This is a genomic window from Metabacillus kandeliae (assembly GCF_021166585.1).
GTDB classification, from domain to species: Bacteria; Bacillota; Bacilli; order Bacillales; family Bacillaceae; genus Metabacillus_B; species Metabacillus_B kandeliae.
Genome location: NZ_JAJOZE010000002.1, coordinates 341,763 through 444,982 on the forward strand (window position 1 = coordinate 341,763; position 103,220 = coordinate 444,982).

Genomic DNA, 103,220 nt, shown 5'->3' on the forward strand with positions numbered 1-103,220 from the left:
ACTCGTCTACCTCTTCATACCAAATGAATTTACAATAGCCTTTTGAGAACTTGATCGACTTGATCTTTTTCGGGTTGTCAGCTCCACGAAAGATGATCTTCTGTCCTGTTGGAATGTACGTTAAGCCCAGAGGGCTGATGCTCTTATGCCAATACTGTTCAGCACCAAGTACGTCAATTGCCCAGGATAATTGCTCATAAGTGGATTCCCGCAGCGTGTCCTTTACTTTCCGCAAAGAAACTGCATTGGCGTCAGGATCGCTCATAATCCCTAATATGATTTCAATAGCAACGAATGAGGACTTTGTACTTCCCCGACCGCCGCCAAACCAGTAATGAGTATGACCGTCTGCTTTAATGTCCTGATGGATCTTCTTAAATGATGGAGCAATCACATTCGATAGCTTAATCTTCATCGGCTATGTCATCCAATATCGTGACACCAAGGTTACCTTCCAGCTTCTTGGCATCTGTCCATAGAGTGTAACGCTTGCCGAGGAGCTCAGCTGCTTTGATTCTGTCCTTTGCGCTGACTTCCATATCCTCTTGCTCCTGATACCCTTTGCCTGCGCCTACAAGCACCTTTTCGGTCGTTTCACCGCGCATGACTTTCGTGAGATACTGGAGAACCTCATCCTGCCCAGCAATGACCTCTTTGTCCTTCTTAGCAACTCGTTCAGCAATGTATTCTTTGATCCTAGCATTTCCTAGTAACTTTGTTCCGTTAGCATCAGCAGTCATTCTCTGACACTTGTAAACACGCTGATAAGCTTCTGTTGCATTCCCTAACTCAATGTACAGGTCTGCAAACTGTTTGTGCTTGTCTCTCATTACATCATCACCGCCTCCAACTATACATAATGAATGCTTTTTAATCTGTCCTCTGTATATTCAAACAGCATAAAGCGCTTGTGCGCCCCTACAAATCCATTATCCTTATGCCATTTATCTGTTTTATTCCTGGTCGCTAAGGTTCTCACCATCATGCCGAAATGATCTTTCCCATCCTCAACATGAAGATGCCCCATGTGTACTTCTCTTGTAGCAGCCTGCGCCCATTGTGTTGGGAACTCTACTGGAAAGAGGTTGTGCAGGTTCTTTCTTGCCTTGTCTCCATGCGTCAAACCAATGAACACTTTGCCGAAGGTATGAATCTTTCTCTCTTCAAAGCTGTCATCAAATATGACCTGCGGGTATCTCTCTTTCAGCATTTGGACAAAATACCATGCTGCTGACTCATCGTGATTCCCTTTTGAGTAGACGATCTTCACCCTGTTGGCATGCTGCAGCGCTTCTTCGATCATCGGGTAGTAAAACCGTTTGCTGTCTCTCCAGGCATTAGGAACGTTTACTGATTCAATCAGCGTGCCGTTTGCTGTCTGTCCTCTGAAATTATCTGTATGCAACATGTCTTGGCCTATCGTAAACATTATCTCTTCCCAGTGACGGCTTGTAATAAGATCAATCGTGTCGTCTTGTGTTTCTCTATAATATTCAAAGTCGGATATGCCGAAATGAGAATCGAAGAAGGGAACCTCCAGCAGTTGCTTTCTCTGTAATTCCATCCTTGCTCTCTTTACCTTGTAGACTGGCACACTCTTAATCTCTTCCAGCAGCTGCTTGAATGATGTCCCCGTTTGTTTAGGCTTCACTGTAATCTTGCTGCTGTATAGTGTCTGAACCTTATCTTCTTTGCTGTAGACATTCCAGATGTTATTGCGAGCTGATACCAACTCCCAAGCGTCTGTATCAAAGCCATGAGCTTGAAGCAGATAGTCAGGGTCTTTTAGCTGTTCTGTTGTCATTCTTAGTAGCTTGTCGCTCTTATGCGATCCATCAGGCCCTATCTCATGTGTTTCGTTATATTGTGGTTGGTGAGCTTGTTTCTTCAAGCGTGGAATCTTCTTCTGGATCGCCCAGTAAGTGAACTCCCTGCCATACAGTTTCTTTAATTCAGCAGCTATCTCATTTGTGGATAGCCCTTGTTCCCTTAGATCACTTAAACTTGATTCTTCTTCCGCACTCCAAGACACATTCTCACCTGCTTCTCCATACACCGTTTCGCTTGGTTAGCGTTGGCTTATTCGTTCCCATTAACTCCAGCAGCTCCCTTTTACTGAGCTTTTCAGGCTTCTTTACTGGTTTCGGTTTCTTCTTCATCTGTATCACTCCATAAAAAATGCCCGCCGGTTTTCCGAGCCGGCAGGCTAACTGAGCAGCGTTGATATGAGGCCCGAGAAGTCTCAGTCCCCATATCTCTCATAATACTATAATACCTTGATTTATCAGGCTAAAAGTGCAATGATAGTGCACTGTTTCCTCAGAAAGGTCATTGCTTATTTTTCCGCTTAAACAAAATATAAGAAAAGTTTCCAACCATAATCAACAACCATAACCACCAGTAATTTATGAACTTTTCCCCTTCAGTCATGTGAATCATATCGTGAAAAAATTGTTTCAATCCATAACCTCCTATCGAACTATATAAGAGCTTCTAATTCTTGCTCGTCAAAATAAACAAAAGTATTGGCTTCGGGTAAGAAATCTATATCGACCTTTACTGTCTTTTCGTCCTCGTCATAATAAAGGGCGAACAGTCCGCCCTTTAAAAACAAATAATATACATTTTCCTTTAGATTTAAGTCTTTACCGTGTTTTTCCTGTAATAATCTAACTAATTTATCTGTCATTTTATTCTCACCTCATTAAGTATTTGGAGAAATATTATTATCTCCATCCCAGCACCTCAGCCAGCAAATTGATAATTTCATCCCGCCAGTTAAACGCCTGACGCCTGCTCACATGCAGCTCACTCGCTATCCCGTCCCACGTTTTCAGCTGCGGCTTTGTCCAATACTTCAGCTGGATCAGCTGCCGGTGCGTCTCCGGTAAGCCGGTGTACACCTTCTCAATCGCATGAGCAATCTCTTCCAGCTGTGTGAGCCTTTTATGAGTGGTCAGCCTGGTTGCAATTGTCTCAGTGGGAGAAGAAATGAAGCTGCTTCTTCCCCCGCCAATATTCTCGTCATCGTTTTCCTTGCAGAACATGATGTTTTGTCTCAGGAATTCGATTTCTTTAATGGTGTCTTTATAATCAAACAGCTCGGATTCGATGTGTTTGAATGTTGCTTTCCTGACCTTCTGTGGAGCAGCCGTCACCCGATCACCTTCTTAACTTTATGTTTTAGTGTGACTAGATAAACGATCTCGTCTGTCTTTTCCTGCAGCACATGGTCGATCCATTCTGTGAGCGTGTAGTCATCTATATGAACAGTGCGGGGATATTTAGCCAGCCCCTTTGCTGTTTGGGTAATGAGGAGATCTTGTACCTCTTGGAGGATTTCATTCTTGTTGATTTCTTCTTGGACCCGATCTGTTGGACTTTTAGTGTGTTCTTCAATCCACTTTCCCCAACGTTGTCTGCCGGTCATATCTTTATCTTTTTCGTCCATCATGATCCCCCTTCGGCACTAATGCCCTTGATCATATCTTTTATGGCGTTTCTGGCTCCTTCATAAGAAGCCGCCCACCCCTTCCAAGCAATATATTCCCCGTCATAATCTGAAGCTTTTGTAAGCATGTTCCCCTTCGCTACCCTCGCTTCATATTGAGCATCCTGAGCGCTTTTACCGTCTTGTCTAAGGCTTTTATATGCCGACCCCTGCGCGACCTCTGCCATGCCCTCATAATACTTTGCTTGGTTGCGGAAATAACCGGCAATGGTCCATGCATGACGCTCCACTTTTGTGTATAGGTATTCGAGCTTCGCCAGTTCAAAGGGAGCCAAGCTGTTAAGCCTGTCATCCAGTCCTTTGATCTCTGCTATGCTTTTGTCGTGTGATCTCTTTGTGTCCTTATATGTCTTTTCGTTCACCCTGCATCAGCTCCAGAAACTTATCTAATGTCATGCAGACTAACCACGGTTTCCTGTCTGCTTTTAAAGCAAGGGCATCCGGTCGTTCCCTTTCATCCAGCACCCAATCATATATCGTTTTAAAACCGTCTTTGCGGCTCTTTACTTCCCAATCCATGCCTAACCCTTCAACGTCATTAGGAAAGCCTTCTACAGCACCGGAGAGAGGCTTACGCCTGCCCCCAATTAGTGCTGCAAATTCCCTTTCTCTGCGGTTGCCCTTATCCCTTTGCGATTTACCCATGCATGCGCTCCTCATACACTTAGGCTCCCACCTTTTCCTTTGTTCTTGTCATCAGACCGCTATCCTTCAGGTTAATCTTTTCTCTGCCTGGATTGATCTTATTGAAAGCCCGGTGCAGCTGCCGGTGAAGAGAAACAGTAGTTTTCAGGTTGTAGAACTTCGCCATTTCGGAAAGTGTGTATCCTTCTGCAAAATACTGAAGCACTTCCTTTTCCCTTTGTCCCAGCTTTTCAAATTGTTCATCCCAAAACACACTGGAGAGCGCCTGCTTCTCTACATTGGCGTATATATCAATCAAGGAATCTTTGAATGTTTCATCGTTGTCATCGTGCCGCTGCACATCTATGGAGCAGATATTTTCATAGACTTTGCGCTTTTCTGATCGCTCTTTATCTAAAAGGTGAGTAAATTCTGACTTGATGTTCATATATGCAAAGGTCTTGAATGAACCCTTGCCCGGCTGATAGTTCTTAATGGCATGGAATACTCCGATCACTCCCAGCTGGATAAGATCCTGAAAGTGGAATTGCCTTTGCTCGCTCCAGCGGTCAAACATTTTATTGATCAAGTGCTTAATCAGATTGTCGAAGAGGTTCCGCGCGAACCCCTCCTCAACCACTTTTTCAAGCAATTCCTTAGGACAGTCCCTATCATCCTGAATGATAGTCCATAGCTGCTCGTCTGTTGCCAGCTCCCACCGCATCAGAACGGAAGGTCATCATCACTAATATTGACCGACTGGCCGTCATTAGCAAATGGATCATCAGACTTTGCATTATTGCTGCTATTTTGTGAAGTATGATTAGCATTTTGTCCTGATTGCTCTTTCGGTGTTAGAAACTCCACAACGTTTGCAATTATTTTCGTTTTGTATTTCTTTTGGCCATCCTTTTCCCATGTATCAACTTCCAAATGACCGACAATGCCTATCTTTGAACCTTTCTTGCAATAATTGCTCGTATTTTCAGCGACTTTACCCCACACCTCAATCGGGAGGAAACTTGTCTTTTCCCGGTTAAACGGATTTGTTACCGCTAAGTTAAAACCGACCACGCATTTTCCATTTGGTGTGTAACGTGTTTCTAAATCTGTGCTTATATTTCCGATCAGCTGCACTGAATTCACTTTAGTTCCCCTTTTCGTTCGTATTGGTATTTTGCTAACATGATATATTGGAATAGTCTTGCTCATTCGTCTTTCCAGCCGTAAGCGTAGCCCCTGCGGATCAACACATCGTGACGTTTGCTGCATGCACTCTCTTCCTTGGCCTCTTTCTTCCCGGCCCCTTCTTCAAATATCGTGATGATCATGAGCTTTTCATTGTCGAATGTCCGGCCTGAGTGCTCAGTGACTCTTCTTCCCATGCTCTTCACGCTCCATGAACTTTTCAAAGGCTTGCTGAGTAGTGTTAGGGATTAGCCCCTCTTTGAAGAGATCGAACCTGTCTGCCCAGAAAAATTTTCCGTATATACTTTCACGTTCTGCCCTCAGACTGTCTGCGTATCTCCGGCTTTTATGAGCTTTCATGTGATGGGTTTTGCAGAGAGGAAGCAGGTTTCTGAATCCTCCCTTTCCACCTTGGGACCTGAATTTCAAATGATGCATTTCGATAGCCGGATTCTGGCATTCCGCACATGCTGCCCCGAACGCTTCAATTGCCCGATTGTATTCCTTCTTGGTGATCTTGCTCCGCTCTTTCGCCTTTGGAACAGCTCGTCCTTTCATCATCAGAGGCTTTTTGCTCTTTTTCGGCTTCTTGACAATGAGCTTAGGCGTCTCTGGCTCTTTCCTTGGATGCTTCCCGATCTGTACGTCTTTTGGATAGGGATGAAATCCGAACATCAAAGGGCTGCCTTTAATGCTGCTTTAAAGATGCTCAGTGCCGCTGCGTCATAATCTCGGCTTGCCCTTTCTTCTTTACACCTACGCTCCCATGCTTCTGCGTGAGCTTCTGAGTCTCTTAGTTTGCGAGCCGAATCAGATAAATTCTTTTGGAGAGATTCAATTACACCATCGTAATCCTGGGAGATCCTCGGTTTAGTCAATTCGGTTATCTTGGCTTCCAGCCTTCCGACAAGTTCATCCCGTTCCATCAGCTGCATTTTCAAATTATTCATTAGGTTTGTATACTCAGCAATGCGATCGTTTTTCTCACCGATCTTCTGTCTAAGCAAATTGACTTCTTCATTCACAACCGGTTCTACTTTAGTCACCGGCGCTTCCTCAACAGGCTTCGGCTCGTCAGTTTTCGCCGCCTGCTGTTTCCAGGCTTTCGCTTTGTTGTAGAGAGTTGCTACACTACAACCAGCTTTGTCAGCGATTGCCTTCATCGTCATACCCTTTTCCTGCATAGATTGGAATTCTTCATACGTCATATACTTGGTTCCCCCTCGTTCTCCGTTTCGATATGCTGCAAGCTCTTCTTGTGAGAGCTGATAGGTCTTTACTGAGTTATCCCAATGATCTCTATGTCCCCTTCTCCCGAACTTCGGTGCGCCCGTCCGGGAGTTAGAGACCTTTGTAAATCGACTCACTTACAAGCCTCCAGTAATGCTTCCAAATCATCCTCATATAGCCTGATGGCGATAGATGCGATGGCAGCTCCTGTATTGTTTCCTTGCTCCAAAAGGTTGTGCCTTCTCACATACAGCTTTGCAATCCGGTTGGTTAAAGCTGTGATTTTCATATCGTTAACCGACATTACGGACACCTCTTTCGTATTCGGATAGGTATTCGTTCATTTTGTTTTTGAATTTGTCTTGGAGGTAGTGGGAGAGCTTTTCTTCGCTATCCTCCATCTTCAGGACCTTTCTTTCAAAAACAAGGTATTCGATCACAAGCCGTAAGCTATGATGTTCAGCTGATTCCTTGTAGTAATCTCCTACAGTCATTTGTCGTGGTAGTGGTACAGGTTTTCGATTTTATTGATTTCCTTTTTGTACATGAGCTTTATATCTCCGACTTCTCCATCGCGGTTCTTCGCAATATCCACTTCAAGGCGGTCCCGGTTTTCATCTGTCGTTTCGTTGTAGTATTCATCCCGGTACAGCAGCATGATAATATCCGCATCCTGCTCAATGCTTCCGGATTCCCTCAGGTCGCTCATTAGTGGGCGTTTATCCTGCCTTGCCTCTACACCCCTTGATAACTGTGCAAGACAGATGACGGGGCATTTGAAGTCCTTAGCCATAGCTTTCAAATCTGCACTGATTTCTGTTACCTGTGCATGAGTGTTTCCTTTGTGATCTTGCGCCGGCCGGATCAGTGTTAGATAATCGATCATCACAATGATTTTCCTGCCTGGATTGTCGTGTTGGATCTTCCTGAGGTTTGCCCGCATTTCTGAAACCTTCTGCTTTGAATTGTCGAAGATTTTTAAATCGATTTTTTCGAGTTTCCCCAAAGCCTCGATCCATCTATCTTTTTCTTCTTGATCCGTGTATTGATAAAGGTTTTTCAGCTTCATTCCGTTCACTTCGCTAAGTCGTGACAGCATTCTCTTAATCAAGCTGCTTGCGCTCATTTCCAGAGAAAAGATTACTGGTATAGCTCCGGTGCTCCCCGCATTAAGAGCCATATTTAAAGCGAAAGCTGTTTTCCCCATTGAAGGCCTTGCTCCGACTATCACCAAATCATTTTCTTGGAATCCGTCTGTCTTATTGTCCAGGGCAACGAAACCACTTGGTATTCCGCTTCTGCCGGGCGGCGTTTCCACAGTTGCAAGGTCATACATTTGCGAAAGATGCTCGCTGAGGTTGAATTGTTCCTGAACGCCTTCCTGTTCAATCTTGGAAAGGTTCTTGATCAGCTCCTGCACTTTATCCAGCGAGAGGTTGTCCAGTGTTGCCGTGATGCTCTCTTTCGACTTTTCCAGCTTCCATTGATTGAGGACCATCTTTTCATAAGATTTGAAGCCGTGGACAGAAGGGACGGTATTCTTTAATTCTTGAAGTCTCGTATTTCCTCCGACGAATAAGAATGCTCCATCGCCCATGTCGTCTTTAAGGGAAGCCCCGTCAATGGGATAGCCCTTTTTCTTAACGTTCTGCATAGCCTGAAAGATTTTTTGATTCGTCAGATCTTCAAAGTGTTCCGGTGTCAGCGATATTTCACCCAGGATCGAATTGTCTTTAAGGATCGACCCGAGAAGCATGTATTCTGCTTGTTCGTTCAATGAGCATTCCCCCAAAACTGTTCAAGTACACCGCCGCCACTTTCGCTTCTTCTCGGCTGCTTTTTAGGTTCTTCATCTGCTTTCAAAGCCTTCTGGAGACGTTCATCAAACTTGTTGTTAAAAAGAGTTGAGGGCTGCAGGTAGTCATCACCTTTGTTTCCGTTATTAAAGGTTTTTCCTTTCCAGTGTTCACAGCAGTAATCAATGACAAGAAGAAGATCTTCTTTCGAGAAGTTTTCGTTTAACCTTGCATTGATGAACTCCCTCGTTTTCTTGGTTGTGCTTTTGAAGTTCGTACCGGCTTTTTCATTCAGGTGATTAATCACGACGGCATATATATTTTCATTCTTATCATTCTTTACATTCTTGTTTGTGTGTTTTTGTGTCGCTTCCGTGTCGTTATCGTGATGTTTCTCCGTCGTTTTTTCTTCATCACCACACTGATAAAAGTCATATTTATCAACGGTTATGACCGTCTTTTTCGTGTCGCTTTTTACAGTTATCATTCCATCGTTTTCCAGCAATCCTAAAAACTGTTTAACTTTCGTGTTGCTCCATCCCCATCGATCACACAGCTGACGAATTGAGGTGATGGTCGAGCCTCTTTTTACTTCCAGAAGTTCACTGCCGAGCAGCACTTTATTGTCTTTGTGATTTACTTCGAGCAGGAGATCCACCCAAGCTTCAAACTTGGAGAAGGTTCTCTTCTCCTGATAAAGCCAGTTGGATCTCACTTCCCGATGTAACTTTATCCACCCCTGCAATTGATCACCTACTTTTTTCGAAAAAGGATGAATATTTTTCTGTAAAATGTGGTATACTGATTACAACTTAATTTAAACGAGCGAATTTCTTGGCCTGACGTCTGCAAACGTTAGGCCTTTTTCTTTGCAGATGACACTTTGTACCACCTCCTTAAAGCCATCAAAGCTACACATCAAGCGCCTTTGACTGTCTTATGTAAGATCATGGTGATATAAGCGCTTTTAGAGATTCCTAGCTTTGTGGCCTCCGCAGTGATCTTGTCATGAAGCTCACAGCTCATACGAAGTGAATAACTTATTTTTTTGTCATCTTTAGTCATCAATGTGACGTCACCCCCATATACTCATTATAGTCTATATCATCCGTGACGTCAAATGTCTTTACAAGTCATTATTAATGTTTTATAATGGTGCCAAATGACACCACAAAGGAGCGATTAATAATGAGCGATCAAAAACGATTTACTCTTAGAATGGATCCAGAACTATTTGAAACCATCAAGAAACGTGCGGAAGAAAACAAACGATCAGTAGCAAAAGAAATAGAACATTTACTCGAAAATCATCTTAAAGAAGAGAGCCAAGATAAGTAATGCTTTGTTGATGTGTTACACAAACCTATAAAAAAGGAGTGAATACAAATGGCACATGTAAGGCCAAACTGCAAAAACCCTTCTACATCTATTTCTTGGGATGAAAACATTCTGTCTATGGTTGATGACTTCCGTTTTGAGAACCGGATCGACAACCGTAGTGCTGCTGTTCAAAAGCTTGTCCGTATGGGACTGAAATACCAGGCATTGTTAGAAAAGAAGCGTGAAAGAGAACTGGCCCGAGGGTGATCGTATAAGATCATCCTTATTTTTTTACATTGTCTTTGCGTCAGCTAATGCCATGTTCCAAGATGTGCCGCAACCACATTTAAACTGCACTCTTACTCCCCTGATCTTCTGAGTGTAAGTAGTGTATTTGCAGTTCGGGCAAAATGCTGTGTACACTCTCCCAGCGATCATGCCATCACCTCCTTTTTCTTCAGTTCCTGTAGCCGCCGCCTGACTGATTGCGGTGTTCTGGCTAACAGAGAATCAGATATTTCTTGATAGCTGTAACCCTGCTTTCTACCGACAATGACTATTTCATCCTCTTCTGGAGTCCAAGGCCGCTTGTAATTAAACGGCCTCTCCATCCAGACATCTTTTACCTTTTCCACGTAGAAATGCTCTCCGCACAAAGGGCAATAGATCCTCTTCCGTTCCGTTGAGACAGCGAAATCTTGATCGCAGTCCCGGCACCAGAAGAACGTGTATGGCTTTTTCTTTGGCATTACTGCTTTCTCCTCATTTTCACCATGTATTTTTCGGAATACTGGATGCCTTGAAAATCCTCTACGCTGCGGCCCCTGCGCTTCCCTGATGATTTCCATTCCTTATGGGAGCAGCGGATTGTGGCATAAGGGGCTACGCATTCGTAGCCCTGTTTTTCTTTCTCCAGAATCACTTGGAACAGTTCCTTTTTATGCAGGCGCTGCAGGATGATGGTTTCAAACATGGACTGGGTCAAGTAGTTCTGGATTTTCGTAAATGTTGCCGACCACTTCCGCTTCCATTGTTTGCAATGATGAGGGTTTGATCATCATCGTTTTACCTTTTATATCACGGATCCTGTAGCCAATATTGCTAGAGCTTTTCCAGTGCTCCACAACAGATAATTTATTTTTATAAATTGTGTCAGGCCCATTCATATAATCAGTTTTGGAATAGTCAACAATTTTCAGTTTCAAAATATCTCCAGTGAAAATCATCTTGGCATTAACATCTTCGAGACCAACAAATTGCATCATTGGAGAACATTTCGGTGTAGTTTCCCATTTGTGCCAAATTAAATCGGTTCTCATATTTTCCTCTTGGTAAATCATACTTTCCGTTATTTCGTGGTCATAGAAACGAAATCGTAGTAACAATTGAATCCCCCCTTAATTCAACCCGAGCACAGCCGGTAACACGATCACCACAGCTGCTAATGAGACGCCCACAAAGCCCATAAACCAGTTAAACTTGCTTTCCTTGACATTTCCATCGGCATCCACTGAAAAGCTCTCTCCTGAGGCATTCAGGCGGTTTATCACGCTTTCTATGTAAGTAGGGTCTAAGTTGTAGCGTGAAGCGATTTCTTGGAGTGAAGTGGTACGCTTGGCTTTGATATATTTTGAGATTGATAGCTGCAGCTGTGTCATGGTGTGCCGCCCTCCCTTGCACCAATAAACAGAGCCAGTGTCATTGCTCCCAGTGGCCCTCCGATCAGTAAGCCAGCAGTAAATATCAGCATGATCTTCCTCCTTTACAGAGAGCCCTTAGGCTCCCCGTTAAGCATTTTCAATTCACCGGTAGATCCTTTTCCGTTCCTAAAGCCAATGACTTCAATACAATTTTTCTGCACATTTAATATTCCATCGGTCGGGGATTAAATGAGGACATTCCCTTTCATGTTGATATATCGAAGCAATTCACATGTTTCGTCGTTATGTTTGACATAGATTTTCACGTCAGGCTCCCCGTTTCACTTCTTTTTTTAGTTGCTGCAGCCATTCGATACCGCGGTCGAGCTTTTCTAAGATCTGATCAACTTGCTCTTTGGTGTATGGTTTCATGCTGATTTTTCCTCCTTGGCCTTGGTGATCCAGGACTCGAGCTTTCCGATCGCATCCTCAGCTGATTGAGCCGTAAGTTTTGTAACATCATTGACTTTGAGAGCAGCGTAAACGTCCTTATCTGCTTTGCCCCTTAGTTTTGCAAACTCCAAAACTTTAGTTTTCAAGGTGCCGATCTGCTCGGTAGATATGGTGTCAGGTTTGCGGTAGGACTCCGCTTTCTCCTGGAATGCATCCGGATCATCTTTGTCAGTAGCGATATTGAATGTTTTGAGCATGTAATACTTCTCAGCGTACGTTAGAGCCTTTCCAACGCCCTTTTCGGCATTATCTACACCTTGGCCGTACCATGTGCTTACAAACGTTTCTGAGGGATTATCCGCATTAATCCAAGTGAACTCAATTTCAAGCTCCGTCATGTATTCCTTTTTGCCTTTATCCGTCTTTCCTTCGATCAAATTGTGAGCGATTACTTTGGGAAGAAGCATCACGCCAAGTTCATCCATTTTTGCACGAACAGAAGCTAATACCTGAGAACTTCCTGTGTATTGGTACTGATGGCCCTGTGACTCCTTCTTCAAATAAGGAACTGACTTGCGAACCTCAACAAGCTTCTGGAACAAATTCAGCTTTGCTTCAGACATACGACTCAACCTCCCTGATTTCTACCTGTGAACCAGTGCTGCGCCATTCATTCACAATGGCGAATGGAATTTCTCGCACACCCTGACCGACAGCGATGAAGAACCGGTTATCGGCTTGGTAGACAATGATGCTATTCATTGCATACAACCTCCTCATTTTGTGGTACACTATCGGTAGGATTTTTATGGAGGAGCTCTTCTGAGTGGGCAATGATGGCGTCATATTCACTCACAAGCTGCTCCTTTTTGATTATGTTTTCTTCAATGGTGCGGATCCGAGCCTGATAGTCCTTAATTTTTCCGTAAGCTTCATCAACTTCACGTTGTTCATGGTTACGCTGCTTAACGATGTGTTCCAGTGCTTTCACTCACATCGCCTCCTCAGTCTCAGCGATGCCACGATCAAACAGCATATCTGCAAAGTGTTCCGCATTCCCTTTAATCATGTTGATCAGGTCCTTCTTAGAACAGTAGTAAAAGCCGTTCTCCACAATCATGATTTCTCCAACTTCAATTTCCCGATGATGACATGCACACTTTTTATCCAACTTGATCACCCTTCCTCTGCCTTCTCCGTCATAGTCCACTCTGATGCGTTTGATGTTATGGGCCGCAATAAAATCATGTATAGTGTTGTGAGCATCGTCCATTTCGTCTGCAGTAAGATCATGCTGCAAGGCTTCTGTGACTTCTTCTGTGTCCGGGATATAGCCGTGGTTATCAAAGGCCTTGTTGCAGTAATCCCATACACGCTCGATCATGCCGTTTCTTCCTTGCTGTAGAATGCTGCTACGCCAAACGTTCCATATTGGTCAATTTCTGCTTTGTACCAGTGCTTACTTCCATCCTGGCTAACGTGGTGATTAACTTCACAATCCATAGGGACAATGCTCATTAACTCGGCAGCTTCCTTGCTGTTTTTCAGACAATGGAAATGCACATCAATGCTTGCGCCTTTCTCGATGGCCTGCTTTAGCAGCTCCAGCTTTTGTTCGATGTTCAATTAGATCGCCTCCTTATTGGAATGACTTTCAAGCCAATTGAAGAATGCTTCCCGATTAACTTTCTTGTGACGGCCGATGCGGATAAGAGGAAACCCTTTCTCCTCCATGATCTCGTAAGCCTTTTTAGGGCCAATCCCCAAGATTTCAGCAACATGTTTCGCTGTCATGGTGAACGGAAAATTTTCTTTGTACTCCATACTCCCTTTACCTCCTTTTTGTTTACCTTATGGTCAACTAGTTAAGAAAAAATATATCCTCTATTTTACATTCGAGGATAGCAGCTATTCTGAGAGCCATTCTAAGACTCGGCTCCGATTTGCTTGTTTCCAGTTTATGAACCCACGATCTGGAAACACTCAGCTCCCTTGCAAGATCCGCTTGGCTTAACCCTCTTTTTTCCCTGAGGGTCTTTAAATTGTTTCCCAACGATTCACCTCCTTTAGTTTCCCTTTCGGTCAACCTAATTCTTATTATACTCAGGTTTACCGAAAGGTCAACACTTTTCCTTTAAATTATTTCTTGGTAATTTTTTTGTTGTTGGAAAGCCCATATTTACAAAGTATAATTAGCATTGAGCCGTTTTAGATGAAGGGAGTGTAAGTTGACCAATTGGAGAGCATAGGTAGTAATTTTAAGAAACAGAGACAGAAAAATAAGTTGACCCAAGAAATAACAGCAGAGAAATTGAATGTTACAAAGTCTTATATATCTAAAGTAGAAAATAATAATAAGAAACCTAATATGGAATTTTTAGTAAGAGCAGCAGAACTATTTAATTGTGATGTAGCAGATTTTTATAATGAAGATGTAAAAGTTGAATTAGATGAAGAAGGATTTAGATGGGCTATATTTGGACAGAAGATGAAACAAAGAGGAATTGACATGGATCAATTAGATGATTTAGTAAAAATAATTCAAACACTCGAAAAAGAAAAAAATAATAGGGATAAATAACTATTCTTTAGAAAATTAATTTGTCGAAATTGTCATACAGTTTGTCGAAAGAAAAATAAAACCACTAGAAGGAAAAAGAGTTATAATGAAAAAAGAACAACAAATAAGAACAAGTGTTCTTAGTCATTATTAACTACTCTTCTAGGAGGCTTTTACAATTTTACAGATTATTTACACAGAACTTTTACCTGAAGATGTAATGATTGAAACTGACCACTCCCTTTATATTGGAACGGGACCCATTCCAGAAGGAGACGATTCCAATTGAAAGGTTACTTTCGTAAAAGAGGGGATAAGTGGAGTTTCACCGTAGACATTGGGCATGATCCGGTTACCGGAAAACGCAGGCAGAAATCAAGATCAGGGTTTAAGACGAAGAAAGAAGCGCAGGCCGCATGTGCTGAACTTATCAGCAGCTTTAATAAAGGGCATATGTTTGAAGCGGATAAGAGCCTGTTTGAAGATTATTTAATGGTTTGGCTTGACCACATTAAACACAAAGTCAAATCTGGCACATTAACAAATTATCAGCGAGCCATCAATAAGTGGATTGTTCCGAGTTTTGGAAAGCTGCCTTTATCAGATATTAAAACGTTCCATGGACAAGACTTGGTAAATCACATGATTGCTGAAGGCCTGAGCCCTCGATACATTGAGTATGTCATGACGGTTGCAAAAACAGCTTTAGAATACGCTGTTAAAACGGAGCTGATCGTTAAGAATCCATTAAAATATGTATCTATTCCTCGGCCACGCAGGCGCCAGTATATCACCTGGTCATTTGAAGAAGTTGATCGCTTCCTCACTTTCGCAAAGCAGGATAACCCGGTCTATTACATTTGTTATCTCATTGCCCTAAGCACTGGTGTTAGGCGCGGCGAGCTGCTTGGTTTGAAGTGGGCTGATATTAATTTGACGGAAAAGACCATACGGATTTCCAGAACGATGAACTACGAAAAAGGCGGCTTTACCTTCGGAGAGCCAAAAACACAAAACTCCGTTCGGACCATTGCTATTGATGATGAACTGGTATTTGAACTGAAGAGGCACAAAAAAGCCCAATCAGCTTTCAAATTAGCGATTGGGCAGGATTATAATGATTTGGATTTGGTCTGCTGCCGGGAAGAAGGCTCCCCGATCTATCCGAGAACACTGGCGATTCATTTTGACAGGATGATTAAAAATGCAGGTGTTCCCAAGATACGGATTCATGACATGCGGCATACTCACCTTACTCTTTTGCTGGAGATCGGTGAGCATCCGAAAGTGGTCAGTGAGCGAGCCGGACATTCCAACATCCAAATTACGCTTGATACCTATTCTCATGTTACACCAAACATGCAGCAAGAGACAGCACGAAAATTCAGTGAAGCACGAAAAAATAAGAAAATGGGCTGAATGTGGGCAAAATGTGGTCGCCCACATCCTCAACCCTCCCAAAACCCTGTTATATCAACGTTAGAAGCGCTACATTCTCAATATGCATAGTATGCGGAAACATATCCACAGGCTGCACCTCAACCGTCTGATAACCACCTTGCTCCAAAACCTGCAAATCCCTCGCAAGTGTCCCAGGATTACAACTCACATAAACTACCCGCTTCGGCTTCATCTCCAAAATCGTCCTCAGCAGTCCTTCATCACAGCCTTTACGCGGCGGGTCAACAACCAGTGTATCTGCCTTAATCCCCTGCTTATACCAGTTCGGAATCACTTCCTCCGCAGGCCCTACTTCAAACTCCGCATTATCCAATCCATTCAGCGCAGCATTCCGCTTCGCATCTTCAATCGCTTCCGGAACAATCTCCACTCCGTATACCTTCTTCGCTTTTTGAGCAAGGAACAGTGAAATCGTGCCGATGCCGCAGTAGGCATCAATCACAGTTTCTTCCCCAGTGAGCTGGGCATATTCCAACGCCTTATCATACAGCACCTTCGTTTGCTCAGGATTCACCTGATAAAATGACCTCGCTGAGATGGCGAATTGGATGTCGCCGATGCTGTCGTAGATGTATTCTTCGCCCCAGAGGACTTTGGTTTCGTCCCCGAAGATGACGTTGGTCCGTTTGGTGTTGATGTTTTGGACGATGGATTTGACGGATGGGAATTGGGTTGTGATTTCGCTAATAATCGCTTCTTTGTTGGCGAAGTCCGGTGTTCTTGTGACAAAGACGACCATCATTTCGCCGGATACAACGCCGTAGCGGACCATGATGTGGCGGAGCCAGCCTTTGTGGGTTTCTTCGCTGTAGGCTCTGATGCCGTGGCGGCTGCAGATGTCTTTGATCGCCTGGACGATGGCGTCGTTTTCGGCTTGCTGGATGAGGCAGCGTTCCATGTTGATGATTTCGTGGGTGCGCTGCTGGTAGAAGCCTGCGATGAGGCCGCCTTCACGTTCGCCGACAGGGACCTGGGATTTGTTGCGGTAGTTCCATGGGTTGTCCATGCCGAGTGTTGGATGAACGGTGACGTCATCCATGTTCAGCTTGCCGATCCGGGCGAGAACGTTTTCGACCTGCTTGCGCTTGAAGTCAAGCTGACCTTTGTAGCTTAGGTGCTGCAGCTGGCAGCCGCCGCATTCTTTGTATATGGGACAAGGAGCCGCTGTTCGTTCAGGGCTCTTTAGGTATAGGTCTTCTATTTTTCCGAAGGCAAAGCCTTTTTTTACTTTTACGACTTTGACTTTCGCTTTTTCATCAGGCAGGGCGTTCGGGACAAAGATCGGAAATCCCTCTACCTTTGCGACGCCTGAGCCTTCATGGGTCAGGTCTTCAAAGGTCACGTCGTAGATGTCATTTTTTTGCACGGGTGCTTGACGATTCGTCATTGCTTCGCTTCCTTTACATAATTTGCTTCACCCATTTTACCACAATCAGTCGGGTTTTATTAAATAGAAGAAACCTGTTTTGTGCATGAGCTGGATCTTCTTGCTGCCTTTACTATATTCACTCATCAAACCCAGTTGGTCTGTCTTTTTCCAGCCGTTTGCTTCGATTTGCTTCTGAAATTCTCTCGAAATTCCATCTTCTTCAACTAGCCCCGGAAGGCTGTACTGAATGAGGTTCTTTTTCACCTTAATAGCTTTGGCATTTGGCGGGATAGGGAAATCCGGCACCAGCTTCGAATACACATAGGCATTATGCTGAACAGCATTGCCGCCATTGCTTTGGATATTTAAGTTTCCATGCAAAAATAAGAAAAGGAGGCAGGCGCAAACTAACACTCCAGCCGCTTCGAGGATTCTGTTACTAGGAAATTTCTTTCGGGGCCGCAGGACTGATTGGATGCTTTTGTTCCGGTCAAAAGAGACCTTCTGAAAAACGGTGTCATCCATGTTTCTCTTTAAATTTTTCAACTCATCCATCACTCCGGACTCCTTTCCATCATGCTTTTCAGCAGCATTTTCCCTCTGCGCAGCCTTGTTTTTACTGTGCTTATGTTCATTCCAAGGAGCAGCTTGATTTCTTCCATTTTCAGCTCTTCATAATAATGAAGCATAATCACTTCCCGGTATTTCAGCGGCAGGCGCAATACCAGTTCCGACAAGTCCTTCTTCCGCTGCCGATCCAAAAAGGACTGTTCAGCAGATGCCGTCCTTTTCCCTGCCTTCTCTTTAATCTGATGAAAGGTGAACCACCTGCTTTTCAGCTCATCCTTGCATCGGTTGATGGCGATTTTGTAGAGCCATGTTTTATAGCCAGCCTCTCCCCGGTATTGGTCCAGATTCCTGTAGCACCTGATGAAAACCTCCTGTGTCACATCCTCTGCCAGCCCCCAGTCCTTTACGTATGTAAAAGCAAGCTTCTTCACTGAAACCCAATATTGGTCAATAAGCCCGGTGATCAAATCCTCGTTCGACTGATGTACTTGTTGAATCTCCACCTTTTCACCGCCTGAATATTTCTTACCGTATAGACTGCCAATCAGGAGATAAGGTTTCATTTTTTTCCAAATAAAAAGATGAAAAAGTTGCAAACGGAAGAATTTTAGTTTGCATTTTATTAGATTAAATAGGGTAAAAAAATTGAATTTTAAACTCCCCTACGAAATAAAAAGCATTTGGACAATTCGATTAGAAAAAAACTCCAACCAAAATAGGCTAGAGTTTTGTTTGCTTGATAAGTTAAGGAGCACTTGCTGTATGCTCCCTTTGTTTTTTACATATTTCTTAAAACCAAAGTACCTCATCCTAAACTGTCATTAAAAAGGTAAGTCATCCATGGCTTCCTGAAAGGCTATTTGTTTTAATGTATTCTCTATTTCCTTAATATACTCTAACAAAATTAATCCTTTATCAGCATTGTTTTTAGGAATGGAGTCCAATTGAGATAAGTAAGATTGTACTTTTTCATTATCTTTTATAGCCAATTCCCTTAATAAATTTCTTAATCTATTTTCTAGCTGATTAATAGATACTTTAACAGCCCAATCTATTGCATGATTATATTTAGTATTAGCTAAGCCAGGATGAGTGTCTATTGAAAAAGCAATATCTAACCTTTTTCTAAAAGTTTCTTTTTCCTCCTCAGACATAAATTCCATAAGCTTACCTATATCAAGTTTCTTTAGTTTTACTTTATCTATATCTCTATGAATCGCCTCGGCATATTCTTTTTCTAAATCAGAGCTTTCTTTTTCCTCTGACCTCCTGATATGTTCCACATCTTTAGTTACATTTTCAACTTGCTCATCTGTAATAAAATCAGCTTCTAGATAATCTTTAGCATATCTTACAAAGTTCTCAGTTCTATACATATAGAATTTCTGACTTGTCTTATTAATAAATTCTTGAATTAACTGTGGATGTGGTCTTTTAACTTTACTACCATCTTTCTCCCACCAATCCTCCTTCTTTTCTTCTGTGATAAAGATAATTGGTGTAAGTTTGTCCTCAAGTTTAGCTTTATCTAACATTTGGTGCCAAACAATTAAATCTCCATATAATTGCTGATATCTAAAGTCACCATATGTCCTGAAACTTTCTTTTTTCTTATCTACTATGTCCTTAAATCCTGGGGGTACACTAAGCTTATATCTGTTTTTACCATCTTTCTCAATTACATCAATTCTCTCCTGAGAATATGGCTCACCTACTACTCCATTCAACAGGATCAATAGCTCATCTTGAATACTATTAGAGTCAGATAGTTCAGCTAATTCTTTATCTAACTTTTCTTGAAGCTGAGCATTTGATTGTTCCATATTTTCAATAAAAAACTGAAACTTATCAGTTACTATGTATGGATGCTCACTCTGTACAGACCTCAAAGTTTTTTCTGCACTATCTTTTAACTTTTTTAATTCTGAGCCCAATAAGTTGTATCCCTCATGCTGTTTAAACATATTAGTTTCATAATTAAAGAAATATTCCAAAGCAACCTGATGAGGTATCCAAAGTCTCCCTGCATTTTTTAAAAATTTCAAAATATCCATTAAACTCTTTGTTGACTCTTTTGAAGTGTATTTATAAAAATTTAACAATACATTTGTATCCACAACAAATAAAGCACTTGCCCATAATTCTTTATATTCTTCCTTAGAATAGCCTATAAATCCTTTAAATTGGTGTAACAAGTATAACCCCTCCTATCTAAAAAAAAGAGGCAATATCAGCCTCTCTTGCACTACCATTAATTATAACCAGGTTTCATTTTTTTCCAAATAAAAAGATGAAAAAGCTGGCACAACAGATTTTTTATCTTCATTTGATTGGATTAAACCCAGAGCTTGGACGTTTCAAAATCATTGGAGCAACAAAATTCGTATCCAAATTGAAAGTAATCATACCTCAATCTTCGTCACTCTCATCCATTTCGAATTCCCAATCCTCAGAATACTCCGGCCCTAAATGCTTTCTAAGCTTTTCGTTAAATTCATCTGAAGCACCCTTTTTGTTTTTCATAAATTCAAAGGCTTTTCTTGGAATCAGGTATTTCCCATTCTTCCCGCTCGCCTGAAAACCAGGAAAGGTGTTTTTCCGTATCCAGTCCCTGACTGTTTCTTGTGTAACCCCATAAAAATCTGCAACTGTTTTGGTACTCACATATTCGGATTCATTTTCTTCACTAGCTGCTGTTTCGCTAATCACATAACGATTGCTTTTCGCCTCTTTAATGAAAGATGAAGTCTCTTTTCCAATCAGTGCTATAGCTGCTTGGAGTGCTTCTTTATCCGACTGCTCTTTTGTAGCTTCTTCTAATTTTTCTAATCGGGCTAACACTTTCCGTACAGAGATTTCTTGCATGGGTACCACCCTTCATTTGCTTTTACCTATAAAATAAACCAGATATGCAAGATATGCAAGAAAAACAAACCTTAATTAATATTCTAAGCTCAAATTCCATTACCTTTCTCTCCAGCTCAAGCCACCTGTTACGGAACAGCTATGGCAGAGAGACATATGTACTGACAGAATTAAAACACTCTGTGCAGATGACATATTTTAGAGATTCCCTTTATGAATCCTATAATGAAAGTGTAATTGGTCCTCAATCACAACCTCCCCGCTAAAACGAAAGCCGCATTTCACCAGTACTTTGTTTGACGCAGCATTGCGCGGAAGAACCACAGCATTCAATTGTTCAACATCAGTGTTTTCAAAAAGGTATTTCACCAATCCATTGACTGCTTGAGTTGTGTATCCTTTGTTTCTATATTGAGTTGAAATAGCATAAGCTACTTCCCTATTCGGGCCGATTAGTTCCTCTTTAATCCCTGTATTGCAAAAACCAATAAATTCGTCGGTTTCTTTTAAAAATACCCCTAGCTTTAGCCATCCTTGGTCTATATTTGGTACGGCAGCTAAAAAGGATTGATTATCAGGTATCTCATAATTTGTTACCCAATCTAACCTTTGTTCTTTGGTCGAACGCCAATCTGGCAAAAATTCGTATACTTCAGGTTCTGAAGTTAGGTTATAGATTGCATCAACATCTTCTATTGTGAACTCTCTTAAAAGTATCTCACCGCAGTCTATTATAAAGAGATTGCTCATTTTTCTTCCCCCTCTTTGCTTCAATTATTCTTTCGTTCCCATTCACTCAAATACATACGCTCTGTCCAGTTTTTCGGATTATTCATTTTACAAATAAGTTCTAAACTGTTGCCGTCAGGATCATTAAAATGGATTTTCGCATGAGCATAATCCTGATGCGGCATGACGAATGGTTCCGTTCCTTTGAAGCCAAAAGCTTCTCTTGGTTCGCAGCCTCTTTGCTTCAGCCATTCCACAGAGTTTTTCAGCCCTTCCAGCGAAACATGAAAAGCAATATGCCGAAGAGACGGGTGATATTCTTCATTTACTCTCTCAGTCTCCCATAGTCCAAGCCAGCTTTTGTCCTTCTCAATCCATAAGAAAGCGATACGTTCGTCTACCTTATGATCCAATTGCAAGCCAAGTCCCTCGTAAAATTCAATGGAACGATTTAAATTCCTAACTGGCAGATGTGCTTCATACAGACCTAAAATCATAGATACTCCCCCTTACTATATCTCCGCCCAAACAACCCCGGATACTCCACCACAAACCCATCCCCATCAACCAAAACCTCCGCGTCAAAACTTCCAGACTGATACTGAAACACCCGTCTCCCGTCCTTCTCCCCAAGATACGTATACCTCTGCTCAGCTTTCCTAACCTGAAGCGACGGCACCTCCACATACACCATCTGAAACTCCTTCTCCTCCCCGATCTCCCAGCTGTTCCGGTTAATCGGCAGGGTATTCGTAAAAGGGGTTGCCTGGATGTCAGGATCAATAGCGCCATTAAGTTCAGCTAGTTCCTCTCCCTCTTTAAACCAACGGCCTCTTCCATCAGACTCTAGCTCAAGCGAAGCGCCCCCATCTACTCTCACAGTCAATCTTTTTGTCACCCAGTCTTCCAATTCTATCGAATAGTTCACAAGATAAGATTCCCCATCCTGATAGATCACCGTCCCGCTCGCCACCCCATCAGCCAGCTTAAAATATTCACACCCAAACGCCGCTTTTTTCTCCCAAACAATTTTCATTGTTATCATCTCCCTCTCCCAATCATAAAAAACCGCCCAGCAAAATGCCAGACGGTCCTAAACTTTTTTCCACAATAAGTAAAGAAAATAAGGCGCCCCAATCAGCGCAACAATAATCCCCGCAGGAATTCCCTCCGCTGTGCCGGCATTCCTTCCAATCGTATCAGCAACCAAAAGCAGCAATCCGCCCATCAAAATAGACACCGGAATATTCAGCACATGCCGCGGTCCAGTCAGCGCTTTTGCAATATGCGGAGCCACAAGTCCTATAAAGGCAATGCCTCCTGTCACCGAGACAGCTGATGCGGCCAGGGCAACAGCAGCTGTCATCAAGAGCAGCCTTTCCCTTTCAAGCGCAACACCTAGACCGATTGCTGTTTGTTCGCTCAATCCAAGCAAATCGAGCCTGTTCGCTTTGTAGATCGTGAATGGAATGAGCACGACGAGCCATGGCAGGATCGCCCAAACAAACGGCCAGTCGGTGCCCCATATGTTGCCGGCGAGCCATTTGGCGATAAAGTCGACTTTTTCTCTTTCGGCTGATGAGATCAGAACGACCATGAGCCCTGAGAAGGCCATGGAAAAACCGACGCCACCGAGTACGAGGCGCGTTGGCTGCAGTCCCTGCTTTCGGCTGTAGGAGAAAGCATAGATCAGGGCTGCTGTGATGAGTGCGCCGATAAAGGCGGCAAACGGCAGCATGTAGACAAAGCTTCCGACATCGAGCGGAACGAACAGGAAGAAGATCGCAACCGCTGCTCCTGCACCGGAATTGATGCCGATAATGCCAGGTTCAGCGAGATCATTTTTCGTAATCCCCTGCAGGATCGCTCCTGATAGAGCGAGCGCCATTCCTGCAAGCAGGGTAACAAATATCCTTGGCATGCGGATGGAATAGAGAATGAACTCTTCCTTGAACGTGCCCTGTCCAAACAGAATCGGCAGGATTCTGTCATAAAAGACAGACGAAGAACCGAGTCCGAGGCTGATGACAATGACCGCAGCAATCAGGAGGACTAGAGACAGGACAACGATTCTTTGTTTTTTCAATAGTGATGGATGGATCATGTGAATGCCCTCCCTCCTTTGTGCACGACAAAGAGAAAGAACGGCAGGCCGACGATGGCCATGATGGCGACGACTGGTGTTTCATATGGTGCGTTAATGAGCCGTGCCGCTGTGTCGGCGAAAAGCATGAACGCTCCCCCTGAAACAGCGGACATTGGCAGGATAAACCGGTAGTCGCTTCCTGTAATGCCTCTGACGATATGCGGGACAAGCAGGCCGACAAAGGCGAGGTTTCCGGCCAGTGCGACGGAAGCTCCTGTGAGCAAAACAATCACGACGAACAGTATCGCTTTAACTGCAAAGGTTTTCTGCCCGAGCCCGACCGCTACATCTTCGCTGATGCTTAGGACAGTGAGCTGCTTGGACAGAAGAAGAGCGATGAGAAGGCCGGCTGCGATAAACGGCACAATAACGGCAAGCTGCTTCCAGGTAGTGCCGACAAGACCGCCTGCTGTCCACAAGGAAACATTCTGCGATATTTTAAAAATCAGTCCGACGCCTTGGGCCACGGCGAACAAGAGAGCGGTGACGGCTGCTCCGGCAAGCACAATCCGAAAAGGCGAAAAGCCGCCTTTCTTTGATGCACCGATGCCAAACACAAGCAGAGCGCCAAATCCTGCTCCGATAAAGCAGGCCAGCATCAGCCCGTAATAATTAACGGTCGGCAGAATCGCCACATTGATGGCAAGGGCAGCATTCGCCCCTGCTGACAGCCCAAGAATTCCGGGATCGGCTAAAGGGTTTCGCGTCATCCCCTGCATGATCGCACCGGCCGCGGCAAGCGCCGAGCCTGTCACAAGAGCGCCGAGCTCCCTCGGCAGCCGGAGTTCTCGGATAATATCGAGCTGCTGTCCGGAATCATTCGTAAAGATTGCGCGCCAAACATCCTGTACCGTCGTTTCCTTTGCGCCAAGCACAATCGCAAGCATGAGAGCGCCGGCAAGGATAATGAAGCTTGCGCCGAGTTTCCAGGCAAATGAAGCTTTACGGTGTTCCTTTGTCATACTCACTCATCTTTTCTGTACAGGTTTAGTTGCCAAGCAAGCCTTTTTTCAGCGTTTCCAGCTGGTAATCAAGTGTAATCGGGTCGTTAAAGTAAAATTCCTTAGAATTTACTTCAATCACATGCTTGTTTTTCACAGCAGGGATGTTTTTATACGTATTGGTTTCTTCAAAAGACGTGTCGCTGTCCGCATTTTTGCTGAGGACGAGGTAATCGCCGGCATAATCAGGGAGCACTTCAGGCGAAATCGTGTAGTACCCTGGCTTCAGCGCTTTTTCTTCTACGTTTTTCGGCATCGGCAGCTTCATGGCCTGGTAAAGGACTTCTGTTCCTCTTCCCCAGTTGTTGCCGAACACGTAGAGCTGCTTATCAAAGCTTTCTACTACAGAAATTGTTGCGTTGTCGCCGATTTTCGCTTGGATTTCTTTTCCGTCTGCTTCAGCGCGCTTTTTAAAATCGTTCACCCAGTCTGCTGCTTCTTTTTCTTTGTTCAAAAGCTTCCCGATTTCAATATGCTGTGTGAGGTAATCTGCTTTTCCGTATGTATAGGTAACGGTTGGGGCAATTTTTTTCAGTTTATCGATGTTTTTGGTGTTGGAGAGGCCGATGATCAGGTCAGGGTTCAGGTCAATGATTTTCTCCAAGTCTTCATCTGTCACAACTTTTGCGTCCTTCAATTTATCCTGGAATTTAGGATTGTCCTTAGACCAGGCATCAATGCCAACGATCGGCACATTTAGCGCCATTACATTTCCGGCAAGGGATGCCAGCACAACAACACGTTTTGGATTGGCAGGCACTTTTACAGGCCCGTTTTCAGATTGGTAAGTAATCGTTTTGTCACTGGATTCCTTTTTCTCTGAGGATTGGCTGCTGCAGCCGCTGATTAGTAAGAGTATCCCGATGAGGACTGGCAGAAATAACTTTTTCATATTCTTCTTCTCCTTGGATGAGGTTATAGGTCAGGCATAACGGCTTGCCGGTTCTCGGATCTTTCCCGATTTCGGCGTCGATTTGAAACACCTGTCGCAGTACTTTTTTAGAAATCACTTCTTCCGGAGTGCCGCTTTTCACAACAGCTCCGTCTTTCATGGCGATGATGCAGTCGGCAAATCGCGCTGCCTGGTTCAAGTCATGCAGGACCATAATGATCGTCCGGCCGTCTTCCTGATTGAGCTTCTGCAGCAGCTCAAGCACCTCCAGCTGATGAGCCATATCCAGATAGGTGGTCGGTTCGTCGAGAAAGATGATGTCGGTTTCCTGGGCGAGGGCCATCGCAATCCAGACCCGCTGCCTTTGTCCGCCTGAAAGGGCATCCACAGGGCGGTGCTTAAATTCAGACGTTCCTGTTGCCTCCATCGCGGTGTCAATGGCGTCAAGGTCTGCCTTTGATAATCTCCCAAAGCCTTTTTGGTACGGAAAGCGTCCGTAAGAAACCAGTTCTCCTGCTGTCAGTCCGCTTGCACTTTCCTGTGTCTGCGGCAGGATCGCCATTTTTCTCGCTAAGAGCTTCGTATTTTCAGAGGCAATATTCTGGCCGTCTAAAATCACGCTTCCGGCAGTTGGCGCAAGAATCCGTGTCATCGCTTTCATCAAAGTTGATTTTCCGCAGCCGTTTGGACCGATGATGGCTGTTATTTTTTTATCCGGTATCCCAACGCTGAGATCAGACACGATCGTTCTCTCTCCGTAGCCAACCTGCAGCTCTTCTGTATGCAGCCGAACCATTCTGGCATCCCCTTTCATCTAGTGAAAATGATTCTCACTATCAATTATCATAAAACGGCAGAGTGGAAAACGTCAACAACTTATTGATAAACTTTCTCATTTAGATTAAAATTTAATTGAGAATGAGAATCAGTGCTTTCAAGGAGCGGATACCATATGAAGGAAAATGAACTTTTCGATGTGACGATTATCGGCGGAGGGCCTGCAGGGCTTTATTCTGCTTTTTATAGCGGTCTTAGGGAAATGAAGACGAAAATCATTGAATTTCAGCCAGAGCTTGGCGGAAAAATTCAGGTGTATCCGGAGAAAACGATCTGGGATGTGGGCGGGCTTGCCCCTATTTCAGGTGCAAAGCTTATGGAGCAGCTGATTCAGCAGGGGCTAACCTTCGATCCTGAGGTTTGTTTAAATGAAAAGGTTGTCTCTCTATCGCGAAATGACGAGGGCATCTTTGTGATGACCACAGCTTCAGGGAGGGTTCACTATTCCAAAACCGTGATTGTCGCTGTCGGCAGCGGCATTCTGAAGCCGCAAAAGCTTTCGATTGAAGGCGCTGAAAAGTTCGAAGTGTCAAACCTTCATTACACCGTCAAATCCTTGAAGCAGTTTAAAGATAAAACCGTTGTCATCTCAGGCGGCGGAAATGCGGCGATGGACTGGGCAAACGCACTTGAGCCTGTCGCAAAGAGAATCTGCCTTGTGTACCGGAAAGAAGCAATGACAGGGCACGAAGCACAGGCCTCTGCCATCCTCTGCAGCTCTGTTGAATGCCTGTCGCAGACATGCATTACAAGACTGATTGCTTCAGGTGACACCATTAAAGAAGTGGAAGTCACCAATGCAGCAGGAGAATGCATAAAAATAGCCGCAGATGACGTCATCGTCAACCACGGCTATGAACAGGATACAGAGCTTCTTCAAAACAGCGGATTGAACATTGAGCTCGGAGAATACGGCACAATCAAAGGCACTTCAACTAGCGAAACCTCTGTGCCTGGCCTTTTCGCAGCAGGCGATATCCTGAAGCACGATGGCAAGCTTAACCTGATTGCCGGTGCGTTCCAGGATGCGGCGAACGCTGTGAACAAAGCGAAGCAATTTATTGAGCCTGAAGCCGGCAGCCATGCGATGGTGTCGTCTCATAATGAAGTGTTTAAGGAACGGAACCGGGAGCTCTTGAGGAAAAGCCTAAACTAAATGGGCAGTACTGTTGGCAAAGCGGAGGATCCGCTTCCCTTTCCAGTAATCCAGGCAATGAACTCCTGTGTTGTCTGAAAGAAACCAGAAATCATGCTCATACGGGAGGTGCAGAAAGCTTTCGATCAGCTTTGTAATGGTGCCTCCGTGGCTGATGATGGCGATTCGTTCCTCACGTTTTGCCTCTGCCGCAGCAAGAACTGCTTCACAGCGCTGTCTGAAGTACTGCAGGGTTTCGCTTTCTCCGCCTTCTCTCAGGCCATCAAGAACTTCCATTTGGCAGTTAGCCTCTGCTGCCAGTATTTCTGCCGTCTCTGCCGCTCTTTTTAACGGGCTGCTTAAAATGACATCTGGCGGATACTCCTTTTTCACCCACCCGGCCATTTTCCGGACCTGCTCTCTTCCGGCAGCTGTCAGCGGCAAGTCAGTTGATCCTCTATAATCTTCTTCTAAAAAATCATCCTCTGACTCCCCGTGACGGATTAATAGAATTTGCATAAGCCACCTCTTTCTTTTAGCTTATACATTCGAGACTAGCCTCTGACTTCCTCTTTTCGCTCTTCCTTCAGCAGCAAAGCGCCTGTCAGTAATCATTTTGCAGGAGGAAACATCCGGAAGCACGATGGCAAGCTGAACCTGAATGCCGCGCATTCCAAGATGCTGAGACTGCTGTGAAAAAGCGAAGCAATTCATTGTGCCTGAAGCAGGCAGTCCCTTTCCCTTACTAGTCAACTTGAAAGCTATTCACTTCCTCCAGGGAGGGCAGCGCAGAAATGGCCCCAACCTTTGTACACACGAGCGCGCCGACTTTATTGCTGAAGGAAATGATATGACACAACTTTTTAAAGTCGTCTAACACATGATGAGGATTTTCCGCTTTTGCGATCTGATACAGAACCGCTCCTGTAAACGCATCTCCCGCACCGGTGGAATCAATTGATTGGATAGGAATGCTTGCGATTAATTCTTCACATCTTCCATTAGAGAGAAAGGTGCCTTCCTTTCCTAATGTGACGGCGACTGCATTTGCTCCAAAACTATGAAGAGCAGCTGTTCCTTCCTTCACATCGTCTAACCCGGTCAAAATTCTAAGCTCCTCAGCGCTCACTTTAATAAAGTCTGCCAGCGAAGCGCCTTTTCTGGCCAGTTGGATAAAGCATGTTTCATTTCCTTTCCATAAGTCGCTGCGATAATTCGGATCAAAGGAAAGAAAGCGGCCCTTTTTCTTTGCTTTTTCCATCAGGGCTATGTATGAGGATCGAAACGGATTTTCTAGCAGAGCGGTTGCTGAACCAAAATGAAGGACCGAATGACTCAGCAGCCGTTCTTCATCCAGCTCCTCCTCTGTTAAATGGGCATCTGCTCCGCGATGAAACACAAAGTCTCTTTCTCCGTCCAATTTAAGGGAAACAAATGCAAGGGTAGTAGGATAACGATTATCCATTAAAAGCATCGTTGTATCAATGCCTAACTCATCCAATGTATGCTTCAAGAAGCGGCCGAATGGGTCATCCCCGGCTTTTCCGGCAAAAAGCGCTTCTCCCCCCAGCCTGACAATGGAGGCACAGACATTGGCCGGTGCTCCTCCAGCCTGCTTTATAAATAGGCTGCCTTCCTGCAAATCAACTCCAGCATCTTTACAAAAAAAATCGATCAATACTTCACCTATACACACAATTGCATTTGAGTTCATTTTCTGAGCCTGCCTTTATGTCTATTTTGTCTTATATGCAAAAAATGGAACAGAGCCCTAATCCACTAGATTAGAGCTCCTTTCCTTATTTCCAGATTGAATCCAGTTCAGTTAGTTTAAATGACTTCACCGCTGTGCTTCCTTCATTAGAAAACAGCACGATTTCTTCGTAAGGATGATTCGGAAACAGCAGGCTTGTGAAAGCTGTCTTGCCTCCGTTTGCAAAAACCTCAATTGAAGAAGCGTCAATCAAAATCTGAAGCTTCAGCCTGTTATTTTCAAGCTCCAAAATTGCTGTCTGTATGGAAGGAAACGACTCTGAAAAGCTGCTTTCCCCAGCGTTTGTCCGATCCACTGAGAGCATTCCTTTTCCTGCATTGTATAAAATGGCTGTCTTTTCCTGATTGGCGTTTTGGATACAGATCCCAAATACCCCAGCATCCTTTTTTTCAATTTCAGCTGTAACTTCTAGCAATGGGCTTGGCATAGTGAAGACTTTTTCAGTATTGGAAAGCAGGGTCATTTCGCTGTACGTATGCTCTTTTTTTCTGAATTCTTTTATTTCTGCTGCAGGCTTTTGGGAAAGCTGGACGCCATTCACGCCTGTGTATAGCGAAAGCTCCCTTGGCAGGGTCATCGCGCTGCGCCATTCCTTTGTCGGCAGCTGGTTCGCATAGCGCCAGTTGCTCATCCAGCCGATATAGATTCTTCTGCCGTCATGATCCGGGATATCGGACCAAGAAACACCGGCATAATTGTCTCTTCCGTAATCAAGCCAATGAACGGTGTCATCTGAATTGTCATTAACAAATACTGAACCATCAAACTCACCGATAAAGTATTGAGTCCTCGATCCTTCCTCAAGCTCTGGATTGTCTCCGATGCTGACAAGCAGAACCCACTTTTGTTTGCCTGCGTTCCCGTCAACAGACAGCTTAAAGAGATCAGGGCATTCCCACACCCCTTCATGAGAGCCGGCCTTGCTTCCAAATTCACTTTCGAATGCCCAATCGATCAGGTTAGGCGAAGTATAGATGGTGACCGATTGCCCTGTCGCAAGCACCATCACCCATTTCCCCGTCTCCTCATGAAAGAAAACCTTGGGATCGCGGTAATCTGTCCTGTCCACATCAGATAGGACAGGATTCCCCTCATATTTCACCCAGGTGCGGCCATTGTCTCTGCTGTATGCAATACTCTGCCTTTGGCGGGGACGATCGGAGTCCGGATATGTATCAGCGCTTGTATAAATGGCAACTAATCCAGGCTCATCCGGAAAGAAGCCTGTCGTGTTGTTCCAGTCGACAACAGCGCTTCCGGAAAAGATCATGCCATTCTCATCTGGAGACAGCGCAACAGGATAGTGCTCCCAGTGAATTAAATCCTTGCTGACAGCATGGCCCCAATGCATCGGTCCCCATATCGTATCGCAGGGATGGTACTGGTAAAACAGGTGGTACTCTCCATTAAAATAAACCATGCCATTCGGGTCATTCATCCAGTTGGCTTCTGGTGAAAAATGAAATTGCGGCCGGAATTTTTCTGTATAGGCAACTGGCATTCTCCCACTCTCCTTCTTTCTTCATTAATATGAAAAAAGGGCTGTCTGCTGCTGATTTTCCGGACAGCCCTTTTACACCTTGTTAGGCAGCTCTTATTTTTTGGTACGGTCGTATCCAGATTGCTTGATCTTCAGCCATTCCTGCAAACCAAGGCGGTCGAGCTCTTTCAAGTATGCTCCCCATTCCTGATCTGCCTTCCCATTGGCAATCCATTCAGCTCGCTTTCGATCGATATATGCGTTCATGTTCGTTTCAATCGATGAAAGCTTATCCAGTTCCTGCAGTGAGAAGAAAACATTAGGGTACGTATTCTCTGCTGTCATATGCGGCATCATTACTTTCTTCAATAAGTCCAGTCTCCAAGCGGCATCATCAGGCTTTGTTGTAACTTTGCCATAATACTCATCCAGTATTGCGAGCGGTCCGCCGATGTTTGTTTTTTGCCTGATTTCAACAGGTGCTGCCCCATCCAGCGGCAAATGCTTCAGCATTTTTTTCGATTCATCGTATTCAAAAATATTTTGCTGGTTTTTGTCTCCATAGGTACCCCAGTTATCCTGGACAGATTGCAGCGGGTCGTACAGCTTGTCGATCCATTTGGCCGTCAATTCCAAATTTTTGTTGGCGCTTGAAATGACCATTCTTCCACGGTCAAATCCCATTCCGTTCGTTCTTGTAACATTCACCTGTCCATTCGGCCCTGCAAGCGGTCCCATTAAATCGTATTTGTCATTCATTCCGGTAATATTGGCTTTATCCCAAGTAAAGTATAGCCCGTAGCGGTTATCTTTGCCTTTTGAGAGATATGTGTTCCAATCCTGCTGGAATGCCTCGACATCAATTAGCTTTTCCTTATACAATTTATTCAGAAACTTAACGCCCTCTTTGTATCCATCCTGAGCAGCAGTATTGATCACCTTCCCGTCATTTGAGACAACGGTATGATCTCCGTTATCACCAAGGCCGAAGGAGCCAAATAGAAAGGACATGTCTTCTCCGCCATGGTTGTTTACGAATGACATCGGAATTTCATCTGCTTTTCCATTGCCGTTCGGATCCTTTGTTTTAAAGGCAATCAGCACTTTTTCCAATTCGTCTGTTGTTGTCGGCATCTTCAGCCCTAATTTGTTGAGCCATTCTTTGTTGATCCACGGCGTATCATCAACGGATTGGATCCGCTCTTTACCTGTTCCCAGCTCTTCGATCCATGGGAAGGAATAAATATGGCCGTCTGGAGCAGTAATCATCGATTTGTATTCAGGCGCTTCCTGAAGAACCTTTTTTAAATTCGGCATATATTTTTCAATAAGATCCTCGACAGGTACAATGGCACCGTCTTTTGCTAGTTTTAATAATTCATAATCAGAGTACCCTGCATCAAGAATGGCATCAGGAAGCTCTCCGCTGGCCATGGCCAGGTTTCTCTTTTCCTTAAAAGAATCCGAGGTATAGTTCTTAAAATCGATTTTCACACCCGTCTCCTTTTCAAGGCGCTGATAGATCAGTTTTTTGTTTGGATCAGCCGGAGCGAGCGGCGAGCTTTGAGTAATAAAATGAAGCGTGACTTTTTCCTTCAGCGGAAAGGTGACATTGGACAGCTTGTAATCCTGTGCGGCTGTATTGCTTTTCTCGCTGCAGCCTGTTAAAAGCATGGCTACTGCAAAGGAAGTGGTGACAACCTTCATGACATTTTTCATAATAAATCCCCCTAATTCGTTTGTTATTTATTTTAAGGAACCAACCATAACGCCTTTTTCAAAATACTTTTGGAAGAACGGATACATCACGATCAACGGAAGACTCGAAATCACAATGGACGAGTACTTAATCATTTCAGAAATCTTCTTCAGCTCAGCCATCGCCTGCTGATCCCCAATCATTCCAGGATCCGCCTGATTTTGAATCAGTATAGAACGCAATACAAGCTGCAGCGGATGCAGGTGAGAATCTTCCAGATAAATCATGGCATCAAAGTACGAGTTCCACTGACCAACAAAGGCATAGAGTGCCAGCACGAATATAATCGGCTTTGAAAGCGGCAGCACCACTTTAAAAAAGATAACCAGATCGGATGCGCCATCCACTTTTGCTGCTTCATGGAGCTCATAAGGAATGCCTTTGAAATACGTTCTCGCAAGGATGATATTCCATACGTTGAGTGCTCCCGGAAGCAGGATCGCCCAGATGGTATTCAGCATCCCGAGGTCTTTTACTATCAGGTAAGTCGGAATCAGCCCTCCGCTAAAGAACATCGTGATAATGAAGAGTCCCATGAAGAAGTTCTTTCCGACAAATCCCTTAATGGATAATGGAAAAGCCGCAAAAATGGATACAATAACGGTGACCAAGGCAAAACCGGCTGAATAAAGAAGTGAATTAAAGAATCCTCTTACCATTGCCTCATTGCCGAGAATCAGCATATATCCTTTCAAGCTCCAATCGGAGGCATGAAACGAAATTCCTTTGCTTAATAAAATGGCTGGATCCATAAATGATGCAATAAGTACATATACCAGCGGCACCAAAACAACCAAAACGGCGATGAATAGAAAGATTTTGTTCAAGCTTAAGATCACTCTGTCTATTCTTGAGTGTTTTATATTCATGACAAGGCTCCTTTCCGTTAGTACAGCCCTTCTCCTTCATTCAATTTCTTCACAATAAAGTTGACAATGAGAAGGAGGACGACGTTAATGACTGAATTGAAGAGACCAACAGCGGCAGAGTAAGCATAGTCTCCGGACTGCAAGCCTACTTTATAAACATAGGTTGGGAGAATCTCGGATGTTGGAAGATTCATTGCTGTTTGCATGAGATATGCTTTCTCAAAGCCAATGGACATGATTCCTCCTGCTGCAAGGATGAAGGTAACGGCCATAAGCGGTTTGAGTGCCGGAAGGTCTATGTGAATGATCCTTTGCAGGATGTTTGCTCCGTCAATGGTAGCCGCATTGTGAAGCTCTGGATCCACATTGGCTAAGGCTGCCACATATATAATGGAAGACCACCCTGCAGCTTGCCAGATGCCGGATAAAATATAAATGCTCTGGAAGTACCCAGGGTCTGACATAAACATGATCGGTTTTCCAGTAATCATCGTGATCAACTGATTCACCGGTCCAGTTGGGGATAAGAAGATAAAGGCCATCCCGACAATGACAACGACAGAAATAAAGTTCGGTGCATATAAAACGAGCTGAATATTTTTTTTGATTGCAGCTTTTCTCAGCTGATTTATCATCAGCGCCAAGATAATAGGGATTGGAAAGCTAAGAATTAATCCGAAGAAGCTGAGATTAAACGTGTTCATAAAGATCTGGCTGAAATTTGGCGAGGTTAAAAATTTGGTGAAATTAGCGAAACCCACCCAGTCGCTTCCGAGGATTCCCTTAATCGTGCTGTAATCCTTAAAAGCAATAATCGCTCCATACATCGGGATGTATTTGAAGATGATGGTCAGAATCACAGCCGGGGCAATCAGCAGATAAAGAAAATAGTTTTTCCGAATGTAATCCCATTGCCTTTTCATTCTGGAAGCTGTTTTCTTCTCTCCATCTATTGTGATAGCCGCATTATGATCCGCTTTTACTAGTTCAGACAATCGATTGGCCTCCTGTTCTGTATTGGCAGTAAATGTCTGGTTTTACTTTATCAAAATGGATGTCGTTTAGATTTCAATATTTTCGGGTATAGGCTTACAAAATTTTCGGATGTTGAAATCGCTTTCATAAAGAAAAGCGCAAGCCGCTCGTTCAGCCCCAACAAGCATAAGACGATCAGCCGGGGAAAGGGGGTCTTTCCTTTCCCTGGATGAGCGGCTTATGACCTCGAGGGGCTAGCGGCTGGAGCTGGACAATTTAGAAAAGCGCAAGCGCCTTGTTCAGCCCCGACAGCTGCTTGCGGAAAAATCCGAAAAGTCCGCTCTTAGACTTTTTGATTTTTTCGAAGGCGATGGAGCTGGACACAAACCATCCCTTAGCAAACGAGCTATTTTGGTAACTTTCTGATGATACAAAAAAATGCCTCCAGCAAATGCAATGGAGACATTAAGGGCTATTTATTTCTTTAAGGCCTGTGTTGATTTTCTGTACGGCTTCCTTCGCAGAGGCTCTCACATTTTTCCCTTCTAGCCCGATCTCCTCGAACAGAGTTTTGATGGCTGAGCTTACGACGGGATAGACAGGAGTTACCGGCCGGTTTCTCGAATGCCTGTGGGCCTGCATGAGAAAAATATTTTTTGGATACTTGTTTAATTCCGGAATAGCCTTAGCTACTGAAGACCTGGCAGGCAAATCACCCGTGATCATCGCATACCTTTTGCTTCCTTCAAAGCTTGTGGCATATTTAATGAATTCCCATGCCTCTTTAGGATGCTTCGTATTGGCAGAGATACCAAGGGACCAGCCCCCATTTGGAACAGCCTGGAATTTATCTCTTGGGAGGGGGGCAACCCCATAGTCTTTTCCAAGCTTGAATTCTGGGTTATTCTTTGCCGGTTCATCCATGGCCCATGAGCCCAGTACCGTCATGGCAAGCTTGCCTGTTTCAAACGGTGTCTGCGGCATGTCCGCTGAAGCTGTTTTTGACTTCCAGTACATGTCCTGGTAAAACTGCAGGGCTTTCAAGGATTCCTTTGAATCCAGATATCCGCTGGCTGTTTTTCCGTCAGGGCTCAGAATAGCACCGCCAAACTGCCAAATGAACGGTATTTTAAAGTAAGCAGCCGCTTCCCCATCTCCAAACCCTTGAGCCGGGTCAATTCCGATTACTCCTTTATGCTTCTCTTCAATTTTCTTGGCCAGTCCGACCGTTTCCTCCCATGTCAGCGGTTTCTCTGGATCCTCTGATGGAAAAGGGAGATTCGCTTCTTCAAATAGGTGCTTATTATAAAAGAGTGCGAGGCCCGATTCTGCAACAGGAGCAAGATAGATTTTCCCTTTGTAGCTGAGTCCGTCTAGAATGGTTTTAGGAATATCCTCTATGTGCCCTTCTTTTTTCATGTAAGAATCCAATGATAATAATGAGCCTGTATTGGCGTATAACGCTAGATTAGGGCTGTCGATTGCCATAATATCCGGAGGGCTGCCTGCAGCGAGCTGGGTTCTGAGCCTCAATTCATAATCAGAATACTGGATTGAACGCATATCAATGGAAATGTCCGGATGAGCTGCTTCAAAATCAGAAATCAGTTCTTCATATGCCCTATTTTCTTTCGTATTTCCATAATTTCTCGAAAAAACGAGCTGTACCTTTTGGCTTTCCTTTTTCGATTCCGTCCTCTCCTGCTTGCCCAAGAACAGAATATAGACAGCAATGGCAAGACCCAGGCAAAGAATGATGAAACAGATAACAATGCGTCCGCGTCCCTTTTTCATTTGCAATCCCTTCTTTCAAAACAAACTTTCAAACCCCTTATTCAGCAGCAGTGCTGCGAAATTCAACTGGTGTTTGATTGAAATGCTTTTTAAACACTGTACTGAAATAAGCGGAGCTCGAAAAACCTGAGAGGTTTGCTACGTCAATAATCTTCAGTTCTTTGTCCTTCAAAAAATTCCGTGCTTTTTCTAAGCGCAGCTGTACAAGATAGTCACTGAAATTCTGGCCGACATGGTTTTTGAACACTTCTGAAAGATAGGCATTGTTAATGTGAAATAAATCAGATAAAGAGGCAAGCGTAATTTCATGTGCATAATGCTGATCAACATAGTTTCTTACACTGTCCACAATTAACTTGCCATTTGAAAACCGGGCTGTTCGAACCTTTTCGATAATGCGCTGGGCAAGGTGTATGAGATGCTCCAGTACTTTTTTCTGGGAATTGAGCTCCCAGATGCTTTGCTGGCAATGCCAGATGGATTTCTTAACGTCTCCTGAATCAACGCTGTATTTCCTGGCCATCGCGCTCAAGAGAAACAGCACTCTGTTCGCATCAAAGGAAAAGGACAAGATTGATTGATGATCTGCTCTTTCAAAGATACTGTGTAGACTTTTTTTAAATCCCTCCATGCTCGCGTTCTCAATGGCATTTGTCAATTTTCTTTCCATTTCAGGTGAAAACTCTGCTAATTCTTCTGTTTTGAACTTCCCGTCAATTATCTGAGACTCTGGAGCTAACTGGCTTCCGCTCCATGATAGGAGGCTTGAGATATAGCCTGTTTTGCATTCCAAAAGGCTATTAACCTCATTTCCTATTCCAATAACCGTTTCCAGATTCAGATATTTTTTTGTATGCTGCTGGATGGCTTTTATCAAAGGAGAATGGCGGTCCAGCGGGACAGATTGGATAAGATGCATAAATTGCACCATGTTCGCACAGCCCGGATCATAAAAGGAATAGGTTCCTTTGTGCCCGCCGGCTATCTCTTTGCACAGCATGCGAAAAGGCAGCCAAAGCTCTCTTATCCGCTCTGATGAGCCGCTCTGGTCTCTAATCTCAGCCGTCACAAATTGAATTCTTGCATGTCCGCTCAATAGCTCCTCAAGCTGCAAATGGCGCATCCTGCTTTCAAGCTGATCAGGCTGAATATATTCCCCCTTGACGAATTGCAGCAGGAATTGCTCCTGCACTTCCCCCAGCTGGGAATAGGCGAGCCTCCTGATCCGGGCTGACTCGATTTCCTTCTGTTTTTCTTCCTCAGCTTCCTTTTTAATTTTTCTTAAAGCCTCTTCCAGATCATCTGGAGCTACCGGCTTCAGCAAATAATCCTTAACCCCTTCCTTCAACGAACCCCTGACGTACCCAAAATCAGAATAGCCCGAAAGGACAATGACCTTTACCTTCGGATGCTCCATATGGCAGCGTCTCGCAAATTCAATCCCATCCATGATTGGCATTCTCATATCCGTAATGACCAGATCAACCTGCATTTTGCCGAGTATCTCCAGGGCTTCCTTGCCATTGGACGCTTCATCCACGATTTCAAACCCTTCCTCTTCCCAGTTCACTTTCATTCTGAGTCCTTTCCGGATTTGGGCTTCATCATCTGAAATCACGACTTTCATCATGCCAATCACTCCCTTCTATCCTGATGCACAGACTGATTCTCGTGCCGGCATGCTTTTCTGATTGTATTTGGAAAGAAAAGCTGTCACCGTAATAGATTCTGAGACGCCCCAAGACATTCTTCATCCCAATGCTGTTTCCTGAGCTCTCAAGGACACTTGTCGCATCTTCCTTTTCCCCATTCAATAAGTCTGTTAAAACCGCATCATCCATTCCCGCTCCATGGTCCTCTATAACGATATGAACCTGGTTTTCTATCAATTCCGTTTTCAACAGAATGGCGGCATGCTTCTTCTCTGTAAAGCTGTATTTGACTGCATTTTCCACAAGCGGCTGCAGCACAAACTTGATGATGGGCAGATATTTTGTCTGCGGATCCTCTTCTATTTCGATGCTGATCGCCTCTTCGTATCTCACTTTCAAAATATCTGTATAGCTCCTGATATAGCTTAACTCTTCTCCTAATGTCACGACATCACTCGTTGTATTCAAGGAATACCGCATCATTCTTCCTAAGTAGACGCTAACATTCATGACCTCTCTGTTTTTTCCCTGTGCGGCAAGGCCTCCCATAATTTCTAGTGTATTATTCATAAAATGAGGATTAATTTGCAGCAGCAAAGCCTTGTACTCAGCATCCTTCCGCCTTAAATTCGATTCATATTCCGTTTCAATTAGTGTCTGCAGCCGCCTAATCGTCTGATCAAAAACTTTGGTTAGATAACTGACCTCATTGTTGTAAGACTTGATCGTCGGCATAAACCGTTTGGCACCGGAAAAATCCCCCCGTTCAATAAATTCCATTGCTTTTGCTAGTTTCCCGAGAGGTCTGACGATATTCGATGAAAGCAGATAGGAAGCAAGGATAGTCAGCAAAAAGACAGCAGCACTTGCTAACAGCAGGTTATTCTGAAGACGGGCAGCTTTACCGAAGAGCTCAGCCTTTGTCACTTCACTTACCAAGTACCAATTACCGATTGCTTGTTTATGATAAAAAACAAAATAGTCCTCGCCATTGAAATTTGTTTCAATTAACCCCTTCTCTTTTTTCTCCTTATTCAATTTAGCCAACAGTTGGGTCAGCACATTTTTCGGCATCTGAATTTTCGGCTGCAAGACACTTTCACCCTGGGGATTTATTAAGTAGGTTCGCCCCGATTTTCCAATGGATATCTTATTCATGGCAGTCTCAAGCAGAGCTGATGGGAAGCTGACTTTTATGATTCCGTAGGGAATAAAAGTATTCATATCGAAAAGGGGCAGGATATAACTGTTCACATGTACTGCCTGCATAGCCTGAGACTGCTGGTAAGGATCAATATGAGAAGCTGTAAATCTAACGTTTTTACTGCTGTATTCCTCAAACCACTTCATTTTCTGAAGCGATGGATTATCGCCCCACGTGCCTGTTCCATCATTTAAAAAGAGAGAAATAGATATGCCGTTAGAATTGTTTACCATAATAGAGGCAAGAAGGTTTCTGACCTGATTTTTCAAAAGCATAGCCTGCTCCTTTGATATAGGTGGCTCGTCCTTAGCGAGCTTCAGCCACTGCTGAGTCGTTTGATTAACCAAAACCTGTTTCCCCGTATCCTCTGCCTGCATTGCGATCGAATTAATATAAAGGGAATATTGATCCATCGTTTTTACTGTTAAATCCTGCGTTTGTTCCTCGATCATAGAGGTAAACCAGCTTGGAATAATGATTGATAAAAGGACAAATGGAATCGTCAATAAACAAGTAAAGATGATAAATAAACGATTTCTAAGTGAAAAAAACATGAAACCCTCCCGCTAAAAAGAAAGCACTTACAAAATTTAGTGACATTTTGTTAAAACCAGGAATTTTAATTTATATTATAGCAAACAGTTGCTGAAGACGATTTCAAATTTTTAAGCAATAAAAAAAAAGACTTGCTGCAGCGCAAGTCTTAAACAGTTTCTCTCTGTTTCCCCTCTTCTTTTAACAATAAGGCCCCTGTAAGTCCGAGCAGTGAAAACAAGACGGGAATCAGAAAGCCGTAATGATACCCTTCATTGGCAGCTGCAGCCGGGAAAAGATCCAACACCTGGCCGAACACAATCGGCAGAAGCACTGCGCTTAGGAAGCCCCCCATGTTGGAAAAGCCTGAAATCACGCCAACTTCTTCAACGCGGAAAGAACTTCTTACGGCAGCAAACGTCAGAGAGCTCGCCCCATTGCCAAATCCGATCACAACGAACAAGGAAACGGCTACTATAAAGGATGGGTTCGTACCTGTCAGAAACAGCCCGCACCAGCTCAGGAACACAATCAGATGAACGAGCGAATAGATTTTTTTAATGACCCCGAGCCGACTTGTGATCCAGCTGATCAGCGGCCCGCCAATCATGGCCCCAATCAATCCGTACATCATAAGCTGGCTTGCCGCTGACCGCGACAGACCGAACACATGAATTCCGTAAGGCACCCCCCATGAACCGATAAATCCTATGTACGTGCCAACCACACCAAAATGGCAAAGAAAGGTTGCCCATGCCTGACGGGCGGCGAACATTCTTTTCAATATCGACCAGACGCTTTCAGGGGCCTTTTCAGGAACCTTCTTGATTTTTTCTTCCTCTTTAAAAGTCTTTTTAGGTCTCGCTACTAAAATGTAATGCAAGAGGGAAGCTGTCACCAGCAGCACAATTCCAATAACAAGAAACGGCTGTCTCCAGCCTGCAGCGGAAATCCAGGCAGAATAAGGGAACGTGGCGGTTAAAGCGCCGATGCTCCCCGCGAGCGACACCATTCCCATCAGCTTAATAAACTCCCCTGCCTTAAACCACCCGCTAAAAATTAATATGACATTCACAAAAATCGCTGCATCCCCAAGTCCTGCCAAAAAACGCGCAAAAATCAGCAGCCCTTCATTTGGCGCCAGGCTGAAAATCAAACAGCCAATCCCGTTCAGCAGGGTCCCTGCAATTAAAAACCGGTTCGGCCCAAAACGATCGGATAAAAGTCCAACAGGAATCTGCAGCCCTGCATACGCAAAAAACTGAATGCTGCTCATCAATCCAATCACAGCAGCTGACACATGAAACTCACTCATCAGCGTATCTGTCACAAGACCCGGTGCTGTCCGCTGGCTTACAATCACGAAGTATGCAAATAATGAAATGCTGAGCACCAGCCATCTGTAGCGGCTCTCTTGTTTGTTCATAGCTCATGCTCCCCTTTTAGGTAAAAATGATATCTTATTTAAGTTTAGCCATTCAGAGTTTATTAATCCAGAGCCATTTTGGTTAACGCTTTTTCATAAAATAAAAAATACTTCATCATCCCAAAAGGCCCTACATAAATTGAATACAGGTGATCCGCGTGACAGGGGTGTTGGAGCTTGTACATTCGAAGAGCATACCGCCATGAAACGAACGATTTGCTGAAAATGACAATGCTGGTCGTGAAGGAAAGCACGATGGGGTATCAGGAAAACAATGAGAAAAAGACTTATGATATGTTTGCGCCGCTTTTGCAGAGCGGTGCCTATTATTTAATTTCTGCCGAGAACAATACGCTCACAGGCTGGGTTTTGATCGGCAAGGATTATACTGCGATCAACGACATTCCGGCAGGCGGCATCTTTTCCTTGTTTGTCTTCCCTGAGTACCGCAAGCTCGGCGTTGGAAAACAGCTCATGCAGGCTGCGATTGCGGAGTTAAAAGAGCAAAACTACCAGAAGGTTCTTCTCAATGTATTTGCGGGAAACCCTGCGAAAAGGCTGTATCAAGAGCTTGGCTTTCGGGATGTATCAAGCATCATGGAATTAAATTTGGACTAACAAAAAGACAGCCTTGGGGCTGTCTTTTAATGTGCAATATCCTCATGCTCTTCTGTCTGGTTCTCAAGCTCATCCGATTTCTCTTTCGGCATGATAATTTCAATGTGGCGGTACAGGTTTTCAAATTCAGCCGGCAGATCCCCGCCATATTCTCCGTCCAGGTTCAGCTGCATCTTCTCATTTGATGTGACCTTAATTTTGTTCGCCTTTGTATAAATGATCAAATCATCATTCATATGCTCACCGCGCATTGCCGCTGAAGCCACACGGATAAACTCTGCAAGATTTGCTTTTTTCAGGATAATCAAATCAAACAGCCCGTCATTCAAGCTGGAATCCGGTGCAAGCTTTTCAAAACCGCCGACAGAGTTTGTCAGCGAAACGAGGAACAGCATAACCTCGCCTTCAAACCGGTTGCCATCATACTCAATCACTACTTCAGACGGCCGGATCGACGGCAGCATTTCGATTCCCTTTAAATAGTAAGCGAGCTGCCCCATCATCGTCTTCAGCTTGCTCGGCACTTCATACGTAAGCTCTGTCAGGCGCCCGCCGCCGGCAATGTTGATGAAGTACGTGCCATTCACTTTCCCAACATCAATCGCATGCGCTTTCCCTTCAATAATCGCGTCGGCTGCCGCCAATATATCATCTCGCGGCACAGCAATCGCCCTCGCAAAGTCATTTGTCGTGCCGACAGGAATAATCCCCACCTGAGGACGCTTCTCAAATCCGGAAAGCCCGTTAATCACTTCGCTCACCGTACCGTCGCCTCCTGCAGCTACAACGAGGTCATACTCCCGCTCCGCAGCAAGCTTCGCCGCCTCTGTTGCATCACCCTCGCACGTCGTACAATGGCAGGACGTCTCATACCCTGCCGCTTCAAACTTCATTAAAACATCAGCAAGAAAACGCTTGAACGCTTCTCTCCCTGAAGTCGGATTATAAATAATTCGCGCTCGTTTCATATCGCCATCATCCTACTTTATAGTATGGTAAATTACTTGTTAAAAAAAGGCATACTCTCTTACCATCCCCTAATTGAGGGATTTCGAAACCAGGGTTTTGGGATTTGGGGGCTGTGGGGGGTGCAGGTCTCTGTCCCCAATATAGGGAGGAGCCTGTCCCCCAGTTCTGTGCAACACTAAAGACCTGACCCCACTTTTTAGAGTGCTTGCAGCCCAAGGATTCTAAATAGAATGCACCTGTCCTTTTATGCGGTAACGGAACAAGGGACAGGTTACTGAAGGCAGTCCCCTGTCCCCCGCTGGACTGCCGTAAGAAAGGTGTGTCCCTTTAATTCATTTTCTTTAGAGCCCCAGCGGTTCTGAGGCAGCTGCCTCTGTCCCCCGTTCCTTTACAGTATCAAGGGCCAGGTCCCCCATTGCTTAGGGGGACAGAGCCATCCATCAAAGTATCCCCTTCCCCCGGGCCTCCCCAATCCACATTGGAAACTCATTCAGCAGCTGGTCATACAATTCCTCATCACTCATCCGGTCAATGTCCGGCAAATGAAAAAAGTTCGCGTTGTCCACGACTCTTCCTTCCATTTCATCAAGCGTCCGCAGCACGTCAAAACTGCCGTTGCCTATGCCGATAAACTGCCAGAAAATCGGTTTGTCAGCAGAGTTTTTGACAAGCTTTTTAATGCCTGCTTTGCATCCTCCGTCATTAATGAAGACTACGAAGGACGGCAGACTGCCGGGATCGTCCATTAAGTATTTCTGAAGGATGTCCTTCATGACCTGCGGCTCTTCATTGCGTCCAAACTTATGTATTTGGTTGTTGTCCAGTATCTCTCTGTTAACGTAATTTTCGAAATCTCTTTCTGTCACAGCCGGCATTCTGCTGAATTCGTTGTCATAGACCCAAATATCCAGTTCCCCGTCATCATCAAACTGGCTCGCAACGGCCAGGACCCGCTCCACTACCTTTTGTACGGTTCCGTCCTTGTAAAGGTTCCGCATACTTCCTGAAATATCGAGCACAAGTCCGACCCGTGCTGTTACGTTTTGCAGATTTTTCTTTTCGAGCACAATGCGTGCTTTATCTTTAAGCAGACTGATTCCTGCCATTTGCTCATCCCCCTTTTTCTAAGCCTATACCCTTTTCTTCTTGTTACCCAATCTCTTTTACCAAAAATATCTATTTTTCCGTCATCTCAAATGTGACATTCATACCCTCAGAAGACAGAAATCAAGTCTTAAAGGCAGTTGCCGGAACATTCCAAATAAACTTATAATAAAGATATCCAAATTAAGGAGGACGACAATGATGCGACGACAGAGAAAGGGTCCTGTTTCTTAATCTGAACGGGGAGCTAGATGATTGATCTCCGTTTCAGATTCTCTCATGTATAAGAGAATAGCAGAATCGGAGGAAGTGGAATGAACGCGAGAAAGGTGTATTATTTGCTGTCAGGAGTCAGAGCATTCCTGCTTTACGTCGTGTTTACGGTAAATGCGATTTATTTTATTAAGGAAGCAGGGCTGAATCCTTTTCAGCTTGTGCTGGTCGGGACCATGATGGAGGTTTCGATAATGCTGTTTGAGGTGCCGACTGGATTTATTGCTGACAGGGTCAGCCGGAAGGCCTCTGTTGTGATCGGCATGTTTATTGTTGGAGCAGCACATCTTTTAGAGGGAGCCATTCCATCCTTTTGGGCAATCGCCCTTGCGTATGGCATTTGGGGGCTTGGCTATACGTTTTTCAGCGGTGCTGAGGAAGCCTGGATTGCAGATGAAGAGAAGGGCGAAGGGCTGCAAAAGCTGTTTTTGACGGGCTCGCAGTTTGCATCTCTCGGCAACTTTGCTGGCATTTTTGCAAGTGTTGCTCTGTCTTTTCTTTTTTCCGTGCAAACGGCGATTCTTCTTGCCGGAGGCGCCTTTCTTGTATTCGGCATCTGGCTCGCCATTTTCATGCCTGAACACCATTTTGAAAAAATGGAGCGGAATGATACGTCCCCTTTTCATCAGTTTGCCGCTGTTGTGAAAAGCGGTTACCAAACGGTAAGAGGCAGTACAATCCTTTTCGCGATGGCAGGTATTTCCCTTATGTGGGGCCTTGCAAGCGAAGGCTTTGACAGGCTTTGGGAGATTCATCTGATTCAAGGCTTGAAGCTTACGGAAAGCAGCGCTGTCCTCTGGTTCGGAATCATCAATGCGGTTGCGTTCCTTCTGCATATTGCGGTGGTTCAAGGCATTCAGCGCCGGGGAGAAGAGCTTCGCGAGCAGCAGCTCATCGGACTTTTAGGAGCCATGAATATTCTGCTTGTTCTCAGTATGATGGTGTTTGCTTTGGCAGGGCAGTTCTGGCTCGCTATTGCTTCTTACTGGAGCTGTGCACTTTTAAGAGGGCTCAACCATCCGCTTTACTCCATCTGGCTGAATCAGAAGCTTGAATCAAAGGGCCGGGCGACAATGCTGTCCCTTTTTGGGCAGCTTGATGCGATCGGGCAGATTGCCGGAGGGCCGGTTGTCGGTCTGATTGCTCTTTCATCCGTCTCGCTCGGACTCATTACGACGAGCCTCTTAACAATACCTGTTTTGTTCTTTTTGTGGATGGCAAGGCGGCAGCAAAAAAAGGCACTTCATCTTAAACAAAGCGCCGGTTAAACGAAAGGAGACGATTGTAAATGGAACACTTTCTTTTCGATCAGCAATCTTTTATCCGCGAACAAACGCTAAAGCTTGCTGACAGTGTATCAGAAGAATTGGCCGACCAAATCCCGGACGGCTTCCGCAACTCGATCCGTTGGAATCTTGGGCATATCTATGTTGTATGGGAACGTCATGCTTTTCAGTATATCGGAGAGCCGCTGGAGGTGCCGGACGGATACAGGGAGCTGTTTGAATACAACACAACCCCTCTCACCCAGCCGGCTGACATCCCTGTTCCTTCGCTGGAAGAAATCAAAGGATATTTAAGGGCACAGCCTGTACGGATGAAGGCTATCCTGTCAGACCGCCTGCAGGAAAAAATCGAACCGCCTTACACCACCTCTGCCGGCATGACTCTGGCATCGCCTGAGCAGTTTTTGAGCTTCGGTTTGTACCATGAAGGAATGCATCAGTCTGTGATTAAGCTTTATCAAAAGCTGCTTACTTTGTGAAGAAGCCGCCCGCTGGTTGCGGGCGGTTATTTTTTTATGGAGAGAAAAATGATAGAAAATTTGAGCAAAATCATGTGAAACAAGGCAAAAACAGCACCCATTTTGAGTTTCAAAGCCATTTTGCCCTCTCCAAATCGCTTTAGAGAGCCGTTTATATGCAGGTTTGGCGATTTTATTTGCAGCTTTTCGAATTTTATATGCGGGTTTTGAGATTTTACATGCGGGTTTTTGAAATTTATCTGCAGCTTAGGATGGATACGTGCGGCTTCATGGCTGTATGTGCGGCTTTCAGAGTTTATGTGCGGTTTCCTCTTACATAGTTGCCCTCAGAATTTAACAAAGGTAGTCACACTTCTCTTTGAAGCAATCGTACGCCTTGCCAGTTCTTCTTTCCATCTTTTCGAGTGCAGCTGGTATTCTCCGTATTGGTCTTTATACGTCTTTTTTAAGAGATTCACTGTTCGGGCTTCTTCTGGAAAATGATGTGACAATGGCTGTCCGTTCTTTCCTTCTTCAAATATGTACTGCTCCACAACATCTCCAAGTTCCATAAATGCATCTAAAAATGTAATAAATTCAATGTCTTCTCCGCCGCCTCCATAAACATAAGGGAGGGTAAAGGGCAAAAGATCTTTATAAGCTTCACCGGTTTGAAACGCAAAATTACCGTTTAAATGGAATTCTGAAATTGGCTTCAGCGTCGCAATAAAATGATGCCTAGTCATCACACACTCCCCTTTACTAGTTGTAATAAAAAATCGCATTCTAATATTTTACTATAAAGACCATCCTCTTCGAAAAAAAGAGCGAAACCCAAAAGGTCCCGCTCTCTCCCTATCAATTCCTCTCTACAGATGCTTCCTTCCTGCTTCCCCGCTGCAGCAGCGGCTTCACAAGCGCAAGCGCCATGACCGCAAAACACACAAGTCCAACGATCCCTAACACATATTGATTATCTCCAAGCCCGCGGCCATCGTAAAAGAAGATGCTGCGCAGCCCTTCTACGCTGAACCGGAACGGGGTCCAGGAGTAGAGCCATGTTTTCGTTACATCCGGCAGCATCTCAGGGGCAAGCGCGAGAACCGGATTGGAGAAGAAAAACAACAGTACAAGAATCGGCATGCCTCCAAATCCGAGCCAGTTCAACAGGGCTCCCTGCATGAGGAAGAACATGAAGGAGGCAAAGAGCATAAAACCGTACACAGCCCAGTAATCCGGAACATGCAGGTCAAGAACGCCCGCGGCAAGGTACAGCACGATCAGCGCGTTGACTGCTGTGAACACTGCCCCAGCCAGCAGCTGATATAAGAAGCCGATCGGCTTGATGGTATTGCTGTGGGCTTTTCTGACTGCTGTAAAAATAATGGCTGAGCTAATGAGCGTCGTAATCCAGATAATCTGCGTCAGCGTTGTCGGCGCATTCCCGCCGCCGCTGTTGTCGCCTGTTTGATGAATGGTATCTGTTTTCAATGCAATCGGATGGCCTGCAATTTTGGCCTGCTGTACTGATAGCGGTTTTTGCATTTTTTCAAATGGCATCAGCATTTGCTGCTGTACTTTGCCGTTAATGGCTTCAAAAATCTTCGGGAAAATTTGGCCGATGGCGTTGACGGCATTTTGGTTTTTCCCCTGGTTTAAGATCAGCTGTGCTTCTGCCTGCACAGGTTTTGGCGACATGAGAGAAGAAGATTTTGCTGAAAAGTCGCTTGGAATAACGAGGGCGGCATAGTAGTTTCTGTCGTCCATTCCTTTGACCGCTTTGTCTTTGCTGTCTAAAATGGTCCATTTAAACGGGAGATCCTTATTTTCTGTAAGCTGCTTTTTCAGCTCCTCCCCGATGTTCAGCTTCTCTTTTGTCGGCAGTGTGACGCCTTCATCCTTTACGACAAGGGCAACCGGCAGATCCTTTGGAGCAGGGTTTACGGTACTGCCAAGAAAAGCGAATGTAAAGATAATGGCAATAAGGGCAATTCCTATAAGGCCGAGCCACAGGATTTTCTGCTTAAAAAATGACATGTTCTTTCCCACCTTTTTATTAGACATATTGTCTTTTATCTATCAGTCTGTTCAATAAGATGGTAAGATAGATTGTGCAGGTGAGCAATACGCAATAAAGGATAAAATGATGGATATCAGACACTGGAAGGCAAAGTGTTGATCATCTTCCCGAAAATGGATAGGAGGCAGTAAAGTGTCTAATAAAAGTGATCTACGGGTGATCCGGACAACGAAAATGATTAAGGAAGCCTTTATCAGTCTTGTTTCTGAAAAAGGAATCGATGCGATAACAATAAATGATATTACGGAGCGTGCGCTGATTAACCGCGGAACCTTCTATCTTCATTTCAAGGATAAATATGATTTGCTTGATCAGATGACGGCAGAAACATTCGAGAACCTGGCAAAGAATCTTCGCCCTGCCACACATATTCAAAATGGCATTTTTATTCGGGCTAACCTTGAAAAATCGATATTTTCTGTTTTTCAAAGCATCTCAGAAAACCAAGCCTTTTATAAAGCCATGCTCGGAGAAAATGGCGTGCAGGATTTCAGCAATAAAATGCAGCAATTCTTATTGGGCCGGCTATCGCAGGTATATGATGAAATTGATTGGCCTAAAGCGGAAACCTCTCTTCCAAAGGAAATCTTCATGGCCTTTGTTAGCAATGCCTGCATGGGCATGTTCACATGGTGGGTGAAAAGCGGGATGAAGTATTCGCCGGAGTATATGGCGAAGAAGATATCAACGATTGTTTCGATGGGGCCTGTGAAAGCGGCAGGTTTAGAGGCTGATCATTCTTGAAAAAAGAACCCTTGGGAGAGGGCTCTTAGTCATTACAAAGGCGGATTTTCTACACCGAGCTTGATCCAGTCTTCTTTTGGAGGCCCATATACTCCAAAAGGCTTTAGCCCTGCCTGACGAATGAGGATAGTCACTTGTCCGCGATGATGAACAATGTGCTTAATCAGTCCCATCAGGATGGCAGCGTTGGACTCCTTCCTGCCGAAGGCTTCCTGTATGTGTGACAGCGTTTCATCCGTCCATTGGGCCTCGATCGCCTTCGCTGCCCTGCTGCTGACTGCTCTGAATGTTTCAGCGATCTCATTGGCTGAGGCCGGCACACTCGCTGCATTCTCTACCGCATCAATCTCAAGGCCGAATTTTGCTAAATAGTCTGGAATGTTCACAGTAAAATGCCATGCAATTCTTCCTAGCGTACGGCCACCCGGATAAACTTCCTGGCTGAGCGACTCATCGGTTAAGCCGTCCAATACATTTTGGGTGAGCACCTCTTCTTTGTTCCATTCTTTTAGAAAATCTGCAATCGTTTCATACATGGGTGATACCTCCTTTTTAATATGTATAATACTATTATAGAACGCTTGTTCCCAAATTAAAAGAGGAAAGATGAGTAATATGAATACAAATTTTGCAAACTATCCAACTGCAGAATTAAGCTCTCCAGATGGTACTCATTGTTTGAAGCTTGCTACATACAGCTTCGCCTATCCCGATGCAAAGGATTCGTATGACAGAGACTGGCATCGCAATCTTTTCTCCCTATCCCTCCCAGCCTTCACTGCAAGTATTGATGACATCATGATCGAGGGAACAGAAATGATGGCATTTCTGAAGGGACTGCAAAGTTTTCTGGCAAAAAAGCAGAAAGAAGTGTTCTTTGCACCGACCGAGCCTTACTTAGAATTGAATTTCGAGCGAAAAAGGAAAATCATTTTAGTGACTGGCGCTGTCCAGTATCCAGCTGGATGCGGCGCTCGGCTGGAATTTGAATTTGAAACAAGTATGGACAAGGGAGAATGGTTTGCTGCAGGCTTAGAAAAAATCCTGCAGCAATTTCCTCCTGTAAATAAGCTATAAAAAAAACAAGGGACACCATCCCTTGTTTTTTACCTGTCCGTCCTCGTCATAGCAGATTCATACCCGCCGCCCGGGTAAACCCACTTTCCGGAATTCACGGTCCCGTCACTGTTCCATTCTCCCTTGTAATAAGCAGGGGAACCAATACCTCCGCCCCAAATTGTGAGGGTGTCATCATCAATCTCATATGTGTAATCAAAGGTATTGCCGCTGTTATCATAAGCGCGGGATACGAGGTGCTCGCCCGGCTCCTCTGCACCGAATTCCTTTGTCAAGCCAATTACTTCTATTCCTTTGACTTGCCGTCCGCTATGGAGAAGGTCAAAATGCTGGATCATGAAGTACTTTCCTTCCATCCATTGAAAAGAAACTGTGCCTTCAATGTCAGGCCCTGAAACCTTCCATGTGCCGGCGAGCTTCTCCAGCCCGCTGAGTTTTTGATACGGCCCTTCTCTCAAGGGACACCTCCCTAGCTCTTTTAAACAGGCTCTGATGCCGCTTTTTCACATTCTTCCACAAAAACGTCAAACAGCTTTTGCATATTGTCATACTTTACAGCCATTTCTTCCGGATGCCATTGTACGCCAAGAACAGACCAGTCTGGATCCGTTCCTTCCACAGCTTCAATGACGCCGTCCGGTGCCTTGCCTGTCACCTTTAGTCCTTCCGCCACTTTTCCAAGCACCTGGTGATGCATGCTGTTGATTGGGACGAGTGTTTCGCCGAAAATTTCGTGAAGCCTGCTGCCTTCTTCCACATGCAGATCATGGGAAGCATTCGTACGAGGCCCTTCCTGATGATGCTTCAGCGGATCTTCAAATTCCCGTTCGATGTCCTGGATGAGATCGCCTCCAAGCGCTACATTTAAAGAGGCAATACCGCGGCATATGGCAAATACAGGAAGCTTTCTATTTTTGACTTCTGCCACAAGTGCTATTTCTGTTTCATCCCGTTCCAGTACAACTTTTCCGAGCTCAGGATCCGGATTTCCGCCGTAAGACTGAGGATCCACATCCTCCCCGCCGCTTAAGAGCAGACCGTCAATCACTTCTGCCCACGCCTTTGCCGCTTCTTCATTTCCAAGCGGCAAAATGACCGGGACACCGCCAGCACGAAGCACGGCTTCCGGATATTTTGAATGCACAAAGGAGTGGTCAATGCCGTGCACTTCTTTTGCCGATCCTGTTATTCCAATGATTGGTTTCTTACTCATATGTGTTTCCTCCCAGGTTCGTAGTTTATTGGTTCCATACCCTATCACCCAGAAAGATACACGTCAGATTTACCTCGGAGCCTCCATGCCCGCCAAAGCCCATTCCTCTTTTGAAGGACCATAAACGCCAGGAACCTGGATGCCTGCCTGCCGCATGAGGACTGTCATTTGCCCTCTGTGGTGGGTTTGATGCTGAATAATGAAATAAAGATGCATGCCGGCTGGCAGTATCATTTCAAAAAAAGGCCGCTCTTCCAGGAGGATTTCATCTGTCCACTGGTTTTCCACTGCTTCCGCCACTTGCTTTGCCGCTGTTTTATATTCGTTTGCAATTAAAGCAGCAGATTCAGGCACCTCATTGTCATGCTTCAGCCCTTCAACTTGCAGGCCGGCCCGTGCGGCAATACCCTTTGGCGCAACTGCAATATGCCATGCCAGACGCCCAAGCGACCAGTTTTCAGGGGTAATGACCTGCTTGAGCGAGTCATCTGTCATTCTGTCCATGACCTTCTGGGTTCTGTCCGTTTCAAGCTCCCACATGTTTAAAAAGCTATTTACAGTTTGAAACATGCTAATCCCCTCCGCTAATTTATTCGTTTTCTGTTTTCGAGGGGAATGCTTTTTTTCCTTCTTGAGAAACCATTTTCCCTTTACTATTTTTCCAGCAACAGATACCATTAACACATAACTTCATATTTTCTTAGTTGCTAGGGGTGCCCAATTGGGCTGAGATTGAACAATAGTTCTAACCCTTTGAACCTGAACTGGATCATACCAGCGGAGGGAAGCGCGGAAGCCTGCACACTTATTGTGTCTGGCTGTTTTTGGCCTATGTATCCAAGCCCGCTTATTTCTCCGGAGATAAGCGGGCTTTTTATATTTTAAAAAGGAGAGATTTGTCATGAAAGCATCAGAAAGACTTTTCGAAAAAGCAAAGCCTATTTTGGAGAAAACATTTCAGCATCCGTTTGTGGCCGGAATTGGGACAGGCGAGCTGCCGAAGGAATCCTTCATCCGCTACATGAAGCAGGATTATGTGTTTCTAGTTGATTACAGCAAGCTCTTTGCCATGGCCGCAGCCAAATCAAGGAACCTGGAAAGTATGGCGGCGTTCTCCCGAATTTTAAATAACACACTCATTGATGAGATGGAGCTGCACCGGCAATATGCCGCGCAGTTTGGTATTTCAAAAGAGGAACTGGAGGCTGTGAAGCCCGCTCCGTCAAACCTCGCTTATACCCGTTACATGCTGGCAGCAGGAAATGGCCCTCTTGAGGAGCTCATTGCCGCAGTCCTCCCTTGCATGTGGAGCTACTGGGAAATCGGCAAGATGCTGAAGGAGAAGTACCCCGGATCTGACAGTCATCCGTTTTACGGCGAATGGGTTTCCTCCTATGCATCAGAGGAATTCGGGGAGCTTGCCTGCTGGCTGAGGGACCTGCTGGACGAGCTTGCACATGGAAAAAGCGAACGCGAGCTGGCGGTTCTGGAGGAGCATTATATCACAGCATCACAGCTTGAATACTTGTTTTGGGAAATGGCTTATAAAGGCGAGGAATGGCCAGTTTAAGAGGAGGAAACTTACATGAAATTATTGATGGCAATCCTGTTCAGCACGATGCTTGTAATAAGCGGCTGCAGCGCCGGCTCAGGTTCATCCCATTTGCAGAAGGTCACCGTTATGCTCGATTGGTATCCGAACGCGGTTCACTCTTTCCTTTATGCGGCAAAGGAAAAAGGCTATTTTAAAGAACAGGGCCTTGATGTGCAGTTTCAGATGCCTTCAAGCACAAATGACCCGCTGAAGCTTGCAGCAGCAGGGCAGGTGGATATGGCCCTGTCCTATCAGCCTGCTATCCTGATGGCGCGCGACGAGGGCATTCCAGTTCAATCTTTTGCAGCAGTCGTCCGCCATCCGCTGAATTATTTAATGGTGCCGGAAAACAGCAGCATCCGCTCGCCAAAAGACCTGGAGGGAAAATCAGTCGGCTACCCGTCCTCACCGCTTGATGAAGCCTTGATCAAAACAATGGTCAAAACGGACGGCGGGGATCCGGATAAAGTAAAAATGACCGACATCGGCTTTAATCTGATCCCTTCAATGGCAACCAATAAGGTTGACTCGATGATCGGCGGCTTCATCAATCATGAAAAGCTGCTGCTGGACAAACAAAAACACCCCGTCCGGGTGATCAATCCTACACAATACGGGGTGCCGGATTACGAAGAACTCGTCATGGCAGCCAGCGAAAAGTCTTTAAAGGAAAAACCTGAGGTCTACAAAAAAATGATGGCCGCGATGGCAAAAGGGCAGGAATATGTTGAGAAGCACCCTGATGAAGGACTGTCTATACTGCTGCAAAACGAGGAGGAATCTTCTCCTTTGGACCCTCAGGTTGAAAAAAAGAGCCTGCACATGCTGCTTCCGATGATGAAAGAGGACGGCAAGCCGTTTGGGTATCAGGAGGACCGTTCTTGGGAGGATGTGGCGGATTGGCTTTATGAGAGCAAGGTGACGAAGAAGAAGGAGGATGGGAAACGGGCGTTTATTAATGTGGAGGAATAAGTCATTGAATATAAAAAACTGCAATTACCCCGATTGCAGTTTTCTTTTTACAAATGCGGAAACAGTCCATGCACCCCGTCCGCAATCATCTGAATCGCCATAACCGCCAAAATCAAACCCATCAGCCTCGAAATAACATTAACCCCGCTCTGACCAATCCTTCTAATAATCGGACTTGAGTAGGCAAATAGAAAATAAGTGGCAACAAGAATGACCGTGTAACTGATGCAGACACCGAGTAAATTCGCTACGTTATGGCCTGAGGTCCGCGCCATAACGGTTGCGATTGTACCTGGACCTGCCATGATTGGCAGTGCAAGCGGGGTAATGGAGATATCCTCTCTAGCTTCCGCCTCTGCCTTTTCATGCGAGTGCGGGCTTTGCGCCTGTGAAGTCTTTGCGTGAAGGAGGTTAAAGGCGATGCCAAAGATCAGGATTCCGCCTGCAACCCGGAAGGCATGTATGGTGATGCCGAAAACCGAGAAAATTAAATTTCCCAGAAACAAAAAAACTGTCAGGATAATAAACGAAACGATGGCTGCTTTTCTTGCTGTATTTTTTCTGCTCTGCTGGTCGTATTCAGATGTTAAAGAGATAAAAATTGGAATATTCCCGAGCGGATTCATAACAGCGAAAAATGATAGCGCAAGTGTAAAAATGGATGCGAACAATGTGTCTCCTCCTTTCCCTCCGGCGATAACATTAATTACCCATGTGTTTTTTGCTTTTAAACGCTCTGGCATCAACAATGAATGCTTCAAAAAGCTTTCTCATTCCTGCGTCCTCTGCCGACATTTCTTCTGGATGCCACTGCACAGCAAGGAGCGGCCAGTCAGGTTCAGTGCATTCCAGCACCTCTGTAATTCCATCAGGTGCTTTTCCTGCAATTCTTATCCCTTCCGCCAGCTTTCCGAATGTCTGGTGATGGAGGCTGTTAACATCAATCTCTGTTTTCCCAAGAATCCGCGACAGCCTGCTCCCATCTTCAAGTCTCACAGAATGGGAGGCTTCAGGCCTTCGAACGGTCTGTTTGTGCTGCAGCGGATTGCGGCACATCTCGCCAATATCCTGAATCAGTGTGCCTCCGAATGCCGTATTCAGCATTTGAGCGCCTCTGCAGATCGCGAATACCGGAAGCTTTTTTTCCTTTGCACGATGAATCAATGCCATTTCCATTTCGTCCCGTTCAATGCAGGTGGTACCAGTCAGCTCATGCTTCTCTTCTCCGTAAAATCCTGGATCAATGTCTTCCCCGCCGCTCAGAAGGAGCCCATCGCATATTTCCATCCAGTCACGAGCAGCCTCTGGACTGCCTGATGGAATGACGGCCGCCACCCCACCCGCTGCTTCGACAGCTTCTATGTAGCGTAAATTTAAATGAATGCTCGGCAGCTTGTTATATAAAACATTTGAGCAGGTGATGCCAATTACTGGTTTTCCATGCATAACGATCCCTCCCCTTATATGTTACCCAATGATGCTATTTTGAAAGGATAATTCCATGCAAATAAAGAATTTCCTTTGTAAAAGGAGGGGTTGTATTTGAAACAGCGCCAGGAAATTTTTTTCAGCCAGCTGCAAAGCCACCGGGATTACTTGCTGCATACCGTTAAGGATGTCACACAAGAGGAAGCCGATATCATTCCAAATGGGTTCAGCAACAGCATCCGCTGGAACCTCGGGCATGTCTATACGGAACAGTACATGTGGCTTGAGAGCCTCACAAAAGAGCGCGCGGGAATACCTGAAGCATTTGGTCAATGGTTTGGGTGGGGAAGCTCTCCCAAAATCTTTACAGAGGAAACCCCGTCATTTGAACAGCTGAAACAGCTGCTGAAGGGCCAGATCAGCAGCATTAAGGATCAATATGAGGGGCGTCTTGAGGAGGAGTTTGAACCGACAGAGATTCGGAAACTGACAACAATTGAGCAGGTGCTCCTTTGGACTTCTTTTCACGAAGGCATGCACTTGCAGGGTATCTCAGACTTAAAAAGAATTATTCGGATAATTGAACAACAGGAATCCAAATTTCGCTTTTAAAAAGAGGGACCGTCACATCCTTGTCCTGGTTCCAGAGAATTTCCGGTCCTTCCTTCTGTTCATAGCCTGATCCCGGAAACCATTCCGAGTAGATGCGGCCCCATACATTCTGCAATGCTTCAGGGAAAGGACCCTCTGCTTCAAAAACGGCCCATTGTGAGCTCTTCACCTCTAAAGTTTGGAAATGGGGCGGGCAATCCTTTGTGGTTGCGGCCCCAATGCAGTGATCCAGCTCTCCCTTTTCTCCCATTCTTCCTTCTGAAAAGTTGCCCGATGCGCTGATCAAGCCCCTCGGTTCTGTATTTGACAGTGCCTTCAGCTCCTGGATCATTTTTTCATCAAGACTCCTCCACATAGCATCTATAGCAGGGTTCACCCCTTCAAACACAATCGGCACCCTTTTTTTCAGCCCGGCAATGCGGAAAGCCTCCTTTTCTACAATGCGGTATCTCACTTCACTGCCTCCTTTAACGGATAAGTGAAAGGAAATTGGCGGATAGGCCTTCACGGAATGTCCGCTGCTCCTTGCCTCAGACGGCGTAATGCCATGAAATTGCTGAAAAGCTCTCCCGAAGGAATCAGCTGAGCTGTAGCAGTACTTCACTGCAATATCAAGCACCCGGCTGTTCCCGGTACGCAGGTCCGTTACTGCACGGGTCAGCCTTCTCCTCCTGATATAGTCCGACAGCGGCACCCCTGCAAGAAACGAAAACATCCGCTTAAAATGAAACTCCGAGCAATACGCAAGCCGAGCCGCTTCCTTCACATTGATTTCTTTATCCAGATTTTCCTCTAAGTACTTAACCGCTGCATTCATTCCTGCCAGCATATCCATTTTCCAGCCTCCTTTCCCATATAAGAGTAGCAGTTTGAGCAGTGATGCATCCGACTTTTCGGGAGCAAAAAAAGAATGCCGAGGCATTCAATGTTTAAAGAAAAGGTCATATATCATGTAACCGGCGATGCCAAGCATAATAATAACTCCACCCGCAGTGGGACTGCCGTAAAATGCTCTGTTCAGTCCGTCAGAATCCTCTATCCTGCTGTCTTTCTTTTCTTTCTTCATCCCTTTTCCCCCATTCCGGTTATACAGCACCCATGATAGAGACGAAATTAATGGCAAAGTACAAAATTGGCAGCAGCAGGACAAAAGGGAGAAACTTCAGCAGCCCTGTTTCCTTTTTAATAATGGATCGGATGGCCAGTACAAGTGATGCGATGACACAGAGAATGCCCGCCGCCAGCACCGTGTAATTTTGAAGCCAGCCGGCAATTGAGGTGAATGGAGCAAAAGTGAGGACAAAGCCAGCAATACTTAGAACAGCCGCTATCATGCCGAGTTTTATCATCTCTGTTCTCCTGTTTTTGATTGCATTTTACCATATATTGTAACATTAAAAAAGAGTCTGTTTTATTCAATAAATGCTTAAAAAATGCCTATTCAGCACACTTTTTCCTTATTTTCATCCATTTTAGGGCTTTAGAAGAGGATTGGAGCAAAAATCACAGCCATCAAAGAGTAAATTACCCCTTTTATATGCGGGTTTTGAGATTTTATATGCAGGTTTCAGACTTTTATTTGCAGGTTTTGGAAATTTATATGCGGGATTTTCAATTTTATTTGCAGGCTTACCCGCTTATATGCGGCTTGTGAGCTTTACCTTCAGGTTGGGAGGTTTATGTGCGGGCTGAACTGTTTACATGCGGGTTCAAAGGTTTATGTGCGCCTTCCAAAGTTTACTTGCGCCTCCAAATTCCCCCCACAAAAAAACCGCCGGACAAGCCGGCAGCTTTCTCTTATCGCTTATTAATTTCTTCCATCAAAATCTTATTCACCATTGGCGGGTTTGCTTGTCCTTTGGAGGCCTTCATGATCTGGCCGACCAGGAAGCCGATGGCGCGGTCTTTTCCGTTTTTGAAATCTTCAATGGATTGAGGATTTGCATCAAGTGCGTCTGTTACCATTTTGCGAAGAGCGCCTTCGTCAGAGATTTGGACAAGTCCTTTGTCTTTGACGATTTGCTCAGCGTTTCCGCCGTTTTCGATCAATTCCTTGAAAACTTTTTTCGCAATTTTAGAAGAAATGGTGCCTTTTTCGATCAGGCTGATCATTCCGGCAAGTCCTTCAGGAGTTAAAGCCACATCCGAAAGTTCTTTCTGTTCTGAATTCAGGTAAGCGGAAACCTCACCCATCAGCCAGTTGGACGCCTGCTTCGCGTCAGCGCCTTTTTCAACCGTTGCTTCAAAAAAGTCGGACATTTCCTTCGTTAACGTTAAGACCATTGCGTCATAAGCTGGAAGTCCAAGCTCTGATACGTAGCGGGCTTTCCTTTCGTCCGGAAGCTCTGGAATTTCCGCGCGGACGCGTTCTTTCCACTCGTCATCGATGTGAAGGTCAAGCAGATCCGGCTCAGGGAAGTAGCGGTAATCATCGCTTCCTTCTTTGACGCGCATGAGAAGCGTTTTGCCTGTTGATTCATCAAAGCGGCGTGTTTCCTGTTCGATGATGCCGCCTGAAAGCAGCACTTCAGCCTGGCGCTTTTCTTCATGCTCAAGGCCTTTGCGGACGAAGTTGAAGGAGTTCAGGTTCTTCAGCTCTGCTTTTGTTCCGAACTGCTCTTGTCCTACTGGACGCAGGGAAATGTTCGCATCGCAGCGTAGGGAGCCTTCTTCCATTTTGCAGTCAGAAACGCCTGTGTATTGAATGATGCTCTTCAGCTTTTCAAGGTAAGCATACGCTTCAGCCGGTGTACGGATGTCCGGCTCTGATACGATCTCAACAAGCGGTGTTCCCTGTCTGTTGTAGTCAACAAGAGAGTAGCCGTCGCCAGTGTGGTTCAGTTTTCCTGCGTCCTCTTCAAGGTGCAGGCGCGTGATGCCGATTCTTTTCTTTTTGCCTTCTACTTCAATCTCAATCCAGCCGTGCTCGCCGATCGGCTTATCAAATTGTGAAATTTGGTAAGCTTTCGGATTGTCCGGATAAAAGTAGTTTTTGCGGTCAAATTTCGTATCTGTCGCGATTTCACAGTTCAGCGCCATCGCTGCTTTCATGGCAAAATCCACAGCTTCTCTGTTTAAAACAGGAAGAACGCCTGGATAGCCAAGGTCGATAACAGATGTATTGGTGTTCGGCTCCGCTCCAAAGTGGTTTGGGGAAGCGGAAAAGATTTTGGAATTTGTTTTCAGCTCAACGTGGACTTCGAGTCCTATAACCGTTTCAAAGTTCATTTTTCCTCACCCCTTACAGTTCCGGTTTTGCTTTATGATGTTCTGTTGCCTGTTCGAATGCATGAGCCGCGCGGTAAACGGTTTTCTCGTCAAAGTGCTTGCCGATAATCTGCAGGCCGAGCGGAAGACCGTTTGCAAAGCCGCACGGTACGGAGATTCCAGGTACGCCGGCAAGATTCACAGGGATCGTCAGAATATCGTTCGCATACATGGTCAGCGGATCATCAATTTTTTCGCCAATTTTAAAGGCAGGTGTTGGCGTTGTCGGTCCAACGATTACATCGTATTTTTCAAACACATCTTCAAAGTCCTTTTTAATCAGTGTGCGGACTTTTTGTGCTTTTTTATAGTAAGCGTCATAGTAGCCGGAGCTTAGGGAGAACGTACCAAGCATAATGCGGCGCTTTACTTCGTTTCCGAAGCCTTCTGCGCGTGTCTGCTTGTACAGATCCAGAAGCGATTCCGCATTGTCTGTCCTGTAGCCGTAACGGATGCCGTCAAAGCGGGACAGGTTGGAGGATGCTTCCGATGAGCTCAGCAGGTAGTAGGTGGCAAGCGCATATTTGGAATGCGGAAGAGAGACTTCTTCCCAAGTGGCGCCAAGGCCTTCCAGTACTTTCAGTGCTTCAAGGACAGCGTTTTTCGCTTCCTCGCCGACACCTTCTCCTAGGTATTCCTTCGGCACAGCAATTTTCATTCCTTTAACATCCCCAGTCAGAGAAGAAAGGAAATCAGGCACATCTACATTGGCGGATGTGGAATCCATTTCGTCAAGGCCGGAAATCGCCTGAAGCAGGAACGCATTGTCCTCAACTGTGCGGGTAATCGGTCCAATCTGGTCCAGAGAAGAAGCGAACGCGATCAAACCATAGCGGGAAACACGGCCGTAAGTCGGCTTCAATCCAACAACACCGCAGAATGCTGCCGGCTGGCGGATCGAGCCGCCTGTGTCAGACCCAAGGGAGAACGGCACTTCGCCTGCTGCAACAGAGGCAGCAGAGCCGCCGCTTGAACCGCCTGGCACTGTTTCAAGGTTCCACGGATTTTTAACTGGCGCAAAGCCTGAGTTCTCGTTAGAAGAACCCATCGCAAATTCATCCATGTTCAGCTTCCCGATTGTGACAGCTTCTGCTTCTTTCAGCTTGCTGACAACGGTCGCGTCATAGATCGGATCAAAGTTTTCAAGAATTTTACTCGCTGCTGTCGTTCGGAGGCCTTTTGTGACGATGTTGTCCTTCACACCGATCGGCATTCCGTAAAGCAGGCCAAATTCACTTTTCCCCTCAAGAGCATCATCCAGCTCTTTTGCATAAGCGCGCGCTTTTTCTTCATCAAGCGTTAAAAACGCCTGAACCTTATCGTCCACGGCTGCAATTCGTTTGTACGATTCAGAAACAAGGTCTGTAACCGATACTTCTTTTTTATGTAGTAATGCTTTTAATTCGGAGACTTTATGATCAAATAAAGACATCTCTTTTCCCTCCCCTATTCAAGAATCGTTGGTACGCGGACATAGCCGTCCTTTTTATCAGGAGCGTTCTTCAGTACGTCCTCAACAGGCAGACCTTTTTTCGGTACGTCGTCTCTCATAACATTTTTCATATCCAAAACGTGAGAAGTCGGTTCAACATTCTCCGTATCCAGTTCGTTCAATTGCTCGGCAAAGCCGATAATCGCATCCAGCTGCTTTGTGAAAAGGGCTGCTTCTTCTTCTGTGATCGCCAATCGGGCAAGGTGTGCAACATGCTTAACCTGCTCATTTGAAATGCGTGACATATTCCTTCACCTCCGAAATATTCGTACTAAGACAATACTCTGATCATACCAAATCTGAGACTGCCTCTGCAAGGCTTGGCAAGCGGCGGCAGGGGGCAATAACAATTATTAACCCAATATTAAATATTGGTAACATATTAAGAATCCTTCATAAAATTGAAAGGAAATTTTTAAGCACTGTCTAATTACTAGGTAGTTCATATTAACTGTAACCCGGATCAGGAGGAAAGTATGGAAAACGAATACAGGCTATTGGCTGAAAAACTTGAAGACTCACATTCCCAGCTTGCCAGTAGACTAATGGCCGAAAATGACTGCTGTTCAAATTTCTCAGAATTTTCATTTAATAATACATTACCATTTCGCTATTTAGCCGCTGCCCTTGCCTCCGATGAACCTGTTCCTGAAGCCGAAGCCATGTTTGCCGGCTTCGGAAAAGAAATGGCTCTTTCCAAGGTTCCTTTTCATGTGCTGAAAGATTACTTATATTGCTTTAAAGAAAGCATCACCTTATTTCTAGAAGCAGAAACCACATCAGTCAAAACAGCGATGCTCGTTGTCAAAGTCACAGATTCAGCCGTAAAAAGCACTTTCACCACTTTTCGGCGATTCCAAAAAGACAGCCAGCTGGCAAACAGGCTGAGATCACTGTATGAAGAAGAAAGAATCACACTTAAAGAGCTGAAAGATTTAAAGAACGCCCTAAAAGAGGCTACGATTTTCACCATTACAGATAAAAATGATAAGATCCGCTATGCAAATGAAAAGTTTTCAGAGATCACTAAATATTCTTCGGAGGAATTAGCGGGGAAAAATCATCATTCTCTTCTCTACTCTGGCTGCCATAATGATGAATTTTATGCTGAAATTAGAAGAGCCATTAAAAATGGCGAGATTTGGAACGGCGAGATTTGCAACAAAGCAAAGGACGGCTCCCTTTTCTGGGTCGACACCACGATCATCCCCTTTATGGACAGCGAAGGTGAAAGCTACCAGCACATCTCGATTCAGCATGATATTACAGATAAGAAAAAAGCGGAAGAATCTCTACAAAAAGCTGAAAAAATATCACTGATCGGCGAGATGGCTGCAGGCCTTGCTCATGAAATCCGCAATCCCCTCACAACGATCAAGGGCTTTATGCAGATTCTCGGCAACTTTTCCGAGGATAAAAAAACACTGTACTCAAAAACAGTGCTGGAGGAAATCGAAAGAATCAACTTTATTGTCAGCGAACTGATGGTCTTCTCGAGACCCCATGCCATCCCGTTTAAAGACTGCTGTCTTGCTGAAATTATAGAAAATGCTTCCGAAATTCTGGCTTCTGAAGCAGAATTTAAAGGGATATCCCTTACAAGCCGGGTGCGAGCGCCAAAAACGGTTATAGCCGGTGATAAAAATCAGCTGACACAGGTTTTTCTAAACTTGATTAAGAATGCGATTGAGTCTCTGCCCCTCGGCGGAAATATTGATCTTTTCCTTACAGGAGACCATGAAAAAGCCAGGATTATTGTAGCGGACAACGGCATCGGCATGAGTCCCGTCCAGCTTGAAAGGCTTGGAGAACCTTTTTTCACAACAAAGGAAACCGGAAACGGGCTTGGCCTTATGGTCAGCTATAAAATCATCGAGACCCATCAAGGATCTCTTTTGGTAGAAAGCGAGCCAAACAAAGGGACCCGCTTTGTCATAACCTTCCCAGTTTAAGCCTGAGTATTGATCTCAGGCTTTTTTGTTTGCGCTGTTTTTCTTATAATCAAACGTTTGTTTAATGGCATATGCTCCAGAATTTACATACTTTATATAAAAGATAGACAAGAGGTGAATTCCGTGTCATACCCCCTCTTCCTTATCACCGGGATAAGCGGGGCCGGCAAGTCGACAACAGCTGAGGCTCTTGGCAAAGTCCTGCCTGAGTTAAATGTGTTTGATATGGATTTAATTGTGACAAATGGAGACTATCTCGCAGCTGCCCATAATTGGCTGAAAATTGCCTATGTCAGCGGTGTGAATGGCCGGTTGACCGTTTTGCTCGGCAACTTCCCCTATCCTTATGACCTCAGACAGTTTGGTTTATTCAGCGCCTTTTATCCGGTGCACACCCTTCATCTTCACTGTTCAAAGCATGAGCGGATCAAGCGCCTGAGCGCACGCAAAGGGTGGTCAAGAAGATCCCTTCGCGGTGCTGTTCTGCAGGGGGAAGCCATGCTTGCCCGATCCGAATCGGCTGTCCCTCCCATTCCCGTTATCAATACAGGTACAATGACTCCGGAGGCTGTTGCGGAAGCGATCAAGCAATGGATTCTGGAGAAGCTTTAAAAAATGCAGCTCTGCCGTTTGCAGAGCTGCTTTGTTATTTCCCATTAACAATTTTGCGGTTTTTCCCAGCGCCGATCCCAAAGAAAAGAATCAGTGCAGAAATGGCGATCAATAAGCCAAGCGGCACATTCCAGCCGTTTGTCTGATCATGAAGAAATCCAAACAGCGTAGGTCCGATGGATGCGAGCAGATATCCAATCGACTGCGCCATGCCTGACAGCTCTGCAGCCTGATGGCCGCTGCTTGTGCGGAGGCTGAAAAACATCATCGCGAGACTGAAGGCTGAGCCGCCGGCGATTCCGATCATCATGACCCAAACTGGGATCAAGGCAGTGCTTCCCAAAAGAAGCCCTGTTGTACCGCCAAGAAACAAAACGCCAGTAATTGCTACAAGCGGTGTCTGGCTTTTCATTTTCCCTGCCAGAATCGGTACGGCAAAAGTAAACGGCAGCAGCGAAAACTGGACTAATGACAGCGTCCAGCCTGCCTGACCAGAGGCAAGACCCCTCTGCTCAAGGATTTCCGGCAGCCAGGCTACAATAATGTAAAAAACCATCGATTGCAGCCCCATGAAAAGGGTAATCTGCCAGGCAAGCGGTGAGCGCCACAGATTTACATTCTCTGAGGTTTGGCTCTGAACAGCTTTCTCCTGTTTTCTCCGATTTTTCATTTGCGGCAGCCAGAGAAGCATTGAAACAAAAGCGAGCACTCCCCAAACACCAAGTGCTCCGTGCCAGCCAAGTCCAAGACTTGTCCCGATCGGAACACTGAGACCAGATGCCACCGCACCCGACAGATTCATAGAAACGGAGTAAACGCCTGTCATGACGCCGACTTTCGCCGGGAACTTCTGCTTAATAATGCTCGGCATCAGCACATTGCAAACAGCGATGGCAAGACCAACACAAGCGGTTCCTGTAAAAAGGGCGCCTTCCCCTGCGAGAGAACGAAGCACAATCCCGACTGTCAAAAGCCCCATCGCAGCAAGCAGCACTGCTTCAATTCCATAGCGGCGCGCGAGCCTTGGTGCGAAAGGGGACAGCAGCGCAAAAGCGATCAATGGAAGCGTCGTCAAAATTCCCGCAAGCGTATTGGAGATGCCAAGATCCTCCTTAATAAAACCAACAAGCGGTCCCACCGATGTAAGCGGAGCCCGTAAATTTGCGCCCACAAAAATAATCCCGAGCACAAGCAGCAGCCCGCCGCCAGCAACCGATAGGGACTTGGAATCTAATTCTGTATGTGATGGTTCAGATGTATTCAAGCTGACTCCTCCATAGTTTTTTAGTAAAAGAGAAAAAGAGGATAGATTTGGATGTGGTACAATTTGAACTTTATCACTGAGGATTTTTTATGTAAACCAGTTTGGAAATAGTCAGAACAATAAGATTCGGAGGATGGGTACAGTGGCGGTATGACGGCTTTTTTAGACTATGGGGTTCAGAGTTTCTTTTATGAAAGGGTTTGAACGGTTTATGCGCGGTTCTTTTGATTTATGCGCGAATCCCTCCTCTTATGCGCGGCTCTTTTGATTCATGCACAAATCCACCACTCTATGCGGAGCCGATCCTCAACAAATCCTCTCATTAAAAAAACAGCCCCCAGAAATAGAGGGCCGTTCCCAAATCAAAGCTGTTCAGAAGTTGTCTTCGCTTGCATGTGAAGCACAAGGTAATCCGGGCCGCCGGCTTTGGAATCTGTGCCGGACATGTTGAAGCCGCCGAATGGCTGGTAGCCTACGATGGCGCCTGTGCAGCCGCGGTTGAAGTAAAGGTTTCCGACTTGGAAATCTTCGCGGGCCTGTTCGATATGAGCGCGGTTGTTGGAGATAACAGCGCCTGTCAGGCCGTACTCTGTGTTGTTCGCAATGTCGATGGCTTCATTGAAGTCTTTTGCTTTTGCAATAGCAACAACAGGGCCGAAGATTTCTTCCTGCATAACGCGGGCTTTCGGATCAACGTCAGCGATAACCGTCGGCTTGATGAAGAAGCCTTTGGAGTCATCGCCTTCTCCGCCTGTCAGCAGACGGCCTTCGCCTTTTCCGATTTCAATGTATTCCATGATTTTGTTGTAAGCTGGCTGATCAATAACAGGACCCATAAATGTGGATTGATCTGTTGTTTCGCCAACACTCAGTTCTTTCGTCAATTCTACGACTCTATCAACCACTTGGTCATATACTTCTTCAAGAACTACTGCACGGGAGCAGGCAGAGCATTTTTGGCCGGAGAAGCCGAATGCTGATTTAACGATTGATTGTGCAGCAAGCTCAAGATCAGCCTCTTTATCTACAACAATCGTATCTTTGCCGCCCATTTCCACGATCACGCGCTTCAGCCACTGCTGGCCTTCCTGAACTTTTGCAGCACGTTCGAAAATGCGTGTTCCGACTTCACGTGAGCCAGTGAAGGAGATAAAGCGTGTGCGCGGATGGTCAACAAGGTAGTCGCCCACTTCTGCGCCGCTTCCCGGTACATAGTTTAATACGCCTTTTGGAAGTCCTGCCTCTTCCAGTACCTCTACAAACTTCGCCGCTACTACAGGTGTAGAAGAAGCCGGCTTCAGAAGAACCGTATTTCCTGTTACAAGTGCAGCAACAGTCGTTCCCGCCATAATGGCGAAAGCAAAGTTCCACGGAGAGATAACGATGCCGATTCCAAGAGGAATGTAACCGTAGCGGTTATACTCGCCAGGACGGCTTTCAACAGGCTGTCCGTCTTTCAAAAGCAGCATTTGACGGGCATAGTATTCCATAAAGTCAATCGCTTCAGCAGTATCTGCATCAGCTTCGTTCCAAGGCTTTCCTGCTTCTTTTACAAGCAAAGCGGAAAACTCATGCTTTCTGCGGCGCACGATGGCAGCAGCGCGGAAAAGAATATCAGCGCGGACTTCCGGCTTTGATTTCCTCCATGTATTAAATGCCTCATCAGCAGCTTTCATTGCTTTTTCGGCAATTTCTTTATTCGCTTTAGAGACGTGTCCGATTACCTCTTCTTTGTTGGCAGGATTAATGGAAACGATCTTGTCATCAGTAGAGATGCGCTCTCCGCCGACAACCAGGTCATAGTCCTGTCCCAAATAGGATTTTACAGTTTCTAATCCTTCTTCAAACGCTTTCTTGTTGGACTCGTCTGAGAAATTCGTGAAAGGTTCATGCTTGTATGGTAATACCATTAAAATACGCCTCCTTTTAAACTAAAACGTTTACAATTTATATTCTATCTCATTAGCTGAAAAGCTTCAAACAATGAGGAAAAGTCGCAATTTTGAGTTTTTTTACATATATTCCTTTACAGGAATATTCCCCAAGTGTTATATTATAAGCGAAAGGAGATTTTGAACATGGGCCAGGAACTAACACCTATTTTGATTGCACTTGCAGAGCCTAAACGTTTAAACATCGTCGAGCTCCTCCGAAAAGGGCCGCTCACTGTCGGCGAAATTGCAGAGCAGCTCGGTCTTTTGCAGCCTCAAACGTCGAAGCATTTGAAGGTGCTCAGCGAAGCAGGCCTTGTGGAAGCTGAAGCACATGCCAACCGGCGCCTCTATAAGCTCAGACAAAAACCCTTTGAAGACATGAATGACTGGCTGCATTCCTTTCACCAGGTATGGAACGGCCGCTTTGACCGATTGGAAAAGTATTTGGAGAGCATGCAAAAGAATCAATAAAATGAGGGAGGAATCAGGATGGGTGAAAAACAGGCAGTACATGGATTGAGCTATACGGCAGAGGGACGGGAACTTACGATTGAAAGGATTTTCAACGCTCCTAAGCATTTGGTTTTTCAAGCTTATGCTGAAAAAGAGCATTTGGAAGCCTGGTGGGGACCTGAAGGCTGGGCAACAACCGTCAGCCAATTTGACTTTGTCCCTGGGGGCGTCTGGCTGTACTGCATGAAGTGCCATGACAAAAACCAGGGAGATTTTTACGGCCAGGTATCCTGCGGAAAAGCTGTTTATCAGGAAATCATCCCTAATGAGAAAATCGCCTATATTGACTTTTTTACAGACCAGGAAGGAAATGTAATGGAAGAAATGCCGGAAATGGCCATTACAATGGAATTTCATGAAGAGGGCGCTCAAACTAAGCTTATTACACGCTCTACATTCGCTTCAGCCGAACTCCTGCAGCAAGTAAAGGATATGGGAATGCTTCAGGGCACAGCTTCCCAATTTGAAAAACTTGACACCTACCTCGAAAAGCTCTCCTGATGACAGACAAAAAAGGGACCCCGTGACGGAGGTCCCTTTTCCCATTATTGATAAACATGCGTATCAGGCTTCTTCTGTCCCGGAGCTCTGGTGATGAGAGCTTCCTGGCCATCCGTTGAGAAGATGTTGACTTCAAGATCAATATAATCCGGGAAGTAGTCAACAGCCTTTCCTGTTACAAATTGAGTAAAGGCAATCACTTCTGCCTTACCGTAAAATTGCATCGGAATATCAATCTTCAGTGATTTCATTTCGCCATCTTTATAAAATGCCTTTCCAACTGCACCCGTATAGTTCGGGAAGAAGGAAGCCACATCATCCTTAAACCGGCCGAAGTTCTGGGCATCATCGCGGTACTTATTTGCTGCCTCAGCAGACGGGAAGAAATAATAGTGCTCATCAAGAGAATCCCAATTTCCAAGGCTGCTGCTTCCTGAGCGGGCTTCAGCCTTCGCAATGAAGTTTCCTGGCACAATCGAGGATTTTGGCGCCTGTTTATAAAGGGCGATGACAATCGGAACATTCTCCATGCCGTCCATTTGCCTGACCTGGCGCAGCACCTCTGCCCCGATTTTTTCACCCTGTGATCTGATGGTGCTGTCATCCATCGGCTTGTTTTGCGGATTGCCGGCAGCATCTTTTGAATAGTCAACAGAGTTAAGAGCAAGTCCGATCACAACACCGCCAAGCTCTACCGTGTTTTCATTCTTTTTCACAAGATAATCCTGCTCAAGAACACTTGCTAAATATTTCGTGCTGCTCTGGCCCTCTTTTCCTGAGGGAGGGTTCAGGCCATTTATAAATTTCTTATCCGCTTTTTTTGCTGCGTCAAGCTCTTTGCCGCTTTTTTCAAAACCGAGCCAGCCGCTAATCGTCGTTTTGGGGATCTTCTGGCCTTCCTGATAAACGTATTTGTCAGCTGCAAAAGACTCCTGGGCCTGCCTCATAAGGCCTGTTTCAAATTCATTAAGATCATACCGTGTATTCAGCCGTGAAGCAGACAGCCCGCGCGCATCAGCAGCGACAAACGGGAGAATCGTTTTATAATAATTGTCCGAGATATTGTAGCTTGGTATAAACGCTTTCTGCTTGGAATCGGTTTCCGTGTTTTTGACCACTTCATCCTGATTCCCGAAATTCGGCATACATCCTGAAACCGCAAAGGTGCACACCAGTAAAATCGCCCACTTTTTCAAGGGTAAACACTCCTCTAACCTTTTGCTGCCTTCGCAGCTTCTATTTCATAGCTCAAGCTTTAGCCGAGCTCTTCAATCAGTCTCGCTTCGTCCCATACTTCGATGTTTAATTCTTCTGCTTTTGAAAGCTTGCTGCCTGCTGCTTCCCCTGCAATCACAAGGTCTGTGCTTTTGCTTACACTGCCTGTTACTTTACCTCCGAGCGCTTCGATGCGCTCTTTTGCTTCATTTCTTGACAGCTGCTCGAGCTTTCCAGTCAGGACGATTGTTTTGCCTGCGAAAACAGAGTCGCTTTCTTCTGCTGCCTGAAGCTTCGGTCCTTTGTACTCCATGTTGACTCCATGGCTTTTCAATTCCTCAATCAGTGTGATGACCTCTGCCTGTTCAAAATAGGTGACAACAGAATCAGCCATCTTTTCTCCAATCTCACTGATGGCTACTACTTCTTCCTTCGATGCATTCATCAGCCTGTCCATTGTCTCGAAGTTCTGCGCAAGGGTTTTGGCAGCTTTTGAACCGACATATCTGATGCCGATGCCAAAAAGAAGCTTTTCCAGTGAATTCTGTTTTGACTGCTGAATCGCATTCAGCAGATTTTCCACTGATTTTTCACCCATCCGTTCAAGAGCGATAAGCTGCTCGCGTGTCAGTTCGTAAAGATCTGCCACATCAGTAATCAGCCCTTCCTGGAAAAGCTGGGCAATAACCCGCTCACCGAGTCCGTCAATGTTCATCGCATTTCTGGAAACAAAATGAATCAGACCTTCCCGGATCTGTGCAGGGCATTTTGGATTGATGCACCTGAGCGCGACTTCTCCTTCAATGCGGACGAGTTCGCTTCTGCACTCAGGGCATTCTTCAGGCATATGAAAATCGGTTTCTTCGCCTGTCCGCTGATCAACAAGCACATTGACCACTTCGGGAATAATGTCTCCGGCTTTTTTCACCACAACATAGTCGCCGATTTTAATGTCCTTCTCGCGGATCAGGTCCTCGTTGTGGAGTGAAGCCCGCTTTACCGTTGTTCCTGCCACTCTCACCGGCTCTAAGATCGCAGTCGGGGTCACGACGCCTGTTCGCCCGACATTCAGTTCAATATCAAGCAGCTTTGTCATGACTTCTTCTGCAGGAAACTTGTAGGCGATGGCCCAGCGCGGGCTTTTAGCAGTATAGCCGAGCTGCTCCTGCTGCTCAAGTGAATCAACCTTTAAAACAAGGCCGTCAATTTCATATGGAAGGGATTGCCGTTTATCCTGCATCTCATGCAAAAGATTGATCACTTCATCAATATTTTCGCATTTTTTTCTTTCACGATTTGTTTTAAAGCCAAGCCTGTCCAGCAGATCAAGGCCCTCGCTTTGTTTTTTTACGCCTGTATCGCCGATCTCCCCAATACCATAGACGAAAATGTCGAGATTTCGTTTCGCGGCAATTTTCGGATCAAGCTGGCGAAGAGAGCCTGCGGCAGCATTCCGCGGGTTGGCAAAAGGCTCTTCCTCTCTCTCAAGCTTCTGCTCATTCAGTCTCTCAAAGGATCTCTTCGGCATAAACGCTTCACCGCGCACTTCCATGCTGTAGCGCTTTTTCAGCCGAAGCGGAATGGTATGGATGGTGCGGAGGTTTTCTGTAATATCCTCACCGATGGTGCCGTCTCCTCTCGTCGCACCCCTTACAAAAAGCCCTTCTTCATATCGCAGCGAAACAGCAAGCCCGTCGATCTTCAGCTCAAACACATACTGGAAATCCTCTCCGATCACTTGGCGCACTCTGCGGTCAAAGTCGCGCAGATCCTGTTCGCTGAACGCGTTGGCAAGACTCAGCATAGGGGTGTTGTGCTCCACTTTCTGAAACCCTTCGAGAATTTCCCCGCCCACTCTCTGGGTCGGAGAATCAGATGTCCTTAATTCCGGAAACTGCTCTTCAAGCTTCACCAGCTCCTGAAGGCGCGCATCGTATTCAGCATCCGGCACGCTCGGTTTATCAAGAACATGATAATCATAACTGTACTGATTCAGCAGATCATGAAGCTCCTGGACTTTCTTTTGGGCTGTTTCGATATCCATGCTTTCCCAATCCTTTCCTGACAGGGTTTTATACTTTTGTTATCGGCGCAAATTTGGCCATTAGACGCTTAATGCCGACAGGACTTGGAAAAGCAATATCAAGCTCTTTTCCTTCGCCTTCGCCTTTCACGCTCACAACTGTACCTGTGCCCCATTTTTTGTGCTCTGCTTTGTCTCCGACAGCCCAGCCGATGCTTTCGCCGCCTGTTGAAGCTGGGCGGGTAACAGCCGGGCGCTTTTCAGGACGCTTATAAGGGTTATGCAGCTCTTTGAGCGATTTATCATTTAAGTTTTCTAATAGTGTTTCCGGAATTTCCCCGATAAACCTCGATTCAGGGTTCATGCTCGTGCGGCCGTAAAGTGTTCTCATCTGGGCATTTGTTATGTACAGCTCCTGCTCAGCCCTTGTGATGCCAACATAGGCAAGACGCCGTTCTTCTTCCATTTCCCCTTCTTCCATCAGGGAGCGGCTATGCGGGAAGACGCCTTCCTCAAGGCCGATCAGAAAGACAACCGGAAATTCAAGTCCTTTTGCTGAGTGAAGCGTCATCAGCACAACGGCTTCCTGAACGCCTGTATCGTCCTTATCAAGCTGATCAATATCTGCAACAAGCGCGAGATCCGTCAGGAAGGCTACAAGGCTTTTGTCATCTTCACTCTGTTTTTCAAAGTTTTGGGTCACAGACAGAAACTCGTCAATATTCTCGAGCCTGCTCTGGGATTCGATCGTTTTTTCCACCTTCAGCATTTCCCTGTAGCCTGACTTCTCCAGAATTTCCTCTGTCAGCTCTGTCACACTAAGGTAATCCTGCATGTTCGCAAGGTTCCGGATGAAATCGCGGAACTCAGTCAGTGCGTTAATGACACGGCCGCTCACGCCAATAAGCTGAATATCATCAATCGCCTGGAAAAGCGAGAGGTCATGATCTGCAGCATAAGCCGCCACTCTGTCAAGCGATGTAGCGCCAACGCCCCTTTTCGGCACATTCACAACCCGTGCAAAGCTGATGTCATCATCAGGATTGGAAATCAGCCTCAAATAAGCAAGCAGATCCTTGATCTCTTTTCTGTCATAGAACTTGATGCCGCCGACGATGGTATAGTTGATGTTTGATTTCAGCAGGATTTCCTCTATTACACGGGACTGGGCATTGGTTCTGTATAGAATGGCAATGTCGGAGAGCTTGCGGGTGCCGCCGTTTTCGGTCAGCTGCTTAATTTTCCCCGCTACAAACTGCCCTTCTGCTGCTTCGCTGTCAGCTCGGTAATAATAGAGCTTCTGCCCGTCCAGATTTTCCGTCCACAAGTTTTTCGGTTTGCGGTTGGCGTTGTTTTTAATCACTTCGTTCGCCGCTTGGAGAATGCGCTTTGTAGAGCGGTAGTTCTGCTCAAGCAAAATCATTTTCGCCTGTGCATAATCCTTTTCAAAGGAAAGAATGTTGGCAATGTCGGCTCCGCGCCATTTATAAATGGACTGATCAGAATCACCGACAACACAGATGTTTTGAAAACGGGAAGCCAGGAGCTTAACGAGCATATACTGGGCTCTGTTCGTATCCTGGTACTCATCAACGTGGATGTACTGGAATTTGCGCTGATAATATTCAAGCACTTCCGGCACTTTCTGAAACAGCACGATGGTCATCATGATGAGATCGTCAAAATCAAGCGACTGGTTCTTCCGGAGCTTTTTCTGGTAATCCTGATATACCGTATTCACCACTTGTTCAAAGTGGCCTCCAGCTGTTTTTTCGTAGTCTTCAGGGGTTTGCAGTTCATTTTTCGCACTGCTGATTGAGCCGAGCAATGTCCGGGGATCATATTTTTTCGGGTCAAGGTTCCGTTCCTTTAAAATCGATTTGATCACGGAAAGCTGGTCAGCGGAATCCAGAATCGTAAAATTGCGGTTATATCCAATTCTGTCTATGTCTCTCCGCAAAATTCTTACACACATGGAGTGAAACGTTGAAATCCAGATTTCGTCGGCACCGGGTCCGAGAAGCTTTGATATTCTCTCCTTCATTTCTCTTGCAGCTTTGTTTGTAAAGGTGATCGCAAGGATATTCCAAGGGGCTACCTGTTTTTCGACCATCAGATAGGCGATTCGGTGAGTCAGCACCCTTGTCTTTCCGCTTCCTGCGCCAGCCATGATTAATAGCGGTCCGTCTGTTGCCTTTACGGCATTTTGCTGCATTTCATTCAGTCCGCTCAATAGTTGATTTGTAATGAATTGCATTTTATTCACATCCTATATCAAACGTATGTTCTTATCTCTTAGCATAACCGAACAGCCGTTAATTTAGCAATTATTCTTTCGCTGCTTTGACCGTTTTCAGCGCTGCTTCCAAATCTTCATAAATGACATTTCCTACAACAATCGTGTCTGCATGCCGGCTCATTTCTTCCGCCTGCTCCTTTGACTTTATGCCTCCGCCGTAAAACAGCCTCGTCTTATCCAAAACAGCTTTTACATCTTCCACAAGCTGCGGATTTCCGTAAGTTCCGCTGTATTCCATATAAAAAATCGGAAGTGAAAACATCTTTTCAGCCATATGGGCGTATGCGATCACATCGTCCGGCTCAAGCGCTGCCTCTGCATCTGTCAGCACTGCTGCCTTGCAGTCCGGATTCAGAATGCAGTATCCCTCTGTGATAATTTCGTCCCAATTCATCAGCTCGCCGTATTCCTTCACAGCCTCTTTATGTAAATTCACAATCCATTTCGGGCTGCGGCTGTTCAGCACTGTCGGTATAAAATACAAATCAAACCCCGGCATAATGGCTTCCGAGGCTGAAACCTCCAATACGCAAGGAATCAAATACCTTCTCACTCTTGCCATCAAGTCCAGCACAGCATCTTCTGTTACATTGTCGCTTCCGCCAATAATCACGGCATCTGTCCCTGATTCGCAAATCCTTTCAAGATGCTCATCACTGATCTCTTTGTCAGGATCGAGCTTAAACACATGGCGCCATTCTTTTACATCATACACAGGCAACCCTCCCTACAAGCTTGTTTCATCTATGGCTGAGCTTCCTTAGCAGAAAGCTTTCTCTCAATCAGAACTTTTCCATTCCATTATTATATCAAATTCAGCACCACGGAACAGCATTGGCCGGAATTTCTAATATTTGATTTTCAGAAAAAAAAAACAGCCCAATTTCAAAATTGGACTGTTTCTCTTAAGATTCGCTCGGCTGCTTATGCACGCGGTCAAGCGCCATTGTATAGGCATCATTGCCATAGTTCAGGCAGCGCTTCACGCGGGAAATAGTGGCGGTGCTGGCTCCTGTTTGTGTTTCAATTTTATGGTATGTGTTGCCGTCTCTCAGCATTCTTGCCACTTCAAGCCTTTGGGCAAGGGACTGGATTTCATTCACAGTGCACAGGTCGTCGAAAAAGCGATAGCACTCTTCTAAATCTTTTAATGATAAAACGGCTTGAAACAGCTGATCCAGTTCTTTACCGCGAAGTTTATCAATTTGCATGTATTTTTCTCCTTTTCATCCATGTCTGATTCCGAGAGGTGCGCTGGAATACCGAAACACGGCGATATTTATTATCAGGCGATAAGCAGATTAGTTTTCGTCATTGGGCTTTATGCATGTCAATGTTGTCTGGCGGCCGGAAAAAGCTTTGCTGCCTATAACTTTTATCCTTTCCTATTTTAACGCATTATCGACGGAAAGAGTACCGTTTTTTTCTTGACGTCATAGATGCCTCTTGGCGTAATCCGGATAAACGGCAGATGAGTGGACGATAGGAAAAAAAGCGAATAGATCGGGTCGTCAAATGCATAGCCGCGTTCTCTTAATACCGCATCAAGCTTTTTCACCTGCTGAATCAGCTCGGGCATCTCCAGGAGAGACGCTCCGCCATTGGCATGGAGCGGCACTTCATGAAGAATTTCATCACCAGCTGCCAGCACAATTCCCCCGCCAAGCTCTTTCATCCTATTAAACGCCGTCACCATGGCCTGTTTGCTTTTTCCGATTAAAATAATGTCACCGGATGTTGAGTAAGAGCTCGCTAGACCTGGCACATTTCGGGCAAAGCCTTTCAGCACCGTATTGATTCGCCATCCGCCCTGCCTGTCGATCAATGCCAGGAAGCATTCATCACAATCAGGCGGCAGCTCATTTGCTGAAGAATCCATCGACAGGCGGTAAGGCTCCATGATGACCGCATTTTTCATATTCACGCCTATCGGCATGGAAAACTGCAGATCATCCTGGGACAATTCCCATGAAAGCTCAAGCGGACGGAAGCCCATTTCCCCCAGGTCAGCTTCCGGAAAATGGCCTGTGTCCCTGCCGTCTTTTTTCAGCCAGATGCCTTTTGATAAAACGGCTTCAGGCAGCGGATCATCCAGGTCGCTTAATATATTCAGCGTCGCGTATCTCCCTGGTGTCGCTGAGCCAAGAAGGTGGTCAATGGAATAATACCGCGCAATGTTGTAGGTCGCCATTTTATAGGCATCGATCGCAGGGACGCCATGTTCAAGAGCGATTTTGATCAGCGTATTTGTGATGCCTTCCTCGTAATAAGCAGGCGTTGCACCGTCTGTTGTAAAAAACAGATGATCAAAGCTCTGAAGGTTGGCGATTTGCAAACCCTTCAATAATACAGGGAGATCCGGGCGGATGCTAGAATGCCTTAAGGCTGCGTAATATCCCTGCATCAGCCTTGTCATTACCTCTTTTCCTGTCATGGCTTCATGATCCGCATCAGCGCCGAACAGTTTCATTTTAGCGAGCGTCCGCTCCGAAGCGCCCGGGAAATGGCCTTCAACCCGTTTTCGGTTCCGCTTCAGCTCCTGAATGTAATACAGCATCAGGTCATCGCCGCCGAGGAGCCTCGGCCAGCCTGTCAGTTCGCCGCCCTGGATGACGCAATCATTCTCGATCCATTTTTTCATTGTTTCAGGTGCCAATATTTTATCTTCATCAAGAACTTCTGTCTGCAGATCAAGCCTTGCCCACCAATACGTATGAACAGGAAGCTCTTTAAAACGCTTCATAAAGGTAAGCGCTTTCTTTTTATCGCACTGCAAAATCAGGCTCAGGTTGTCATTTATAAGGGTTGTTGTCCCAAACTGCGCTGCATACTTTGCCAGCGTATGGGGATTATATAGTTGAAATGGATGGGCGTGCGGCTCTATATAGCCCGGCACAATCCACTTGCCGGCACAATCAATGATTTCCGTGCCGTCAGTCTGTTCCGGAAGCTCCTCGCCCGCGTAAACAATTCTGTCTTCGTATATCCAAATATGGGCTTTTACCCATTGATTGCAGTAAGGATTCATCGTCATGCTGTTTTTTAAGAGGATGGTTGGTGCTGTCTGATTGGATGCTACGCCAATCTGTTCACGAATTTTACTTGATTTCCAATGATATTTCTCCTCAGACATAGGGAGCAGCCTCCTTCTCAAAGCTTCCTTTACATGTTAGCACAATTAATCCGTTACCGCACTAAAGAATTAAGCGTTTTCATAAAACTTTCACATTCCAGAATGGAGGAACTACAATGGTAAAACCAAACATCGGCATTGTAAATGCCCTCATCCGCATTACCATCGGCATGACCATCGTCTCTATCGCAGGTGCCAGATACACAAAAAGACCAGGCAAAGAATCCCTGATTCTACTGATTATGCTCGGCGCCATGAAAGTCGGCGAAGGCATTCTGCGCTTCTGCCCTGTTACCTTCATGGTCCAAAAAGCCGCTCAGGCTAAAGAAGATACTGGCCACGGCTCTGAAAGCTATCCTGGTCCAAGCACCTACAACCCTTCCTGATATGACTGACTATCTTGTCCACATGACCTTTCTTATGGCTGCATTAATCGGCGGTATTGTGGCATTGGTTTACTTAGTTATTCGGGGAAGAAGATCTTAATGGAGGAACTGCCGGCTATTGGGCTGGCGGTTTTTTTATTTTGGATCGGGAGCTGGGTTTGAACATTGGGAGCTGCATATAAACGTAGGAAGCCGCATATAAACGTTTGAACCTGCAAGGATCTCCGGGAAGCCGCACATAAACTCATGAACCTGCAAGCATCTCCGAAAGCCGCACATAAACTCATGAACCTGCAAGTACTTCTGAAAAGCCGCATGCAACCCCCTGAACCTGCAAGCATCTCCGGGAAGCCGCACATAAACTCATGAACCTGCAAGTATTTCTGAAAAGCCGCATGCACCCCCCTGAACCTGCAAGCATCTCCGGGAAGCTGCACGTAAACTCATGAACCTGCAAGGATCCCCTCCAACCCGCATGTAAATTTTCAAAAGCTGCAAATAAAAAGCTGAAACCTGCAAATAAATCTTCAAAAGCCGCATATAAAACTCTCAAACCCGCACGTAAACCATTAAAAGAGTGCTTGAAAATGTTTAAAAACGCTCCGTTTTCTAAAAAACAGGAGAAATGTGCACGTTTTCTTGCAAAAATGCTTGAAAATAAGGTGAAATTCGCTTTGAAAGGTGAATAAAAGGCCAGCATTGGGCGCTGTCTTACTTACGATAAAAAAGAACCTCTAACAGGTTCTTTTTTACGTTAAATTTCTTTCTCCCCCGCTAAACGCCATCACTGCGAAGCATGTCATAAAACCAATCATCGTAAAAAGAAGAAGGAACACCATAAGAAAACCGGCGCACGATTCTGAATCCATGCCAGCAGAAACCTGCCATGTATAGATGCCAAGAAAAATATAGCTGCTGCTCCCTGCACTTGCTGCAATGATTCGGTTCCTGATGCTTCCTTTGTAAAACAGGCTGATCGTTTTCCAGCAAAACATGGCAAACAGCACAGCCAGAAAAAACAGAACAAAATTGACTCCATTCATCATTCCAAAGCCAGATATCTCAAAGATCTCCACTAATAGATAGGTGACAAGCAAGTTCAGTCCACATACAAATCCTCCTGCAAGCCATGGACTTTGAAACCTTATTTTTTCTATCAACGGAAGCACAGCCAGCTTTCCCAGCAAGCATACGAAGACGTAAAGCCCGCCAGAGACTCCCGCACTGATCACCGCATAAATTATCAGACTTGCGGCCATCTCTCTCCTCCTTATGGAAATTTTTAGTAAATAAAGATTAACACAGTGCCCATTACAATCCAATAACAATTATTTCATCTCTGAAATATTGTGATCTTTTTTGAACCTCGTCCCGTTAGCCAACTGTACCAAAAATTAAGGAGGAGATTTCAACATGTTTAAAACCATTGCAGCAACAGGGTTAGCAGCGAGCTTGGCGTTTGGAGCAGCAGGCGGCGCAGGAATTGCGTCAGCTAGTTCAGGATCATCCGACCTAAATTTGGATACAAAGCTTAATGTGATGGCTGAAAACCATCAAAAATTCAGTAAATATGAATTTTCTAATTGGGCAAAGCAAAATGGATGGACAATGGGCGACTTGGAAAAATGGGCTGATGAGAACAATATGTCCGAGAAAGAAATGCAGTATTGGTTCAAGCAAAGCGGCTTTAGCAGTGAAGACAGCTCCAAATTTGATTTTGACTTAGGTGCCGGCCTATCTCTGAATTCCATTTTAAACAGTGATTATGGAGATCGCAGCAGCGAAAGCTCCACAAATGCGGATTTAGGAGTGGCGCTTCATGCCATGTCAGAAATCCACCACAAGTTTTCAGAATCTGAATTTTCCAGCTGGGCAAAAGAAAATGGCTGGACAATGGGCGATTTAGAGAATTACGCTAAGGAAAACAATATGTCTGAACGCGACATGCAAAATTGGTTTCAGCAAAAAGGGTTTAGCAGTGAAAGCAGCTCCAAGCTTGATTTAGGATTGGATGCAAATCTTTCTTTAAGCTCTATTTTCAACAATGATCATGAACATGGCGGTTATAACCATAACAATGACGGCCTTCTTGGCGGATTGCTTGGCGGCATCCTATAATATAACCAACTGCAAAAAGAGATTCCCCGGGCTGCCGGGGAATCTCTTTTTTGCTTTATAATCCTCTTCCAAGGTTTTCGGTGCCGCTGCTTTTTTTCATAATCGGCAGCAGTGTGCCGATGCCGATCAAGAGAAGCACGGCAGAGATTTCATAGATGAAAACAATGGACAGGTTGAATTTCAGCCATCCGGCGAGAGACATGGTAATCACCATGGCCCCCATAAAGAGCGGGTTCAGAATACCATTAACACGGCCGATAAAGGCTTCTTCTGTATTTTGGAGGATCATGGTGTTGATCCCGATGTTGATGCATGGCATAAAAACACCTGCGAAAAATTGAGCGGCCAGTGTGAGCCAGAGAATGGTGGAGAATCCCATGCAGATAAAACCGACAGCGCTCGCGAGCATTCCCAAGGAAAGAAGGACCTGCGGGCTTGCTTTTTTAGAGATCCCTACGGCTAATCCACCGCCGAGAATCATCCCGATTCCGAAGGCTGCCATAAGCCACTGCAGGTCTTCTTTCGGCAGGCCGAGCCTTTCAGTGATCAGGAACACGCCGAGCGGCTGGGTCAGCCCGATCGCCAGGCCGGCCGCGGCAAAGCAGCCGCCAAGAAGCGTCAATGGCTTGCTGCCGAGAACATAGCGGAAGCCGTCTTTCATTTCCTGCATCAATGTGGTCTTGCCTTTTGCCTCCTGATCGATCCTGTCTGCCGGAAGCATCAGCAGGACTCCGGCTGAGAGAAGAAAGGCTGCCCCCATAATGCCGATTGCTGCGTAAATGCCGAAATTCTGATAAACAAAGGTTCCGATCACAGGTCCCAAAATCATAAAGAGCGCAAAAACCGTCTGGTACATCGACATCCCCATCTGGATAAGCTCAGCGGGAACGTGCAGCTTAAACAGCTTCATCCCTGATGGCTGGGAAAACTGCGACAAAATAGAAGAAACAAGTGTGACGAAGAAAATGACCTTCCAATCCCCGAACATCAGCGTCAATAGAACCGCAAAAACAGAGACGGCACTTAATAGATCGCACCAAACCATTGTTTTCTTCGGCTTCCAGCGGTCAGCAAAAGTTCCTCCTATAAAGGAAAAAAGAAAGATGGGCGCAAATTCCGCAACTGAAATCAAAGAAACAGCAATTGGGTTCTCGTGCGTTTTTTCAATCACAAACAGCAAAATGGAATAATTCCGCACCCAAATGCCGATTTGCAGGAATAAGACGGAAAGCAGGATGGTGCGGATAAAGCGGTTTCTGAACAGCTCTCCCATCCCTGGTTTCGGCTGTGCTAGTGTTTCACTCATATAAAAAGCCTCCTGTTTGCCTGGACAGGAGGCTTTGCTTTTGCCGATTTGGCCAGACGCATGCCATGGGCATACTTCTGCTTGAGCGGCGAAAAGGCAAACTAATCCTGTCCAGAAAAATGATCGCAAATAGTATTAACGACTGTTTTTCTAAGGAGAAGATTAGCTGTTCATCGCCCTTTCACCCTTCCGATTCATGGTTACTTTCATACTAATCCATTATAGCCCCAAGCACAATCATTATTCATAATATTGGAAATTTGTTAAATCTCTGTAATAATCCCCTTGTTTGACTAGTAAAAAGACAGGATATTAAACCAGTAAAAGGAGGGAATGTTATGGCTTCATCCAAAGCTTCTAAACAAAATGCATGGTCAGGTGTTCTTTTTGGCATAGGCGTGATCGCTTTTTTCGATGAGTCGGTTTTCCATCAGCTACTCCACTGGCATCATTTTTACGATAAGTCTACTTCTGCAATAGGACTGGTTTCAGACGGGCTCTTCCATGCTCTCAGCTGGTTCGCAACAGTCGCCGGTCTGTTCATGCTCGCGGATTTAAAAAGAAAAAGCGGTGTCTGGATGAAAAGATGGTGGGGAGGCGTGCTTACAGGAGCAGGTGCCTTTCAGCTTTACGACGGAACCGTCCAGCACAAGCTGATGGGGCTGCATCAAATACGCTATCATGTAGAGATTCTCCCTTATGACCTTGTCTGGAATATTTCCGCAGCTGTGATTTTGGCAGCAGGCATCACCCTTCTTGCTGCAGCAAGTAAAAAGAAAGCGGCTGATCCGCATGCATCAACATTTAAATCATGAAATGGCGGGCGGGAGCATGGCTGTTTCAATTTTATTAGCCCTCCCGTTTATCGCGGCCTTTGCCCTCTATATCGCTGGCGCCGCAGCTGTGAAAAAATGGCCTGCTTACCGAATGGGCTTATTTGCAGCAGGCACTTTCTCTGCCCTCATATCTGTCATCGGTCCGTTGGCAAATGCGGCGCATATGGATTTCCGCGCGCATATGGCAGCCCATTTACTTTTTGCGATGCTTGCTCCCCTTCTGATTGTTCTTTCAGCACCTGCCACCCTTGCATTTAAAGCTCTCAGTGTTTCTAACGGACGCAAGCTTTCACGCCTCCTGAAAAGCAGGCCTCTGCGCTTTCTATCCCATCCGGTCACCGCCGCTATCTTAAATTTTGGCGGTTTATGGATCTTATATCGAACACATCTTTACACCCTGATGCACACAAATGAACTGCTCCAGCTGCTGATTCATTTTCATCTTTTTGCAGCAGGCTATCTTTTTACGGCCTCCATTTTGTATATTGACCCTGTGCCGCACAGAAAAAGCTACTATTTCCGAACCATTGTGATGATTCTCGGATTTGCCGCACATGGCATTCTGTCCAAATCACTGTACATCCTTCCCCCTGCCTCCGTTCCGCTTGAGCAGGCACAGATCGGGAGCATGCTGATGTATTATGGCGGGGATGCCATCGATCTTGCCCTAATCATTCTCTTCTGCCGTCAGTGGTACAAAGCAGCACGGCCGGGAAAAAACATCCGGACGCAGGAACAAAGCTATTCAGGGTAGAAATAATAGGAAATACATATTTTGGAGGAAAATGATGGAGAAAACCATTCCTATTAAAAACCAAATGAACGGCGTTTTTATCCATGTTTCAAATCTAGCAGCAAGTGCCAAATGGTATTGCGATTTAATCGGAGCTGAGTTTGATAAAGGTAAAGCCGTTTCTCCTGTTTTCAATATACCGGTAAACGGCACAACTTCCTTGACGCTGGATGATCATTCTTTCGACCCGGGGTTTACTTTTCAGCCGTCAAAGGGTCCCGTGTTTAACTTTTACGCACCGGAAATTGAAGCAGCTTACGAATATGTGAAAGAAAAAGGGATTGAGATTGCAAGAGAGATCGAATGGGCCGGGGATACCGCGTGGTTTAACATTAAGGATCTTGACGGCAACATCATTATGATTGCAAACTGCTAACAGGCATATAATTCTTTAAAAAGGAGTGGATGCCGGGTGGAGAAAAATCAGCTGAAGGATTTTTATGATTACCACGCATGGGCGAACAGCCAGATTTTTAACCGTCTGAAGGAGCTGCCGGAAGAGATTGTCACATTGGAAATGACGAGTGCCTTCCCTACGATCGCCAAGGTGCTTGTTCACCTCTATTTTACTGATTCCCTATGGCTCGGCATCATGTCAGGAAAGAGCATGAAAGAGGGCTTGGAAGCCTTTCAGCAAAAAAGAGCGGAAACGGAATTAAAGCCTTTGAGTGAATTAGAGGCGCTCTACGAAGAAACGGCTGCCCGATATAAAATCCTTTTGGAAGCAGAGGAAGATTTCAATAAGCAGCTGGTTGTGGAAAACCCATATGCAGGGCCGCTAAAAACCACCATCGCTGAAACCATCCTCCACATCGTCACCCATGGCTCCTACCACCGCGGAAATATCGCCGCCATGCTCAGGCAGCAGGGCCAGGCTTCTGTTATGCAGGATTTCGGGCTTTACCTGTATGCCGGGAAGCAGAAAACTCCTTAAATGCCGGCAAGCTTAAAGAAGAGGTTTCTGGCTGCTCTTATTGATTATGGTGTGATCGTTCTTTATATTGTTTTTCTCGCAGGTGTGAGCCTTTTATTCTATCGTTTTAACGGAATGCCCGCTTTTAACAGGCTTCAGCAGGAGCTTGTTTCTTTTGGCACGCTTCTTCTCCCTGTTACTTGCTATTTTGTTTTCATGGAGGGAAGTTCACGGTCCGGCTCCATCGGTAAGAACATCTTCCGGCTTTACCTGTGCTGCAAATCCAGAGATCGCTGCAGCTATTTTCAGCTGATCATCCGGAATATCGTGAAGCTGCTTCCGTGGCAGCTGGCCCATAGCTTTATTTTCAGCGGAATGGGAAGAGGCTGGGAAATGGGAGCAGCCGACTGGATCATGATTGCTGCCGTTTATGTCATTCCATTAATCTCTGTTTTGCTTGTCTGCCTGCGGAGGGATAGACGCTCACTGCATGATTTAGCGGCAAATACAAGGGTATTTGCCAGAACGTGAAACACGCTTTATTAAGAAGAAGCTTCTACCTTTCTTCTGTTATAACCGTGGCATTATAGATAACAACCCGTTTGCCGTTCACATCAAATAATACTTTGTTGCCGTATTCAGTATCCTGAATATCGATTTTCCCTGTATATTCTTTGATCAGCTTGCCATCACTGCTGTAAACTTTCACATCGCGGTTTATGCCGCCCGAATTGTTGGATTGAAAGCTTTTCAGTGCTCTTTCTCCTGCCGCTGTATTAAAGTACCAGATGATCCCTCCTGCGATCAGCAGCAGGACAATGACTGATACAGCAATTCCTGTTTTTTTCGTTCTGCTCATTCCCTCTCCCCCTGATTTCTTTTTATCTCATCATTATGTTGTGCCTCTGGATAGATGTCAAAATCTTTTTTAGTTGTTAAAATATGGTTAAAATTGTCTGTGAGGTGAAGAAGATGAAACGTGCTTTTGACTATACATATCGGGAAGTGAAGTTTTTTTTCCTTGATGTACTGTCAGCTGTTTATTCTTTTATTTACGGATTTGCTGTTGTACTTGCTGGTACGGCTGTGATCGGGGCTGCTCTATTTGTGTTTCTGTATTTAAAAAAGATCCTTTTCTAAAACGATTAAAAAAGCAAATTCTGAAAAGAACATGCCATAATTTAAACGCCTTATTCTTAAACGAAGAGTCCTTCAACTCTCAATGGTTAGTTTGATTTAAATGGCTAAGCTTATCAGGGTTTGCCACCATGTAGATGGAATTAATTTTTTCATCTTTTAGAGCAAAGGCAACTGTGTATGCAATGTAATGATTCATCATCACAGCAACTCCCGGTTCACCGTTAATCTTTTTAAATGTAAGCCTGGCATCTTCGGGCAGCTTTTTCATTACGCCTAAGAAGAGATGTACGATTCGCTCAGCCGTATAGATCGGTCTAAGCGCTGCCTTAACTTTACCTCCGCCATCTGCATAAAAGACGGCGTCATTCTGAAGCATGTTCATCATGACTGAAATTTCTCCGTTTTGCAGTGCCGCAGTGAATTTCTCGATGCAATGTTTAAACTTCTGCTCATCTTGCTGAGAGTGATCAGGTTCATAAGCCAGGCCCTTTTTAGCTCTATGAAATATTTGCCGGCAGTTTGCGCTGCTTTTATCAACCATCGAGGCAATGGTCTCATATTCGTATTGAAGAACCTCCCGCAAAATAAATACGGTTCTTTCCACTTCGGATAGCTGCTGCAGAAGCATGATATAGGCGGTGGAAATGGAGTCTTTCATGGTAACTGAATACAGCGGGTCTTCCTGATAATCTTCCACAATCGGCTCAGGGAGCCATGTGCCGGTGTAAGTTTCTTTATTATGGGCAGCAGATCTTAAGTGATCAATACAGCGATTTGCTGCAATTTTGCACAAATAGGCTTTTACGTTTTTAACAGCATTCGTATCTTTCACTCTTTTAAAAGCAACAAATGATTCATGGACAATGTCTTCCGCATCCATTACACATCCCAGCATCTGATAGGCAAGAGAAAAAAGGAGCGGTTTGTATTCCTGATAGATCTGTTCCAGTTCCAATTCCTTGCTATTATGAGTCATACTGACACCTTATCTCCCTTTAAAATGTGCATGGCAGCCCTTTTAGCGCTGGCAGCCGCTGCATCGGCTAATAATTCCTCATGTCCAGCCCAATCACCTGCTATATAAATGCCTTTTATTTCCGGAACAGCCGGACCCGGGTTTTCTGTTCTGCCCGTGTGAGGGAAATTATGCACGATAGTGATCTTCGGCAAATACTGCTGCTCCGCTGCTTCTTTTTTCCAGCCTGGGTGAAGCAAATCCATTGCAGCGTCTAATTGCTGTTTTTCAGATTGTAAGTCCAGGTGTGTTCTTGTTAGATCATGATACTTCACAAGGCTTACGACACACTTGCCGTCATTGCTGAGCTTGGCTGCCCTGGACTGATTTGTAAAGAAGACCGGCTGATCAAGGCCTATTGCAAATTGGTGATTCTTATTCGGCAGTGTTTTTAACCCCATATCAAAACAGGAAGCGGTTACTGAGAGGGCTTCCTCTTTCCAGCGGTACAGCGAGGTTTTCTCTGAATTGGGTATTAGCCGGCATGCTTCGTGAGGCGGTACTGCCATAATGACGTGATGCGCTTCAAATGAATGATCGTGCGGGCACCATACTCGTTTAACTTCTCCATTGCAGTCAATGCGCTCCACACCTGCTGTTTCATGCAGCTTAGCACCATATTGAGCAGCTTTAGACTTTAATTCATTTATAATTGATTCCCAGCCATAATCGGCATAGAAAACTCCCTCTTTCAAAACCCGCTGAACCTGCCTTATAACTGGCCTTGCCAGCTGAATATTTGCAGCATGGGTGTACGTTGCTGTACGGCAAAGGGCAAAAAAGAAGTGACGGACCATTGGATCAGCGATTTCTCTTTCCGCCCACGTTTGCAGACTTTCATGCGGAACCGAGTTCAAATCCATCTTATATAGATGAACCATAAGCTTTACAAGGCGGAGCTTCCCAGACAAAGTCAGAAATTGCTTTGAGAACAGGGAACGCCAGCCCATCGGCACTTGATAAACATCATTTTTCCAAATAACCTGGGCAGCCACAGAAGGTTTATTGCCCTTAATTGAGACTCCCAATTCTTCAAAAATTTTATCAGCTTCACCGCCCTTATATAACGCATGGGCACCTAAGTTCATGAGCACGCCATTTTTATTAATGGTCATCGCGCGTCCCCCGAAGCGGCTTGATTTCTCAAGCACCGCTGTTTTCTTCCCTTCCTTCGCCAGATAAAGGGCAGCGGTTAATCCTGCTATTCCGCCCCCAATAATTACTGCATCATATCGTTCCATTTCAATCCCTCCCTTTCTTTTCATACTCAAGACGGATAAAGGATTGCAGCTGTGACATGAAAGCAAAAAAAGAGAGGGTTTCCCCTCTCCCGCTTAAAAAAAATCATAGAAAAACGGCGTCAACCCAGGCAGCATGCTGCTGAATTTCTCAAGCTCTGTTTTTTCTCCTTTCACTTTCCCGATCAAGGACAGTGCTTCAACAGACTGATAGCCAAATAAAATAGCAGCAAGATCATTGATGGAAAGGCTGATGCCTTCAGAGGATTCCCCTGTTTTCTCCGCTTTTTCCTCGCTCACTGAAAAGGAGCCGTTATTCCAGGAAGCATATTCATCTGTAATGTGAAGCGTCACTTTTCCTTCTTTAAAAGGATACTCTTTCAAAAAAGCTTCCGCATCAACAATTCGGGCCATAAAATACGGCTTGATTTCTGCTTTGATCCTTGGATCCGGCAGCAGGTGAAAGATAGGCTCATCTTTGTGCGTGATCATCACAAGCTCTTTGATCATGGAATCATGCTGGCAGATGAAGTTCCACAGTCCATGGCGAGCTTCTTCATTGAGCGGCACAAATTCAGCTGCTGTCATTTTTTTGTCTTTTACTTTGTACAGTATGTATCCCTTTGGCTGTTTTTCCTTATTATAGTAAACCCCTAATGTGTAATCCCTGTATACCGAATTCTCCCACCACGCTCTGTCTCTGACCAGCATGCCGGCGAACGGCTCGGCAAACGCATCGTACAGCAGGTCAATTTCGCTGTTGTGCGCCTCTTTCGCAACCCGCTTCACTGTTCCTTCTACTTTTTTATGAACCGTTAAATCTTCTGAAGTTAAAGTAGAGACAAGACGATCGCTGAAAAGCTCCCAGCCGTATTTTCTGTAAAAAGACACTTTGAACGGATGCAGCATGGAAAGAGGATAGCCTTCTTCCTTAAGCTTTTGCAAAGTGAATTCCAGCATTTCTCTTACATGGCCCTGTCTCCTGTACTCTGGATAGGTCGCAACCCCAGCAAGACCGCCCATGCGCATTTTCTTTCCTCCTAAAAAAACTTCCAGCGGCAAAAAGTGCATGTTCGCGGCTAATTCATCTCCATCCAAGATCCCGTACAATTCATGATGCTCTTTCATCATGTCAAACAGCTTCTCTTTTTCTTCTTCAGGAACTTTATACTGAAAAGCGTATTCAGACAGCTTCAGCGCTTCTTCATACCAATTTTCATTTAACTTGATTACCTTCAACAGAAAGCACCTCCTGCTTCACCATTCGCCATCAGCCGCGTCAATTCCTACTTTTTTGCCGCAATAAATGCGCGATGGCCGATATCCTTCCGGTAAAACACACCGTTCGCGGGAATTCGCCGAATTGCATCATAGGCTATTTTCCGAGCCTGTTCCAAAGTCTCCCCTTCAGCAGAAACGGTCAAAATTCTCCCGCCATTTGTCACATAGCGGCCCTCTGCTTTCCGCGTTCCTGAATGATAAATCATGGCGTTTTCCGGCACATCCTGTAAGGTGCCAAGGTCAGTTCCTGTCTCATATTGGCCAGGATATCCGGCAGATGCCAGCACAACGCCGACAACAGCTTCCTTTTTCCACTGTATGTCGACTTCTTCCTTTTTCATCACGGAAAGAAGCACCTCAATAAAATCCGACTTCATTCGCGGAAGAACAGCCTGTGCCTCAGGGTCCCCAAAACGGGCATTAAACTCGATAACCTTTGGACCTTCCTTTGTAAGCATCAGCCCGGCGTAAAGAATGCCGGTAAAGGCCGCTTCTTCCTGGACAAGGGCTTTTGCAGCCGGGTTCAGAACCGTATCAATTGCATGCTGCACAACGGCTTCAGGAATCTGCGGAACCGGCGAATAGGCTCCCATGCCGCCTGTATTCGGCCCCAGGTCGCCTTCCAATGCCCGCTTATGATCCTGGGCAATAACCATCGGATAAACCTTTTCTTCCTGCACAAACGCCATAAGAGAAAATTCTTCGCCTTCCAGATACTCTTCGATCACAACGGCGCTTCCCGCTTCCCCAAAGACCTTGTCCTCCATAAATTCATGCAGGCAGTCGAGTGCTTCCTTCTCCGTCATGGCAACAACAACGCCCTTGCCTGCTGCAAGACCGTCTGCTTTGATCACAATCGGTGCTCCATGCTTCTCCACATATCGCTTTGCATCGCTAAGATTTTCAAAAACCTCATATTTTGCGGTTGGGATGCTGTACTTTTTCATCAAGTCCTTTGCAAACTGTTTGCTTCCTTCAATCTGCGCTGCCGCTTGGGAAGGACCGAAAATCGCCAGGCCCTCTTTTCGAAACACATTGGCAATGCCGTTCATTAACGGGACTTCAGGACCGACAATGGTGAGGGCGATCTCTTCCTTTTTTGCAAAGCCCGCAAGCTCTCCAATCTGGGTTTCCTGCAAATCCACAAGCTCTGCAGCATCTCCCATTCCTTCATTTCCAGGTGCCGCAAACACCTTTGTGACAAGCCTGCTTTCTGAAGCTTTCTTTACAATGGCATGCTCCCTGCCGCCTTTACCGATGACAAGTACCTTCATTCCTCCCGCTCCTTTGCTGTTTCGTAGTCGTTCACCATATTTCTGCAGGATCGCTTATATATCGCTATAGCATTGCAAACCCTGACATGCTTCGCTCTATCTCTCTGTATTCCCCATGAAGCGGCAATAATCCGCCGTATCGCCCGGCGATATACATATCAGGACATTTTCCGCAGGTTTCTTATGATTTCAGCAGCACCTGACAATTTCCCCGGAAATATCAAAATATCGGGAATGCTGTCAGGTGACATAATTAAATTAATGTTTGAAATGGCGGACGCCTGTGAAGACCATAGCGATGCCGTGTTTATCAGCTGCCTGAATGGATTCTTCGTCACGGATGGAGCCCCCTGGCTGGATGATGGCTGTCACGCCTGCTTTTGCGGCAGCTTCAACCGTGTCTCCCATCGGGAAAAAGGCGTCAGAGCCCATGGCACTGCCTTCTGCCAGCTTTCCAGCCTGCTCGATCGCAATATTGGCAGAGCCGACTCTGTTCATTTGCCCTGCTCCGACACCGACTGTTCTTTCATCTTTTGCGAGTACGATCGCATTCGATTTCACGTGCTTCACAACCGTCCAGGCAAGCTTCAGGTCCTTCCATTCCTGCTCTGATGGTTCGCGCTTTGTTGGAATCGATGTGACTGTATCTTCAAATGTCAGAATGTCCTCTTCCTGTACAAGAAGCCCCCCTCTGACAGATGTCAGCTGTTTGGCGCCTGTGCTGCCTTTTTCAACCGGCACTGTTAGCAGTCTAATATTCTTCTTTCCTTTTAAAATCTGGAGCGCTTCCTCAGAATAGGATGGTGCAATGACGATTTCCAAGAAGATTTCGTGAAGTCTTTCTGCTGTTTCCCTGTCAACCTCGCGATTCAGCGCAACAATTCCGCCGAAAATAGAAACTGGATCTGCTTCATAGGCCCGCTGATACGCTTCGAAAATAGTTGTTCCTGTACCAACTCCGCATGGATTCATATGCTTAACGGCAACAGCGGCAGGATCCTTGAATTCTCCAGCAATCTGAAGCGCTGTATCGGCATCTTTAATATTGTTATAGGATAGCTCCTTCCCGTGAAGCTGGACAGCTTCTGTGATGGAGCCCTTTGAATGGTCGGGAGATTCATAGAATGCTGCTTTTTGATGCGGGTTTTCGCCGTACCTTAAAGTCTGTTTCTTTTCAAATGTCACTGTTAAGGATTCTGGATCTTCCTCACCTGTTATGTCTGTTAAGTAGCCGGCGATCATCGCATCATAGGCTGCCGTATGGCGGAAAACCTTTGCAGCAAGCTTTCTTTTCAGCTGGAGGCTGACATCCTCGTTTTCCTGTATTTCACTGATCACTTTTTCGTAATCACCAGGATCAGTAACAACCGTTACATGTTCATGATTTTTTGCTGAAGCGCGAAGCATGGCAGGCCCGCCGATATCAATGTTTTCAATCGCATCTTCCAGTGTAAAATCGCTCTTCGTGATCGTTTCTTTAAAAGGATACAAGTTAACTGCTACAAGATCGATCGGCTGAATGTTGTTCGCAGCGAGCTGCTCCATATGGCTGCTGTTTGTTTTCACCGCAAGCAGTCCGCCGTGAATCGCAGGGTGGAGCGTTTTAACTCTGCCGTCCATAATTTCCGGAAAGCCTGTCACCTCTGAAACGCTTTTTACATGCAGTCCTTTTTCCTCCAGAAGCTTTTTAGTCCCGCCTGTTGAAATGATTTCAACGCCAAGTTCAATCAGCTTTTCTGCGAATTCAGCGAGATGTTCTTTGTTGGATACACTTAAGAGAGCACGTTTGATTGTCATTTCGGAACCACCTTTGCCTTTTCTTCGATTATTTTCTGCAGAACATATGGGTAAAAGCTGTGTTCAGCACGGTGAATTTTTTCTGTCAGGCTGTCAAGGGTATCACTTTTTTCAATAGAAATCGGCTTTTGCGCGATGATTGGCCCTGTATCCATACCGGCATCAACAAAATGAACGCTGATGCCGGTCTCGGTGGCACCCGCGTCCATTGCCTGCTTGACCGCATCTTTCCCGGGAAAAGCCGGAAGCAGAGAGGGATGCAGATTCACAATCCTTTGTTCATATGCCTCAAGCAGTGTCGGCCCAATCAATCTCATGTAGCCGGCAAGGAAAATCCATTCCACTCCTTTTGCTTTTAACGCTGATAGAATTTCCCTCTCAAAGGCCGCTTTAGTTTCATATTGCTTCGGATGAAAAACAAAAGCCGGTATGCCTTCTGCCTTCGCCCGCTCTGCCGCATAAGCCTTTTCCCTGTCCGATACAAGAAGCGATATATCGGCAGCGAGCCCGCCTGATTTGGCAGCATCAACAATCGCCTGAAAATTCGAGCCATTACCTGATGCGAAGACCGCTGCTTTTTTCATAAAAGGCTGCCTCCGCCGAAGCTGACGCCGTCTCCTTCTTTCACCCGGCCGATGATGAAGGCTTTTTCTCCGTTCTTTTCAAGAATCTTAATGGCATCCAGCATGCTTTCATACGGAACAGCCAGTACAAAGCCGATCCCCATATTGAATACGTTGAACATCTCTTCTCTTGAAAGAGAACCTTTCTCTTCAAGAAGCTCAAAAATACCCGGGACAGGCCATGAGCCATAGTCAATTTCAGCTCCGCAGCCTTTTGGAAGCATCCGCGGAATATTTTCAATAAAGCCGCCGCCGGTTATGTGCGCCATACCGGAGACTGTCGTTTTTTTCAATACCTCAAGCACAGCTTTCACATAAATCCGGGTCGGGGCAAGAAGCTCTTCGCCAAGCGGCCTGTCAAGCGGTGCATAGGTTTCTTTTAAATCCAGCGCCGCTTCCTCTAAAAGAATTTTCCGGACAAGAGTGAAGCCATTGCTGTGAAGGCCGTTTGACACAAGCCCGATCAGCGTATGTCCAGGCTTAATGTTTTCGCCTGTGATTAAATCGCCCTTTTCACAGGCTCCGACAGAAAATCCGGCAAGATCGTATTCGCCATTTTCGTATAAACCTGGCATTTCCGCTGTTTCTCCGCCGATTAATGCACAGCCTGCCTCAGCGCAGCCGTCAGCAACCCCTTTTACGATCTCTTCAATCTTTGCAGGATCTGCTTTTCCGACTGCAAGGTAATCAAGAAAAAACAGCGGCTCTGCTCCCTGTGCCAGGATATCATTTACACACATCGCGACAGCATCAATTCCGATCGTATCGTGAGCATCTTCCATAAACGCAAGCTTCAGCTTTGTGCCGACTCCATCTGTGCCTGATATGAGGACAGGCTTTTTATAGGCCAGCTCTGACAGATCAAAAATGCCGCCGAAACCGCCGAGAATCGTCTGAGCTCCGGTTCTTGCTGTCCGTTCCACATGCTTTTTCATCCGGTTGACTGCATCGTAGCCGGCTTCAATATCCACACCGGCCTCTCTATAGGCTTTAGACATCCCGCTTCCTCCTTTTTTATCCTTTACAGATGGACTTCCTTTTCGTGAGGGAGCACCGTATCTGAGTAGATTTCCGTCGGGTAGTTCCCCGTAAAGCAGGCCATGCATTGCCCACTGTGCTCACCGGCATAGGGACGGCCGATTCCTTCCACAAGCCCTTTTTCGCTTAAAAATTCAAGTGAGTCCGCCCCGATCATTTTCCGGATTTCTTCAGGAGTGTGCGAGGAGGCAATCAATTCTTCATGTGTAGAAGTGTCGATCCCGTAAAAGCACGGATGGCTGATCGGCGGAGAGCTAATGCGCACGTGCACTTCGGCAGCGCCTGCATCCCTCAGCATCTGCACAATTCTCCTGCTCGTTGTTCCCCTCACAATCGAATCGTCCACCATGATGACCCGCTTTCCTTCGACAACCCCTCTGACAGGCGACAGCTTCATTTTGACCCCCTGCTCCCTGAGCGACTGCGAAGGCTGAATAAACGTGCGGCCGACATAGCGGTTCTTGATGAGGCCAAGCTCATACGGAATGCCTGTTGCTTCTGCAAAGCCAATGGCTGCCGAGATGCTGGAATCCGGAACGCCTGTAACCACATCTGCTTCAACAGGGGCTTCCTTTGCGAGCTGCTTGCCGAGATTCTTCCGCGCTGTATGAATGTTAATGCCGTCAATGCTGCTGTCAGGCCTTGAAAAATAAATATATTCCATGCTGCACATTGCCCGATTGCTTCCACCGGAAAATCGTTCTGACACAAGGCCGCTGTCATTGATCATCAATAGCTCGCCCGGCTGCACATCCCGCAAATACTCGGCACCCACAATATCGAGGGCGCATGTCTCTGACGCTACAACATAAGCGTCTCCGATCATGCCGAGGCAAAGCGGTCTCAAACCGTGCGGATCAAGCGCCACCATCATTTCATTTTCTGTCAGGATTACAAACGCATAGGCGCCTTTCAGCATAGAAAGAGCATTTTTCACCTTCTCCTTCAGATCCGCATAGCCGCTTCGCTTGATCAAGTGAGCCAGAACCTCTGTATCAGACGTTGTTTGAAAAATACTGCCCTGGCTCTCAAGCTGATGCTTCAGGTGAGTGGCATTGACTAAATTGCCGTTATGCGTCAGGGCCAGGCCCCCGCTCTCGGAACGGAAAACAAGCGGCTGAACGTTTTCATAGCCTCCTCCGCCTGCTGTCGCATAGCGGACATGGCCGATGGCGGCATGGCCTGCGAGATCCTTCAACCCTCCATTTTGGAAGACCTCAGTAATGAGGCCGAGTCCTTTATGGGCGTGAAGAACTTCGCTGTCTGTCGAAACAATCCCTGCGCCTTCCTGTCCTCTATGCTGCAGACTGTGCAGGCCGTAATAGCTGATTTGCGAAGCATCCGGATGTCCCCAGATGCCAAAAACGCCGCACTCTTCATTCAGGCCTTTGATTTCAGCAAGCATGGTATCGCTCCTTTCCAGATTTCTTTTAGCTCGGAAACCTGTGCGTCGATCCAATGTTTCTTATCATCACCAGTGACGAGAAGGCGGCCGTTCCCTGTTACTTCTCCGATTTGCACCGCCTGTACCTCTGCCTCAAAGGCTTCCTTTTTTTCACGTGAAACACTGACAAGGTATCTTGACTGCGTTTCGCTGAACAGCTCTGTAACTGCTTCTCCCTGAAGAGTCACACTTGCGCCCATTCCTTCCGTGCCAAAGGTGCACTCAGCGAGCGCCACTGCAAGGCCGCCTTCTGCCAGATCATGAGCAGAAGCAACAAGCCCTTTTCGGATCGCTTTTGACAGCTCTTCCATGCGCTCCTTTTCAATCCCAAGGTCAAGCTCAGGCGCTTTGCCTGAAATATCGCCATTTATAAGCTTTTGAAGCTCGCTTCCGCCAAACTCAGGCTTTGCAGAGCCAATCAGGTAAATCAAATCACCGTTTTCTTTAAAATGCTGGGTCGTGATATAGGATGTATCCTCAATGAGCCCGACCATCCCGATGACTGGCGTCGGGTAGATGGCAGTTCCATTCGTTTCATTGTAAAGGGAGACATTGCCTCCGATAACAGGTGCGTTCAGTGCAAGGCACGCCGCAATCATGCCCTCTGCCGCCTTTTCGAGCTGCCAGAAGATCTCAGGGTTTTCCGGGCTTCCGAAATTCAGGCAGTCTGTGATGGCAAGAGGGGTGCCTCCTGAGCAGACGATGTTGCGTGCAGCTTCTGCCACGGCGATCCTGCCGCCTGTTTCCGGATCAAGGTACAGGTAGCGCGAATTGCAGTCCGTTGTCATGGCGAGCGCCTTTTTTGTGCCTCTGATGCGGAGAACAGCAGCGTCAGAGCCTGGGGCAACAACCGTGTTTGTCTGCACCATATGATCATACTGGCTGTAAACCCACTCCTTGCTCGCAATTGTCGGCTGCGCCAGAAGCTCCTTCAGTGTTTCCTGCAGGTCGTTCACAACAGGCTTTTCAAGGGCCATATCCTGAAATTCTGTAAAGTATACCGGCACTTTTGACGTCTTATGATAAACAGGCGCATCCTCCGCAAGCGCGTCAACTGGAATAACGGCTGCTGTTTCTCCTTTATGCGTCACATGAAGGAGCTTATCGTCTGTTACCGTTCCGATCGCTTTCGCCTCAAGCTCATACTTGGCAAAAATCCGCTCTATTTCCTCTTCCCGTCCTTTTTCGATAATCAAAAGCATCCGCTCCTGCGACTCGGAAAGCATCATTTCGTAAGGTGTCATGCCTGTTTCGCGCTGCGGCACGAGGTCAAGGTTCATCGCAATGCCTGAGCCCCCCTTGCTCGCCATTTCGGCAGCAGAGCTCGTCAGGCCTGCAGCTCCCATATCCTGAATGCCGACGAGAGCATCGCATTGAATCGCCTCAAGGCACGCCTCAAGCAGCAGCTTTTCCATGAATGGATCTCCCACTTGTACGGCTGGACGCTTTTCATCTGACTGATCATTCAGCTCTTCTGAGGCAAAGGTTGCACCGTGAATCCCGTCGCGGCCTGTTTTGGCGCCGGCATACATCACGGTGTTGCCGATTCCTTTTGCCTGGCCTTTTTTGATATCCTCATGGTTAATGAGGCCGACGCACATGGCATTCACAAGCGGATTTCCTTCATAGGAAGGATCAAACTGAATTTCGCCGCCGACAGTCGGAATGCCGATGCAGTTGCCGTAGCCTGCAATCCCTGCCACTACTTCTTCAAACAAGTAATTTACTTTTTTGGAACCGAGCTCGCCGAATCGAAGCGAGTTTAATAGAGCAATAGGACGCGCGCCCATTGAGAAAACATCGCGGATAATGCCGCCGACGCCTGTGGCCGCTCCCTGATAAGGTTCAATGGCTGACGGATGGTTGTGGCTTTCTATTTTGAACACAACCGCCTGGCCGTCGCCAATATCGACAATACCGGCGCCTTCTCCAGGACCCTGCAGCACCTTTTCGCCTGTTACGGGGAACTTTTTCAGTACCGGCTTAGAGTTCTTATAGCTGCAGTGCTCTGACCACATAACAGAAAAGATGCCCGTTTCTGTATAATTCGGCGTTCTTCCGAGAATGTTTTCAATCATGGAAAACTCGTTTTCTGTAATCCCCATTTGGCGATACAGCTGTTCTTCCCTGATTTGCTCTGGACTTGGCTCAAGAAGCAGTGACATATGTTTCCCTCCAGTTTTTCACGATCGATTGAAATAGCTTTAAGCCATCTGCGCTTCCGAGTATCGCGTCAACGGCCCGCTCCGGATGCGGCATCATGCCGAGCACATTTCCTTTTTCATTCACAATGCCGGCAATGTCTTCGATGCTGCCGTTTGGATTGTCGCCATAAGTGAACACAATCCGTTCTCCTGCTTTCAGCTCTTTTAGCGTCTCTTCGTCACAGTAGTAATTTCCTTCACCATGCGCAATCGGAATAGAGATCTTTTCCTCTTTTTCGTAGGCAGTTGAAAACATTGTTTGATTGTTTAATACAATCAATTCAGAGTGGCGGCAGCTGAATTTCAGCCCTTCATTCACCTTCATTGCGCCCGGCAGAAGGCCAGCCTCAAGCAGGATCTGAAAACCGTTGCAAATGCCAAGGACGGGTTTTCCCTCCTCTGCAGCCTTCTTTACTTCCTTCATAATGCTTGAAAAACGGGCAATGGAGCCTGAGCGCAAATAATCGCCATAGGAAAACCCGCCTGGAAGAAGGATGGCGTCAAAGCCGCTCAAGTCTTCCTCAGCATGCCAGACATATTCCGCTTCTTCCCCAAGCTCATCCTTTACAGCGCAGTAAAGATCTGCATCGCAATTTGAACCTGGAAACACAATCACAGCAAATTTCATTGCGGCACAGCCTCCTCTGCTTCAAAGCGGAAATCCTCAATGACTGTGTTTGCCAAAAGCTTGCGGCACATTTCTTCCACCGTCTCCTCAAGCGGCCGGCTGCTTTTTTCGACCATCAGCTCAAGATACTTCCCTACCCTTACATCCTGCACTTCTTCATAGCCCATGCTGTGGAGCGCATTCTGAACGGCTTTTCCCTGCGGATCCAAAATACTTTCTCTTAGCGTCACATACACCTTCACTTTATACATTGAGGCTGCCTCCCAGTCGTTTTAGGATTTCTTCATAAGCATCAGTCAAGCTCCCGAGATTCCGGCGGAATACATCTTTATCAAGCTTTTCATTTGTTTCGGCATCCCATAGACGGCACGTGTCAGGAGAAATTTCATCCGCTAAAATCAGTTCACCGTCAGCCGCTGTTCCGAATTCCAGCTTAAAGTCCACAAGCGTTACGCCAAGACTGCTGAAATGGCTCCTCAGCACCTCGTTTACGTTCAGTGCGAGCCTTTCCATTTGCTGCAGCTCCTTTTCTTCAGCTGCCTGCAAAAAGGCAATGTGGCTTTTATTTAAAAGCGGATCGCCAAGTTCATCGTTTTTGTAATAAAACTCCACGATCGGCTTTCCAATCAGCGTTCCCTCTTTCACGCCGAGCCGCTTTGAGAGGCTGCCGGCCACGATGTTTCTCACAACAACTTCAAGCGGAAAAATGTCGGCCTTTATTACAAGCTGCTCTGTTTCAGATAACTTGCGGATAAAATGGCTTTCGATGCCTTCTTCCTTCAGCTTCTCAAACAGCAGGGAGGAGATCTCATTGTTTAAGCGGCCTTTGCCTTCTATTTCTGTTTTCTTCTCTCCGTTAAAGGCTGTAGCGGAATTCTTGTAATCTACTAAAAGCTCATTTTCCTTTTCGGTTGCGTAAATCTTTTTCGCTTTGCCCTCATATAGCAGCTGTCCTTTTTCCATGCACCGCACCCCTTTTTATTCGGAATATTGGGAATACTTACTGTATAGAAGAGCCGTTAAGGCTCCTTAATTAGCTATGCAAACCTAATCGGTCAAAAATGCTGTCGACCATCTTCAGGTGGTAGTGATAATCAAAGCAATCATCAATTATTTCAGGCGATAGTTTGGATGTGACCGTTTCATCTGCCTCAATCAGCTTGCGGAAATGCGTTTCTGTTTCCCATGCCTCCATCGCTTTCGGCTGGACAAGATCATACGCCTCCTCGCGTGACATCCCTTTATCGATCAAAGCAAGCAGCACACGCTGGGAATAGATCAGGCCGAGCGTTTTATCCATGTTCCGCTTCATGTTTTCAGGGAAAACAGTGAGGTTTTTCACGATATTGCCAAAGCGGTTCAGCATGTAGTTCAGCGCAATTGTCGCGTCAGGCAGGATGATCCGCTCTGCTGAAGAATGGGAAATGTCCCGCTCATGCCATAGAGGCACGTTTTCGTAAGCTGTAACCATATGGCCTCGAATCACTCTTGCAAGGCCTGTCATATTCTCAGAACCGATCGGGTTCCGTTTATGGGGCATGGCTGATGATCCCTTTTGGCCTTTTGCGAAAAACTCCTCAACTTCCCGTGTTTCACTCTTTTGAAGCCCGCGGATTTCCACAGCAAACTTTTCAATGGAAGCGGCAATCAAAGCAAGCGTTGACATGTAATCAGCATGGCGGTCGCGCTGGAGTGTCTGAGTGGAAATTGGAGCAGGGCTGAGGCCAAGCTTTTCACACACAAATTGCTCCACAAACGGGTCAATGTTAGCATATGTTCCGACAGCTCCGGACATTTTTCCAAACTGTATCCCTTTTGCCGCGTTTTCAAAGCGCTCAAGGTTCCGCTTCATTTCTTCATGCCATAAAGCAAGCTTCAGGCCGAATGTTGTCGGCTCTGCGTGCACACCGTGCGTCCTGCCCATCATGACTGTGTTTTTGTGCTCAATCGCTTTATTTTTCAGTATTTCTATAAAACGCGTTAAATCATTGCGCAGTATTTCGTTTGCCTGCTTTAACAGGTAAGAGAGGGCGGTGTCTACCACATCTGTTGAGGTAAGGCCGTAATGCACCCATTTTTTCTCTTCGCCGAGCGTTTCAGATACCGCCCGTGTAAAAGCCACCACATCATGTCTTGTTTCTTCTTCTATTTCCTTGATCCGGTTTACGTTAAAAGAGGCATTTTCCCGCAAAGCCTTTGTATCTTCTTTTGGAATAATGCCGAGCTCAGCCCATGCCTCACAAGCTAGAATTTCCACCTCAAGCCATGCCTTAAAGCGGTTTTCCTCTGTCCAGATTGCACCCATCTCGGGTCTCGTATAGCGGTCTAACATGCCGTATCCTCCGTTCTATTTCGAATTCCATTGCCTGCTGTATTTTTCGATCGCAGTTTCAATGTCGTCCGTCTTCACGTTAACATGCCCCATTTTTCGTTTGGGCCTGCTTTCCTTTTTACCGTACAAGTATATCGCAGCTTCCTCTAAAAACGAAAGATCTTTTAAAACTGGCTCAAGATGTTCGCCTAATACGTTGACCATCATCCCTTTTTGCAGCAATTCCGTCCCGCCCAGAGGCAAATCACAAACAGCCCTGATATGCTGTTCAAACTGAGAGGTTTCGCAAAGGTCCATCGTATAATGGCCTGAGTTATGAGGCCTTGGGGCGAGCTCATTAATGTAAATTTTGCCTTCACCAGCGAGCACAAACATCTCCACAGCCAGCGTCCCGACAAGCTCAGTCTTTTCAGCAATCTGAAGCGCCATCTTTTCTGCTTTCTCCTTCGTCTCCCTGCTGATTCTTGCAGGCACAATGCTCTTGCTGAGAATGTTTTCTTCATGAATGTTTTCTGCCGCTGGAAAGACTGCTGTTTCTCCTGATGGACTCCGGGTCACGATGACCGAGATTTCCAGATCAAAAGAAATCAATTTTTCCAGTATGCATTTTCCGCTCTCAAGCAATTCCTGTGCTCCTCTGAGACCAGCCTCATCTCGGATCACTAGCTGTCCTTTTCCGTCGTACCCGCCTCTGCATGTTTTTAAAACGGCAGGTAAACCAATGGTGGCTGCAGCTGCGTTCAGCTCTTCTTCATTTCTAACAATCTCATAAGGCGCCACCTCGCACCCGGCCTCCCGGATGCCTGCTTTTTCTGTTTCCCTGTCCTGTGAGAGGGCGAGAAGCCTGCTTCCCTGCGGCAGATAGGCATTTTCCTCAAGCCACATGAGCGCCTTATAATCGATGTTTTCAAATTCGTATGTAACCGCATCACTGATTGATGCAAGCTTGGCAATAGCATCCAAGTCGTCAAAAGGTGCCGTAATTTCGATATCTGCCACTTGTCCGCACGGCGACTCAGGAGCTGGATCAAGCACCGCAATCCTGTAGCCCATATTTTTCGCATCAAGCGCCATCATTCTGCCAAGCTGTCCGCCGCCGATAATGCCGATTGTCTGTCCTGGAAAAATACGCTTATACAAGCTCATCACTGCTTTCCATTACGGTTTTTTCAAGCCTCCTTCTTCTTTCGCCAAGCTTTCCCGCCACTTCCTGATCTGTTATCGACAGAATCTGTGCTGCCAGAAGCCCTGCATTCACTGCCCCTGCTTTTCCGATCGCAACCGTGGCTACAGGCACTCCGCCCGGCATCTGCACGATGGAGAGAAGAGAATCCATGCCATTAAGCGCCTTCGACTGAATCGGCACGCCAATAACCGGAAGCGTCGTTTTGCTGGCTGTCATTCCCGGCAGATGGGCCGCCCCGCCTGCGCCTGCTATAATAACCTTGATGCCCCGCTCTCTTGCCGTTTCTGCGTACTGGAACATATAATCAGGCGTTCTGTGCGCTGAAACGACCTTTTTTTCAAAAGAAATGCCAAGCTCATCCAGCACGTCGCAGGCATGCTTCATCGTTTCCCAATCAGACGTGCTGCCCATAATAACCGCTGCTTCTGCCCCCATGGTATAGCCCCCTTTAAAAATAAAAATGCCGGGTTTGCCTGCTTCTCAAAGAGAAAGCAATACAAACCCGGCATAGACTTGTATCTAGGCTGGTTATATGTACACTTTCTCTCATAGTCTGGTCATTTACGGTAACCAGGTAGAAACTTTCGGGCCATATTCCCGACTTTATATGAGAGTGCTTCGTTATAAATTCTACCATCATCATAGCAGGGCAGGGCAATACCTGTCAACCCTATTGTCGAACGATGGAGATATCTGATTTAAAGAACGTTCGTGTTTAGGTTGTTTTTCCCTCAAAAACAATCTTTCTCCCCACAGGGACAGGCACTCCGTTTTCTTCTTTAAAAATCGGCTCTTCCATCCGGCGGACAGGTGTGTATCCTTCCTGCTTCATCCGATCAAGACAATCACCGATGCTTTCTGTTTCCATCACTTCAAATTTCTTTTTATTTGGCTTGCTCATGCGGACTCCTTTATTTTCTATTGTATTTCAAAGGCAGCAATTCCTTTACGCTGCATTTTATGAGGTTACTTTCATAAGGAAGGATAACGTGCATTTCTTCTCCATAATCGCTGATCAGCTCCCGGCACATGCCGCATGGGGACACAGGCTTTATCTCAGCTCCGCTGTGCTCTGGATCCGGATGCCTGACTGCTGCAATCGCAGTAAAATGGCGATATCCTTCTGATATGGCTTTTCCAATCGCAATGGCTTCTGCACATACGGCAATTCTGCCAACGTTCGCCTCAAGATGCACTGCTGTGAAAATTTTGCCTTCTTTCGTCCTTAAGGCAGCCCCGACGTGATGCCGGCCAAACGTATAATTGTCCTTGATCACTTTTTGGGCAGCCTGAACCAGTTCAACATCTTCTTGTTCCAGCGGCAGCTGAAGCATTTATATTGCCACTCCTTTTTCAGCGCCAAAATCAATTTTGCTCACAAGCTCAGCCAGCTCATCAGTCAGCTGGTGCTTCACTTTCTTAATCTCTTTTTTGGACGCTTTTATTTTCTTTTCATTCTTGTCCAATTCATCGAGCCAGGTTTTTCGATCATTGATTTCTCCAAAGCGATCCTGAAAAGCTTTATAATGCTCAGCTTGCTCCTTGTACCCGCCGCCCTCAATTTCATCGGCATACTTGTATAGGTAACGCATGCCCTTTGCCTTAATTCTCACTTTATGAAGAGCTTCCATACCCTTTTTCGAAACGCTGCCATGCTGATCTGCCGCCTGCTTATAGCGGCTGACAAGCTTTTGGTATTCTTCCTCATGCTCTTTCAGCTTTTCATCAACGTTCAGCATAAGAACGAAGCTTCCCATTTGGGTATGAAGAAACTCATTCCAAAGATGCTGAAAATCATCATTAATCACATCAGGAAGCTTCTTCTCAAGCTTTTTCCGCGGCTTACCGAGAGCGAGATCAGCCAGTTCCAAATACACCGCTCTTAGCTTATCATCCTCTTCTCCGGCAGCTCTCTTTTCAAAAGCTTCCCTCAGCACATCCTGATCCCGCGCCTTTCCGAGATGCTTATGCGCTTCTTTTATCCGCTCAATGATTGGATGATTTTTTCTTAAGCCGATGAACTCCAGCAAATTTCTGAGCTTTCTTCCTGTAGTGCGGGTATGGTGGACAGCTTCTTTATCATCCTTTTTCTCCAAAGCCTGCCTGCATTTCTTTATATAATGCTTCATCAGCCCATCCAGCAGCTCTTCCCATTTGCCTGCCACGTTCTGGTTCCCGAGATGGAGGCAATCCTCGCAAAGATATTCCTCCTTGATCTTCATGAGCGTCTCAGCTGAACCGCAAATCGCACACCGCTTTGCAGGCTCTTTTAACAGCAGCGATTCACCGCTTGCCGTAATTTCAAGCTGCTTCACTTTACCCCAGCCAAGCTGCTTGCGGATCGCCGAATTAATCAGCAGCCTGCCCTCTTCATCCAGCTTTCTTCTGCTTCTCGTATTCACTGACTTTGAAGCCACAACGGCAATGCCGCTCTTATCCTCAAGAAGGTGAATGGCAAGCGGCTTGCCTTCCAGTCTAAGTGACTCCCGCATTTCCTTCGGGATCACGATTCGGCCGGTATCATCTGTCTGTCTGATCTGCATGATTGTCATCAATATCCCCTCCCATCCAAGCTTTTATTTATTATCGAATGGATTACCCCTATTCTAACATTTTTACCCGCATTCCCCTGACAAATTAAGGCTTGTTTCAAAGTAAGAAAAATCAGGAAAGATATAGGATGAGCTTTTTATCGAGGGAGGCGTCCTATTTGTGGATCAATAAACCATTTTTCAAGTATGCAACAGGTATTATCCTAGCACTTATCATCATCTTTCTATTTGGTAAAATCGATTACTTCCTGCTGCCGTTTCAGCAATTTATCGGCACACTCTTTTTCCCGGTTCTGATTGCCGGATTTTTATATTACATACTCCGGCCTGTCGTACACGTTCTGTCAAAAAAACTGCCAAAATCACTCAGTATCCTAATCGTATTTGCCGTATTTTTTGGCCTTCTCGCATTTGCTATCTATACATTCGGACCTTTGCTTACATCACAGGTGCAAAATATCGTCAAGCAGTTCCCGGATAAATTCAGCCAATTATCATCTGAATATATGAAAGACTTTAACTTGAATCAATTCATTACATCAGATGAGGACATCAAACAAAAAGTAATGGGCTATGCTACATCAGTATCCAAATACCTGGCAGGCAACGTCTTTAATATCATTACAACGATTGCCAGCATAGCAACCATTCTAGTTGTCGTCCCTTTCATTCTTTTCTATTTCCTGAAAGACGACCACAAGCTGCGTCCCTTTATGCTAAAATGGCTTCCTTCTGAGCATGAAGCAGAAGGAAACAGAATTTTAGTAGACGTCGACAAAGCTCTATCTAATTATATTGTCGGACAATTTATCATAGCCTGCGTAGACGGCGTTCTTATGTACATCGGTTTTCTCATCATCGGCCTGGACTCTGCACTCGTCCTCGCCATATTCGCAACATGCCTGACCGTTGTCCCGTTCCTTGGACCGTTTCTCGGCATATTGCCAGCTCTGTTCGTTGCTTTCCAAACAAGCCCGGTCATGGCACTTAAAGTTCTGATTGTTTTGATCGTTGTCCAGCAAATTGAAGGAAATCTTATTTCTCCAAACGTCATGGGCAAACGCCTGGACGTCCACCCGCTCACCATTTTGCTGCTTCTTTTAGTAGCTGGATCGCTTTATGGACTAATCGGTATACTGATTGCGATACCTGCTTATTCGGTTATCAAGACGATTGTGAAGAATTTTATTTTGTTTTATCGGTTGAGGAATCGGAAGAAGCGTGAGGAGCGGGTGCTTTAGGGGTTAGAGGGGATGGAGGCCAGAAGTTCTGGTCTCTGTCCCCCTTTTTAATAGGAGCCTGTCCCCCGCCTCACTGCCAGATGAAAGCCCTGTCCCCGTCGGCGTAAAACCAAGGGAGACAAGGGGTTGGGTATAGCCGTCCCTGTCCCCCGCTGCGGCACCGGAACAGAGGACAGGGACACCGTCCCCGGTCCCTGTCCCCCGCCCTGTTCAAATATGAAAGGACTGTCCCCGGGCGTATGAGCCTTTATCTAGCACGGCTTTTCATTCACACTCTCTGTCCCCTGTTCCGGTAAAGCATAGAGGGCCAGGTCCGCCCCTTCAGAGGGGGACAGAGACTCTTTACCCCACAGTAACATTCCCTTTACACTCCTGTCACACAACCAAAATGAAACAGCCATCCACCCATAAAATACTAAAAACAACACAAAAAAAGAACAGCTCCAAT

At 45.8% G+C, this 103,220-nt stretch carries 123 protein-coding genes, 1 pseudogene and 2 riboswitches (1 of these 126 only partly in view); of the genes and pseudogenes, 27 read left to right on the top strand and 97 right to left on the bottom strand.

Features of this window, described 5'->3' with window-relative positions; translation table 11 throughout:
- The 18 genes from LRR81_RS08725 to LRR81_RS21415 all read right to left on the bottom strand — a co-directional run.
- Positions 1-415: the beginning of a PBSX family phage terminase large subunit gene (locus LRR81_RS08725; protein WP_231788961.1), read on the bottom strand. It extends 929 nt beyond the left edge of the window; the window shows 415 of its 1,344 coding nt (coding positions 1-415); it begins with the start codon at positions 413-415; its stop codon lies beyond the left edge, outside the window.
- Positions 405-830 carry a terminase small subunit gene (locus LRR81_RS08730; RefSeq protein WP_231788962.1) on the bottom strand — a complete coding sequence of 142 codons (426 nt, stop codon included), beginning with the start codon at positions 828-830 and terminating at the stop codon, positions 405-407. Before LRR81_RS08730 ends, LRR81_RS08725 begins: the two co-directional genes overlap by 11 nt.
- Before the next feature lie 20 nt (positions 831-850).
- Complete coding sequence (locus LRR81_RS08735) at positions 851-2,032, bottom strand: hypothetical protein (protein ID WP_231788963.1); 1,182 nt, start codon at positions 2,030-2,032, stop codon at positions 851-853.
- A 4-nt stretch (positions 2,033-2,036) separates the two neighbouring features.
- The gene (locus tag LRR81_RS21230; protein WP_269448565.1) at positions 2,037-2,159 is read right to left on the bottom strand and encodes a hypothetical protein; all 123 of its coding nucleotides are present in this window, start codon (positions 2,157-2,159) and stop codon (positions 2,037-2,039) included.
- Between the two features lie 320 nt (positions 2,160-2,479).
- Entirely contained in the window at positions 2,480-2,689 is a 210-nt protein-coding gene (locus tag LRR81_RS08740) for a hypothetical protein (protein ID WP_231788964.1), read from the bottom strand.
- 37 nt (positions 2,690-2,726) lie between these two features.
- Positions 2,727-3,158, bottom strand: coding sequence for a transcriptional regulator (locus LRR81_RS08745; RefSeq protein WP_231788965.1), 432 nt, complete (start codon positions 3,156-3,158; stop codon positions 2,727-2,729).
- Positions 3,155-3,451, bottom strand: a complete 297-nt coding sequence (locus LRR81_RS08750; protein WP_231788966.1) for a hypothetical protein — start codon at positions 3,449-3,451, stop codon at positions 3,155-3,157. Before LRR81_RS08750 ends, LRR81_RS08745 begins: the two co-directional genes overlap by 4 nt.
- Positions 3,451-3,873: a hypothetical protein gene (locus LRR81_RS08755; RefSeq protein ID WP_231788967.1), complete on the bottom strand. Its 423-nt coding sequence runs from the start codon at positions 3,871-3,873 to the stop codon at positions 3,451-3,453. The genes LRR81_RS08750 and LRR81_RS08755 overlap by 1 nt, the downstream gene beginning before the upstream one ends.
- Positions 3,854-4,156, bottom strand: coding sequence for a hypothetical protein (locus LRR81_RS08760; protein ID WP_231788968.1), 303 nt, complete (start codon positions 4,154-4,156; stop codon positions 3,854-3,856). The genes LRR81_RS08755 and LRR81_RS08760 overlap by 20 nt, the downstream gene beginning before the upstream one ends.
- 19 nt (positions 4,157-4,175) lie before the next feature.
- Positions 4,176-4,859, bottom strand: a complete 684-nt coding sequence (locus LRR81_RS08765; RefSeq protein ID WP_231788969.1) for a sigma-70 family RNA polymerase sigma factor — start codon at positions 4,857-4,859, stop codon at positions 4,176-4,178.
- On the bottom strand, positions 4,859-5,281 hold the full coding sequence (locus tag LRR81_RS08770) for a single-stranded DNA-binding protein (RefSeq protein WP_231788970.1): 423 nt from the start codon (positions 5,279-5,281) through the stop codon (positions 4,859-4,861). The genes LRR81_RS08765 and LRR81_RS08770 overlap by 1 nt, the downstream gene beginning before the upstream one ends.
- A 62-nt stretch (positions 5,282-5,343) precedes the next feature.
- Positions 5,344-5,520, bottom strand: a complete 177-nt coding sequence (locus LRR81_RS08775) for a hypothetical protein (protein ID WP_231788971.1) — start codon at positions 5,518-5,520, stop codon at positions 5,344-5,346.
- A complete protein-coding gene (locus LRR81_RS08780; RefSeq protein WP_231788972.1) occupies positions 5,501-5,998 on the bottom strand; it encodes an HNH endonuclease signature motif containing protein in 498 nt (165 codons plus the stop codon). The genes LRR81_RS08775 and LRR81_RS08780 overlap by 20 nt, the downstream gene beginning before the upstream one ends.
- Positions 5,998-6,690: a hypothetical protein gene (locus LRR81_RS08785; protein ID WP_231788973.1), complete on the bottom strand. Its 693-nt coding sequence runs from the start codon at positions 6,688-6,690 to the stop codon at positions 5,998-6,000. The genes LRR81_RS08780 and LRR81_RS08785 overlap by 1 nt, the downstream gene beginning before the upstream one ends.
- Complete coding sequence (locus tag LRR81_RS08790; protein WP_231788974.1) at positions 6,687-6,857, bottom strand: hypothetical protein; 171 nt, start codon at positions 6,855-6,857, stop codon at positions 6,687-6,689. Before LRR81_RS08790 ends, LRR81_RS08785 begins: the two co-directional genes overlap by 4 nt.
- A gap of 186 nt (positions 6,858-7,043) precedes the next feature.
- A complete protein-coding gene (locus tag LRR81_RS08795; RefSeq protein WP_231788975.1) occupies positions 7,044-8,330 on the bottom strand; it encodes a replicative DNA helicase in 1,287 nt (428 codons plus the stop codon).
- Entirely contained in the window at positions 8,327-9,094 is a 768-nt protein-coding gene (locus LRR81_RS08800; RefSeq protein WP_231788976.1) for a conserved phage C-terminal domain-containing protein, read from the bottom strand. Before LRR81_RS08800 ends, LRR81_RS08795 begins: the two co-directional genes overlap by 4 nt.
- Before the next feature lie 173 nt (positions 9,095-9,267).
- Complete coding sequence (locus LRR81_RS21415) at positions 9,268-9,414, bottom strand: toxin-antitoxin system HicB family antitoxin (RefSeq protein ID WP_408631594.1); 147 nt, start codon at positions 9,412-9,414, stop codon at positions 9,268-9,270.
- A 123-nt stretch (positions 9,415-9,537) separates the two neighbouring features.
- Here LRR81_RS21415 and LRR81_RS08805 point away from each other — a divergent pair, with 123 nt between their 5' ends.
- A complete protein-coding gene (locus tag LRR81_RS08805; protein WP_231788977.1) occupies positions 9,538-9,687 on the top strand; it encodes a DUF6364 family protein in 150 nt (49 codons plus the stop codon).
- Positions 9,688-9,735: 48 nt separating this feature from the next.
- Positions 9,736-9,936 carry a hypothetical protein gene (locus LRR81_RS08810; RefSeq protein WP_231788978.1) on the top strand — a complete coding sequence of 67 codons (201 nt, stop codon included), beginning with the start codon at positions 9,736-9,738 and terminating at the stop codon, positions 9,934-9,936.
- Between the two features lie 167 nt (positions 9,937-10,103).
- Here LRR81_RS08810 and LRR81_RS08815 read toward each other — a convergent pair whose 3' ends face one another.
- The 10 genes and pseudogenes from LRR81_RS08815 to LRR81_RS08860 form a co-directional block, all read right to left on the bottom strand.
- Entirely contained in the window at positions 10,104-10,418 is a 315-nt protein-coding gene (locus LRR81_RS08815) for an SANT/Myb-like DNA-binding domain-containing protein (RefSeq protein WP_231788979.1), read from the bottom strand.
- A gap of 216 nt (positions 10,419-10,634) precedes the next feature.
- Positions 10,635-11,054: a YopX family protein gene (locus LRR81_RS08820; protein WP_231788980.1), complete on the bottom strand. Its 420-nt coding sequence runs from the start codon at positions 11,052-11,054 to the stop codon at positions 10,635-10,637.
- A gap of 12 nt (positions 11,055-11,066) precedes the next feature.
- Positions 11,067-11,327 carry a hypothetical protein gene (locus tag LRR81_RS08825; RefSeq protein ID WP_231788981.1) on the bottom strand — a complete coding sequence of 87 codons (261 nt, stop codon included), beginning with the start codon at positions 11,325-11,327 and terminating at the stop codon, positions 11,067-11,069.
- A 410-nt stretch (positions 11,328-11,737) separates the two neighbouring features.
- Positions 11,738-12,385, bottom strand: a complete 648-nt coding sequence (locus tag LRR81_RS08830; RefSeq protein WP_231788982.1) for an ERF family protein — start codon at positions 12,383-12,385, stop codon at positions 11,738-11,740.
- Complete coding sequence (locus LRR81_RS08835; protein WP_231788983.1) at positions 12,378-12,524, bottom strand: hypothetical protein; 147 nt, start codon at positions 12,522-12,524, stop codon at positions 12,378-12,380. Before LRR81_RS08835 ends, LRR81_RS08830 begins: the two co-directional genes overlap by 8 nt.
- Positions 12,517-12,753 carry a hypothetical protein gene (locus LRR81_RS08840; RefSeq protein ID WP_231788984.1) on the bottom strand — a complete coding sequence of 79 codons (237 nt, stop codon included), beginning with the start codon at positions 12,751-12,753 and terminating at the stop codon, positions 12,517-12,519. Before LRR81_RS08840 ends, LRR81_RS08835 begins: the two co-directional genes overlap by 8 nt.
- Entirely contained in the window at positions 12,754-13,146 is a 393-nt protein-coding gene (locus LRR81_RS08845; protein WP_231788985.1) for a hypothetical protein, read from the bottom strand. It lies immediately after the preceding gene.
- On the bottom strand, positions 13,143-13,388 hold the full coding sequence (locus LRR81_RS08850) for a hypothetical protein (protein ID WP_231788986.1): 246 nt from the start codon (positions 13,386-13,388) through the stop codon (positions 13,143-13,145). The genes LRR81_RS08845 and LRR81_RS08850 overlap by 4 nt, the downstream gene beginning before the upstream one ends.
- Positions 13,389-13,547 (bottom strand): annotated as a pseudogene (locus tag LRR81_RS08855) (helix-turn-helix domain-containing protein); the annotation flags it as partial. It abuts the gene before it with no gap.
- A 76-nt stretch (positions 13,548-13,623) separates the two neighbouring features.
- Entirely contained in the window at positions 13,624-13,815 is a 192-nt protein-coding gene (locus LRR81_RS08860) for a helix-turn-helix transcriptional regulator (protein WP_231788988.1), read from the bottom strand.
- Positions 13,816-13,998: 183 nt separating this feature from the next.
- Here LRR81_RS08860 and LRR81_RS08865 point away from each other — a divergent pair, with 183 nt between their 5' ends.
- Both LRR81_RS08865 and LRR81_RS08870 read left to right on the top strand, forming a co-directional pair.
- Positions 13,999-14,343 carry a helix-turn-helix domain-containing protein gene (locus LRR81_RS08865; protein ID WP_231788989.1) on the top strand — a complete coding sequence of 115 codons (345 nt, stop codon included), beginning with the start codon at positions 13,999-14,001 and terminating at the stop codon, positions 14,341-14,343.
- Between the two features lie 264 nt (positions 14,344-14,607).
- Complete coding sequence (locus tag LRR81_RS08870) at positions 14,608-15,741, top strand: site-specific integrase (protein WP_231788990.1); 1,134 nt, start codon at positions 14,608-14,610, stop codon at positions 15,739-15,741.
- A 49-nt stretch (positions 15,742-15,790) separates the two neighbouring features.
- On the opposite strand, the gene rlmD is transcribed toward LRR81_RS08870, so the two are convergent.
- The 12 genes from rlmD to LRR81_RS08930 form a co-directional block, all read right to left on the bottom strand.
- The gene (gene rlmD / locus LRR81_RS08875) at positions 15,791-17,170 is read right to left on the bottom strand and encodes a 23S rRNA (uracil(1939)-C(5))-methyltransferase RlmD (protein ID WP_231788991.1); all 1,380 of its coding nucleotides are present in this window, start codon (positions 17,168-17,170) and stop codon (positions 15,791-15,793) included.
- 45 nt (positions 17,171-17,215) lie between these two features.
- Entirely contained in the window at positions 17,216-17,707 is a 492-nt protein-coding gene (locus tag LRR81_RS08880; protein ID WP_231788992.1) for a hypothetical protein, read from the bottom strand.
- On the bottom strand, positions 17,707-18,225 hold the full coding sequence (locus tag LRR81_RS08885) for a sigma-70 family RNA polymerase sigma factor (protein WP_231788993.1): 519 nt from the start codon (positions 18,223-18,225) through the stop codon (positions 17,707-17,709). The genes LRR81_RS08880 and LRR81_RS08885 overlap by 1 nt, the downstream gene beginning before the upstream one ends.
- Positions 18,226-18,543: 318 nt before the next feature.
- A complete protein-coding gene (locus LRR81_RS08890; RefSeq protein ID WP_231788994.1) occupies positions 18,544-19,917 on the bottom strand; it encodes a PIN-like domain-containing protein in 1,374 nt (457 codons plus the stop codon).
- Positions 19,918-20,131: 214 nt separating this feature from the next.
- Positions 20,132-20,587, bottom strand: a complete 456-nt coding sequence (locus LRR81_RS08895) for a helix-turn-helix domain-containing protein (RefSeq protein WP_231788995.1) — start codon at positions 20,585-20,587, stop codon at positions 20,132-20,134.
- A gap of 198 nt (positions 20,588-20,785) precedes the next feature.
- Positions 20,786-21,337, bottom strand: coding sequence for a GNAT family N-acetyltransferase (locus LRR81_RS08900; RefSeq protein ID WP_231788996.1), 552 nt, complete (start codon positions 21,335-21,337; stop codon positions 20,786-20,788).
- 20 nt (positions 21,338-21,357) lie between these two features.
- Positions 21,358-21,813 carry a VOC family protein gene (locus LRR81_RS08905; protein WP_231788997.1) on the bottom strand — a complete coding sequence of 152 codons (456 nt, stop codon included), beginning with the start codon at positions 21,811-21,813 and terminating at the stop codon, positions 21,358-21,360.
- Positions 21,810-22,352: a putative glycolipid-binding domain-containing protein gene (locus LRR81_RS08910; protein WP_231788998.1), complete on the bottom strand. Its 543-nt coding sequence runs from the start codon at positions 22,350-22,352 to the stop codon at positions 21,810-21,812. Before LRR81_RS08910 ends, LRR81_RS08905 begins: the two co-directional genes overlap by 4 nt.
- Before the next feature lie 57 nt (positions 22,353-22,409).
- Positions 22,410-23,420: a FecCD family ABC transporter permease gene (locus LRR81_RS08915; RefSeq protein ID WP_231788999.1), complete on the bottom strand. Its 1,011-nt coding sequence runs from the start codon at positions 23,418-23,420 to the stop codon at positions 22,410-22,412.
- A complete protein-coding gene (locus tag LRR81_RS08920) occupies positions 23,417-24,424 on the bottom strand; it encodes a FecCD family ABC transporter permease (protein ID WP_231789000.1) in 1,008 nt (335 codons plus the stop codon). The genes LRR81_RS08915 and LRR81_RS08920 overlap by 4 nt, the downstream gene beginning before the upstream one ends.
- A 25-nt stretch (positions 24,425-24,449) precedes the next feature.
- Positions 24,450-25,355, bottom strand: a complete 906-nt coding sequence (locus LRR81_RS08925; protein WP_231789001.1) for an iron-hydroxamate ABC transporter substrate-binding protein — start codon at positions 25,353-25,355, stop codon at positions 24,450-24,452.
- Complete coding sequence (locus LRR81_RS08930; protein ID WP_231789002.1) at positions 25,264-26,151, bottom strand: ABC transporter ATP-binding protein; 888 nt, start codon at positions 26,149-26,151, stop codon at positions 25,264-25,266. The genes LRR81_RS08925 and LRR81_RS08930 overlap by 92 nt, the downstream gene beginning before the upstream one ends.
- A gap of 156 nt (positions 26,152-26,307) precedes the next feature.
- Here LRR81_RS08930 and LRR81_RS08935 point away from each other — a divergent pair, with 156 nt between their 5' ends.
- Positions 26,308-27,348: an NAD(P)/FAD-dependent oxidoreductase gene (locus tag LRR81_RS08935; RefSeq protein WP_231789003.1), complete on the top strand. Its 1,041-nt coding sequence runs from the start codon at positions 26,308-26,310 to the stop codon at positions 27,346-27,348.
- Here the strand turns inward: LRR81_RS08935 and LRR81_RS08940 are convergent.
- The 11 genes from LRR81_RS08940 to LRR81_RS08990 all read right to left on the bottom strand — a co-directional run bounded on the left by LRR81_RS08940 (position 27,340) and on the right by LRR81_RS08990 (position 40,794).
- Positions 27,340-27,846, bottom strand: a complete 507-nt coding sequence (locus LRR81_RS08940; protein WP_231789004.1) for a histidine phosphatase family protein — start codon at positions 27,844-27,846, stop codon at positions 27,340-27,342. The genes LRR81_RS08935 and LRR81_RS08940 overlap by 9 nt on opposite strands.
- A 21-nt stretch (positions 27,847-27,867) precedes the next feature.
- Positions 27,868-28,080, bottom strand: a complete 213-nt coding sequence (locus tag LRR81_RS08945) for a hypothetical protein (RefSeq protein WP_231789005.1) — start codon at positions 28,078-28,080, stop codon at positions 27,868-27,870.
- Positions 28,073-29,041, bottom strand: coding sequence for a carbohydrate kinase family protein (locus tag LRR81_RS08950; protein WP_231789006.1), 969 nt, complete (start codon positions 29,039-29,041; stop codon positions 28,073-28,075). The genes LRR81_RS08945 and LRR81_RS08950 overlap by 8 nt, the downstream gene beginning before the upstream one ends.
- An 85-nt stretch (positions 29,042-29,126) precedes the next feature.
- Positions 29,127-30,602, bottom strand: coding sequence for a glycoside hydrolase family 32 protein (locus tag LRR81_RS08955; RefSeq protein ID WP_231789007.1), 1,476 nt, complete (start codon positions 30,600-30,602; stop codon positions 29,127-29,129).
- A gap of 93 nt (positions 30,603-30,695) precedes the next feature.
- Positions 30,696-32,300: an ABC transporter substrate-binding protein gene (locus tag LRR81_RS08960; RefSeq protein ID WP_231789008.1), complete on the bottom strand. Its 1,605-nt coding sequence runs from the start codon at positions 32,298-32,300 to the stop codon at positions 30,696-30,698.
- A 27-nt stretch (positions 32,301-32,327) separates the two neighbouring features.
- The gene (locus LRR81_RS08965; protein WP_231789009.1) at positions 32,328-33,209 is read right to left on the bottom strand and encodes a carbohydrate ABC transporter permease; all 882 of its coding nucleotides are present in this window, start codon (positions 33,207-33,209) and stop codon (positions 32,328-32,330) included.
- Positions 33,210-33,226: 17 nt separating this feature from the next.
- On the bottom strand, positions 33,227-34,204 hold the full coding sequence (locus LRR81_RS08970) for an ABC transporter permease (RefSeq protein ID WP_231789010.1): 978 nt from the start codon (positions 34,202-34,204) through the stop codon (positions 33,227-33,229).
- 445 nt (positions 34,205-34,649) lie between these two features.
- Complete coding sequence (locus tag LRR81_RS08975) at positions 34,650-35,978, bottom strand: ABC transporter substrate-binding protein (RefSeq protein ID WP_231789011.1); 1,329 nt, start codon at positions 35,976-35,978, stop codon at positions 34,650-34,652.
- Positions 35,979-36,015: 37 nt separating this feature from the next.
- Positions 36,016-37,608 carry a response regulator transcription factor gene (locus LRR81_RS08980; RefSeq protein ID WP_231789012.1) on the bottom strand — a complete coding sequence of 531 codons (1,593 nt, stop codon included), beginning with the start codon at positions 37,606-37,608 and terminating at the stop codon, positions 36,016-36,018.
- Positions 37,583-39,388: a sensor histidine kinase gene (locus LRR81_RS08985; RefSeq protein WP_231789013.1), complete on the bottom strand. Its 1,806-nt coding sequence runs from the start codon at positions 39,386-39,388 to the stop codon at positions 37,583-37,585. The genes LRR81_RS08980 and LRR81_RS08985 overlap by 26 nt, the downstream gene beginning before the upstream one ends.
- A 149-nt stretch (positions 39,389-39,537) precedes the next feature.
- Positions 39,538-40,794: an MFS transporter gene (locus tag LRR81_RS08990; protein ID WP_231789014.1), complete on the bottom strand. Its 1,257-nt coding sequence runs from the start codon at positions 40,792-40,794 to the stop codon at positions 39,538-39,540.
- Positions 40,795-40,971: 177 nt separating this feature from the next.
- Here LRR81_RS08990 and LRR81_RS08995 point away from each other — a divergent pair, with 177 nt between their 5' ends.
- Positions 40,972-41,412 (top strand): GNAT family N-acetyltransferase, encoded by a 441-nt coding sequence (locus LRR81_RS08995; protein ID WP_231789015.1) that lies wholly within the window; start codon positions 40,972-40,974, stop codon positions 41,410-41,412.
- Positions 41,413-41,438: 26 nt separating this feature from the next.
- On the opposite strand, the gene LRR81_RS09000 is transcribed toward LRR81_RS08995, so the two are convergent.
- Entirely contained in the window at positions 41,439-42,380 is a 942-nt protein-coding gene (locus LRR81_RS09000; RefSeq protein ID WP_231789016.1) for a diacylglycerol kinase, read from the bottom strand.
- A gap of 441 nt (positions 42,381-42,821) precedes the next feature.
- On the bottom strand, positions 42,822-43,487 hold the full coding sequence (locus LRR81_RS09005) for a vWA domain-containing protein (RefSeq protein ID WP_231789017.1): 666 nt from the start codon (positions 43,485-43,487) through the stop codon (positions 42,822-42,824).
- A 312-nt stretch (positions 43,488-43,799) separates the two neighbouring features.
- Here LRR81_RS09005 and LRR81_RS09010 point away from each other — a divergent pair, with 312 nt between their 5' ends.
- On the top strand, positions 43,800-45,026 hold the full coding sequence (locus LRR81_RS09010; protein WP_231789018.1) for an MFS transporter: 1,227 nt from the start codon (positions 43,800-43,802) through the stop codon (positions 45,024-45,026).
- A gap of 20 nt (positions 45,027-45,046) precedes the next feature.
- Positions 45,047-45,523: a DinB family protein gene (locus tag LRR81_RS09015; protein ID WP_231789019.1), complete on the top strand. Its 477-nt coding sequence runs from the start codon at positions 45,047-45,049 to the stop codon at positions 45,521-45,523.
- 326 nt (positions 45,524-45,849) lie between these two features.
- Here the strand turns inward: LRR81_RS09015 and LRR81_RS09020 are convergent, their stop codons facing one another.
- A complete protein-coding gene (locus LRR81_RS09020; protein ID WP_231789020.1) occupies positions 45,850-46,248 on the bottom strand; it encodes a hypothetical protein in 399 nt (132 codons plus the stop codon).
- Positions 46,249-46,360: 112 nt separating this feature from the next.
- A complete protein-coding gene (locus tag LRR81_RS09025; RefSeq protein WP_231789021.1) occupies positions 46,361-47,539 on the bottom strand; it encodes a YhgE/Pip domain-containing protein in 1,179 nt (392 codons plus the stop codon).
- A gap of 175 nt (positions 47,540-47,714) precedes the next feature.
- On the opposite strand from LRR81_RS09025, the gene LRR81_RS09030 reads away from it, so the two are divergent.
- Complete coding sequence (locus tag LRR81_RS09030; protein WP_231789022.1) at positions 47,715-48,326, top strand: TetR/AcrR family transcriptional regulator; 612 nt, start codon at positions 47,715-47,717, stop codon at positions 48,324-48,326.
- Positions 48,327-48,358: 32 nt separating this feature from the next.
- On the opposite strand, the gene LRR81_RS09035 is transcribed toward LRR81_RS09030, so the two are convergent.
- Positions 48,359-48,862, bottom strand: a complete 504-nt coding sequence (locus tag LRR81_RS09035) for a DinB family protein (protein ID WP_231789023.1) — start codon at positions 48,860-48,862, stop codon at positions 48,359-48,361.
- Positions 48,863-48,941: 79 nt separating this feature from the next.
- Between LRR81_RS09035 and LRR81_RS09040 the strand changes: the two genes are divergently transcribed.
- On the top strand, positions 48,942-49,403 hold the full coding sequence (locus tag LRR81_RS09040) for a WapI family immunity protein (RefSeq protein WP_231789024.1): 462 nt from the start codon (positions 48,942-48,944) through the stop codon (positions 49,401-49,403).
- Between the two features lie 29 nt (positions 49,404-49,432).
- On the opposite strand, the gene LRR81_RS09045 is transcribed toward LRR81_RS09040, so the two are convergent.
- The 3 genes from LRR81_RS09045 to LRR81_RS09055 form a co-directional block, all read right to left on the bottom strand.
- Positions 49,433-49,861, bottom strand: a complete 429-nt coding sequence (locus tag LRR81_RS09045; protein WP_231789025.1) for a hypothetical protein — start codon at positions 49,859-49,861, stop codon at positions 49,433-49,435.
- 20 nt (positions 49,862-49,881) lie between these two features.
- Positions 49,882-50,616 carry a gamma-glutamyl-gamma-aminobutyrate hydrolase family protein gene (locus LRR81_RS09050; RefSeq protein WP_231789026.1) on the bottom strand — a complete coding sequence of 245 codons (735 nt, stop codon included), beginning with the start codon at positions 50,614-50,616 and terminating at the stop codon, positions 49,882-49,884.
- A 69-nt stretch (positions 50,617-50,685) separates the two neighbouring features.
- The gene (locus LRR81_RS09055; protein WP_231789027.1) at positions 50,686-51,186 is read right to left on the bottom strand and encodes a DinB family protein; all 501 of its coding nucleotides are present in this window, start codon (positions 51,184-51,186) and stop codon (positions 50,686-50,688) included.
- Positions 51,187-51,315: 129 nt separating this feature from the next.
- Positions 51,316-51,419, top strand: a riboswitch (TPP riboswitch).
- A 98-nt stretch (positions 51,420-51,517) separates the two neighbouring features.
- Between LRR81_RS09055 and tenA the strand changes: the two genes are divergently transcribed.
- The gene (gene tenA, locus LRR81_RS09060) at positions 51,518-52,186 is read left to right on the top strand and encodes a thiaminase II (RefSeq protein ID WP_231789028.1); all 669 of its coding nucleotides are present in this window, start codon (positions 51,518-51,520) and stop codon (positions 52,184-52,186) included.
- A gap of 15 nt (positions 52,187-52,201) precedes the next feature.
- On the top strand, positions 52,202-53,182 hold the full coding sequence (locus tag LRR81_RS09065; protein WP_231789029.1) for an ABC transporter substrate-binding protein: 981 nt from the start codon (positions 52,202-52,204) through the stop codon (positions 53,180-53,182).
- 47 nt (positions 53,183-53,229) lie between these two features.
- On the opposite strand, the gene LRR81_RS09070 is transcribed toward LRR81_RS09065, so the two are convergent.
- The gene (locus LRR81_RS09070) at positions 53,230-53,853 is read right to left on the bottom strand and encodes a MarC family NAAT transporter (RefSeq protein ID WP_269448569.1); all 624 of its coding nucleotides are present in this window, start codon (positions 53,851-53,853) and stop codon (positions 53,230-53,232) included.
- 31 nt (positions 53,854-53,884) lie between these two features.
- Complete coding sequence (locus LRR81_RS09075; protein WP_231789030.1) at positions 53,885-54,628, bottom strand: gamma-glutamyl-gamma-aminobutyrate hydrolase family protein; 744 nt, start codon at positions 54,626-54,628, stop codon at positions 53,885-53,887.
- A 96-nt stretch (positions 54,629-54,724) separates the two neighbouring features.
- Between LRR81_RS09075 and LRR81_RS09080 the strand changes: the two genes are divergently transcribed.
- On the top strand, positions 54,725-55,222 hold the full coding sequence (locus tag LRR81_RS09080) for a DinB family protein (protein WP_231789031.1): 498 nt from the start codon (positions 54,725-54,727) through the stop codon (positions 55,220-55,222).
- Here LRR81_RS09080 and LRR81_RS09085 read toward each other — a convergent pair.
- From LRR81_RS09085 to gatC, 6 genes are all read right to left on the bottom strand, one after another.
- Positions 55,179-56,057 (bottom strand): AraC family transcriptional regulator, encoded by an 879-nt coding sequence (locus LRR81_RS09085; RefSeq protein WP_231789032.1) that lies wholly within the window; start codon positions 56,055-56,057, stop codon positions 55,179-55,181. The two genes, LRR81_RS09080 and LRR81_RS09085, sit on opposite strands and share 44 nt — an antisense overlap.
- An 87-nt stretch (positions 56,058-56,144) precedes the next feature.
- Positions 56,145-56,288, bottom strand: coding sequence for a hypothetical protein (locus tag LRR81_RS09090; protein ID WP_231789033.1), 144 nt, complete (start codon positions 56,286-56,288; stop codon positions 56,145-56,147).
- Between the two features lie 19 nt (positions 56,289-56,307).
- The gene (locus LRR81_RS09095) at positions 56,308-56,571 is read right to left on the bottom strand and encodes a hypothetical protein (protein ID WP_231789034.1); all 264 of its coding nucleotides are present in this window, start codon (positions 56,569-56,571) and stop codon (positions 56,308-56,310) included.
- Between the two features lie 448 nt (positions 56,572-57,019).
- Positions 57,020-58,450 (bottom strand): Asp-tRNA(Asn)/Glu-tRNA(Gln) amidotransferase subunit GatB, encoded by a 1,431-nt coding sequence (gatB, locus tag LRR81_RS09100; RefSeq protein WP_231789035.1) that lies wholly within the window; start codon positions 58,448-58,450, stop codon positions 57,020-57,022.
- 13 nt (positions 58,451-58,463) lie between these two features.
- On the bottom strand, positions 58,464-59,921 hold the full coding sequence (gatA, locus tag LRR81_RS09105) for an Asp-tRNA(Asn)/Glu-tRNA(Gln) amidotransferase subunit GatA (protein ID WP_231789036.1): 1,458 nt from the start codon (positions 59,919-59,921) through the stop codon (positions 58,464-58,466).
- A gap of 14 nt (positions 59,922-59,935) precedes the next feature.
- Positions 59,936-60,226 carry an Asp-tRNA(Asn)/Glu-tRNA(Gln) amidotransferase subunit GatC gene (gatC, locus tag LRR81_RS09110; RefSeq protein ID WP_231789037.1) on the bottom strand — a complete coding sequence of 97 codons (291 nt, stop codon included), beginning with the start codon at positions 60,224-60,226 and terminating at the stop codon, positions 59,936-59,938.
- A gap of 231 nt (positions 60,227-60,457) precedes the next feature.
- Here gatC and LRR81_RS09115 point away from each other — a divergent pair, with 231 nt between their 5' ends.
- Complete coding sequence (locus tag LRR81_RS09115; protein WP_231789038.1) at positions 60,458-61,933, top strand: ATP-binding protein; 1,476 nt, start codon at positions 60,458-60,460, stop codon at positions 61,931-61,933.
- A gap of 123 nt (positions 61,934-62,056) precedes the next feature.
- Complete coding sequence (locus LRR81_RS09120; protein ID WP_231789039.1) at positions 62,057-62,545, top strand: AAA family ATPase; 489 nt, start codon at positions 62,057-62,059, stop codon at positions 62,543-62,545.
- Between the two features lie 34 nt (positions 62,546-62,579).
- Here the strand turns inward: LRR81_RS09120 and LRR81_RS09125 are convergent, their stop codons facing one another.
- The gene (locus LRR81_RS09125; RefSeq protein ID WP_231789090.1) at positions 62,580-63,743 is read right to left on the bottom strand and encodes a CynX/NimT family MFS transporter; all 1,164 of its coding nucleotides are present in this window, start codon (positions 63,741-63,743) and stop codon (positions 62,580-62,582) included.
- 428 nt (positions 63,744-64,171) lie between these two features.
- Positions 64,172-65,719, bottom strand: coding sequence for an L-glutamate gamma-semialdehyde dehydrogenase (gene pruA / locus LRR81_RS09130; RefSeq protein WP_231789040.1), 1,548 nt, complete (start codon positions 65,717-65,719; stop codon positions 64,172-64,174).
- Positions 65,720-65,887: 168 nt separating this feature from the next.
- Between pruA and LRR81_RS09135 the strand changes: the two genes are divergently transcribed.
- Together LRR81_RS09135 and LRR81_RS09140 are read left to right on the top strand one after the other, a co-directional pair.
- On the top strand, positions 65,888-66,214 hold the full coding sequence (locus LRR81_RS09135; RefSeq protein WP_231789041.1) for an ArsR/SmtB family transcription factor: 327 nt from the start codon (positions 65,888-65,890) through the stop codon (positions 66,212-66,214).
- An 18-nt stretch (positions 66,215-66,232) separates the two neighbouring features.
- Positions 66,233-66,757 carry an SRPBCC family protein gene (locus tag LRR81_RS09140; protein WP_231789042.1) on the top strand — a complete coding sequence of 175 codons (525 nt, stop codon included), beginning with the start codon at positions 66,233-66,235 and terminating at the stop codon, positions 66,755-66,757.
- Positions 66,758-66,801: 44 nt separating this feature from the next.
- Here the strand turns inward: LRR81_RS09140 and LRR81_RS09145 are convergent, their stop codons facing one another.
- The 6 genes from LRR81_RS09145 to LRR81_RS09170 form a co-directional block, all read right to left on the bottom strand.
- Complete coding sequence (locus LRR81_RS09145) at positions 66,802-67,902, bottom strand: CamS family sex pheromone protein (RefSeq protein WP_331716330.1); 1,101 nt, start codon at positions 67,900-67,902, stop codon at positions 66,802-66,804.
- A gap of 110 nt (positions 67,903-68,012) precedes the next feature.
- Positions 68,013-70,016, bottom strand: a complete 2,004-nt coding sequence (gene ligA, locus LRR81_RS09150; protein ID WP_231789044.1) for an NAD-dependent DNA ligase LigA — start codon at positions 70,014-70,016, stop codon at positions 68,013-68,015.
- Between the two features lie 28 nt (positions 70,017-70,044).
- The gene (gene pcrA / locus LRR81_RS09155; RefSeq protein ID WP_231789045.1) at positions 70,045-72,252 is read right to left on the bottom strand and encodes a DNA helicase PcrA; all 2,208 of its coding nucleotides are present in this window, start codon (positions 72,250-72,252) and stop codon (positions 70,045-70,047) included.
- A gap of 70 nt (positions 72,253-72,322) precedes the next feature.
- Positions 72,323-73,009: a heptaprenylglyceryl phosphate synthase gene (gene pcrB, locus LRR81_RS09160; protein WP_231789046.1), complete on the bottom strand. Its 687-nt coding sequence runs from the start codon at positions 73,007-73,009 to the stop codon at positions 72,323-72,325.
- 190 nt (positions 73,010-73,199) lie between these two features.
- Positions 73,200-73,505 (bottom strand): YerC/YecD family TrpR-related protein, encoded by a 306-nt coding sequence (locus tag LRR81_RS09165; protein WP_231789047.1) that lies wholly within the window; start codon positions 73,503-73,505, stop codon positions 73,200-73,202.
- A gap of 179 nt (positions 73,506-73,684) precedes the next feature.
- On the bottom strand, positions 73,685-75,427 hold the full coding sequence (locus LRR81_RS09170; protein ID WP_231789048.1) for an adenine deaminase C-terminal domain-containing protein: 1,743 nt from the start codon (positions 75,425-75,427) through the stop codon (positions 73,685-73,687).
- Between the two features lie 116 nt (positions 75,428-75,543).
- Between LRR81_RS09170 and LRR81_RS09175 the strand changes: the two genes are divergently transcribed.
- Together LRR81_RS09175 and LRR81_RS21420 are read left to right on the top strand one after the other, a co-directional pair.
- Positions 75,544-75,813, top strand: coding sequence for a YgaP family membrane protein (locus LRR81_RS09175; protein ID WP_231789049.1), 270 nt, complete (start codon positions 75,544-75,546; stop codon positions 75,811-75,813).
- A 1-nt stretch (position 75,814) separates the two neighbouring features.
- Positions 75,815-75,913, top strand: a complete 99-nt coding sequence (locus LRR81_RS21420; protein WP_408631593.1) for an EYxxD motif small membrane protein — start codon at positions 75,815-75,817, stop codon at positions 75,911-75,913.
- 183 nt (positions 75,914-76,096) lie between these two features.
- Here the strand turns inward: LRR81_RS21420 and LRR81_RS09180 are convergent, their stop codons facing one another.
- Positions 76,097-76,513, bottom strand: a complete 417-nt coding sequence (locus LRR81_RS09180) for a hypothetical protein (protein WP_231789050.1) — start codon at positions 76,511-76,513, stop codon at positions 76,097-76,099.
- 49 nt (positions 76,514-76,562) lie between these two features.
- On the bottom strand, positions 76,563-77,072 hold the full coding sequence (locus tag LRR81_RS09185; RefSeq protein WP_231789051.1) for a hypothetical protein: 510 nt from the start codon (positions 77,070-77,072) through the stop codon (positions 76,563-76,565).
- Positions 77,073-77,226: 154 nt separating this feature from the next.
- Here LRR81_RS09185 and LRR81_RS09190 point away from each other — a divergent pair, with 154 nt between their 5' ends.
- Positions 77,227-77,931, top strand: a complete 705-nt coding sequence (locus tag LRR81_RS09190) for a hypothetical protein (RefSeq protein ID WP_231789052.1) — start codon at positions 77,227-77,229, stop codon at positions 77,929-77,931.
- A 55-nt stretch (positions 77,932-77,986) separates the two neighbouring features.
- Here LRR81_RS09190 and LRR81_RS09195 read toward each other — a convergent pair whose 3' ends face one another.
- Entirely contained in the window at positions 77,987-79,237 is a 1,251-nt protein-coding gene (locus tag LRR81_RS09195; RefSeq protein ID WP_231789053.1) for an MFS transporter, read from the bottom strand.
- A gap of 338 nt (positions 79,238-79,575) precedes the next feature.
- On the opposite strand from LRR81_RS09195, the gene LRR81_RS09200 reads away from it, so the two are divergent.
- The 5 genes from LRR81_RS09200 to LRR81_RS09220 are packed head-to-tail and all read left to right on the top strand — an operon-like array spanning position 79,576 to position 82,310.
- Complete coding sequence (locus tag LRR81_RS09200) at positions 79,576-80,052, top strand: DUF2243 domain-containing protein (protein WP_231789054.1); 477 nt, start codon at positions 79,576-79,578, stop codon at positions 80,050-80,052.
- A 16-nt stretch (positions 80,053-80,068) separates the two neighbouring features.
- Complete coding sequence (locus LRR81_RS09205) at positions 80,069-80,827, top strand: cytochrome c oxidase assembly protein (RefSeq protein WP_231789055.1); 759 nt, start codon at positions 80,069-80,071, stop codon at positions 80,825-80,827.
- A 34-nt stretch (positions 80,828-80,861) separates the two neighbouring features.
- Entirely contained in the window at positions 80,862-81,242 is a 381-nt protein-coding gene (locus tag LRR81_RS09210) for a VOC family protein (RefSeq protein WP_231789056.1), read from the top strand.
- Positions 81,243-81,278: 36 nt separating this feature from the next.
- Positions 81,279-81,800, top strand: coding sequence for a DinB family protein (locus LRR81_RS09215; protein ID WP_231789057.1), 522 nt, complete (start codon positions 81,279-81,281; stop codon positions 81,798-81,800).
- Positions 81,801-82,310 carry an RDD family protein gene (locus LRR81_RS09220; RefSeq protein WP_231789058.1) on the top strand — a complete coding sequence of 170 codons (510 nt, stop codon included), beginning with the start codon at positions 81,801-81,803 and terminating at the stop codon, positions 82,308-82,310.
- Between the two features lie 25 nt (positions 82,311-82,335).
- On the opposite strand, the gene LRR81_RS09225 is transcribed toward LRR81_RS09220, so the two are convergent.
- Positions 82,336-82,638: a hypothetical protein gene (locus LRR81_RS09225; RefSeq protein WP_231789059.1), complete on the bottom strand. Its 303-nt coding sequence runs from the start codon at positions 82,636-82,638 to the stop codon at positions 82,336-82,338.
- Between the two features lie 113 nt (positions 82,639-82,751).
- Between LRR81_RS09225 and LRR81_RS09230 the strand changes: the two genes are divergently transcribed.
- Entirely contained in the window at positions 82,752-82,919 is a 168-nt protein-coding gene (locus tag LRR81_RS09230; protein WP_231789060.1) for a hypothetical protein, read from the top strand.
- A 79-nt stretch (positions 82,920-82,998) separates the two neighbouring features.
- On the opposite strand, the gene LRR81_RS09235 is transcribed toward LRR81_RS09230, so the two are convergent.
- The 18 genes from LRR81_RS09235 to LRR81_RS09320 form a co-directional block, all read right to left on the bottom strand.
- On the bottom strand, positions 82,999-83,874 hold the full coding sequence (locus LRR81_RS09235; RefSeq protein ID WP_231789091.1) for an RNA polymerase sigma-70 factor: 876 nt from the start codon (positions 83,872-83,874) through the stop codon (positions 82,999-83,001).
- 17 nt (positions 83,875-83,891) lie between these two features.
- Positions 83,892-85,175: a phytoene desaturase family protein gene (locus tag LRR81_RS09240; RefSeq protein WP_231789061.1), complete on the bottom strand. Its 1,284-nt coding sequence runs from the start codon at positions 85,173-85,175 to the stop codon at positions 83,892-83,894.
- Between the two features lie 93 nt (positions 85,176-85,268).
- The gene (locus tag LRR81_RS09245) at positions 85,269-86,411 is read right to left on the bottom strand and encodes a GNAT family N-acetyltransferase (protein ID WP_231789062.1); all 1,143 of its coding nucleotides are present in this window, start codon (positions 86,409-86,411) and stop codon (positions 85,269-85,271) included.
- 47 nt (positions 86,412-86,458) lie between these two features.
- Entirely contained in the window at positions 86,459-87,727 is a 1,269-nt protein-coding gene (gene purD, locus LRR81_RS09250; protein ID WP_231789063.1) for a phosphoribosylamine--glycine ligase, read from the bottom strand.
- A 258-nt stretch (positions 87,728-87,985) separates the two neighbouring features.
- Positions 87,986-89,524, bottom strand: a complete 1,539-nt coding sequence (purH, locus tag LRR81_RS09255; RefSeq protein WP_231789064.1) for a bifunctional phosphoribosylaminoimidazolecarboxamide formyltransferase/IMP cyclohydrolase — start codon at positions 89,522-89,524, stop codon at positions 87,986-87,988.
- Positions 89,521-90,108: a phosphoribosylglycinamide formyltransferase gene (gene purN, locus LRR81_RS09260; RefSeq protein ID WP_231789065.1), complete on the bottom strand. Its 588-nt coding sequence runs from the start codon at positions 90,106-90,108 to the stop codon at positions 89,521-89,523. Before purN ends, purH begins: the two co-directional genes overlap by 4 nt.
- Positions 90,105-91,145 carry a phosphoribosylformylglycinamidine cyclo-ligase gene (gene purM / locus LRR81_RS09265; protein WP_231789066.1) on the bottom strand — a complete coding sequence of 347 codons (1,041 nt, stop codon included), beginning with the start codon at positions 91,143-91,145 and terminating at the stop codon, positions 90,105-90,107. Before purM ends, purN begins: the two co-directional genes overlap by 4 nt.
- Positions 91,146-91,168: 23 nt before the next feature.
- On the bottom strand, positions 91,169-92,590 hold the full coding sequence (gene purF, locus LRR81_RS09270) for an amidophosphoribosyltransferase (protein ID WP_231789067.1): 1,422 nt from the start codon (positions 92,588-92,590) through the stop codon (positions 91,169-91,171).
- Positions 92,566-94,794, bottom strand: coding sequence for a phosphoribosylformylglycinamidine synthase subunit PurL (purL, locus tag LRR81_RS09275; RefSeq protein ID WP_231789068.1), 2,229 nt, complete (start codon positions 94,792-94,794; stop codon positions 92,566-92,568). The genes purF and purL overlap by 25 nt, the downstream gene beginning before the upstream one ends.
- Positions 94,778-95,461, bottom strand: coding sequence for a phosphoribosylformylglycinamidine synthase subunit PurQ (gene purQ / locus LRR81_RS09280; RefSeq protein WP_231789069.1), 684 nt, complete (start codon positions 95,459-95,461; stop codon positions 94,778-94,780). Before purQ ends, purL begins: the two co-directional genes overlap by 17 nt.
- Positions 95,458-95,712, bottom strand: coding sequence for a phosphoribosylformylglycinamidine synthase subunit PurS (gene purS / locus LRR81_RS09285; RefSeq protein WP_231789070.1), 255 nt, complete (start codon positions 95,710-95,712; stop codon positions 95,458-95,460). Before purS ends, purQ begins: the two co-directional genes overlap by 4 nt.
- Positions 95,705-96,424 carry a phosphoribosylaminoimidazolesuccinocarboxamide synthase gene (gene purC / locus LRR81_RS09290; protein WP_231789071.1) on the bottom strand — a complete coding sequence of 240 codons (720 nt, stop codon included), beginning with the start codon at positions 96,422-96,424 and terminating at the stop codon, positions 95,705-95,707. The genes purS and purC overlap by 8 nt, the downstream gene beginning before the upstream one ends.
- 70 nt (positions 96,425-96,494) lie before the next feature.
- Entirely contained in the window at positions 96,495-97,793 is a 1,299-nt protein-coding gene (gene purB / locus LRR81_RS09295) for an adenylosuccinate lyase (RefSeq protein ID WP_231789072.1), read from the bottom strand.
- A gap of 15 nt (positions 97,794-97,808) precedes the next feature.
- Positions 97,809-98,939 (bottom strand): 5-(carboxyamino)imidazole ribonucleotide synthase, encoded by a 1,131-nt coding sequence (purK, locus tag LRR81_RS09300; RefSeq protein ID WP_231789073.1) that lies wholly within the window; start codon positions 98,937-98,939, stop codon positions 97,809-97,811.
- Entirely contained in the window at positions 98,926-99,414 is a 489-nt protein-coding gene (gene purE, locus LRR81_RS09305; protein ID WP_231789074.1) for a 5-(carboxyamino)imidazole ribonucleotide mutase, read from the bottom strand. Before purE ends, purK begins: the two co-directional genes overlap by 14 nt.
- Before the next feature lie 94 nt (positions 99,415-99,508).
- Positions 99,509-99,610: riboswitch (purine riboswitch) on the bottom strand.
- 84 nt (positions 99,611-99,694) lie between these two features.
- Positions 99,695-99,880: an NETI motif-containing protein gene (locus LRR81_RS09310; RefSeq protein ID WP_231789075.1), complete on the bottom strand. Its 186-nt coding sequence runs from the start codon at positions 99,878-99,880 to the stop codon at positions 99,695-99,697.
- Between the two features lie 10 nt (positions 99,881-99,890).
- Positions 99,891-100,313 carry a cytidine deaminase gene (locus tag LRR81_RS09315; protein ID WP_231789076.1) on the bottom strand — a complete coding sequence of 141 codons (423 nt, stop codon included), beginning with the start codon at positions 100,311-100,313 and terminating at the stop codon, positions 99,891-99,893.
- On the bottom strand, positions 100,314-101,531 hold the full coding sequence (locus tag LRR81_RS09320; RefSeq protein ID WP_231789077.1) for a CHAD domain-containing protein: 1,218 nt from the start codon (positions 101,529-101,531) through the stop codon (positions 100,314-100,316).
- 158 nt (positions 101,532-101,689) lie between these two features.
- Here LRR81_RS09320 and LRR81_RS09325 point away from each other — a divergent pair, with 158 nt between their 5' ends.
- Entirely contained in the window at positions 101,690-102,772 is a 1,083-nt protein-coding gene (locus LRR81_RS09325; protein ID WP_231789078.1) for an AI-2E family transporter, read from the top strand.
- Positions 102,773-103,220 lie beyond the last annotated feature (448 nt).

Coding starts and splice junctions, on each gene's coding strand:
- LRR81_RS08730 (WP_231788962.1), bottom strand. CDS start 830: ATGAGAGACAAGCACAAACAGTTTGCAGACCTGTACATTGAGTTAGGG.
- LRR81_RS21230 (WP_269448565.1), bottom strand. CDS start 2,159: ATGAAGAAGAAACCGAAACCAGTAAAGAAGCCTGAAAAGCTCAGTAAA.
- LRR81_RS08740 (WP_231788964.1), bottom strand. CDS start 2,689: ATGACAGATAAATTAGTTAGATTATTACAGGAAAAACACGGTAAAGAC.
- LRR81_RS08750 (WP_231788966.1), bottom strand. CDS start 3,451: ATGGACGAAAAAGATAAAGATATGACCGGCAGACAACGTTGGGGAAAG.
- LRR81_RS08760 (WP_231788968.1), bottom strand. CDS start 4,156: ATGGGTAAATCGCAAAGGGATAAGGGCAACCGCAGAGAAAGGGAATTT.
- LRR81_RS08765 (WP_231788969.1), bottom strand. CDS start 4,859: ATGCGGTGGGAGCTGGCAACAGACGAGCAGCTATGGACTATCATTCAG.
- LRR81_RS08775 (WP_231788971.1), bottom strand. CDS start 5,520: ATGGGAAGAAGAGTCACTGAGCACTCAGGCCGGACATTCGACAATGAA.
- LRR81_RS08780 (WP_231788972.1), bottom strand. CDS start 5,998: ATGTTCGGATTTCATCCCTATCCAAAAGACGTACAGATCGGGAAGCAT.
- LRR81_RS08790 (WP_231788974.1), bottom strand. CDS start 6,857: ATGTCGGTTAACGATATGAAAATCACAGCTTTAACCAACCGGATTGCA.
- LRR81_RS21415 (WP_408631594.1), bottom strand. CDS start 9,414: ATGACTAAAGATGACAAAAAAATAAGTTATTCACTTCGTATGAGCTGT.
- LRR81_RS08805 (WP_231788977.1), top strand. CDS start 9,538: ATGAGCGATCAAAAACGATTTACTCTTAGAATGGATCCAGAACTATTT.
- LRR81_RS08810 (WP_231788978.1), top strand. CDS start 9,736: ATGGCACATGTAAGGCCAAACTGCAAAAACCCTTCTACATCTATTTCT.
- LRR81_RS08815 (WP_231788979.1), bottom strand. CDS start 10,418: ATGCCAAAGAAAAAGCCATACACGTTCTTCTGGTGCCGGGACTGCGAT.
- LRR81_RS08825 (WP_231788981.1), bottom strand. CDS start 11,327: ATGACACAGCTGCAGCTATCAATCTCAAAATATATCAAAGCCAAGCGT.
- LRR81_RS08830 (WP_231788982.1), bottom strand. CDS start 12,385: ATGTCTGAAGCAAAGCTGAATTTGTTCCAGAAGCTTGTTGAGGTTCGC.
- LRR81_RS08835 (WP_231788983.1), bottom strand. CDS start 12,524: ATGAATAGCATCATTGTCTACCAAGCCGATAACCGGTTCTTCATCGCT.
- LRR81_RS08845 (WP_231788985.1), bottom strand. CDS start 13,146: ATGATCGAGCGTGTATGGGATTACTGCAACAAGGCCTTTGATAACCAC.
- rlmD (WP_231788991.1), bottom strand. CDS start 17,170: ATGACGAATCGTCAAGCACCCGTGCAAAAAAATGACATCTACGACGTG.
- LRR81_RS08880 (WP_231788992.1), bottom strand. CDS start 17,707: ATGGATGAGTTGAAAAATTTAAAGAGAAACATGGATGACACCGTTTTT.
- LRR81_RS08895 (WP_231788995.1), bottom strand. CDS start 20,587: ATGCAAGAAATCTCTGTACGGAAAGTGTTAGCCCGATTAGAAAAATTA.
- LRR81_RS08900 (WP_231788996.1), bottom strand. CDS start 21,337: ATGAGCAATCTCTTTATAATAGACTGCGGTGAGATACTTTTAAGAGAG.
- LRR81_RS08905 (WP_231788997.1), bottom strand. CDS start 21,813: ATGATTTTAGGTCTGTATGAAGCACATCTGCCAGTTAGGAATTTAAAT.
- LRR81_RS08910 (WP_231788998.1), bottom strand. CDS start 22,352: ATGAAAATTGTTTGGGAGAAAAAAGCGGCGTTTGGGTGTGAATATTTT.
- LRR81_RS08915 (WP_231788999.1), bottom strand. CDS start 23,420: ATGATCCATCCATCACTATTGAAAAAACAAAGAATCGTTGTCCTGTCT.
- LRR81_RS08920 (WP_231789000.1), bottom strand. CDS start 24,424: ATGACAAAGGAACACCGTAAAGCTTCATTTGCCTGGAAACTCGGCGCA.
- LRR81_RS08925 (WP_231789001.1), bottom strand. CDS start 25,355: ATGAAAAAGTTATTTCTGCCAGTCCTCATCGGGATACTCTTACTAATC.
- LRR81_RS08930 (WP_231789002.1), bottom strand. CDS start 26,151: ATGGTTCGGCTGCATACAGAAGAGCTGCAGGTTGGCTACGGAGAGAGA.
- LRR81_RS08935 (WP_231789003.1), top strand. CDS start 26,308: ATGAAGGAAAATGAACTTTTCGATGTGACGATTATCGGCGGAGGGCCT.
- LRR81_RS08940 (WP_231789004.1), bottom strand. CDS start 27,846: ATGCAAATTCTATTAATCCGTCACGGGGAGTCAGAGGATGATTTTTTA.
- LRR81_RS08950 (WP_231789006.1), bottom strand. CDS start 29,041: ATGAACTCAAATGCAATTGTGTGTATAGGTGAAGTATTGATCGATTTT.
- LRR81_RS08955 (WP_231789007.1), bottom strand. CDS start 30,602: ATGCCAGTTGCCTATACAGAAAAATTCCGGCCGCAATTTCATTTTTCA.
- LRR81_RS08960 (WP_231789008.1), bottom strand. CDS start 32,300: ATGAAAAATGTCATGAAGGTTGTCACCACTTCCTTTGCAGTAGCCATG.
- LRR81_RS08965 (WP_231789009.1), bottom strand. CDS start 33,209: ATGAATATAAAACACTCAAGAATAGACAGAGTGATCTTAAGCTTGAAC.
- LRR81_RS08975 (WP_231789011.1), bottom strand. CDS start 35,978: ATGAAAAAGGGACGCGGACGCATTGTTATCTGTTTCATCATTCTTTGC.
- LRR81_RS08980 (WP_231789012.1), bottom strand. CDS start 37,608: ATGATGAAAGTCGTGATTTCAGATGATGAAGCCCAAATCCGGAAAGGA.
- LRR81_RS08985 (WP_231789013.1), bottom strand. CDS start 39,388: ATGTTTTTTTCACTTAGAAATCGTTTATTTATCATCTTTACTTGTTTA.
- LRR81_RS08990 (WP_231789014.1), bottom strand. CDS start 40,794: ATGAACAAACAAGAGAGCCGCTACAGATGGCTGGTGCTCAGCATTTCA.
- LRR81_RS09000 (WP_231789016.1), bottom strand. CDS start 42,380: ATGAAACGAGCGCGAATTATTTATAATCCGACTTCAGGGAGAGAAGCG.
- LRR81_RS09005 (WP_231789017.1), bottom strand. CDS start 43,487: ATGGCAGGAATCAGTCTGCTTAAAGATAAAGCACGCATTGTGCTCGAA.
- LRR81_RS09010 (WP_231789018.1), top strand. CDS start 43,800: ATGAACGCGAGAAAGGTGTATTATTTGCTGTCAGGAGTCAGAGCATTC.
- LRR81_RS09015 (WP_231789019.1), top strand. CDS start 45,047: ATGGAACACTTTCTTTTCGATCAGCAATCTTTTATCCGCGAACAAACG.
- LRR81_RS09020 (WP_231789020.1), bottom strand. CDS start 46,248: ATGACTAGGCATCATTTTATTGCGACGCTGAAGCCAATTTCAGAATTC.
- LRR81_RS09025 (WP_231789021.1), bottom strand. CDS start 47,539: ATGTCATTTTTTAAGCAGAAAATCCTGTGGCTCGGCCTTATAGGAATT.
- LRR81_RS09035 (WP_231789023.1), bottom strand. CDS start 48,862: ATGTATGAAACGATTGCAGATTTTCTAAAAGAATGGAACAAAGAAGAG.
- LRR81_RS09040 (WP_231789024.1), top strand. CDS start 48,942: ATGAATACAAATTTTGCAAACTATCCAACTGCAGAATTAAGCTCTCCA.
- LRR81_RS09050 (WP_231789026.1), bottom strand. CDS start 50,616: ATGAGTAAGAAACCAATCATTGGAATAACAGGATCGGCAAAAGAAGTG.
- LRR81_RS09055 (WP_231789027.1), bottom strand. CDS start 51,186: ATGTTTCAAACTGTAAATAGCTTTTTAAACATGTGGGAGCTTGAAACG.
- tenA (WP_231789028.1), top strand. CDS start 51,518: ATGAAAGCATCAGAAAGACTTTTCGAAAAAGCAAAGCCTATTTTGGAG.
- LRR81_RS09065 (WP_231789029.1), top strand. CDS start 52,202: ATGAAATTATTGATGGCAATCCTGTTCAGCACGATGCTTGTAATAAGC.
- LRR81_RS09075 (WP_231789030.1), bottom strand. CDS start 54,628: ATGCATGGAAAACCAGTAATTGGCATCACCTGCTCAAATGTTTTATAT.
- LRR81_RS09085 (WP_231789032.1), bottom strand. CDS start 56,057: ATGGATATGCTGGCAGGAATGAATGCAGCGGTTAAGTACTTAGAGGAA.
- LRR81_RS09090 (WP_231789033.1), bottom strand. CDS start 56,288: ATGAAGAAAGAAAAGAAAGACAGCAGGATAGAGGATTCTGACGGACTG.
- LRR81_RS09095 (WP_231789034.1), bottom strand. CDS start 56,571: ATGATAAAACTCGGCATGATAGCGGCTGTTCTAAGTATTGCTGGCTTT.
- gatB (WP_231789035.1), bottom strand. CDS start 58,450: ATGAACTTTGAAACGGTTATAGGACTCGAAGTCCACGTTGAGCTGAAA.
- gatA (WP_231789036.1), bottom strand. CDS start 59,921: ATGTCTTTATTTGATCATAAAGTCTCCGAATTAAAAGCATTACTACAT.
- gatC (WP_231789037.1), bottom strand. CDS start 60,226: ATGTCACGCATTTCAAATGAGCAGGTTAAGCATGTTGCACACCTTGCC.
- LRR81_RS09115 (WP_231789038.1), top strand. CDS start 60,458: ATGGAAAACGAATACAGGCTATTGGCTGAAAAACTTGAAGACTCACAT.
- pruA (WP_231789040.1), bottom strand. CDS start 65,719: ATGGTATTACCATACAAGCATGAACCTTTCACGAATTTCTCAGACGAG.
- LRR81_RS09135 (WP_231789041.1), top strand. CDS start 65,888: ATGGGCCAGGAACTAACACCTATTTTGATTGCACTTGCAGAGCCTAAA.
- LRR81_RS09140 (WP_231789042.1), top strand. CDS start 66,233: ATGGGTGAAAAACAGGCAGTACATGGATTGAGCTATACGGCAGAGGGA.
- LRR81_RS09145 (WP_331716330.1), bottom strand. CDS start 67,902: ATGCCGAATTTCGGGAATCAGGATGAAGTGGTCAAAAACACGGAAACC.
- ligA (WP_231789044.1), bottom strand. CDS start 70,016: ATGGATATCGAAACAGCCCAAAAGAAAGTCCAGGAGCTTCATGATCTG.
- pcrA (WP_231789045.1), bottom strand. CDS start 72,252: ATGCAATTCATTACAAATCAACTATTGAGCGGACTGAATGAAATGCAG.
- LRR81_RS09165 (WP_231789047.1), bottom strand. CDS start 73,505: ATGCAAATTGATAAACTTCGCGGTAAAGAACTGGATCAGCTGTTTCAA.
- LRR81_RS09170 (WP_231789048.1), bottom strand. CDS start 75,427: ATGTCTGAGGAGAAATATCATTGGAAATCAAGTAAAATTCGTGAACAG.
- LRR81_RS09175 (WP_231789049.1), top strand. CDS start 75,544: ATGGTAAAACCAAACATCGGCATTGTAAATGCCCTCATCCGCATTACC.
- LRR81_RS21420 (WP_408631593.1), top strand. CDS start 75,815: ATGACTGACTATCTTGTCCACATGACCTTTCTTATGGCTGCATTAATC.
- LRR81_RS09180 (WP_231789050.1), bottom strand. CDS start 76,513: ATGCTGGCCTTTTATTCACCTTTCAAAGCGAATTTCACCTTATTTTCA.
- LRR81_RS09185 (WP_231789051.1), bottom strand. CDS start 77,072: ATGGCCGCAAGTCTGATAATTTATGCGGTGATCAGTGCGGGAGTCTCT.
- LRR81_RS09190 (WP_231789052.1), top strand. CDS start 77,227: ATGTTTAAAACCATTGCAGCAACAGGGTTAGCAGCGAGCTTGGCGTTT.
- LRR81_RS09195 (WP_231789053.1), bottom strand. CDS start 79,237: ATGAGTGAAACACTAGCACAGCCGAAACCAGGGATGGGAGAGCTGTTC.
- LRR81_RS09200 (WP_231789054.1), top strand. CDS start 79,576: ATGGCTTCATCCAAAGCTTCTAAACAAAATGCATGGTCAGGTGTTCTT.
- LRR81_RS09205 (WP_231789055.1), top strand. CDS start 80,069: ATGGCTGTTTCAATTTTATTAGCCCTCCCGTTTATCGCGGCCTTTGCC.
- LRR81_RS09210 (WP_231789056.1), top strand. CDS start 80,862: ATGGAGAAAACCATTCCTATTAAAAACCAAATGAACGGCGTTTTTATC.
- LRR81_RS09220 (WP_231789058.1), top strand. CDS start 81,801: ATGCCGGCAAGCTTAAAGAAGAGGTTTCTGGCTGCTCTTATTGATTAT.
- LRR81_RS09225 (WP_231789059.1), bottom strand. CDS start 82,638: ATGAGCAGAACGAAAAAAACAGGAATTGCTGTATCAGTCATTGTCCTG.
- LRR81_RS09230 (WP_231789060.1), top strand. CDS start 82,752: ATGAAACGTGCTTTTGACTATACATATCGGGAAGTGAAGTTTTTTTTC.
- LRR81_RS09240 (WP_231789061.1), bottom strand. CDS start 85,175: ATGGAACGATATGATGCAGTAATTATTGGGGGCGGAATAGCAGGATTA.
- purD (WP_231789063.1), bottom strand. CDS start 87,727: ATGAAGGTACTTGTCATCGGTAAAGGCGGCAGGGAGCATGCCATTGTA.
- purH (WP_231789064.1), bottom strand. CDS start 89,524: ATGACAATCAAACGTGCTCTCTTAAGTGTATCCAACAAAGAACATCTC.
- purN (WP_231789065.1), bottom strand. CDS start 90,108: ATGAAAAAAGCAGCGGTCTTCGCATCAGGTAATGGCTCGAATTTTCAG.
- purM (WP_231789066.1), bottom strand. CDS start 91,145: ATGTCTAAAGCCTATAGAGAGGCCGGTGTGGATATTGAAGCCGGCTAC.
- purF (WP_231789067.1), bottom strand. CDS start 92,590: ATGCTTGCTGAAATCAAAGGCCTGAATGAAGAGTGCGGCGTTTTTGGC.
- purL (WP_231789068.1), bottom strand. CDS start 94,794: ATGTCACTGCTTCTTGAGCCAAGTCCAGAGCAAATCAGGGAAGAACAG.
- purQ (WP_231789069.1), bottom strand. CDS start 95,461: ATGAAATTTGCTGTGATTGTGTTTCCAGGTTCAAATTGCGATGCAGAT.
- purS (WP_231789070.1), bottom strand. CDS start 95,712: ATGTATAAAGTGAAGGTGTATGTGACGCTAAGAGAAAGTATTTTGGAT.
- purC (WP_231789071.1), bottom strand. CDS start 96,424: ATGGAAAAAGGACAGCTGCTATATGAGGGCAAAGCGAAAAAGATTTAC.
- purB (WP_231789072.1), bottom strand. CDS start 97,793: ATGTTAGACCGCTATACGAGACCCGAGATGGGTGCAATCTGGACAGAG.
- purK (WP_231789073.1), bottom strand. CDS start 98,939: ATGAGCTTGTATAAGCGTATTTTTCCAGGACAGACAATCGGCATTATC.
- purE (WP_231789074.1), bottom strand. CDS start 99,414: ATGGGGGCAGAAGCAGCGGTTATTATGGGCAGCACGTCTGATTGGGAA.
- LRR81_RS09310 (WP_231789075.1), bottom strand. CDS start 99,880: ATGAGCAAGCCAAATAAAAAGAAATTTGAAGTGATGGAAACAGAAAGC.
- LRR81_RS09315 (WP_231789076.1), bottom strand. CDS start 100,313: ATGCTTCAGCTGCCGCTGGAACAAGAAGATGTTGAACTGGTTCAGGCT.
- LRR81_RS09320 (WP_231789077.1), bottom strand. CDS start 101,531: ATGACAATCATGCAGATCAGACAGACAGATGATACCGGCCGAATCGTG.